The following is a 115,343-nucleotide window of genomic DNA, read 5'->3' on the forward strand; positions in this document are numbered from 1 at the left end:
CGCGCTGCTTGAGGTCGGCGAGGGGGGTCTGCTGCTCGCGGGCGGCCAGGTCGGCCCTGACCCCGTCGAGGATCTCGGCGAGGACGCTCATCGACCCGCGCTCGCGGCTGTCGCGGTCATGCCGCGATGGTAGGCCAGGCCCGGTGGCCCGACCCGAGGCCCCCACAACTTGCTACGACCCACAACGCTACGTAGCCAACGGTCGGGCAACGACGGCCCGCCTGCCGGCCGGTCGGCCGCGGCGGTCCGCGCCACGCCGTGCACGGGGCGCAGTGGCGCCAGTGGCCTTCGATCCCCTATAGTCGAACACGCGTTCGACATCGAGGGAGTTCTCATGGACACTCGCCGCACCTCCTTTCCGCTGCTCCCGGGCATCTCCCTGGTCCCCGGCCAGGCCCTGCCACGCCGGGCGGCCGGCGCCGGGCCGGCGGCGGCCCCCGCCCGGGCCGAGGACCTCGCCCGGGCCGGCGCCGCGGCGCCGGCCTGGGCGGAGCAGCTCGACGCGCTCGCCCGCTGCCTGGCTCGGATGGACGCGCTCATGGCGATGGTCGAGGCCGACCTCGACCGCCACACGCGGGTTCTCGCCGCGCTGGCCGACCCACTTCCGCAGCTCGTGCCCGTGGCCATGCCGCCGGATCTCGACGTCCCCCCGTATCCCGATCTGCCCGGCGGCGCCGCCGGGCGCGGCGAACAGCGATGATCAGGTGGGGTCGTGGCCCCGCTCGATCGCGTCCCAGGCGTCGACCGGCCGGGCCTCGCGGGCCTGGTAGCGGCCGGACATCCCCGGCCAGGATCGGCCTCGCAGGACGGCGAGGGCACCGGCGGCGGTGAGCAGCACGCCGCCGAGCATCGCCAGCCAGGGCGCGGCCGTGCGGTGCACGCCGCTGATCTCCGCCTGCCCGCCCGGGGCGAACTGGCGGACCTGGTCGGTGTCACGCAGGGCGGACAGCGGATCGACGCCGATGGCCCCCGCCACGTAGGCGATGCCGATCCCGGCGGCGACAGCCAGCAGGCCGACCACCGGCCGGCCGATCCGCCGGGTGGCGACGATCGCGACCGCGGCGGCGAGGCCGACGAGGGCCAGCGCCGTCGCCGCCGAGGCGATGTCGCCGCCGGTCCAGTGCACGGCGAGCGGCGCCGCCACGGCGGTGGCGTCCCGCTCGCCACGGGGGGTGCCCACGCGGGCGGAGACCCAGGTCGCCCCGCCGCACACCAGGACCAGACCCGCGCCGAGCAGGCAGCCGAGCACGGCGAGCACCCGTTCCCGGCGTCCCCGGCGGGCCGCCCGCGCCGCGCCGGCATCGTCGGTCGGGGCCGTCGGGGAGTCCGCCGGCAGGCCGGCGCTCATGCCGGCGGCCGCAGCGACTCGGCGACCTCGATCGCGCGCAGGACCGCCGCCGCCTTCGTGCGGCTCTCCAGGTCCTCGGCGTCGGGGTCGGAGTCGGCGACGATCCCGGCGCCGGCCTGGACGTAGGCCACGCCGTCGCGCAGCACGGTGGTGCGGATCGCGATCGCGGTGTCCAGGTCACCACCGAAGTCCAGATAGCCGACCACGCCGCCGTAGAGGCCGCGGCGGGTGGGCTCCAGCTCGTCGATGACCTCCATCGCGCGCACCTTCGGCGCCCCGGAGAGCGTGCCCGCCGGGAAGGTCGCGGTGAGCACGTCGACGGCGCTGCGCTCCGGCGCCACCTCACCGATCACCGTGGAGACGATATGCATGATGTGCGAGAACCGCTCGACCGCGGCGAACTCGACGACGCGCACCGAACCGGGCACGCAGACCCGACCGAGATCATTGCGGACCAGATCGACGAGCATCACGTGCTCCGAGCGCTCCTTCGGATCGGCGAGCAACTGCGCCGCCAGCTCCGCGTCGCGTTCCGGTGTCGCGCCCCGGGGCCGGCTGCCCGCGATGGGATGCAGCAGCGCCCGGCGCCCGGTGACCTTGACGTGCGCCTCCGGCGAGGAACCGACGACATCGTGGTCGCCGAACCGCAGCAGGTACATGTACGGGCTCGGGTTGGTCGTGCGCAGCACCCGGTAGACGTCGAGGGAGTCGGCGGCGGTCGTCCGCTCGAAACGCTGGGAGACCACGATCTGGAAGCACTCGCCGGCGCGGATCTCCTCGATGGCCCGCTCGACCGCGGCCTGGAAGGCACCGGGCGGCGTGGCGGAGACGAAGTCACCGACCCCGCTGGCCGCCCCGCTGGTCGTCGCCACCGTCGGCTCGGTCCACTTCGCCAGGTCGCTGGTCATCGCGTCCAGCCTGGCCACCGCATCGTCGTACAGGGCGTCGAGGTCCGGGCGGGCGGCCTCGGCCGGATCGCCGCCGGGCTCGGTCGACGCCCCCGTGAAGACGTTGGCGACCAGCAGGCACGAGCCGTCGGCGTGGTCGAGGACGGCGAGGTCCGTGGTGAGCAGCATCCGCAGCTCGGGCAGGCCGAGATCGTCGACGGCGTGCGAGGGCAGCCGCTCGATGCGCCGGACGATGTCGTAGCCGAGGTAGCCGACGAGGCCGCCCATCAGCGGTGGGGCGTCCGGATCGTTGGCCGCGCGCAGGGAGCGTTCCACCGCGCGCAGGATGTCCAGCGGGTCGCCCTCGGTGGGCACGCCGGGCGGCGGCGTGCCCACCCAGACCGCCTGGCCGTCGCGTTCGGTCAGCGTCGCCGCGGCCCGCACCCCGACGAACGAGTACCGCGACCACACCCCGCCGTGCTCGGCGGACTCGAGCAGGAAGGTGCCCGGCCCGCCGGCGAGCTTGCGGTAGATCCCGACCGGGGTCTCGCCGTCGGCGAGCAGCCGGCGGGTGACGGCGACGACCGGGCGGCTGCCGGCGGCGGCGTGGAAGGCGGCCCGGTCGGGGCGGATCCGCCCGGTGGTCATCGGGCCGGCCCGGCGTCGGCCGTGACGCCCGGGTCACCCACGCGCGTGGGCAGCGGATCGGCGACGAAGCAGTTCCGGGTGCCGGTGTGGCAGGCGGGACCAATCTGGTCCACCCGGACGAGGACGGCGTCGCCGTCGCAGTCGAGGGCGACCGAACGGACCCACTGCTGGTGGCCGGAGGTGTCGCCCTTGACCCAGTACTCCCCGCGGCTGCGGCTCCAGTACGTGGCCCGCCCGGTGGTCAACGTGCGGTGCAGCGCCTCGTCGTCCATCCACCCGAGCATCAGCACCTCGCCGGTGTCGTGCTGCTGGGCGATGGCCGGGAACAGACCGGCGTCGTTGCGACGCAGGCGGCTGGCGATGGCGGGATCCAGAGCGGATGGACGTACGGTCACGGCTCCATTCTGCTCGTCCGCGGCGGCGGGGCAGGGCGCACGTCGACCGACCCGACCGGCGCCGCCGGGGCCACCGCCCCCGCTTCCGGGCCCGACACCGCCGCCGCCGGACCCACCGCGACCGCCCCAACACCCGCCGCCCAGGACTGGTGCATCCGGCGGTACACCCCGGGCACGGCGACCAACGCGTGGTGATGGCCTCGTTGCACGATGCGCCCGGCGTCCACGACGACGATGTCCTGCGCCGCCTCCGCGGTCGACAGCCGGTGCGCGATCGTCACCGAGGTGCGGTCCCGGGTCAGTTCGACCAGCGCCGCCGACAGGCGCACCTCGGTCTCGGGGTCCACCGCGGAGGTGGCCTCGTCCAGGACCAGCAGGTCCGGATCGGCCAGCCGGGCGCGGGCCAGCGCGACGAGCTGCCGCTCGCCGGCCGACAGTCGCGACCCGCCCTCCCCCACCCGGGTTGCCAGCCCCGCCGGCAGCCCGGCGAGCCAGTCGGCGAGGCCCAGTGCCTCGAAGGCGGCGCGGACGGCCTCGTCGTCGGCCCCGGGGCGGCCGTAGCGGACGTTGTCGGCGATCGTGAGGTCGAACAGGAACCCGTCCTGCGGCACGAGCAGCACCCGGCCGCGCAGCGAGGCGAACCGCACCTCGGGCAGCGGCACGCCGCCGATGCGCACGGTGCCCGTGGTCGGATCCATCAGCCGGGTGAGCAGCTTGGCCATGGTCGTCTTGCCGGACCCGGTCTCGCCGACCACCGCCACCCGGGTGCGCGGGGCGATCTCCAGGTCGACGTCGCGCAGCACCGGCGGCCCGTCGGGATAGGCGAACCCGACCCCGTCGAACCGCACCCCCAGCGGTCCGGCCGGCAGGTCCCGGCCGGCCTGGGCCGTGACCGGGCCGCGTTCTCTGCCGGGAGCCGGTCCGACGCGACTGCGGGGCGCCGGCAGTCGGCCGACGGCCGGGCCGAGGGCGGGGTCGCGGACGTCGGTCGGGATGTCCAGGACGTCGAGCACCCGGCGCAGCCCGGCCAGCGCGTTGGCCGCGTCGTTGAGCACCTCGGTCATGGACTGGATCGGCATGACGAACAGGGTCATCAGGAACAGGAACGCGATCAGCCGCCCGGTGGTGAGGGAGCCGGCGACGCCGAGCGCCACTCCCGCCGTCACGACCGCGGCGGTGGCCAGCGCGGCGACCAGCTCACTGAGCGAGAAGACCCCGGCGACGACCCGCTGCGCCTCGATCTGGGCGGACCGATAGCGGCCGATGGTCCGGTCGATGCGCCGCCCGGTCCGTTCCTGGACGCCGTAGGCCCGCACGACCGGGGCGCCGACCACCGCCTCGGACACGGCGCCCAACAGCTCGCCGACCCGTTCGCGCACGATCGCGTAGCGACCGGCGAGGCGGCGCTGCACCAGCCGGGTCACGACGAACAGGGGGACGAAGAACGCGTAGACGAGGAGGGTCAGCTGCCACGAGTAGACGACCATCAGCACGGTGGCCAGCAGCATCTGGCCGGAGGAGACCAGCAGCATCACGCCGCCGAACTGGAGGAACTGCGACATCTGGTCGACGTCGCTGGTCACCCGGGAGGTCAGCGAGCCGCGGCGTTGGGCGGACTGGCTGAGCATCGACAGGTCGTGGATGTGTCGGAAGGCGTGCACCCGCAGGGTGGCGAGGGTGCCCTCGGACAGGCGGTAGAGCCGCAGGTTCATCCGGTAGGTGGCGACGGTGGTCAGCACGATGACGACCGCGGCCGCGCCGACGGCCACGGCGACCAGGCCGACGTCGGCGCCGTCGTCGGTGAGCCCACGGTCGAGGGTCTGCTGCACGACCACCGGGATGACGACCTTCCCCGTGGTGGCCACCAGGGCAAGCGCGAGCGTGCCGAGCAGGCCCCGGGTCAGGTCGGGGGACAGCGCGCGCAGCCGGCGAAACGTTGCCGCGAGCGTGGGCTGGACCGGCGGGGCCGGAGTCCTCACGGGGCCGCCTCCGGTTCGAGCTCCCGGACGTGCTCGGAGACGGCGGGCTCTGGGAGGGCAGGCTCACGCCCCTGGACGGCGGGCTCGCGGACGGCGGGCTCGGGGAGGGCGCCGGCCGCGCGGGCGGCGGCCTCGTAGGCGGTGAGCAGGGCGGTGTAACGCGGGGAGGAGGCGAGCAGGTCCTCGTGTCGACCGCGTCCGATGACCCGGCCGGCGTCGAGGTGGATCACCTCGTCGGCCAGCGCGATCGTGGAGCGGCGCTGGGCGACGACCACGACGGTCGAGGCGCCGGCACGTGCTCGCAGGTCGGCGAGGATCGCCGCCTCCACCCGGGGATCGACGCTGGCGGTGGCGTCGTCGAGGACGAGCAGCCGCGGGGCGCGGACGAGCGCGCGAGCCAGGCCGATCCGTTGGCGCTGGCCGCCGGACAGGGAGGTCCCGCGCTCGCCGACCATGGTGTCGAGGCCGTCGGGCAGGGCGGCGACGAAGCCGTCGGCCTGCGCGCGGCGCAGCGCCGCCCAGACCTCGTCGTCGGCGGCCTCCATGCCCAGGGTCACGTTGGCCCGCACGGTGTCGTCGAACAGGAACGCCTGCTGGGCGACGACGGCGACGGCTCGGCTCACCTCGCCGGCGGCGAGTTCGCGCAGGTCGACACCGTCGAGCAGCACGGTGCCGGCCTGCGGGTCGACGAGCCGCGCGAGCAGGTTCACCAGGGAGGACTTGCCGGCGCCGGTGCGGCCGGTGATCGCGACGACGCTGCCCGCGGTCACGTCGAAGCTCACCGCGTCCACCACCGGCCGCGGCGGCGGATCGCCGGCGCTCGCGCGCTCCGCCGGCTCGCCGCTCGGGTCTGCGCCGGCGTCGAGAGTAGCACCGGAGGAGGTCGGGTAGCTGTAGGTGACGGCGTCGAGGCGCAGTGACGCGGGGCCAGTCGTGGTCAGCGTGCGCGAGCCGTACTCCTCGTGCCCTTGGGCCCGCAATACCGCCTCGACCCGGTCGTAGCCGACGACCTCCCGCGGCAGGTCCCCGAACACCCAGCCGAACGCCCGCAGCGGGAAGGCGAGCAGGGTGAACAGGTAGGCGACCCGAACGAGCTGGCCGACGTCCATCGCCCCGGCGTCGATGCGGATCGCGCCGACCAGCAGCACCAGCAGGATCCCCAGGTTCGGCAGGGCCTCCATCACGGGGTCGAACAGGCCCCGCAACCGGCCCGCGTGGATCATCGCGTCGCGCAGGTGCTCGGCGCGGACGGCGAAGCGGGCGGTCTCGTCCTCCTCCCGGCCGAGGGTCTTGACGACGAGGGCGCCGTCGAACGACTCGTGCGCCACCGCGCTGACCTCCCCGCGCAACTGCTGGGCCCGGGAGTACAGCGGCCACACCCGCCGCCCGTACCAGACGTTGAGCACGCCGAACGTCGGGAAGATCACGAAACCGATCAGCGCCAGCACCGGGTCGGTGACCACGAGCAGCACCAGCGCCACCACGAGCATGACGAGCGCGCCGAGCGCGAACGGCAGCGGCATCACCGGGGCCCAGGCCGCCTCGACGTCCGAGTTGGCGTTCGACAGCAGCGTGCCGGTGGAGTGCCGCTGATGCCAGGACAGCGGCAACCGCAGGTACTGGCGGGTCACCGCGTGCCGGTGCCGCGCCTGCAGCCGGAACACGACCGTTCCGCCGGCGAGGCGGCGCAGGAACATGCCGAGCGCCCGCGCGAGGCCGACGAGGCTCAGCGCCGCCGCGGCCAGGGCGACTCCCGACCAGTCGGCGTACCCCCGCCGGATCGCCGGGATCACCACCCGGTCCGTGGCCTCGCCGAGCACGAGGGAGCTCGCCACCCCCGTCAGCGTGAACAGGCAGCCACCGACCGTTGCCACGGCGAACAGGCGGGGCTCGTCGCGGATGCCCCGCCCGAGGTTCGCGAAGCCCTGGCCGATGACCCCGGGTTGTCGCCCCGGCTCCGCCACCCGCTCCGACATCGTCACCCTCCGTCAACACGTCACGGCAGCGGCGCCGGCGTGGTGGCGGCGGTCAGCGCACCGGAACGCCCGTGTCCCGCAGCGCCGCCTTCACCTCGCCGATGCGCAGCTGCCCGAAATGGAACACGCTGGCCGCGAGCACCGCGTCCGCGCCCGCGCCGACCGCCGGCGCGAAATGAGCGAGGTCACCGGCCCCGCCGCTGGCGATCACCGGCACGTCGACCTCGGCGCGCACGGCGGAGATCATCTCCAGATCGTAGCCGTCCCGGGTCCCGTCGGCGTCCATCGAATTGAGCAGGATCTCGCCGGCACCGAGCTCGACCACGCGCGAAGTCCAGCCGACCGCGTCGATTCCGGTTCCCCGGCGACCACCGTGCGTAGTCACCTCGAAGCGGGGACCCGCCGGATCCGGGCAGCGCCGGGCGTCCACCGAGATCACGATGCACTGGTTGCCGAACCGGTGCGCGCACTCGCGGACCAGCTCGGGCCGGCCCACCGCGGCCGTGTTGATCCCCACCTTGTCGGCCCCGGCGCGCAGCAGCCGGTTGACGTCGTCAGCGGAACGGACCCCGCCTCCGACGGTGAGCGGGATGAACACCTGCTCGGCGGTGCGCCGGACGATGTCGTACGTGGTCTCCCGGTCGCCACTCGACGCCGTGATGTCGAGGAACGTCAGCTCGTCGGCGCCCTCGGCGTCGTAGAGCCGGGCCATCTCGACCGGGTCCCCGGCGTCGCGCAGGTCGGTGAAGTTCACGCCCTTGACCACCCGCCCGCCGTCGACGTCGAGGCAGGGAATCACCCGAACCGCGACGCTCACCCCGCCACGACCGTAGAGGTGACGGCGAGGGCCTCGGGGAGGGTGAAGGCACCCGCGTAGAGGGCCTTGCCGACGATCGCGCCCTCGACGCCGGGCACCGCGGCGATCGCCACGAGGTCGGCGAGCGCGGACACTCCCCCGCTGGCGACGACCGGCCGGTCGGTCACCGCGGTCACCGAGCGCAGCAGCTCGACGTTCGGGCCGGTCAGCGTGCCGTCGCGGCGCACGTCGGTCACCACGTAGCGGGCGCAGCCGTCGGCGTCGAGGCGGGCGAGCACCTCGAACAGCTCGCCGCCGTCCTGGGTCCAGCCGCGGGCGGCCAGCGTCGTGCCGCGCACGTCGAGCCCGACGGCGATCCGGTCGCCCACCCGGTCGATCGCCCGGCGCACCCAGTCGGGATCCTCCAGGGCGGCCGTGCCGATGTTGACCCGCGCCGCGCCGGTGGCCAGCGCCGCGTCGAGGGAGTCGTCGTCGCGGATGCCGCCGGAGAGCTCCACGGCCACGTCGACCGAGCGGACGACCTCGGCGATCAGCTCGCGGTTCGAGCCGCGGCCGAACGCGGCGTCGAGGTCGACGAGATGGATCCACTCGGCGCCGTCACGCTGCCAGGTCAGCGCCGCCTCGAGCGGATCACCGTACGAGGTCTCGGATCCGGCCTCGCCCTGAACGAGCCGGACGGCCCGCCCGTCGGCCACATCGACGGCGGGAAGCAGAGTAAGCGTCACACCGGCCACCCTACGGCCACGCGCGACGGCCCGAGATCACTGCCGCCGGCACCGCCGGTGACGACCCGTCTCGACGACGTCGCTCCCGACCGGGATGCTCGGCAGTGGCAGATCTTGGACTATGGCTGGGCGACGGCCGGCGTCCTGCGCGTCGCGCCGGCCGGATGTGGCGTCACCCCGGGGCGACGCCGGTCAATCGCACCTGGGGTACGGCCACGGGCCGTTCAGGTAGTCAAACATGGCGTTCCAGCTGTAGTACGAGCTCGCCGTGTCGGATTGGCACGCTATGAAGCTGTACATGAAACCACTCGGGTCACGGTAGTCGGAGCGATTGGTGAAGAGTGTGCTATGGAAGACCAAAAACACCATCTCCACATCGCCACTGACGTCCCAGTACACGGCTTTCGGCCCCTGGCCGTCCATGATGCCGGCATCTGGCAGGTTCGCGAGAGCCGGCCATACGTCAGTCACACCCAAAGGACGGGCCCAAGGCCCCATGGGCAGCATATCTCCGCTGCTTGCATCGAGCAGGACGACCCGGTTTCCCGCGATGAACAGGTAGGAGTCGCCGAAGGCCGTGGCACAGGAGATGCCGTTGGCCCACTGCTCTTTCTCTTCCTCGCCGAACTCTCCGCTGTCGATCCGGCTGAGCCCCCTCCAGATATCCGTCAATTTCGACGGCGACCAGGTGACCGAGGCTCCGTTACCGTCCGTTCGCGCACAGTAGGTGTCGTTGAACAGCCACCACATCCCAGTGCGGGGGACGAAGGTGCATGTATCCAGCCCACTGTCAAACTGCTTGTAGTCCTTGAGGCAGGGCCATCCATAGGTGCCCCTGAAATCCTCCGGGTTAGTGTGCATGGAGTTCCCGTCATACCCCGTGGAGAAGTAGACCGACGACACGGACTCGTCCGGATTCGAATTGGTGGCAGTGAAAGTCCAACGGTTCTTGTAGAGGTTGATGGAGTTCACGGTCCACCACCGCAGGCCGTTCACAGGGTCCGGCGGGTTCCATCCTCCCGGCGGGACGTAGCCCTCGTCCGGCACCGGCATCACAGCAGGATCGGGAATCCACCCCTCCAGTTTGACCCTTCCGTCCGACACCTGGGCCGACACCGCCTTGATCGACTCCACCTCAACATCAATATACGCCTTAACCGCCTCGAAGAGCGGCGCGAGCTCCTCGAGCCCCTCCATGGCCGCTTTCAGGAACTGATCGAAGAGCTTGTCCATGCCGCCGATCCAGACGACCGCCTGCTTGCTCAGGTGAATGGCATAATAGAGGCCACTCACTTCGCAGTAGACGTCTCCGCTGATGTCGGCCTTGCCGATGTCGGTCGCCCCGGTGTGCGAGCGGTGCGTGAGCGTTCCGTCAACCGGTTGATGGGGAAGCAGCAAGGTGACTCCTCCTGTCAGGACCGTCGGCCAAAGGGTAGGAGATCAAGCGGCTCGGCGATGGGCATTCGAGAACTTTTGTCCGTCTAGGTGATGGGATGCTCTGGTCTGGTACAGGATCAGCGCCCGCCATATCCTCGGCGCGCACGAACCGAGCGGCACGTCGCAAGCCCTGCTGGGCACGAGGAGGCAGGTGTCGAGCAGCGGGGAGACACCTTGTTCGGCCATCAGCCTTTTGACGGGCGGCTTCCAGCGCCGCGCCGCCTGGGACTCGTCGGGGCTGACGTCATAGCGGCCGAGACGCTCGGTATCGGCGCTCTTTACCCAGATCGGAGGCCATCCGCTCTGTGCGGCGGACCATGCGTGGGCACAGTCAAGCCGAAGCCTCCGGGCTCCGACCGTCCCGCCGTCGATCCCCTACCGCGCCACCCTCGATCTCAAGACTGTCTCCGAGCTCCTTGGCCACGCCTCCGTCCACTTCACCGGTGACGTCTGCACCTCGGTCTTCGCTGATGCCGATCGGGCCGCCGCGAGGGCCGCGGCCGAGATCATCCCTCGCCGTCGGCCGACAGATGCTGCACCGCAGGCTGGCCCAGCCGACACGACAGTCGCCGCGGAGAGCAGCCGAGGATCGACGAACCAACACCCGACACCCCCCGACCTGAGCTTGACCTTTGAGCCTCCGTCCACACGATCAAACTGCCCGGGATGTCGCCCAGTACCTGGGAGGCGAGTCTGTCGAGGCGCTTCCGATCTCCGTAGTTCCCTTCCACTCAAACAATGGGCGAGTGAGGCGCCCTCACGGGATCTTCGGGTCGACGCACACCCCCCACGCTGCACCCCCGCCCGCGTCAGCAATCACTCTCGGCCATCGTCAAACAAGATCAATAAATGATCATCCACAGTTCGTTCGGCACCACGCGGCACCACCAGGGCCAACTGTTGATCTCTGCAGTGACCGGGGCTCTGTCTGTTTCATGCTCGAACGGGAGAAAGGCACCTGCGCCGAAGCCGCGTTCCTGCGCTCCATCAGCACCGGACAGATCAGCCTGATCCCACTGGCTCGCCAGGACCTCGACCGGATGATCGAACTGGTCGAAAAGTACAGCGACTTCCCGCTCGGCGCCGTCGACGCCTCCGTTCTCGCGATCACCGAACGGCTCGACGCGAAGCTCCCATGACCTTCGGGTTCGGCCCGCTCTGAGCAGCGATCGAGAGTTCCTCTTCGACGTGAGGCGAGCCGCCCTACGGGCATACGTCGGACAGACGTCGGGGTGGGACGATGCGGAACAGCGCATAACCGCTGACAGGGAGTTCGCCGACCTGCCATTTGCCGTGGTCGAGGAGAGCGGGCGAGCCGTCGGCTACGCGTGTGTCATCCACCAGAGTAAGTACGACTTCGTCGAGGAGATCGCGCTGCTCCCCGAGGCGCAAGGTCGTGGCATTGGCACCCATCTGTTACGGGGCATCCACATCGTCGGGATACCAGGCCAGCACCCGACGCCGCACGGTGAGCAGATCAAGCGAGTCGTCCCGGACCACGCCGCCCGTGAGGCTGGCCAGAATCTGGGTCGGGGCCAGTAGCAGTGGTCACTGCCACCTGGTGATGTGGCCGGCAGCCTCTCCAGGGCGACGTCGATCGGCGTGGTGTCGAAGCCCGGCGGGACGAACAGCCGCACCCGGGGGCCGAACCGGACACGACTCCAGAATCTCCCCACGGCGTCCCGTCATGAACCAGACGACGCCATGATCCCACCGCCCCGCCGACGGATCGCGCCCGCGAGATCCCGAAGGCCCGCCCGAGACCACCTGACCACCTTGGGCCAGCTCCACGCCGGCCGCCCGGGGGCTCGGGGGTCGCCCCCGAAAAAATTGCGGCCCGCCGCGAAGCCACCAACGGGTGGCGAGCACGACGGGCCGGCTCGTGGACCTAACGCACCACAATAAGAACCGCCTGATCTTGGTCCAGGGGCCAGAAATCACCATCCGTCCGGTCTCCACGCGGCCGGTGACCAGGGGCGATGCCCGGTGACCACGCCAACCGAGACATCATCTACCGGATCGAACGAGTGTTCCGCATACCTGGCGGTTCCCGCGACGCCGGTCCGCCTGGTCACCGCGATCGCAGGGGTCGTGGTCGGGCTGACGTTCCTGTTCGGCCTCGGCAACGTCGCCGCTCTCGGTATCCACCTCGGTGTCCCCACCTACGTCGCCGTCCTCGTCGCACCCGCGGTCGACCTGTCCGTCGTCGGCCTTCTGGGCACCCGGTATCTGGCCCTGCACCACGGGCCCGCCGATGTGATCCGCTCCGCGCGGCGGCTGCTCATCTTCGCCAGCCTGGTCACCCTGGCGCTGAACATCGCCGAACCCCTCATCACCGGCCACTACGGCAAAGCCGCCTTCGACGCCGTCGGACCCCTCCTCCTGATCGGATGGTCCGAGATCGGCCCGAGGCTCCTGCAGGCCATGCAGACCACCACGGCCAGCGCCCAGCCATCTCCCAGCCCGGTCATGGATGCACCTGACAGAACCACGGCCGCCGTGACGGGCATGCCGCCAACCAGCGCGGCCGAAGGAGCAACCGCGCCAAGCGGGACGGCAACTCAGCACGACGATCCGGGCGCACGGGAGCAGGACCTGCTGCATCGCGCGCGGGCCGAGGACGTGCTGCACTGGCAACAGCACCAACGACCGATCTCTGCGGAGACGCTGCGTAAACGGCTCGCCGTCGGTATGGGGACCGCCCGCGGCTTGGTCACCCAGCTGCGCACTGATACCCACATCGCCCTCGACACTCGGGATGTTCGCGGGAACTGTTCATGAACTTAGGGAGATCGAGAGGATGGCTCCGTCGGGTGAGGCTGCATGTGCCCGAGTTGTCTGCCTTGCCTGAGACCGCCGATGGCGGGCAGAGAGTTCATTCGCGAACTTCGCCTGCGCGCTAAGCACAGCGCCCGGGCCGTCTGTTGACAAAGCCTTGATGATGGGCTTCGCGACGCCATGGAAAACAGTGAGTGCCTGGCGGCCAAAACTGATCCGGGTCCGGCGTCCCACAGCCTCGCCGTATGGGGTTCTGGTTGTCGGCGGACGCTCCAGCCGCGCAGTGTCAACCGACGGCCGACCGGCCAGATCGCCGCGCCAGGCATTCGGAGCCCAGCGGCGGGCAGCATTAGCGTCATCTGCGAGACCGGCGAGCCGCGCCCAGGAGACGCGGAGCGCTGCGGCCACCAGCACTTCAGATGGAAGATCGCTCAACCGTGCATCTAGCGGACTTGCATCCGTCCGTATTCGCGCTGTATTGAAGCCGAGCACAGTCTGGTCAGGTGTCAGAAGATCCATGGGCGCCTCGTGGAGCCTGTCATCCCCCGAGAGTTCCAGCGCCCGGTACTGCACCGTGTCGCCTGCGGCGACGGTACTCACTGCCAGTCCGGACGGCCGTTGGCCATCGACGAGAAGGCTACCCAGTTGGCCTGTGGCCCTCGCGAGTTGCGGCACGGCGATGCTGGGATCGGATGTGCCCTTGCACTCAAGAACGTGCACGCGGAAATGGCGAGGAGACTTCGAGGGGTCGTTCGCGACGAGGAGGTAGTCCGGGTATCGATGTCCAGCACTCACCTCGATCTCCCTGCCTGCGACGCTGAGCGACCCCCAGCGCAGAGCAACGTCGATATCAACCGGGTCGACCAGGTTGAGCGCCCTCGGGCTGGGGGCTGAGGCCTGTAGCCACCGTTCGGCGAGCAGGACACCGAAACCGATGCCGAGATCCTCGGAGACATGGCGGCGCTGGGTCCCCACAATTTGCGCCCCCGTGTTACTGACTCGAAGCAACCCGTCGGAACTATCGCATTCAAAGAACGCGTGGTAGCGGGCCAGCCCCCACAGCCGGTAAAGTTCGGCCGCGTCGTCGTGGGGACGTGGCCGCGTCGCGATAGCGAGCCTGTGAAGCGCCTCGGCGGGCCTCAGGTCGATGTGCTCCTTGATGCAGGCCACGGGCACGACCACATGCCCCTTCGGGAAGTCGCCGTGTCTCGTGACCAAGTTTACAAGATCGGCGTTACTCTGGCCCTTAACCCTTGCCTTGGTCCGGATAGCTTCCACAGCCTCAGCGAGATCCACCTGTCGAGGATCGCAGCCTCCCCGATACGGCCGTCACCGGGATGTTCTGCGCTCCGGCCGACGGGCAGCCCGTGATGTCGCCGACGACGGAAGCACGTTCACGGTGCGCACGGCGAACCTCGATGCCGCTGCCGCTGGCGAGCGGCGATACCTTATACCAGCGAGAGCGAGCGCCTTCCCGCGCGGTCGCAGTATAGGGCCGCCCGACCGCGGCGTCCGGCGCGGCATGGGTGTGGATCGCGGACGACGGTGCGTTGTGGCCGCTGACCCCGTTCGCCTCCGCCCACCCGAGGACAAGGTGAACGTGCTCGCCTGCCTCCTCGGCGCGCACGTCTGTGCTGGACGGTCAGGCCGAGGGCGACTCGCCCGAGTCGATCCGGGTCGACCAGCCTATGGTGCCGCACATCCATGGTCCGGTCGAGGCGGGACCACGCCGAGAGGGATCGGGCGCACGGGAGCAGGACACGCTCCAGCGGGCACGTGCCGAGGACGTCCTGCACTGGCAGCAGCACCAGCGGCCGATCTCTGCCGAAACCCTTCGTAAGCGCCTCCACGTCGGTGCAGGTACCGCCCGCAAGCTCGTCACTCGGCTACGCGGCGACACACATATTACACTGAATAGCCGAGTGCCGTAGATAAGCACCCCGTAGCTCACGCCATCCGATAGTCAAGAAGGGGAGGGCGTAGACCCTGAGATCATCCACTGACTCCTTCCAGTCAAATAAGGCTGCCAGTAAATGCACCCTACCGATTTTCCCAATCTTGCAAGTAGCTCGTAACCGTGGGCGCGTTCTTCGCGAGGGCACTGCGCCAATTCAGAAGTCCGTCGTTTTGCAAACGACCGACGATAATAATTGGGTGTACACCAAGTTTCTTGGCGACCGCCGTTAGCCAGGTCCGACCTACGCGTTCTGGAATGGCGGGGATCGGGCTGGGTAGCACCCATTTCGCGGCGAGCTCATTGGCATCTTTTTCCTGATGCCTGCCGTTGCCGTTTTCCTCGTCTAGGATCACAGTGTCGGTGATGTGGTCAAGTACGACATGCGCCACCTCATGCAAGATGGTGAAGAGCACCTTATCAAGCCGTTGACCGCGACCAGAAATTCCGATTACGGGCGTCCCGCCCATACTGAACGCGGCCCCGTCAATCTTACTGGAAGGGAATGCCTCCACATAGACTAGCCGAACACCAACATCCGCAAATCTCCCTGGCAAGTCGGCGAAAGCTTGTGGATTTTGCAGGTCGCGGCTCAACCGTTCAGCCAACCCTCGCAGTCGGATTGGAGAATAGACTGAAACCGTCTGGCTCTCTGCTTGCCGTCGCACGCAGGCTAGCCACGTTAGCTGGGTAGACGACGCCTGATCGCCAAGATTGCTTCGCCGCGCGGCCATCGGGAGTTTAGGTTGCTCCCCAATGTGGTCTATATTGAGTAGCCGGCATAGTTGGTCCGCCTGCCCACCGAGCGTAGTCGCAGTGACTATCCCACGTTTGCGTAGGACGGCAAGGGGTGCGAGCTCCGTCAGACGGGCCCGTAGCCTCACGTCGTCCAATTTCCTGCGGGCGCCCTCATCCTGTTCTTGTCGCCACAGGTGATATTGGTCTTGGTACCTCAGCCAGTATTCGGGACTTGTGCCGAGCGCCGCCGAGATCTGGGCTGCCGACTCTCGCGTGATCTCCTTCTTACCAGAAATGATCTCCGAGACCACCTGTGCGGGTCGGCCGATGATCTCGGCAAATTCCGCCTGGGACCACCCCCGCGCGTCCAGTTCCTCTAGGAGGTGCTCACCCACCGGGAAGGCTTCCGCAGGTCCGGTATTCATGACGCTGCCTCCCGCATGCTGGACCCGACGATGGCCACCACCGTCACCTGGTCTGTCTTGGAGTCATCGAAGGTCAACAACAACCTCGACCCGTTTACCAACCGAATCGAGCAACGCGTCCCGTCACGACCGTTCTCAGCTCTCAGGTCTAAGGACGCGACCTGCCGCAGATCTTCACGGTCCCTCGCGGCGAACAGCGACTGGAGCTTTTGGCGGTAGGACCTGACGAGGTCCGGCTCCCACTCGATCGGCCGGAACGCAGCATCTACGGCGAGGCGCCGAAGCCCCTCGTTGTCGTAGATCAGCAGCATGCCCGCCTCCACCTATCACCCCGGGGCTGACGACGTCAACACAGATCACAGCGACCATACCGGCCTGCGGCGGCTCCCCGGCTCCGATCGCAGCCAGGATGGTCGTGTACTGTCAATGTCGAGTTCACCCCATGGGTGAAGGACAGAAGACGGCTACCCGACCACCCCACCTGGGGAGTGTGACGGGCGGGCGTCGTGATGGGTGTCGGAGCCGGCGCCCAGAGAGGAGAGGCAGGATGGCCAGCGCAGCGGAGGTGGAGGCGGAGCTCGCCCGTCGTCCCTCGGGTATCCCGGTGACGGTCAACGGCCAGCGGGTCGACCTCCCGGACCGGGAGGTCACCGGACTGGAGATCAAAAAGGCGGCGGTCCAGCAGGGCGTCGCGATCGAGGTCGGCTTCCAGTTGTCGGTCCGGGAGGGCCAGCGCTACCGGGTCATCGGCGATGGCGACCCAATCCGGGTTCACCCGAAGCAGGAGTTCATCGCGGTCGCGCCGGACGACAACTCGTGACCGCGCTCTCCGCGGCCGTCGCGGAGGCCATCGACGCTGTCCGGGAGCAGTTCGCCGACACCGCGGTGGACGTCGTCCCGGACGGCGCCGGCGGCGCCTACATCGTCGTCGAAAGCATCGATGTGGCCCCGCTCTACGACCCGCCGACGACGTGGCTCGGTTTCCACCTCAACGCCACCTACCCCGCGTCCGACGTCTACCCGCACTACACCGGCCTGCTCACCAGGACCGACGGCCAGCCACTCGGCTCTGCGATCCAGAGCGTCACCTGGCGGGATCGGCCGGCGCTTCAGCTCTCCCGCAGTTCCAAACGCTGGAATCCCGCCGTCGACAACGCGGCGCTCAAGGCCCAGAAGGTCCTGACATGGCTGACCTCTCAGTGAACCCGCCGGCCACCGGCTGGAGCCTGACCATCCCGATCAGGCTCTGGACGATGCTGGCCGACCACCTGTTCTCCGACGGCGACGAGCACGGAGCCGTCATCCTCGCCGGCTACACGGACGGCCCCCGCGGCACCCGGCTGTTGGCCCGCGACGTCATACTTGCCGCCGACGGCACCGACTTCGTCGACGGCACGACCGGCTACCGGGCGCTCGACGCGACGTTCGTCCGCGACCAGGCCCTCCGCGCCCGCGACGAGAAGCTCGCCTACCTCGCCGTCCACAACCACTCCGACATCCTCCAGCCCGGAGCTGTCGCGTTCTCGACGATCGACATAGCCAGCCATGAACGCGGATACCCAGCCCTGCGGCAGATCACCGGCCAGATCGTCGGTGGGCTCGTCCTCACCCCCCGAGCCGCCGCCGGCGACCTTTGGCTCCCCGACGGCACCCGCGCTGTCCTCGCCGAGACCGTCGTTCCGGGAAACAACATCATCCGGCTCCGCCCGCGGCCGGCACCCACACCTGGCACCGCCCCACGGTGGGATCGGCAGGCGCTGCTGTTCGGCACGGCAGGGCAGCAGACCTTCGCCAGGATGCGCGTCGCGGTCGTCGGCCTCGGCGGAGCGGGGAGCATCATCACCGAACTCCTCGCCCGCCTCGGCGTCGGTGAACTCGTCCTGATCGACGGCGACCGGGTCGAAGTCACCAACCTGCCGAGGCTTCTCGCCGCCGAACCGGACGACGTCGGCGAACTCAAGGTCGATGTCGCCGCGCGCAACGCGCGCCGAGCCAACTCCGCCATCCAGATCACGGCCATCGCCGAACGTGTCGAGCATCCCGACGCCCGCGACGCGCTGACCACCTGCGACTGGATCTTTCTGGCTGCGGACAGTCACTCCGCCCGGCACTGGGTCAACCTCACCGTCCACCGGTACCTGATCCCCGCCAGCCAGGTAGGCGTCAAGATCCCGGTGGGTCCGGACGGCGAGATCGGTGAGATCCACGCCGCGGCTCGCTTGCTGCTGCCTGCCGAAGGCTGTCTGTGGTGCAACGGGCTGATCGACTCGACCCAGCTCGCGATCGATATGCACTCCGCAGCCGACCGGCGCAACGCGCAGTACGTCCCAGACGTCCCGGCCGCGAGTGTCATCGCGCTGAACGCGCTGCCCACCGCCGAGGCCGTCAACCACTTCATGCTCGCCGCCGTCCGCCTCCACGACGACCCCACCGACAGTGCCTCGGTCCTGCACCACCCGCGAGGGCGCGATCGTGCGCTCCAGGACAGCCGACAAGATCCCGACTGCCCTTGGTGCACCAGGGCCGGCGGCCTCGCACGCGGCGCCGGTGACGTAGCGGAGGGCGCTGCCCGGCTTGTCGGCGTGCCCCGTGTACAAGCCCAAGATGGCTTGTGACGATCTTCTGACCGGATGCGCGACGGCCGACCGATCCGGCAGACCACGTGATGGCATGCGTCCGTTCCGGGGGTTCAGGGCCGTGGGTGGCAGGCTGTCCGACATGTCGGGGCTGCGGCTAGCCTTGCCGGCAGGGGCGACCCGTGCACGGCCGGCCGGCGGTTGGATCTGAGACGAGCAGGGGGACATGTTGGGGCGCAAGCTGACGTTGCCGCAGCTGGAACGGCATCTGTACGCGGCGGCGGACATCCTTCGCGGCAAGATGGATGCCTCGGAGTTCAAGGAATACATCTTCGGGATGCTGTTCCTCAAGCGCGCGTCCGACGAGTTTGAGGTCGCCGAGGAGCGGGTCATCGCCCAGCTCATCGCTGAAGGGCGCAGCCGCGCGGACGCCGAGCAGCGGGCCACCGCCCGAGCACGGTACAGGGACACCCTCTACGTCCCGGAGGAGGCCCGGTGGGCTCGGTTGCGGGACCAGGTACACCACAACGTCGGCGACGAGCTGAACAAGGCGCTTCTTGCGTTGGAGGAGTGCAACAACACGGCGCTCGAAGGTGTCGTCCAACACATAGACTTCACCCGGACGGTCGGCCAGTCACGCATCCCGGACCGCAAGCTACGTGATCTGATCGCGCACTTCAATACGGTCAGGCTGCGGAATGAGGACTTCGAGTTTCCCGATCTTCTGGGTGCCGCGTATGAGTATCTGATCGGGGAGTTCGCTGACTCGGCCGGTAAAAAGGGCGGTGAGTTCTACACTCCGCGGGCGGTCGTGCGGATGATGGTCGCCCTCGTCGACCCGAAGCCGAAAATGGAGATCTACGACCCATGCTCCGGCTCGGCCGGCATGCTGATCCTCGCCCGGGACTGGGTCGCCGAGCACGGCGGTGACCCGCGGGACCTACGGCTGGCCGGCCAGGAGTACAACGGCGGCGTCTGGTCGATCTCGAAGATGAACCTGCTGCTCCACGGCATCCCCGACGCGGACATCAGGAACGGGGACACCCTCGCCGAGCCGATGCACGTCTCCGGCGGAGAGTTGGAGCGGTTCGACCGGGTGCTGTCGAACCCGCCGTTCTCCCTGAATTACAGCCGGGAGGGGATGGAGCGGGAGAACCGGTTCCGGTGGGGCTGGGCTCCCGAGGGTGGCAAGAAGGCTGACCTGATGTTCGTCCAGCACATGGTCGCGGTGCTGCGCGCGAACGGCGTCGCCGCGACAGTCATGCCGCACGGCGTGCTGTTCCGCGGTGGCACCGAGCGCGACATCCGCACCGCCCTCCTCAACGACGACGTCATCGAAGCTGTGATCGGGCTGGCACCGAACCTGTTCTACGGGACGGGCATCCCCGCCTGCGTGCTGGTGCTGCGGGCGCCAGGGGCGAAGCCGGCCGAGCGCGCCGGCAAGGTGCTGTTCATCAACGCGGACGCAGAGTTTCGTGCCGGCCGGGCACAGAACTACCTCATGCCGGAACACGTCGAAAAGATCGTCGCGGCATACCGCGAGTTCACCGACATTCCCGGCTACGCGAAGGTCGTCACCCGGGACGAGCTGCGCGCGGGCGGTGACAACCTAAACATCCGCCGGTATGCCGACAACGCGCCGCCCCCCGAGCCGCAGGACGTCCGCGCCCACCTGCACGGCGGAGTGCCGCGTGCCGAGGTCACGGCGAAGGCCAACTTGTTCGCCGCGCATGGGTTCGACCCCGGCGCGGTGTTCGTCGACCGGGATGCCAACTACCTCAACTTCGCCGACGTGACGAGAGACGACCTTCGGCGGCTCGTCGAGGAGCACCCAGGGGTGCTCACCCGGGAACGCGAGGCAGCGGAAGCGCTCTCCGCCTGGTGGGAGCGCAACCGCGAGGTCTTCGACAGGCTGGCAGCGGCGCGCGGGCTACGCACCACACGAACAGCCCTGCTGGCAAGTTTCTCCGCGGCGCTGACCCCCATAGGCCTGCTCGACCGCTTCCAAGTCGCCGGCGTGTTCGTCCGCTGGTGGGACGCCGTCCAGTTCGACCTGCGCACCCTCGCCGCGAACGGCTACAACGGAGTGCTCGACGGCTGGGTGACCACCATCATCACCGCCGCCGAGGACTCGAAGTCGAAGTCCGACCCATTCGACCACCGGCTGGTCCGGGCGCTCCTCACCGACTTTCTCGGCGAGCTAGCCGAGGTAGAGGCCCAGCGCGCGGAACTCGATGCCAAGATTAAGGCAGGTACGGCCCCGGCGAACGACGGCGAAGAGGAGGATGCCGGCGAGGAGAGCGCCGATATCGAACGACTCTCCCCCGCGGAGCTAGCTTCCTCGAAGCGGGAGCTGACCGCGGTGAAGCGGCGACATCGCGAGCTGACCCGTGAGGTAGTCACTCGGCTGGAGAAGGCCCGCGCCGAGCTGACCACCGCCGAGGTCCAAGACCTAGTGCTCCGTCTCTTCCTTGAGACCCTCGCCGAGCATTTGAACGGACGTGTCGCAATCCATCTCCGCCAGGTGGCCATAGCTGTAGAGAATTGGTGGGATAAGTACGCGGTCTCCCTGCGTGAGCTCGAATATGTCCGCGCCGCTGCAACAGCACAGCTCGCCGACTATCTCAAGGATCTCGAATATGAGTAAGTCGAATTCCACTCAATGGACTACGACTTCACTAGGCTCCATAGTAACATTCTGGCCCGGATACGCTTTTCCGGAGGTCGAGCAGGGTAAAATTTCGGGTGATATTCCCTTTTTTAAGGTTGGAGACATGTCTCGGCCGGGGAATGATGTCGCACTAAACTCGGCCGAACACTACGTGACCTCGCGGACTTGTCGATTTTTTGGATGGAAGCCTTGCCCGGCGGGGGCGGTTGCATTTGCGAAAGTCGGAGCCGCACTACTCAAGAACAGGCGCCGACTGATCACGCAAGACACCCTTCTCGACAATAACATGCTCGCCGTCGCACCGCGTCCCGGCATCAGCTCGCGGTACCTGTACTGGCTGATGCAGACGATTGACTTTTCCAGATTCGTTCAGGATGGAGCGGTCCCGTCTGTTAATCAGAATCAGATTGGTTCCTACAAGGTAGCCATCGCACCCTTGTCAGAGCAACAGAAGATCACCGAGGTCTTAGACACTGTAGATGAGGCAGTTCGGTCGACGGAGCGCCTCATAGCGAAGCTATATATTGAGCGCGCGGGCATCATCCAGGAGCGTCTAGGCGAGTGGGAATCACGCCACGCCGACAACTCCGATGGGAGCTCACGGGACGTTCGCTGGGTACAGCTCGGCGATATAGTACGCGAAACACTTCTAGGCACTCCACTAAGGGGCAGGAAAGACGGCAACATACTACTAGTAAAAATGGGAAATATCTCCGGCGGCATGCTCAACATGGAGCACACCGAACACATCTCCCGGTCGATCGTCGGGTCGTCGATAGGCCACCTCGAACTCCAACACGGAGATCTACTATTCAATACCCGGAACACGCCAGATTTGGTCGGCAAGACGGCCGTATGGCCAAAAAATTTGCCGCCAGCTATTTGTGATAACAATATTCTTAGGATACGCTTCCAACCCGAGGTGCTACCCGAATTCGTCAATGCATATATGAGCTGGGGGCTTGGCAGAAACAGGCTGGCGAGGTTGGCTACAGGAACCACCAGCGTGGCGGCAATTTATTGGCGGGATCTATGCAAATTCCCAATTCCCGTACCCGCTATCAGCGAGCAGCGCCGATTGGTCAGCGGTATCGACTACTCAGGGTCGCGGTTGTCCTGCGAGCAAGTCGAGCTTGAAAAATTTCTTCTGATTAAGCAGGGGTTGATGGATGATCTCCTAGCTAAGCGGGTAGGTGTATGGGATGTGTCGGATGTGGATACGCTGACGGCATGACCGGGGGTGCTGAGTTCGAGCTGGTTGAGCGTCCGTTCGTCGAGCAGCTGTGTGGTCTGGGCTGGGCTCATCTCGCCGGGTCGAAGCACGATCCGATGGCGAGCGGTCGGACGTCGTTCTCCGAGGTACTGGTGGAGGGTCGGCTGCGGGCGGCGCTGCAGCGGATCAATCCGGGACCGGACGGCGGGCCGTGGCTTGACGATGGCCGGCTCGCGCAGGCCGTAGCCGCGCTGACCCGCCCGAAGGCGACCAAGCTGGTCGAGATCAACGAGGAGCTGACGGAGGCACTGCTGCTCGGTGTGCCCGTTGAGGGGATTCCAGAGGTCGACGGTAGCCGGAACCGGCGGGTCCGGTTCATCGACTGGGACACGCCGTCGAACAACGACTTCCTGGTGGTCAACCAGTTTCGGGTGGACATCCCGGGCAGCCAGGGCCGCCGCTACATCGAGCCGGACCTCGTGCTGTTCGTCAACGGCATCCCGCTGGTGGTCGTGGAGGCGAAGAGCCCGACGACGTCGTCTCCGATGGCGAAGGCGATTCGCCAGCTGGCTCGGTACGCCGACCAACGGGGGGCTGTCTCCCGGGAGGGTAACGAGCGGCTGTTCCACACCAACCAGGTCGTTGTCGCCACGAGCTGGGATGTGGCGAAGGTCGGGACGTTCACCTCGGATCCGGATCATTTCGCCGAGTGGAAGACGACCGAACCTGCTCCGGAGGTCGAGGTCGCCAGAGTGCTCGGGGTGAGCGAGCTGACGAGCCAACAGCGGCTCGTCGCAGGCATGCTCGCCCCGGAGCGGCTGTTGGACATCGTCCGGCACTTCACGCTGTTCATGCCGGCGCAGGCCGGCCGGAGAGTGAAGATCGTCGCTCGCTACCAGCAGTACCGGGCTGTCCAGCGCACAATCCACCGTCTGATCACCGGCAAGACCCGGGTGGTGGACGCCGAGTTCGACCGGCGTGGCGGGATCATCTGGCACACGCAAGGCTCGGGTAAGTCGCTGACCATGGTGTTCCTGATCCGGGCCATGCGGACGCATCCCGATCTCGTCAGTTTCAAGGTCGTGGTGGTCACCGACCGGAAGGATCTCCAGGCGCAGCTTGCGAAGACCGCCGAGCTAACCGGGGAGACACCCCGGACGGCGAGGAAGGTCGAGCAGGTTCGCTCGTTGCTGTCTGTTCCGGGCAAGGCGCTGCTCTTCGCGATGATCCAGAAGTATCGGAACCCGGACGCGGCGAAGGACGCCCCGCTGGAGGTGAAGTCACTCGGGGTGCTGGACCCGTCCGAGGGCGTGGTCGTGCTCGTGGACGAGGCGCACCGCTCGCACAGCAGCACGCTGCACGCCGTGCTGTTGGACGCGTTGCCGAATGCGGCAAGGATCGGGTTCACCGGGACGCCGATTATCATGGGGAGACGGAAACGTACCCATGCGATCTTCGGCCCGTATCTAGACCGGTACACCATCGGCGAGTCCGAGGCTGACGGTGCGACCGTACCGATCCGCTACGAGGGCCGTACGACGAAAAGCGACGTTCAGGACGCGGCGGATCTCGACGAGCTGTTCGAGGACATGTTTCCCGACCTCACCGACACGCAGCTGGCGAAGATCCGACGCCGATGGGGAGCGACCGGCAACGTTCTCGAAGCGGAGAAGATGATCGCGGCGAAGGCCCGCGACATGCTCCGCCACTACGTCGACACCGCGCTGCCCGGCGGATTCAAAGCGCAGGTCGTCGCGACCAGTCGGCTCGCCGCGGTGCGCTACCGCGAAGCGCTGTTGGCCGCCCGCGATGAGATGGTTGCCCGACTCGATGCGCTGCCCGCCGAGTTGCGCACGGCCGAGGCCGCGGACCGGGCCGCCTCCGCCGAGGGCATCCCCGGCCTCGGGCGCGCCCGGCTGCGCGACGTGCGGGCCTGGCCGTACCGCGACCTGATCGCCCGGCTCGACTTCGTCCCGGTCATCTCCGGCGAGCAGAACGAGAAGGACTGGCGCGACTGGACCGACGAGGCCCGGCAGAAGATCGTGATCGAGGAGTTCAAGAAGCCGCTGCCCGCGCCCGACGATCCGACCCCGGACCCGGCCACGACCAGCACGGTCGCCTTCCTGCTGGTCAAGTCGATGCTGCTGACCGGCTTCGACGCGGCCGTGGACCAGGTTATCTACCTCGACCGGCGGATCAAGGAAGCCGAGTTGCTCCAGGCCATCGCTCGGGTGAACCGCACCGCGCGGGGCAAGGCCAACGGCTACGTCGTCGACTACTTCGGCGTTGCCAAGCATCTGCACGCCGCGCTGGAGGCGTATGCGGCTGAGGACGTCGACGGGGCGCTGGCAAGCATCACCGACGAGCTCCCGCTGCTGGCCGACCGGCACGCCCGGGTCCGCGCGCTGTTCACCGACCGCGGCCAGGAGCGCTTCCACACCCCGGCTGATCAGGAAGGCTGCGTCCAACTGCTGGCCGACGACGCGCTGCGGGCCGCGTTCCAGGTCGCCTACCGGGCACTGACCCGCAGTCTGGAGACGGTCCTGCCACGGCAGGAGGCACTGCCCTATGTCGCCGACACGAAGGCGTTCGGGGTGATCGGCCTGCTCGCGCGGCGACGCTACGACCGCGACGACGCCGACTTCGACGTCTCCGTCTACGGCGAGAAGGTACGCCGCCTGATCGACAACCACATCGTCGCGCTCGGCATCAGCCAGAAGATCCCACCGGTGTCGCTCACCGACGCCCAGTTCGACGAGAAGGTCGGCGGACTGACGTCGAAGCGGGCGAAAGCGTCGGAGATGGAGCACGCCCTACGCCACCACATCAGCGGCATGCTCGACGCCGACCCGGTTCGCGCGCGCACTCTGTCCCAGCAGCTGTCCGAGATCCTCGACCGGCTCCGTGACCAGTGGGACCAGCTCGCCCTCGAACTCGGCGACCTGATCGACAAAGCACGTGCCGGGCGGACCGCTGCCGAGAATCCCGACGACGCGCCTGACGGTGTCCAGCTGACTCCGATCGAACGTCTCTTCTTCGACGTTCTACGCGCGGAACGGGTCGCCGAGGGCAAGGAGATGACACCGGTCGCCGTCGAGGCCGTCGCCGAGCTGGTCACCTTCATTGTCGATCATCTGCGTAGGGAGATCGGAAGGGTGCACTTCTGGGGGAACGCTCACGCCCAGCAACGCTTGCACAGCTGGATCACCGTCGCGGTCAGCGACGTGTCGATCGACGGAGACGACCTGTTCGACCAGGACCGGGCGGAGGCCATCGCCGACCAGATCGTCGAGTTGGCACGGCACAACCACGCTGCGGTTATCACGACAGTCCCGCCCACGGTCGGCTAAATGCGCCACCGAACTGACAGCAGCAGGAGGGGCGAGCGTAGACCACACCGTCTCACCGGCCCAGTCGACGCAGTCCGACGGGCCGACCCCCTACGCTTGCTCTATGACAAGCGGCGAGAGCGTGCGGATGACGATCGGAGGCTTGGACTTCGTCGTCCGCGCCTCCGAGCTCCGTCGCACCGTCGGGATCACCGTCGACCGGGACGGAACCCTGCTGCTGCACACCCCAACTGACGCCGACCCGGACCGGCTGGCACGGTGGGTACGCGGCCATCGCTCGTGGATTCACCAACGCCTTGCGGAGAAGGACGTCCTGCTCTCCCCTCGGCCGGTGAAGCAGTTCGTCAACGGAGAGGGCTTCGACTACCTCGGCCGGCACTACCGCCTGCTCCTCACTGACGATCCGACGGTGGACGACGGCGGTGTCCTCCCCCGGGCTGGCCGCCCAGCCGCTGGACGCCACCGAACCCCGGCGTCCCCGGTGCGCCTCATCCGGGGCCGAATACACCTGCCCCGCAGCCTGGCCGCGACAGACATCGACGGCGCCGCAGCACTGATCGGCTGGTACAGGCACCGAGGGGCAACCTGGCTACCACCCCGCATCCGTCCCTGGGCCAGCCGCATGGGCGTCGACATCACCGGCCTCGACATCCGCGACCTCGGCCACCGATGGGGCTCGCTCAGCACCACCGGCCGAATCAACATCCATTGGGCGACCATGCAGCTCCCGGTCAGTCTCGTCGACTACGTCCTCGTCCACGAACTCGCCCACGCCCACGAACGAAACCACACACCGACCTTCTGGCGACTGGTCGAACGCGCCATACCTGACTACGAGACCCGCAAGAACAGGCTCGCCGCCCTCGGTGCCACCCTCTGGCTCGGATAACAGCGGCTGACCACCTGCGTCAAGGAACGGCGGCGGCACTGGCAGGGAAGGGACTCTCCCTCGAGAGGTGTTTTCGGCCCGCGAAACTTTGGCGAGGGCGTGCGACTCAGCAAACCTCGCCGCGCCGTTCGTAGGAAACGATGATCAATTTGACGTTGACGGTAAGGGTGTCATCAGGACCTAGGACGCGTTCGCAGTCAGCATAAAGGCTCTTGTACCGCACAATCGCGTCATCGGCATGTTCGGCGTCCGCGTACGCCGTGGCATGCATGTGGCGGACGAGTAGCGTCACCAGGTGATCGGGTCCGAACCGTCGCGTGCTGTCTACTGCCAGTTGTTCGAACCGATCGACCGCGTCTATTACGCCGAGTAGCTCGGTGTAGACCAGTAGCAGGTTGTTTCGCGCTACCAGCGCGTCAGGGTGAACAGTCCCCTGTAGGCGTATACGGTCAGCCAGTAATTGCTCGGCGATGGGACGAGCTTCGGCGGTCCTTCCTGCTTCCTGATAAGCGCACACGAGGTTGTGTCGTGCGACTAGTGTCCTCGGATGATCGGGTCCGAACAGCTCCTGGAATTCGTCGACGGTCCGCTCGTGGGGCTGCACCTGGTCTGGGTTGTCGACTACCAGCGAGTCGGCGAGGCTGCCACGTATGAGCACGCTCAGCGAATCGTTGGGGCCCAGGTGCCGCTCGGCGTCTGCGAGGGTCCACCCGAGCAGGCCGGTCGCTTCAGCCAGCCGTCCCGCGGCCCGGTAGGTGCATGCCAGGTTGTGGCGGGCGGTCAACCCTGCTCGGTCTCCGACGCCGAATGCCGCTTCGAAACGGGGCACAATGCGCTCGTAGAGCGCGATCGCCTCGTCGGTCCTCCCGTCCGCGCGTAAGGCCTCAGCGAGGTTGTTGTACGCGAGCCACGTGTCTGGGTGATCGACACCCGGAAGGCGTTCAAGGCCGGCGACAACCCGCTCGTACAGATCGATCGCCTCCGTTGTCCGCTTAGCAGAAATGTAGGCCGCGCCAAGATTGTTGCAGGCGGCCGCTGTATCCCTGTGGTCAGGACCGAGACGCGATTCGTCGAGCGCCAGGGCTCGTTCTAGGTAAAGAACCGCGGCCTCGGACTGTCCCTGCTGGTTGAGGTACCTACCGGTGACGTCACAGATCCTTGATACCAGCCCAGCTGTCACAACGTCACACTGGTCATCAATGCCGTCGAGCGCTGCCCGCACGTGAGGTATCAGCTGCCGCCACCGCGGCCAGCTCGTTGGATCTTCAGAGGCGTTGGGTAGCCCGGCGGCGAGAAGTCGGATGATTCCAACCGTGGCCGCAGCCTGATCGGCTGGCGTCATGTCCTCCCGGACTGCTGCGGCGGTCAGCCGGTGAACGGTCAGCGTTGATCCGGCACGACGCGCCAGACTGAAACTAACCAGCACCCCGACGGTCTCCGCCCAGTCGAGCTGATCCTTGGCTGCCCGCCGCAGCGGCCCGTCCGCCAGTGCCGCTGCGGCACCATCGGTGAACAGGTCGAGGGGAATCGGATCAGCGGCGCAGAAAGCGCACAGCGAGAGCAGCTCCACCGCTGCCAGCCGCTCCGCCTGAATCCGTGCCACCGAAAGCCTCCACAGATTTGCCACCGTCACGCCGGGTCGATCCGCCACGCGCCCGCGGTCGAGCAAGCTTCCGAGCCGCTCGATCAACAAGCGGACGTACTCGGCCGGGGGCAGCCCGGTCTGCACGAGGAAGCTGGCCGCCTGCTCGACTGCCAGCGGCAGGTAGCCAAGCAGATCCGCGATCCACCCGGCTTCCGTCTCCTTGATTCCTTCGACCCGAGGGACGAGTACCCTGACCGCCTCGTCCTTGCTGAATGCGCCGACCTCAACCGCCGCACCGACGCTGTCGAGCCCTACCAGACGGGAAGTCACCAGCAGTCGCCCGTGCGGACCCGACGGCCGGAACGGATCGACGACATCCAGCTCGTTGACGTCGTCGAGTACCAGCAGCCAGCGCCGCCGCTCTCGATTCAGCGACGCGGCGACCTCAGACCAGCCGGCGTCGTCGGAGAGGCCGAGCTTGACTCCCAGCGCCGCGACCTGCCCAGCGACCACCGCCGCGTCACCCGCGTTGATCCACCACACGACATCGAAATCGTCGGCGAAGCGGTGGGCGTACTCGACCGCGAGCGCCGTCTTACCAGTCCCGGCCATCCCGTAAAGCGCGCAGACAGCGGCGGTACCGGCGCCCGAGAGGCCATCGCGCACCGCGTCGAGGAACTCCTCACGATGAATGGTCCGTGCCAGCCGCGGGGGGACGTTCCACACCTGGGGCAACTCGAAGGGCAACAGCGTCCCGATGCTCGCGTCAGGTAGTTGGAAGCCTCCGGGGAAGCCCGGCTCCGTAGCCGGCTTGCGCCGTCCACCTACGACGGCTTCGAGGAGCCGCTCCCGCGCCGTCTCCCTGTCGATCCCGAACAGGTCCACCGCTTGGATCTGGCCCAGCAACGCCGGGGGCAAGCAGTCTTCCACCCGGACAACCAGCACGCGCCTGTTCAGCCCGGCGGGGTCCGTCGCCCAGCCAACTTCCCATTCCGCGCCTCGAGTCGCCGACGCCAGATAAGCCTCCGAAAGCACCACCACGGAGCGTGCACCACTCGCCAGCGTCCGCTGCAGGTCAGCGACAGGATGCGACCCAGGCACGGCATCCCAGGCGCGGATCAATGCCCTATGGCCTGCGGACTCCAAGGTCCAAGCGACCCACTCCGCCCACTCGGCGTCGTCGACGACGTACGAGACGAGGAACTGCTGCCCTGTCTCAGGTCCACCGCTGTCCGACACAAGGCTATGATCTCACCCTCCGCCGTCCACCGGTTGGAGCCTTCGCCCGCGGCAGGGTCTGTCCCGTGAACAACGTTTCCGGCGGTTCGATCAGTTGGTCGCGGTACACCCCAGACGCCGACCTCCACGCCGCCTTCCATCCACCTGCACCTCCATCGGCGAGCCCCATGTCGATAGCTCATCAATGCCTGACTGGCCCGTCCTGCTGCGTGCTGCACCACGGGCAGATCACGGTCGGCGCGGACGCGGGAACCTCGAATCGCGCGCCGCACCGCCTCCGGGACCTACCCGAACGCCAGCGGCGCCGTCGGCGGCCGACACACACCATGGCCGTGTCGCAGGGTGATTCGTCGCCGAGCGTGCGCGGATGCGCATCGCGGCACACCGCGCAGACCGGCTCCGGGGGCGCGGCAACGAGCGTCGGATTCACCTCGGTCGCTGAGATGATCCGCCGATAGCTGGAGTGCGGGGTCGGACCGCCGCAGACATCACAGTGCAAGTAGAGATCTGGCCGGGGCGTAGGGCTCCACGCGTCCCGCGCGATGAAGGCAAGCGCCGCGAAGAACTCGCGTACCGTCATCTCGCGATCTTCTGGCTCACGACCGCGTGAGTTCCGGCTCCTCCACACGACCCATCATGATCTCACCCGATCAACCAGCCTGTCGGGCGATCGGCCTCATACGCCAACAGCCAGTGGGGGCAGCTGGTGGGTCTCGACAACCGCGGCCTCCAACCGGCCGAACAGGAAACGCGCTTACCCGGCCGGGAACAGGCAAACGTGGACGAACCGCGCGAGCGCTGGGACAACCCGACACCAGAACAAGCCATCGGAGGCGGCGAAGGGCGACGCCGTGGTCGCCCAGGAACCGCTCCCAGCAGCAATAGAGTGCCCCGCAGCCGATACAGGCCAGAGAGCCTGAAGGGGGCACGCTACTGATGGCCGGTCCCGACCACGCCCAGGACGATTCCCGCACGGAGAGCACGGAAGCCGGCAACCAAGCTGGCGCGGGACCGTCCCGGAAAGCACGACGACAACCCGTCGCCCGCCACATGGTCATCGAGCGGGTCGAGACCATACCCATGACGGCCGAGGAACGGCGAAGAGCAGTCGAGGCGCTCGCCGAGCTGATCCTGCACTGGGAGCACACCACCGCAGCCGCCACCAACTCGGAGGAACACCGGTAGGGCCGGAGGCCCGGCCGCCTGCCGCGGCTGACGTTCCGCATCGCTCTCAGCGACATCGCGCCCTTGGTGTCCGCCCGCTGGCGCGCCTCGGCCGGGCCGGTCACGCCGACATGGTCAGAGCGTCTCGCGCCGAGGGTACCGGGGATGGGTCTCCCGCATCCACGCACGGAACCGCCGGAGCCGCTCCTGGTGATTCACCTTCCGGGACTTCGCAGCGTCCGTGCACGGGCGTGATTCGGGGGCACCGCACTTCGGGCACGTGACGAGCCTGGCCCGCCCGACGGTCACCGGATCGGAAACCGTGCCACCGGCACGCCGGTGCCATTCGTCGACCTGGCGGTCGTAGTCGGCCAGCGCCTGCTGGTACCGGCCTTCGTGGACGAGGGAGACGCGGGGCGCGGGTGGTGTGTCCGGCTCCGGCGGTCTCCAGTCCGGATCAAAGGCCGCGAACGACCCGCATGCTGACCCAGTCCCAGCAGCGGTGACTACCGACAGGAGTCGACTGCTACAGAGCCAAAGGAGGCTCGAACCACCTGCCCGGCCCGCCGACCTGCAGTTTCGGCGGGCACGAGCACGTCCACAACGTGCGAACCAGCCTGTTTCTGCAGGTCAGGCGGTTCGTCACGCTGCGGGGTGGACCGGGCGGGGCCCGAACCCTACCGGTGACCGATGCCCCGGTTTCGACCGGAGCAGCGGCGGGAATCCCGCCGGTTCGCGCGGCGTGCCATGCACGCCACGCCGGACGAGGCGGGAGGCTGTCGCATGACCAGTACCGATCACGAACTCGCCGATGCCGTCAGCACCGTGCGCTACGAGGTACGTCGGCTGTCCGTCGCGACGGACCTGAGCTACGACGAGACGGTCCGCCGCTATGAGCAGGCGGTTCCCGCCCTCGACGAGGCACGCTTCGCTGCTCTCGCCGCGGGCGAGCCGACCTGGGACGACGTCCGGGTCGCGACCGCGCCGAACGCGCCGCACGACTTCCTCCGCTACTGGCGCGGCGAGTTCACCTGGATGTTTCGGGCGGCCGGCGACGAGGGGCGGTGCGTCGAATATCTGATGGGCAACCATGTGATCGCCGAGCGGATGTTCCGCCATGACCCGGGGGTGCTGCTGCACGCCCCGCTGCGGACCACGATCCACACCGACCGGGCGGGCACGACCTGGTTCAGCGTCGACCAGCCGAGCACGCACTTCCGCAGCTACGGCAGCCGGGCGATCACGATCGTGGGCATCGAGCTGGACCTGAAGCTGGCCGCCCTGCTGGAGCACCTGGGCCTGCCCGTGCCCGCGGCGCTCACCGCCGGCCGGGTCCCCGCCCACGCCGGCTGACTCACCCCGCCGCCGACCCGGCACCAGCGGCGGCGATGGCGGCGGCGATCGCGATGGTGCCGCCGTCAGGACAGGGTGGCGAGCCAGTTGGTCAGCAGGTGCGCGCCGGCGTCGCCGGACTTCTCGGGGTGGAACTGGGTGGCGGCCAGGGCGCCGCGCTCGACGGCCGCGGCGAACGGCTCGCCGTGCTCGCCGATCGTGTCGCCGGCGTCGGGATCGGCCTTCGCCGCGTAGGAGTGGACGAAGTAGAAGCGGGTGTCCGCGGGCAGCCCGGCGAACAGCGTGGACGCCGCGGGCGGGCGCACCGTGTTCCAGCCCATGTGCGGCAGGATCGGCGCGGCGAGGCGGCGCACCTCGCCGGCCAGCACGCCGAGCCCGGCCGTGCGCACGCCGTGCTCGTCGCCGAGCTCGTAGAGCACCTGCATGCCCACGCAGATGCCGAGGACCGGCCGGCCTGCCGCCACCCGTTCCCGCACGACCGGCCCGGCGCCCACCCGGTCGAGACCGGCCATGCAGGCCGCGTAGGCGCCGACGCCGGGCACGACCAGCCCGTCGGCGTCCAGAGCGGCATCAAGATCATCGCCGACCGTCACGTCGGCGCCGACCCGGGCGAGCGCCCGCTGCGCCGAGCGCAGGTTACCCGAGCCGTAGTCGAGGACCACGACCCGCGGGCGCCGGCCCGTCGGCCCGGTCACAGCACACCCTTGGTGGACGGGACGCCGGCCACCCGGGCGTCGAGCGCCACCGCGTCGCGCATGGCCCGGGCGACCGCCTTGAACTGGGCCTCGACGACGTGGTGGGCGTTGCGGCCGGACAGTACCCGCACGTGCAGCGCGATCCGGGCCGACGCGGTGATCGACTCGAAGATGTGCCGGGTCAGCGTGGTGTCGTACGTCCCGATCAGGCCGACGAGGTCCGGCTCGACGTGGACGCAGTACGGCCGGCCGGACAGGTCGACCGCGGCCTGGGCGAGGGCCTCGTCGAGGGGGACCAGCGCGTCCCCGAAGCGGCGGATGCCGGCCTTGTCGCCCAGGGCCTCGCGCAGCGCCGAGCCGAACGCGATCGAGGTGTCCTCGACCGTGTGGTGGGAGTCGATGTGCAGGTCACCGCGGGTGCGCACGGTCAGGTCGAACCCGCCGTGCTTGCCGAGCTGGGACATCATGTGGTCGAAGAACGGCACGCCGGTGTCGGAGCTCGCCACGCCCGTCCCGTCGAGGTCGAGCTCGACCAGCACGTCGGACTCCAGCGTCTTGCGTTCGATCCGCGCGGTGCGGGCCATCGGGGCTTCCTCGGTCTTTCTCGGTCACGGGTGGGACCGGCGGAGCGGGGCGGCTGAGGGGGCGGCAGGGCGAAAGCGGCGGGACGAAAGCGGCGGGACGAAAGCCGCGCGGCGAGGTGGAAGCGGCAGAAGCGGCGGAAGCGGCAGGGCGGAAGCGGCAGGGCGGCAGCAGGAGCGGCGGGGTCAGCCCCCGGCCAGGGTGACGATGCCGTCCGCGGCGACGTCGCTGCCGGCGAGGACGCGGCCGAGCGCGGCGAGGAACGCGTCGACCTCGGCGGGCAGGCCGGCGGTGACCCGCAGCCAGCCGGGCAGGCCGACGTCGCGGACGAGCACCCCCGCGTCGAGCAGGCCGCGCCACACCGCACGCTGGTCGGCGAACAGGCCGAAGAACACGAAGTTCGCGTCGCTGGGCGCGAGCCGCAGGCCGAGGGCCCCCAGCTCCACCACGATACGGTCCCGCTGCGCCTTGACCGCCTCCACCGTGGCGAGCAGCTCGTCGGCGTGCGCGAGCGCGGTACGGGCGACGGCCTGGGTGAAGCTGGACAGGTGGTAGGGCAGCCGGACGAGCTGCAGCGCGTCGACGACGGCGGGGTGCGCGGCGAGGTAGCCGACCCGGGCGCCGGCGAGGGCGAACGCCTTGCTCATCGTGCGGGTGACGATGAGGCGCGGGTGGCGGGGCAGCAGCGTCAGGGCGCTGGGCACCCCGGCCCGGCGGAACTCGGCGTACGCCTCGTCGACGACGACCATGCCGCTGCCGACGCGCGCCATCGCCTCGCAGGCGGCGACGACGACGTCCAGGGGCAGGGCCGTGCCGGTCGGGTTGTTCGGCGAGCATAGAAACAGCAGCGCCGGGCGGTGGCGCTCGACAGCCGCGGTCACGGTCTCTGCGGAGAGGGTGAAGTCCGCCGCGCGCTCCTCGCGGACCCACTCGGTCGCCGTGGCCAGGGCGATGAGCCGGTGCATCGAGTAGGACGGCTCGAAACCGACCGCGACCCGCCCGGGGCCGCCGAACGCCTGGCAGAGCTGCTGGAGGATCTCGTTGGAGCCGTTGGCGGCCCAGACCTGGGCGGTGTGCACGCCGAACCCGGCGTCGGGCGTGAGGTAGTAGGCGAGGTCGGCGCGCAGGGCCTCGGCGTCGCGGTCGGGGTAGCGGTTGGCCTCGGTGGCGACGAGGGTCGCGGCCTTGCCGAGCGCGTCGACCAGGCCGATCGACGGCGGGTGCGGGTTCTCGTTGGTGTTGAGCAGCACCGGCACGTCAAGCTGCGGCGCCCCGTAGGGGGACAGCCCACGCAGGCTGTCGCGCAGCGGCAGCCCGTCGATGTCGAGCGGGCGCCAGGGCCGGTCGTCCCCGGCGGGGCCGGCCTCGGCGGGGTGGGACGCCTGGATCGTCATCGGAATCGAGCCTCCACGGCGTCGGCGTGTGCGGTGAGATCCTCGGCCCCGGCGAGCGCGGCGAGGCGCGGGGCGACGGCGTGCAGCGCGTCGCGGGTGGACTCGACGACGTGGACCTGGCGCTGGAAGGCGGCCACGGCCAGGCCGCCGGAGTGCCGCGCCGTCCCGCCGGTGGGCAGGACGTGGTTGGAACCGGCGAGGTAGTCGCCCAGCGGGACGGGGGCGTGGGGGCCGACGAACACCGCCCCGGCGTGGCGCACCCGGGCGGCGACCGCGGCCGCGTCGGCGGTCTGGACCTCCAGGTGCTCGGCCGCCCAGGCGTCGGCGACCGCGAGGCCGGCGTCGACGTCGGCGACGAGCGCCACGGCGCCCTGGCCGGCGAGGGCCTCCTCGACCCGCTCGCGGTGGCGCGTGGCGGGCACCTGCTTGCCGAGCTCGATGTCGACGGCGTCGGCGAGCTCCACCGACGAGGTGACGAGCAGGCAGGCCGCCATCGGGTCGTGCTCGGCCTGGGCGATGAGATCGGCGGCGACGAACGCCGGGTCCGCGGTGGCGTCGGCGAGGATCGCGACCTCGGTGGGGCCGGCCTCCGCGTCCACCCCCACGACGCCGCGCACGAGCCGCTTGGCGGCCGTCACGTAGACGTTGCCCGGGCCGGTGACGACGTCGACGGGCGGGCAGCTCGCGGTGCCGTAGGCGGCCATCGCGACGGCCTGGGCGCCGCCGGCGGCGTAGACCTCGTCGATCCCGAGCAGGGCGCAGGCGCCGAGCACGACCGGGTGCGGCAGGCCGTCGTTGTCCCGCTGCGGCGGGGAGAACACGGCCAGCGAGCCGACCCCGGCCTCCTGGGCGGGCACCACGTTCATCACGACGCTGCTCGGGTAGGCGACCCGCCCGCCGGGCACGTACAGCCCGACCCGCTCGACCGGCACCCACCGTTCGGTGACCGTCAGGCCCGGCCCGACCTCGATCGTGACCGCCTCGCGCAGCTGCGCGCGGTGCACCACCCGGCTGCGGCGGATCGCCTCGACGAGCGCGTCGCGCACGGCCGGATCGAGGGCGTCGGCGGCGGCGTCGAGCGCCGCCTGCGGCACCCGCAGGCTGGCCGGACGCACGCCGTCGAACCGGGCGGCGGCGTCCAGAACGGCCGCGTCGCCGCGGGTCCGCACGTCCTCGCAGACGGGACGGACGGCGTCGACGGCGGCGTCCACGTCGATCGCGGCCCGGGGCAGCAGACGCCGGACATCGGCCGCGGAGGGCACCGCACCCCGCAGATCAAGCCTTCTGAGCACGATACGAGACTAGCCGCCGAGCCGGGGGGCGGTGAAATCACAGCTCGCGGCGGGGTGTCACGCTCATCTGCGTGACCGACACCCGTACCCCGCCGCCCCCGGCCGGTCCGCCGCCCACCCCCGATGCGCCGGCGGGGTCCGTGACCGTGCCCGGGGAGTCGTTGGCGACGCTGCTGCACGGCTACCGGGTGCACGCACGGGCGCCCCGCGGCGTGGTGGCGGCGCTGACCGAGCGGCCGCGGACCCTGCGCGCCCTGATCCAGGACTCGGGGCTGCCGCGCCGCTCGGTCGAGGAGATCCTCGGCTGCCTCGGCGACGATCTGCGGACCGGGGCCGGTGGAACGTTCGTGCTGCGGCCCGCCGCCGTCGACCGCTACCGCGCCCTGATCGACTACGACGAGCTGCGCGCGGGCACCCCGCTCGACTCCCTCGCCGCGGCGATCGGCCGCAACGATGCGCTGGTCACGACCATGCACGAGCTCATCGCCTCGGCCCCGCGCCCCCGAGCCGAGCTGGACCACGTGCCGGCCACGGCGGCGACGGTGGTCCGCCGGGCCGTCTGGCTGGCGACCCACTTCGACCTGCGCGACGCCCATCTGCTGTGCGTGGGCGACCACGACCTGACGTCGCTGGCCGTCGTCCTGCTGGCCGCTGCCGCGGCCTCGGCCCCGGGCTCGGCGCGGCGCGGGCCCGCGGTCACGGTGGTGGACATCGACGAGGACCTGCTGGAGTTCCTCGACCGGTCGGCCCGGTCGCGGGGCGTGCGGCTGCGATGCCTGTACGCGGACCTGCGCTTCGGGCTGCCGCCGTCGGTGGCGGGCAGCGCCGATCTCGCCTTCACCGACCCGCCCTACACCCCGCAGGGCGTGTCGTTGTTCGCCGCCCGCGGCGCCCAGGGCCTCGCCGACCGGGAGCGCGGCCGGGTCCTCGTCGCCTACGGGTTCAGCGACCGGGTGCCCACCCTCGGCTGGAAGGTGCAGCGGGCCCTGCTCGACCAGGGGCTCGTCTTCGAGGCGATCTGGCCGGCCTTCCACACCTACGAGGGCGCGGAGGCGGTCGGCGCCCGCGCCGACATGTACGTCTGCCAGCCGACCCCGGCCACCTGGAAGCACCTCGACCGCCCGGCGCCGGCGCGCGGGCCGGTGCCGACGGCGATCTACACCCGCGGCCGGCAGTCCACCGAGAGCCGGCCGGTACCGCCGGCGCAGCCCGTCCTCGCCGCGGCCACCGCATTCCTCGCGGCGGCGCCGGGCCGGTCGGTCTTCGTCGGCGAGCGCCCGGAGCTGGCCGCGGCGGCCCACGCACACCTTGCGACGGTCCTCGAACGCGGGTTGCCGACGGCCGCCGCCGGAGCGGGCGGGCCGCTGTCCGCCGTCGCCGACCTGTCCGACGATCCGGGCCCGTGGCTGACGCGGCTGCTGCTGGCCGTCAACGCCGACCGGCTCGCCGTGATCGTGACCGCCGATCATTCCGTCCTGGGCGCCGGGGGCAGCCGGTCGGATGCCCTCGACCCGCTGCGGGCGAAGTGGGTTCCCACGCCCGAGCACGACGCCACCGCCGATCACCACGCCGCCACCGATCACCAAGGCGGCGGCGATCACCACGGCGACGGCGGGGACGGGGCCTGGGGTGGTGCCCGCCTGGTGACGTTCGCCGCGGTCGACCCCGCCGACCTGGATCCCGGCATGCGCCTCGCCCGCTGGCTGCTGGACCGGCCGCACGGCAAGATCGGCAACGTCTGGCGCGACGGCCTGATCCGCGTCGTCCGGACGGCCGAGGGCCGGGCGCCGTCCCAGCGGGAGGCCCTGGCGGCCGCGCGCCGGGCCGTCGCCGATCCCGATCTGCTCGCCGCCCGGCTGATCGACCTGCCGCGGCACGCACTTGCCTCGACGCTCGCCGCCGCGGTGACCAGCGTCGAGCCGCCCCGCGAGGGCGAGGCCGCCGCGGGTGGGTGAGGGGTCGGCGACGCGGCGCTCACACCCGCGGGGACGCCGCACTTCGCCCCACTGGACGTCCTACGCTGGGAAGATGGCGACGCCCGCAGGCCACCACCGCACGGGACGGATGCCGGACCCGCCACGCCAGCCCGATCCCGGCGGCGCCCGGGTCCTGGTGGTCGAGGACGACGACGGGCTCGGGACGCAGCTCGTCCGCGGGCTGGACCGGGCCGGCTACACGGCGAGCCGGGTGCGCACCGGCGGCGCCGCCCTCACCCAGATCGCCGGTCCCACCCCGCCCGACCTGGTGCTGCTCGACCTGGGCCTGCCGGACATGGACGGCGCGCAGGTGTGCGGACGCATCCGCGAGCGCACCGACATCCCGGTGATCGTCGTGACGGCCCGGGGGGACGAGGCCGACCGGGTCGAGGCGCTCGACCTGGGCTCGGACGACTACCTGGTCAAGCCGTTCGGATTTGCCGAGCTGCTGGCCCGGATGCGGGCCGTGCGCCGGCGCACCGCCGGGCGGACCGGCGGTGGGGACGCCGACCTGCTCCGGCACGGCCCGCTCACGCTCGACCGGCGCAGCCGCCGGATCACCGTCGACGGCCGCCCCGTCGCCGTCACCGCCCGCGAGTACGACCTGCTGGCCTTCCTCGCCGCCGACCCGGGCCGGGTACGGACCCGGCAGGAGATCTTCACCGGGGTCTGGGGAGACTGGTTCGGCTCGCCGAAGGTCCTCGACGTGCACATCGGCGCTATCCGCCGCAAACTGGGCAAACCGGAACTGATCGAGACGGTGTACGGGGTCGGCTTCCGGCTGGCCGGCGCCCAGGCCGCCAGGTCCCACGCCACCGCGACGCAGGCCACCGGAACGCAGGCCACCGGAACGCAGAGCACCGGAACGCAGAGCACCGGCACGCGGGGCACCGGCACGCGGGGCGTGGTCGGGCCGGCCGATCCGGCCCGCCTGCCGGTGCAGGGTGGTTGGCGGCAGGAGCTGCCGGGCTGATGAGCCGGCGGATCCTCGCCGCCCAGCTCCTGCTGACCGCGGCGCTGCTCGTCGGGCTGTGCGTCCCGATGGGTCTGGACGCCACCCGGCACGACCGGGCCCTGTTCGGGCTGCGGTTGTCCGCGTCGACCGACGCCTACGTCGCCGAGGTGAAGTGGCGGCGGCTGTCACCGGACGCCGCGCCGCTGCCGGTGCCCCGCCGCGACAGCGCGGACGTGCCCCCCGACGAACTGCGCCTCTACCGGCCCGACGACACCCCCGTGGCCGACACCGGCGAGGACATCCCGGTCACGCCGCAGGACCTCGACCGTGCGCACCACCACAGCATCACGCTCGAACCGAGCGACGCCAACGGGCACCGCATGATCCTCGTGGCACCGGTGTCCAACGCGAACGGTCTGGTCGGGGTCCTCGCGGTCGCGCGCAGCGACTACGGCCTGCGGGCCTCGATCAATCAACGGTGGACGAAGATCGCCGTCGGTGGCCTGCTGGTCGCGCTGGCGGCCCTGGCGATCTCCATCCTGCTGGCCCGCTGGGTGGGCCGCCCGCTGCGCCGGCTCGGACACGCCGCCGGCGAGCTCGGCGCGGGCGACCTGACGATCCGGGCCCGGGCCGTCGGCGGCCCGCCCGAGGTCCGGGAGGTCGCGGCGACCTTCGACGCGATGGCCGACCGGATCCAGTCCCTCGTCGACAGCCAGCGGCACTTCCTCGCCGACGTGTCCCACCAGATCCGCACCCCGCTGACCGCGATGCGGCTGCGCCTGGAGCTGCTCGAACAGGACGTCGACGCCACCGTGGCCGCCGAGGTGGCCGGCACCCTGGTCGAGGTCCACCGGCTGTCCCGCATGGTCGACGGGCTGCTTGCCGTCTCCCGGGCCGAACACGCCCCGACCGCCGCCCGGCGGGTTCCCCTCGCGCCGGTGACCGCGCAGCGCTGCCTGATCTGGCGACCGGTGGCCGCCGCCGCGGACATTGCGCTGACCTGGGACGTCGACGACACGCACATCGTGACCAGCGGCCCCGGCCATCTCGAGCAGATCCTCGACAACCTGCTCAGCAACGCGCTCGAGGCCACCCCGCCCGGCGGCCGGATCCGGATCGAGTCGCAGCCGGCCCCGCCGACCCTGACCGGACCGGCGATCCGCCTCACCGTCACCGACAACGGCGGCGGCATGAGCGCCGAGCAGCGCAGGGCGGCCTTCCGCCGCTTCGGCGGCGCGGCCGGCGGGCGCGAGCTGGGACAGGCGCAACAAGCCGAAAGCGAACGGGATCCCGACAGCGAGCGGGATCCCGACAGCGAGCGGGACTCAGCCGGCGAGCGGGACCCCGACACCGAGCAGGGGTCCTGGGCCGATCGGGGATCCGGCGGCGGGCGAGGTGGCCCGGACGGGCGGGTCGCCGACCCGGACCGGACGCCGCGGCGCGCCGATCGGCGGGGCCACGGGCTCGGACTCGCGATCGTGCACGCCCTGGTGACCGCCGACGGTGGGACGATCACGCTGGCCCCCGCCGCGACCGGTGGCCTGTGCGTCGTGCTCGACCTGCCGTCGGCGAGCCCGCAGCCCGGCGAGAGCGCCGCGGCGGTTCCGCCGCAGCGGGCCGGAGCCGGCCACCTCCGGCATCCCTCGGAGCTCGGGCTCCCGGAACCGGAGTTCGGGCTCCTCGACATCGTCGACGATGCCTACCGGGACCGCGAGGCCGGGCGAGAAGCCTGACGGGCCCGCGCTGGGCCCGCCGCCGCCCGGGGTCCCATCTGTGATCTTTACCGTTTCTTTCCCGGCCGAATCGCGGTAACGCACCGGCAATCCGATGCCGGACGGTTATTTTCGCACCGAGCGACCAGGGAGGGAGTACCCACAGATCATGCCAAGAAGCCCGGCGCAACGCATTCGGGAAGTCACGGCGCTCGGTGCCGAGACGGTTCGCCGCCAGGTCGTCGGGGGTGGCGGCCGAGGTTCCAAATCCACCTTTCTCAGCGGCAGAATCGCGGCATATCTGACCGAGCACAGCTCACCGCCCGACGAGGTCCTCGACGACCTGTCGGCGGTCACCGCCGCACTGCCCGAGGCGGAGATGCAGGTGCCCGCCGAACAGGGCACGCTGCTGACCATCCTGACCGCCGCGATCGCCCCGCGGCGGGCCGTCGAGGTCGGCACCTTCACCGGCTACTCGGCCCTGTGCATCGCCCGCGGCCTGCCGACCGACGGCCGCCTGCTCTGCCTCGACGTCAGCGAGGAATGGACCACGATCGCTCGCAAGCACTGGGCGCGGGCCGGCGTCACCGACCGGATAGACCTCGTCCTCGGGCCGGCCGCCGACAGCCTCGCGGACCTCGCCGAGGAACCCACCTTCGACCTGGCCTTCATCGACGCGGACAAGGTTTCCTACCAGCGCTACTACGACCTGCTTGTTCCCCGCATGAACCCCGACGGGGTCATTATCGTGGATAATGTTCTCCAATACGGTGAAGTCGTGCGCCCGCGCTCGGAGAATCCGGCGGTGGTCGCCGTCCGGGAGTTCAACCGGCTGCTCGCCGCCGATTCCCGGGTACAGGTCGTGATGCTGCCGATCGCCGACGGGCTGACCATCGCCCGCAAGCTGCCCTCCCCTCGCGGCGGCGACTGACGCGGGCGCGGCGGGCGGGCGGGCGGGCGGCATGTCACACCGCGGCCGGCGGCCCCGTCCCTCCCCACAGGGGTCGCCGTTCGGGTGGCCCCGCCCCGGGGCGGCACGGCCCCGGCCAGTCGGGAAGGGGATCAGGAGATGACCCAGCGGGTGAACGTGGCGGAGGTCGCGCCGGAGGGGTATCGGGCGATGCTCGGCCTGGAGCGCTACGTCCGGCAGAACGTCGACGGCACGGTCCTCGAGCTGGTCAAGCTAAGGGCTTCGATCATCAACGGCTGCTCGTTCTGCGTGGACATGCACAGCCGGGACGCCCTCGCGGCCGGAGAGTCCTCGCGCCGGCTGTTCGCAGTCGGGGCCTGGCGGGAGGCGCCGTTCTTCGACGAGCGCGAACGCGCGGCGCTCGCGCTCACCGACGAGGCCACCCGGCTCGGCCCGGACGGCGTGACCGACGAGACCTGGGCACTGGTCACGAAGAGCTGGTCGGAGAAGGAGGCCGCGGACCTGATCCTCGCCATCGTGACGATCAACGCGTGGAACCGGATCGCGATCCCGAGCCGTCTGAGCCCACCCATCGACGCCTGAGCCGAACTCTCCCGAGGGAGCGGTATCACAGGGTGACGGAGGTGTCTCCGGGGTAGAGGGTCCAGCCGTCGCCCGCGCGACCCCAGCCGCTGGACGCCCAGGCGCCGCCGTCGATGTTGAGGGTGACGCCCGTGATGTACTTCGCCCGGTCGGAGCTGAGGAACACCGCCGCGTCGCCGACCTCGTCGGCGTGGCCCTCGCGGCCGAGCGGGACGTAGCGCTCCACCTCGGTCCGGCGCTCCGGCGACAGCGGCGGCAGGTTGTCGGGGTCGACCGGGCCGGCGAAGATGCCGCGCATGCCGGCGGTGGCGGTGTGGTCGGGCGCCAGCGCGTTGACCCGGATCTGGTCCTCGCCGAGTTCGAGGGCCATCGTCCGGGTGAAGGAGATCATGCCGGCCTTGCAGGCGGCGTAGACGGCGTAGAGCGGCGCCGCGCGCTGCCCCTCGATGCTGGTGATGTTGAGGATCGATCCGCCGGCACCGCCCGCGGCGATCAGCGGCGCGGCGGTCGACGTCGCCGCGATCATGCTGACCAGATTGATGTCGATGTGCCGGCGCCAGCTGCGCTCGCTCTGCTTCAGGAAGCGGTTCGCCTTCACCCCGCCGGCGTTGTTGACGAGGATGTCGAGCCGACCGAACTCCCCGTGTGCGGCGGTGATCGAGCCGGCCAGTGCCTCGGTGTCCATCACGTCGGTGGGCAGCGTCAGCGCCGTGCCGCCCGCCTTCTCGATGATCTCGAGCGTGCTCGCGGCACGCTCCGGATCGATTTCGACCAGCCCCACCGACACCCCGACGCGGGCCAGCGCCACCGCGATGGCCTGCCCGATGCCGGCCCCGGCGCCGGTGACCACCGCGGCCTTCCCGGCCAGGCCCAGCTCGAACGACTGCTCCGGGATCGCCTGCGTCATCGTCGCTGCTCCTCTGGCACGGCTGGACGGAATCCGGCACCGCTGGACGGAATCCGGCACCGCTGGACGGAATCCGGTGCTGCCGGCCAGCAGCACCTGGTGAGACACCAAATCATCACGCACCGACCGGCGGCAACCGGACGCCTGCGCCTGCGCCGGCGCCGGCGCCTTCTGACAGCGACGGCTACCGTGTGCACGTGTCCCATGTCGCGCAGGAACCAGCGGACGAGGCGGTCGCAGTGCCGGGCGGGTCGCTGTGGACCCTGTCGCGGGGGTCGGGGCCGCCGATGGTTCTCGCGCATGGCGGGCCAGGGCTGTCCAACAACCTCGAACCCGTCGCGGGGATGGTCGACGATGTCGCGCGCGTACACCTCTACGACCAGCGAGGCTGTGGACGCTCTCGGGCGAGCGGGCCGTTTGACATCGCCACCCTCGTGGCCGATCTGGAGGCTCTGCGCACGCACTGGCGGCATGAGCGTTGGGTGGTCGGCGGCCATTCCTGGGGTGCGGCGCTCGCGCTGTTCTACGCTCTCGCGCACCCTGACCGCACGCTCGGCGTCATCTACCTGGCGGGGACGGCCATCCGCTGGGGATGGAAGGACGGCGTGCAACGCGAGCGGCTGAGTCGCCTCACCGCGGCTGAACGCCAGGAGTTGACGGCGCTCGGCGCACGCCTGGAAAGCAACGGGGACGAACGCGACCGGGCACGGTTCCTGCGTCTGATGTGGTCCACGGACTTCGCCAGCCGTGCGGCGGCGACCGTCCTGGACAGCGAGCCGCTGTACGGCTATCCGCGTGCCGAGGCGGTGGCGCGCGCGGTGCAGAGCGACTGGAAGGCTCGACTCGATGCTGGCATCGACGACGACCTGCGGCGACTCACGGTGCCGGTGCTCGTCGTTCACGGCAGGCGCGACCCCGATCCCACGGGGGCGCGCGAGGTTGCGGACCTGGCGCCGCGTGGCCGGTGGGTGCCGCTGGACAACGCCGGGCACTCTCCGTGGCTCGAGCGGCCGGCGGAGATGCGTCAGGTGCTACGCGCCTTTCTGGGCTCGCTGAGCTGAGGAATTCCCGGCCCGGTCGATGTGGGGCTGGGCGAGCATCCGGTCGAGCAGGCGGGCGAGGAAGACGGTGTGCCGGTGCAGCAACGCCGGGTCGAGCTTGTCGAGCTGGTCGCCCGGGCCGACCTGGAGCAGGTACGCCGGCCCGCTGATGAACGCCGCCGTCGGCAGGCCGAGCCGGTAGGGGAACGTGCCCTCGCCGTAGAGCCCGTCGGCAGCCGGTGGGAGCACGGCGGCCCGGGTGAGCCCGCCGGCCCGCACCTCGTCGAGCGCGAGCCGGCGCAGCCGTTCGCTGTGTCCGACGGCGACGACGACGGGTTCGCTGCGGCCGGTCGGCCCGTAGGGCACGGTGCCGCCGCCTTCGTCCCAGCCCGTCGCGCCGAGATGTTCGGCGACGAGCGCCATCGCGAGGCGGTCCCGCAGCCGCGGGTGGCGGCGCAGCCAGGCGTCGGGCTTCACCGTCGCCGCGTCGGCGGTCATGTGCGCCGGGGAGAACAGGAACACCGCGTCGCGCCTGCGCCGCGCGGCCGGGCCCCGGCGGGCGAGCCGCTCGGCGAGCGCGAGCAGGGCCGGCCCGCCGTTCTCCTCGATCGCGTTCTGCCCGTCGGTGTGCGTGGCGACAAGCACGTCGCCGCCCGCCCGCGCCGAGCCGCGGGGGTCGGGGTCGCGGTTTCGGTCGGCGCCGCACTCGGGGTCGGGGTCGGGGCTGCAGTCGGGGTCGGGGCTGCAGTCGCGGTCGCGGTCGGAGTCGGGCAGCCGGGCCAACAGGTAGTCGACGGAGCTGTCGTCGTGGCGGGCGGTCAGGACGACGGTGGCCCGCAGCGGGCCGGCCGCGAGCAGGGCTCGCAGTCGGGCGCCCTGCTCGCGGTCGACGTGCAGGGTCGGCAGGCCGGCGTACGGCTGCTGGTGCGGGGTGTACTGGCCGGCGGCCAGCGCCGGTGGCAGATCGAGGATCTCGATCATCGCGAGGGCACCGTGCCGGCGGGCGAGGGCGAGATCGGGTGGTGCCGGGACGCCGAGCCACACCCGCGAGTAGTCCTCGGCGGCGAGCAGCGCCCGCGCGTCGGGCGGCTCGACGGCGTCGGCGAGGTCGGTGAGCACCGCCGCGGGCAGCCGGGCGACCGGCGCGTCGGCGAGCACGATCGCACCCGCCACCGACCGGCCCCGGTAGTCCGCCGCGCCGCCCGCGCCGACGTCCACCACCGTCGCCGTCACCCCGCGGGTCGACGTCTCCCCGGAGTACGGACGGTAGGAGGCGACGGGCACCGTGACGCTCACCCCTCGTGCGTCGACGACGCGTAGCGCCCAGTCGTCGGCGAGCCAGCGGGCCAGGGGGACGGGATGGCGGGTCACCGCCAGGCCCAGCCTCCGCAACTGCGCGTCAAGGTCGTCGATGTGGCGGTGGTGCGCCGGTGAGCCGGGCAGCCGCGGGCCGAACGAGACCATCCGCTCGACTGCTTCCCAGAGGGCGCCCTGGCTGTTTAGGCCCCCGCTCCTACTCGGTCCCGTCATCACCGCGGAACCTACCCGCCGCGGCCGTCCCCGCCGTTCGCCGCGACGAACGACCGCCGACGAACTGTCGCCTCGAAACCCGCATGCCGCTTCGCCGACCGCGACACCTCGGCGGCGACAACGACGGATCGTGCCCGCGCCGGCCCGCTACGGCGTCTCCCGCGTCGCGGCCTGTATCCGCTGGGCCGCCCTCTCCTGGGCGACCAGCAGGCGGAGTGTCTCGATGTCGGCGACGTCCTTCTGCCGCCATGGCCGGCCATGACGCAGGTGCGGGAACTGCTCCTTCATCGCGAGCATGCCATCGGCACTCATGACCAACATCGCCGTGCCGTCGAGCATCGCCCGCTCTTCGGCGAAGGACCCCGGCGGGAACAGCCAGTCAGACCATCGGCCCAGGGGCTGGCTGCATGACCCGTCTGGCCACCTGTCGAAGTACGCGGTGCTGAACGGAACATCGCCCCAGGTGAACTCGCAGGATTCCGCCGGCGGCCGGGTCGCCAGCGCCACGGCCCCGGCCTTCGTGAGCGCCACCTTCGATCGCTCGGCGTGGCGGCGCTCCACCCAGAACTCGACGTCACCGTGCTCGCGAGTGATCCGCCCGATCCTCGCGTCCAGTCCCCAGCCTCCGAACAGCCAGGCCGGGATGCCGACTTCCTGGAGCAGCGACAGGATCCTGCGAATGACGCGCAGTTGCCCTTCGGCCTGCTGATCCACGGCCTGATCCTTCCAGGGCTCGTCGAGGAGAAGGTCGGCCAGCGTCCGCTGGCGGTAACCAGACGAACCACCCCACGCGTGACACATCGTGCCACCTGGAAACGCGCCGCCACCAGGGGCTGGGCAGCGGAGCCGCTGTTCTTGCAGAGCCCGATAATGCAGTGGCCTGCCCGGAGGCGGATCGATAGCCTCCGGCGAGTGATGTACGAGGACCCGCGTGCGTACCTGCTTGGGCTTGAGGGCATTGCGTTGTTGCGCGCGTTCACCGGCGAGTCTGACCGTGACTTCGTAGCGGCCCGGATCGCGGAGATACGCAGAGTGCTCGCCGACGAGGCGTTGGCACACGCGGCGGTGGAAGTCGACCGGGTGGACACGGTTACGGGCTATCGGCTGTGGTCAGCGACGTATGACGGGCCCAACGGGGCGTTCGACGTCGACGAACCCGTGGTCAGGGAGATCGTGGACCCGCTGCCCGTCGGTGTTGCTCTGGACGCCGCGTGCGGGACCGGTCGCTACGCCGAGTTTCTCGCCGGGCGTGGCCATCGGGTCATCGGCGTGGACCGCTCGCCCGACATGCTCGCCCGCGCACGTACTCGGGTGCCGCAGGGCCAGTTCCTGCTCGGTGATCTGCACCGGCTCCCCGTGGCCGACGCCGAGTTCGACCTGGTCGTGTGCGCCCTGGCGCTGACCCACATCGGCACGCTCGGGCCGGTCCTGGCGGAGTTCGCCCGGGTCCTGCGTCCAGGCGGTCACCTGGTGATCTCCGACATGCACCCCGAGACGGTGGCGCTGGGCTCGATTCCCTCCGTCCGCGGTGCGGATGGCCGACCTGGACATCTGAGTGCCCACCGCCACCTGATCGGGGACTATCTGCGAGCCGCGCTGGCGGTGGGACTGCGCGTGCGTCGCTGCGAGGAGCCTTCCGCGCCGGCCGACGAACCGTCGGGGCCGGCCGACCAACAGGGCACGTTCGCGGAGGTGGGACCGTGGGAGCGGTGGCCGTGGTGCCTGGACGACATGGTGCCCGAAGCAGCGCGAGCCGCCAGGGCCGGTGTGCCGGCGCTGGTCATCTGGCATTTCCAGTCGGCTGAATCGTGACACCACCGTCTGTCCTGACACGGAGCGACGCCGGGCGCGCACCGTCGTGTGAAGGACGCCATGGCGCCATCCGGGGACGTGGGCGCCCCCGTTACCTATGCTGAGGCCGTCCTGCTACTACAACACGTAGAAGCGGAGCTGGTCCCGGATGAGCACCGTCCCGGCCTGGGCGTCACCATGCGCCTGACCCGCACCACCCGTCCCCACCAGGCGAGGCGTCCGACCTGCACCGATGGCGCGTCGGGCACGCCCACGGCGGCTGGCGCGCGCGAGGAACGGCCGGGGGCTCCGCCGGACGGCTGACGACGCCACGCACACACCACACCGCCTGGCCGACGGCCCGTGCGGGCCACCCGCATCAGGCCACATCGCCCGCCACCGCCGGCCCGCCGCACCAGCCGCACCGCCGCACCAGCCCCACCCCCGGGCCAGCCGCACCGCCAGGCCAGTCCCACCGCCGGGCCAGCCGCGCCCGGTCTCCCGGCCGGCAACACCCCGGCCCGGACGCGCAGGCGCGCAGGTGCCGTGCCGGCGTGTTCCGGGGCGGGCCGGGCCGCGCCGCGGGCCCCTGCCCGGCGCCGCGCGCCGGCATCCAAGTCCGGAGGTCATCCCATGCTGTCCGAACGTTCCGCCGCCGTCGTCGGAGCGACCGCGGGCGTGGTCGCCGAACATGCCGTCGAGATCACCGCCGCGTTCTACCCGCGCGTGTTCGACGCCCATCCCGAGCTGCTGAACCTGTTCAACCAGGGCAACCAGGCCACCGGTGAGCAGCGGCAGGCGCTGGCCGCGGCCATCGTCGCCTACGCCGGCCATCTTCTCGCCGGCCCGGGCTCGTCGTCGTTCGCCCCGGTGCTGCGCCGCATCGCGCACAAGCACGTGTCACTGGGGGTTCGGCCCGAGCAGTACACGATCGTCGGACAGCATCTGCTCGCCGCGGTCGGCGAGGTGCTCGGCGACGCGGTGACCCGCGAGGTGCACGACGCGTGGGACGAGGTCTACTGGCTGTTCGCCACCGCACTCATCGCCGAGGAGGGTCGGATCTCCCAGCGCGTCGGCGCGGACCCGGATCGCGTCTGGCGGCCCTGGCGGGTGACCGCGCGCACGGTGGCGACGGCCGAGGTGATCTCCTTCGACCTCGTGCCGGCCGGCCCCGAACCACTGCCGACGTTCCTCGCCGGACAGTACGTCTCCGTCGCGGTGGACCTGCCCGGCGGCGGCCGGCAGGCCCGGCAGTACAGCCTGTCCCGGGCGCCCGGTGCCGGCAGCCTGCGGATCACCGTGCGCCGGGTGCCGGGCCCCGCCGGCGCGCCCGCGGGCGCCGTCTCCTCCCACCTGCATGACCAGGTCAAGGTCGGCGACATCCTGGACGTGAGCCCGCCGACCGGCGACGTCACGCTCGCCACCGGCGCCGACCCGCTCGTGCTGATCAGCGCGGGCATCGGCGTCACCCCGATGATCGCGATGCTCGGCCACACGGCCCGCCTGCAGCCGGAACGCCCGGTCGTGGCCGTGCATGCCGACCGCTCCCCCGACCACCACGCGCTGCGCTCCGAGATGCTCGAGATGGGTGCCCTGCTGCGGGACTTCCGGCTGCACACCTGGTACGAGTCCGGTGTCGGCAGGCCGGCGGGCATCGGCACCGCGACGGGCACGGGCGCGACGGCGGGCGCCGGCGGGTCACGGGGCGAGTCCCGCCACAGCGGCACGGTCGACCTCGACGCGGTCCCCCTGCCCGACGGTGCCCGCGCCTACCTGTGTGGACCGCTGCCGTTCCTGCGCGACGCCCGCGCCGGCCTGCTCCGCCGCGGCGTACCGGCGCAGCGGATCCGCTACGAGGTCTTCGGCCCCGACCTGTGGGCCGGCTCCCCGACCTGACGGGACGTCCCGGGTCCACGGACCGCCCGCGGGTGGGCGCGCGGGACGCCGGCCGGGCGGGCCCGTCGGCCGGCCGTCGACGGACGGGCCGCCGTCAGCGGGCTGGCCGCCGTCAGCGGTCGAAGGTCGCCCGGGCGGGTACCGCGAAGCCCAGCTCGGCCAGCCGGTCGACGATGCGCCGCGGCGTCCAGCGGTAGCGCCACGACGCGACGAGGACCTCGGCGCGGGAGAACGCCCGGTCGACATGCCGGCCCTGGTGATCGCGCAGCAGGTCGACGAGCGCGCCGTCGACACCGTCGATGAACGCCTCCCGGGCCGCGTCGAACAGCCGCGGGACGTCGCAGCCGAGCGCGGCCAGTCGGTCGGCGACCCGGCCCGGCGTCCACCGCAGGTAGCCGGCTGCGCCGATGACGTGGGCGAGTGGCACCGGCCCGCGCCCGAGCCACGGCCCTCGACCGTCCAGCCGGGCGCTGAGCAGCAGTACATCCCGTGTGGTCAGCCCCGCCGCCGACGCCGTCCCATCCAGCTCAGGGAGGCGTACGGCCAGGCCGAGGCGGCGCACAGCAGGGTCGAGGCGGCCGTGGTCGACGTGCAGATCGAGGTCGGTGAAGGTCCGCGCGACCTCGCCGGGCGCCCGGCCGGTGAACTCGGCGACCCCGAGCGTCGCGGCGGCCGACACCGGTGTCAGCTGCGGGTCGGCGGTGTCGGCGCGGTAGAACGCGACGGTCACCGCGGTCCGCTCGACGCGGTCCATCTCCCGCATCCCGTCCGGCACACCGAACCCGAGCCGGGCGTAGCGCTCCCGCACCTCCGCGACGTCACAGCCGAGCACGCAGGCCGCGTGCAACAGATGCGCCCGCGGCAGGCGCCCGCCGGCCAGCCACGGCGACTCTCCGTTCAGATCACGGCTGAGCAGCACGAGATCCACCGCGTCGACGGCGGCCGGTGCGGCGTACCCGGTGACGGCCTCGCCGCCGAGATCCGCCGTCGCGAAACCCAGCCGGTACAGCGCGTCGACGAGGTCCGCCGGGCGCCGCCCGGTCAGCCCGGCGACGGCAAGCACATGTCCCGGCGGGACGGCTCCGTCGGCGAGCCACGGCGCCTGCCCGTCGACGTCCCGACTCAACAGGTCGAGATCGTCGTCGGTCACCTCCACGTCGAGGTTGCGGTCCCAGGGCGCGACGCCGTCCGGCCCGGCGGTCATGGCCTCCGGCCGCAGCCCAAGGCCGCGCAGCCAGCGCGCGAGGTCCCACGGCGAGCGGCCCGACAGCCGCGCGGCGGCAAGGAGCCCGGCTCGGGTGGGCTCCGCCCAGATCCGCTGGGCCCCCCGGGGGTTCGCCGGGCTCAGCAACGCGGTGAGAATCCGGTCCTCCGCTGTGGTGAGGGCGATCTCGGGCACCGCGCCGGTGCGAAACCCGAGGTCGCCGAGGCGGCGCGCAATCTCACTCGGCGACCGGCCGGTCGCCGCCGCGACATGCAGCACCTGAGCGGCTGACATCGTCTTCGCCGGCAGCCACGGGCCATCGAGACCGGCGTCGCGCGACAGCAGACGAACGTCCTCGGTGGCCAGCGGCGACGCATCCCAGCCGTCCGGATCGGGAACCGCCACGCCCAGGTAGCGGACCCGCTCCGCAAGCTCGGCGGGACTGCGGCCGAGCCGCGTGGCGGCGGCCAGCAGGTGGGCGACCGGGAAGGCGGTGCCGCGGTCCCGCGCCACCGACAGCACCGCGCCATCGAGACGGGTGCTGAACAGGACGGCGTCCTCGGGCTTCGGCTCGAAACCGGTGAGGTCGGGCGCGGCGATACCGATGCGGTCGAACAGCCCCGCCAACGACTCCGCCGGCAGGCCCAGCGTCCCGGCGAGCCCGAGTACGTCGATCAGACCGACCCGGTCGCCATGGGCGAGGCGCCGCAGCCCGGAACCATCACCACCAGTCAACGTCCGCGTGTCCGCCGGGTCGGCATCGGCGAAGTCCGCGACCGTGAAGCCAAGGCCGCGCAGCTGCGTGATCACTTGGTCCGGGGGCGCGGCCGTCTGCTGCGCGGTGCGCAGCACCGAGATCCGGGTGACCGGCGCCCCCGCCTGGCGGAAGTCCCAGGAGTAGTCGGCGTGGACCAATTCGGGCTCGAAGCTGTCCACGGCCGCCGGCAGCTGGCTGGACCGCGCCGCCGAAAGACCCAGTGCGGCGAGCCGGCGCGCGACTTCACGGGGAGAGCGCGCGGTCCGCACGGCCGCCAGCAGAACGAAGCCGACGGGCACCGGCCACCGGGCGAGTGCGTTGCGCTCGTCCGCGTTGAACAGCAGAACGTCGTCCTGCTCGAACGGGGTGGCCGGCACGCCGGACGGCACGTGGGCGCGGTGCCCGAGAGTCCGCAGGCGGGCGGACAGCGCGTCGATCGTCAGGCCGGTGTGCAGCGCGGCGCGCAGCACGTGGGCCAGCGGGACCCGATCCCGCGACAGCCAGGGGGCCCGACCGGTGAGATCAGCGCTGAGCAGGACGAGGTCGAGAGGACGCACCTCCAGTTCGCCAGTTCCGGCGGGGAAGATCTCCAGTCCCAGCTCCCGCAACCGACCGACGACCTCGGCGAGCCCGAGACCGAGGCTCTGCGCGGCGAGTACGGCATGGCCCAGGGGCATCTCCGACACCAGCAACGGCGCGCGGCCGTCCAGATCGGCGCTGAGCAGCAGCAGGTCGTCCCGGGTGACGGCGGCGACGGTCGTGGCCTTGCCGCTCCACGTGCCGAGGCCGAGCGCGTCGATCCGCCGATGGATCTCGCCGGGAGGGCGGCGCAGCTGGCCAGCCAGGAACAGCACGATGCCCAGTTCACGCAGCGGCTTCGTGAGGATGAACGTGGGCCGGCCGATACCCGCAAGCACCAGGTCGCTCGGCACGGATCGGGACTCGGCCGGTGGCCCGGGCCTGGTGGCGGTCGCCCACACCTCGAGCCGACGAAAGACGAGGGCATCGGGGAGGAACGAGTAGCCGGCGTTGCTGTCCAAATGCTGGCGCGGCGCCGCCGGCAGGAGCTCGCCATCGAGCGGGAAACAACCGACCCGCTCCATCGGCACCGCCGCGCCCTCGGCAGACGGCCAGGTCCGGGCGCCGCTGGCCAGCAGCGCGGCAAGGATCGCATCCGCGACCAGGGGAAAATAGCGAGCGAGGGACGACAGCCACTCGTACGTCAGCTCGAAGGCGCCGGCGGCGAGCAGCCGGGGTATCGCGGCCGAGAGCCGCCCGTCCACCGCCGGCTCGTCGACCAGCTCGCGGATCTCGTTGCGGTCGACCGACAGCTCGGGTGCGAGCGGGCCGGTGAGGTTGACAACGACGCCGAACACGGTGTGGCCCACCCAGAGGCCGTCGGACAGCAGCGCACCAAGACCATTCGCCCACCAGACGCCGTCGCCCGCGGGCACGATCGGCGACGTCCAACGGCGAGCAGACCCCTGGAGCGGGCTACCGTCGCCGACGGGAGCGGAGTCGGCCAGCTCGCCGGGGGCCCAGTGAGCGCGGGAGACGCCTTCGGTGGCCTGCGTCTCGAACTCGGCGACCCAGAGAATGCGACGCAGCAGGTCGACGCAGGACACCGTGGCCTGGCCCGCCCCGCGGCTCAGGTGCAGCCGCACGCTGGTCCCCGCGGCCGCGCCCGGCCCGAGGTTCTGGACCCGGAAGAGGTTGCCCGGGCCGGCGATGGTGACCCGGAACCGGTCGCCGGGCCGGCCGTCCAGGCCGAGCCGACACGTGTCGATCGTGATCTCGTCGGCGATCATGAAGTAGGACAGCACGCCGACGCCGAAGCGGCTGTTCGGATGGAACTCGATCGGCGGATTGCAGGACTTCCAGGCGACCATCTCCTCGATGACCTCGGGCAGGTCCACCGACCGGGTGCCGGCCTCGGCGAAGACGTCGGTGAGCTCGCGCAGGCCCATCCCGATGCCGTTGTCGTGGCATTCGAGGTAGGCACCGCCGTCCGGCTCGAAACCCTGGGTGAAGCTGATCCGCCCGGTCCACGCGCTCAGCCGCCCGGTGGTGCGGGCCAGGTACTCCTCGCGGGCCCGGCGGTAGCGGCAGGCGTCGAGGGCGTTCTGGTAGAGCTCGCGGATCGCCAGCCCCCGGTTGGTGTAGAGCTGCTCGCCCATGAGCAGCTCCTGCACCTTGTCCTCGGCCAGCCGGAACTGGGCACCGGCCGAGCTGTAGGCGGGCTGCCCGTCGATCTCGACGGCGCGCACGGCGTCGGCGGTGGCATGGGTGGGCAGGTGGGCCAGTGCCGGTATCTCGCCGGTGACCCGGTGAGCCTCGGCGAGCAGGCTGTCGAGCTCGGTGGTGTGCCGCTCCAGAGCGACCTGGACGGCCTGGTGCTGGCAGCGGGCGGCCAGCGCCCGGCCGGACCGACCCCGATGCTGCCACTGGGCCTGGCGGATGGTCTCGCCCAGCACGCCGAGGTCGACCGGGTCGCCCACGCCGAGGTGCTCGACGATGACGTCCGGCAGGGCCGCGGGTTCGAGGGCCATCCGCTGGCCGATGGTCAGCAGGTAGCCGACGAACCGTTCCCGCAGGGTCATCTCGTCCCCGGTCGCGGGTGCCACCGTGACCAGGTCGAGCAGCGCCGCGGCCTGGCCGGGCCGGTTCAGGTACGCCGGGTCGGCGCGCACCGCGGTGAGCAGGGCACTCGCCCGCGCGGCGGTGAACACATCCCCGGCCGGCGTCTCGGGATCGACCCCGGCGAGCAGGCCGGCGAGCACCGGGCCGGTGTAGGACTCCGGGCGCCGGGCCACCCAGCGGTGTGCGAGCCACCAGCCGATGGCCTCGGCCGCGTCCGTGTCTGCGGCCCGCCGGGCCCGGTCGATGCGGCGCAGCAGCCGAGGGTGCAGCCGGGTGAAGGTCTCGAACTCCGTCCGCTCGGCGTCCCGTCCGGCCGTCCAGCCGTCCCGGTCGGATCCGGCCGGGTGAGCGACGGACGCGCGTGCCACCAGGGTCGTCCAGAGGGCTTCGTGCAGGAACGGCACCGCGACCAGCAGGCCGGCCTCGGCGGGCGAGAGCGGTGGGGGATCGGCCGGCAGCCGCCTGACCAGGAACTCCAGCCGTTTCATCAGGCGCAGCGCGAGCGTCTGGTCCAGCCAGGGATCGGCGCGCAGACCGGCCGCGGCGTGGTCGCGCCCGACACCCAGGCGGGCGACGAGGTCGAGGGTCTGCGCGCGCAGCTCCTCGGCGGCCGGGCCGTCCCCCATGAGGGTCCAGGCGGCGTGCCGATCGGCGGCGCGCCGCCAGGGATGCTCCGGGGATGCCGGCGAGTCGGCGGACGGGGCGGCCGGGAACGGTCGGAACTCGTGCGGGTCGCAGTGCAGGACCAGCCGCAGCGCGCAGGGAGCCGATCCGCCGCCGCCACCGTCCGGACTCGCCGAGCCGGCGACGCAGTCGGCGACGGTCGCCGGGTCGATCGTTCCCTGCGCACCGACCGAACCAGCCGCACCGACCGAGCCGGCCGCACTGACCGAGCCGTCGGTTGCCGCGTCGGTCGACCCGGGGAGGGCCAGGCGACGGCGCAGCGCCTCCTGGAGAATCCGCAGATCACCGGGGACGACGGGGCTTGCCAGGACGTCCACCAGGGCCCGAAGCAGCGGCGATCGCACGCTCGGCGACGGCGTCTGCCGGATCAGGTACGCGACCTCGGTGCCCTCGGCCACGGGCAGGCGCCCCTGCGCCCAGCCGTCCTCGGTCATGGCGGCGCGCGCCTCGTCGTCGGCGAGGTCGGCCGCGGCGTCGACGATCACCAGCACGCGGCCGGCGGCGCTGTGGGAGATCGTGCGTGCCCAGTCCAGGGGCACGCACAGGTCCCAGAACGGCTGGTAGCCGAGGTCGGCGTCGGCGGGGACGAGGAAGTCGCGACCGTCATGGTGGACCCCGTGACCGGCCAGGACCAGCAGCAGCGTGTCCTCGGCCGCCGCGTCGCGCAGGAACGCGTGGATCGCCGACTTGATCGCGCTGTATCCGAGCCGCGACCGGTCGTGGACGTCGGCTCGGTAGCCGACCCGTTCCAGGGACTCGGCCGTGGCGTCCATGAGCGGCGCGAGCCACGGCAGCGAGGGCAGCCCCTCGTCGTCGTAACCGGGCACGCCGATGAGCAGTGCCCGGCATTCCCCTGGCGTCTCGGGCTCCGCGCGCATCGGCGGCACCGTCTGGGGGCCGCCGGACGCCTCGGCCCGCGCGCCGGCCGGCGGCCAGGTCGCATCGCTGCGCGGGCGCGCCGCTGTGGCAGGGGGCGGCGCGGGAGACGACGGCACGATCGACGGGCCGGTCACAGCGGTGGACGGGCCGTCCGGGAAACCGGGGAAGAACGGCGCGCGTCGAGCGGTCGGGGCTTTCGGTGGGATGGGTCCGCCGCCGGGGAAATGCGGCTCGGCGGGGGGCTTCGCCCGGCCGGAGATGGCAGCCTGGACGGCGTTCAGGAGGACGTCGCGGGCGCCGTGCGCGGCCAGGCCGAACAGGTCGACGGAGACCCTCGAGCCGAGCACCCCGGGACGCGCGCAGTTCTCGATCCGCACCGGGAGCAGCCGGCGGGCCGCGCCGTCCGGGTCGGCGACGAACGCGGCCTGCCACTCCTGCTCGCCGTACACCGAATCCAGATAGGCACCGGAGAGGACCGCCAGGGTGCGGGTGCTGTACCGGATGCCGTCCTGCATGGCGGCGGACCAGTTGGAACCCGCCACCATGTCCCAGGCCTGCACGAGCACCCGGAAGCCCGCGGCCTCGAGCTGCCAGGCGATCCACTCTGCCCAGGCCCGGTCCCGCGCCGTGTAGGAAATGAAGAAGTCCCACCGGCCGTCGGTGTACGGCCGGTCCAGTCCCCCGGTAACCATTCCCCAAAGTGTGACAGGTGGCATCAGACCGGTCGCCCCGCGCACACCGCGCCTCAGCCGCCGGGCGGCCGGCCGTCGGCTGCCCCGCCCGGGCCGGCCTCGAGGGCGGCCGGGAGGCGCAGATGCGGCGGGACGTCGACCCGGATCGTCTCGCCGTAGGCCAGGAACCGCATCAGGACGAAGAACCAGTGCGGTGGCCACACCTCCAGGCGGACCGGGGGCTGGCCGGCCACCATGACGATCAGGCCGGTCCCGTCCACCGAGGAGGCGCGCAGGTACGGGTAGGCGATGTCGATCCAGCCGGAGGACAGGCCCAGCGCGATCCGGTGGTTGGTCAGGAAGAGCTGCCCGGTGGCGGTGGGACGCCACTGGACCGCCGCGGCCGCCTCGGCTCGGCGGCGCTGGCTGCCGTTGTAGAGGGCGCTGCCGAGCAGCGACGCCCCCAGCAGCAGCGGGCTGCCGAACGCGACGAAGAAGCCCTGGTTGTACGTGACGTCCTGGCCGGTGTACTGCCAGAGACGGACGGCTCCCTGCGCCAGCACGACCTCGCCGGGTGCCAGCGCGATGGGCGCGGGTTGCGGCCGGGGCCGCCACCCGGCGGCGAGCGCGTTGCCCAGGTCGGCACCGGCCACCCAGCTCTGCTCGTACGGGTTGCTGGGGCCGGCCGGGACCGGCGCCGCGCCCGACCGATACGGGTCGGACCCCTTCGGATCGTGAAGAGACACGGCGATGTCACCCCGGCATCCTCAGTGCGAAACGGTGGCGAATCTATTGTTCACCCTGGGGGACCCGCGATGGCGGCATCGGTGCGGATCGGTGCGGATCTGTTCGAATCTGTGCGGACCACGCTGATTCCGGCCGGGGTTCCAACGCGCCGAGTCCGGTGGCGGCGCGGCGGATTCGAGCGGTGGCTTCGAGCGGTGGCTTCGATCGGCGGATTCGATCGGCGACTTCGAGCACGGCCCGGTCGGACCGGAATCGGTCCGGCGGTGGCCGCGGATGATGTCGGTGGAGGGCCGTCCACGCGGCTGGGTGACCGGAAACAGCCGAGCGTGCAGTCGATTCCGCCACCCGAGCGCCGACCCGCCGCGGCGGCCACGCGGGCCGCACCCGGATCGTCCCGGCCGGGACGATCAACGCCCCCGGGTTTTCCCCCTTGGGACGGCCGACCGATGTTTGCCATGCTCGATGGACGCTGTGGGAAAGGTGACGGATGGGACGGCTGCCGGTCGGCAGAATGCTGGAGGTGACCCGCCGACACGACCGCCACCCCGGTCGCGGCCGGCCGGCATGACCATCGGCACGGAATGGGAGATTGACGGCGCCGACCTGCCCGCCCTGGTACTGCCGGACACCGACGGCCTGGTCCTCGCCGGTCCGCCCGCCGCCCCGACCGGCGAGGCGTGCGTCGAGGTCGACTTTCTGCCGGTGGCACCGGACGTGCTGCTGCGGGCCGCGGTGGACGCCGCCTCCTGGCCGCACGTCGGATCCGTGACCGTGCACCCGCGGCGGCATCCGCCGGCACTGACCCGGCTGGCATTCCTCCTCGGACGCCAACTGCGGATCGAGCGGTCCGCAGCCGGCTGGAACTCGCCGGTGGTGACCCTCGGCGCCACCCTGCGACCCGAGTCGGCCGGTGGGCAGGGCCTGCGCCTGGTCGCCCACCACGCCCGGTTGCATGACGGCGGCGGCTGGAGCAGGCACACCCTGTGGGAGGTCATGGGGTTGCGGCAGTACGTGACCTGGCTCGACCGTCGGCCGGCGAGCAGATCGGTGGTCCGACCCGACCACACCTGATCGCACCTGATCGCCGATGCGGGCAGGGACCGGAGGGGCCGTCACAGTGGGGGCGATTGTCACAGTGAGGAAGGGCATTCGCGGGCGTCCGGTCCGGATTGCCCGTGCTGAAATGCTCGGCATGGCGGCAGCGAACACGATGGTTCGACACCGGGAGCGTCACGGCGCGCAGCGGGCCGGCTGGCTGCGGGCGGCCGTCCTCGGCGCGAACGACGGGCTGGTGTCCACCTCCAGCCTCGTCGTCGGCGTGGCCGCGAGCGGCGCGTCGAGCGGTGCGATTCTCACCGCGGGCCTCGCCGGGCTGACGGCGGGGGCGCTGTCCATGGCGGCCGGCGAGTTCGTGTCGGTCAGCGCCCAGGCCGACGTCGAACGCGCCGACCTCGCCACGGAGCGGGCGGAGCTCGCGGCGAGCCCGGTCGCGGAGTTCGCGGAGCTGGTCGGCATCTACGAGCATCGCGGCCTGCCGCGTGAGCTGGCCGAGAAGGTCGCCGCCGCGCTGACCGAGCGCGACGCCCTCGGCGCCCACATGCGCGACGAGCTCGGCCACAACGAGACCAACCAGGCCCGGCCCCTGCAGGCGGCATCGGCCTCGGCGGCCAGCTTCACCCTCGGCGCGCTGGTGCCGTTCGTCGGGATGGCGGCGCCCGCGGGCACCGCCCGCCTCCTGCTGATCGTCGCGGTGACCGTACTGGGCCTGGCGGTCGCGGGGGCGCTGGCGGCGCGGGCCGCGGGCACCGCGCTGCTGCGCCCCACGCTGCGCGTCCTGCTGGGCGGCTGCGCGGCGATGGCGGTCACCGCGCTGGTCGGCGTCCTCGCCAATGCCGCCGGCGCCTGACGCGCGGGCCGGAGTCACCGGCCGGCCGGCGTCATCCGCTTTCGGGCGGTCCCGGAACACGGTAGGTGAAGATGCTGTCGTCGAAGGTGTTGTACGCGGCGTAGTCGAGCAGTTCGTAGAGCCGGGATCGATGTTGCATCCGGTCGAGGAGCTCGGTCTGGGTGCCGTCGGCGGCGAGACGACGCAGGCCGTCCTCGGTGGCGCGCATGGCGAGGCGTAGCAGGGTGACCGGGTAGATGACGACGTTGACCCCGACCGATGCCAACGTGGCGGCGGTGAGCAGCTCGCTCTTGCCGAACTCGGTCATGTTCGCGAGGATCGGCACGTCCACGGCCGCGCGGACGGCGGCGAACTCGGCGGCGTCCGCCAACCCCTCGGGGAAGATCATGTCGGCGCCGGCGTCGCGGTAGGCGCGGGCCCGCTCGATCGCGGCGTCGAGGCCCTCGACGCCGCGGGCGTCGGTGCGGGCGCACAGGACGAAGTTCGGGTCGCGGCGGGCGGCGACGGCGGCGTGGATGCGGCGGACCATCTCCTCGACCGGCACGACCGTCTTGCCGTCGAGGTGGCCGCAGCGTTTCGGGTTGACCTGGTCCTCGAGGTGGCAGCCCGCGAGCCCGGCGTCCTCGAGGATCTGGACGCTGCGGGCGACGTTCATCGGCTCGCCGAAGCCGGTGTCGGCGTCGACGAGCGTCGGCAGGTCGGTGACCCGGGCGATCTGCCCGGCCCGGTCGGCGACCTCGGTGAGCGTGGTCAGGCCGATGTCGGGCAGGGCCAGGTCCGCGGCCAGCACCGCGCCCGAGACGTAGACCCCGTCGAAACCCAGCTCGGTGATGAGGACGGCGGTCAGCGGGTTGAACGCCCCGGGGAAACGCAGCAGCCGGCCCGACGCCAGCGCGGCGCGCAGCGCGGCCCGGCGGGCGTGGGGTGGGGTGCGGGCGTGCAGCATCAGAAGATCCCCGCCGTCTCGCCGACCGCCGCCGCCCGCTCGGGCACCAGGGTGAGCCCGCCGAGCTCGGCCGGGGCGAGATCGGGGAGGCGGACGGCGACGTCGAGGAAGCGGTCCTGCTCCTCGGTGGACACCACGCCCTCGGTCAGCCGGCGGAACTTCGCGAGGTACTCCGCCCGCCCGAACGGCCGCGCGCCGAGCGGGTGGGCGTCGGCGACGGCGATCTCGTCGGTCACGGTGACGCCGTCGTCCCGCTCGACCACGACCCGACCGCCGAACGCCCGCTCCGCCGGATCGGCCGCATGATAGCGGCGTGTCCACTCCTCGTCCTCGACGGTGACGATCTTCTGCCACAGCGCGACGGTGTCGGGCCGCGCCGCCCGCTCGGGGGTGTAGGACCGCTCGTGGTGCCAGTCGCCGTCCTGCAACGCCACCGCGACGATGTACGGAATCGAGTGGTCGAGCGTCTCCCGGCTGGCCGACGGCGAGTACTTCTCCGGGTCACCCGCGCCCGAGCCGATCACCTGGTGGGTGTGGTGACTGGTGTGAATCGTGATCTTCCTGATCCGGGACAGGTCACCGAGGCGGGGGCCGAGCCGGCGGGCCAGGTCGATGAGCGCCTGGCTCTGGTATTCGGCGGAGTGCTCCTTGGTGTAGGTGTCGAGGATGGCCCGCCTGGCCTCGCCCGGCCCGGGCAGCGACACGACGTAGCGGGCGGCCGGTCCGTCGAGCAGCCAGGCCACGAACCCGTCCGCGCCCTCGTACGCCGGTGACGGCGCGCCCTGCCCGCGCATCGCCCGGTCGACCGCCTCGACGGCGAGCTTGCCGGCGAAGGCCGGCGCGTACGCCTTCCAGCTCGAGATCTGCCCCTTGCGGGACTGTCGGGTCGTCGTCGTCGTGTGCAGCGCCTGCTGCACGCTCTGGTAGACGACCTCGGTGGACAGGCCGAGCAGCGACCCGAGACCGGCCGCGGCCGACGGGCCGAGGTGCGCGATATGGTCGATCCGGTGCCGGTGCAGGCAGATCCCACGGACCAGGGCGACCTGGATCTCGTAGCCGGTGACGATCCCCCGGACGAGGTCCCGGCCGCCGAGACCGAGGTGCTGCGCGACGGCGAGGATCGGCGGGATGTTGTCACCGGGATGGGAGTAGTCGGCGGCGAGGAACGTGTCGTGGAAGTCCAGCTCCCGCACCGCGACGCCGTTCGCCCACGCCGCCCACTCCGGCGACACCCGCACCCGCGGCGGCAGGCCGAACACCGTCGAGCCGGTCCGTCCCGGCGCGGGCGGATGGCGCATCGCCTGATCGCGGGCGGCGGCCACCGGCGGACGGCGCAGCGACGCCGCCGCGACCCCGGCATTGTCGATCACCCGGTTGACGACCATCGCCGCGACCTCGGGCACCACCTCCACCGGGTCGGCCGCCACCGCGGCGATCTTCCAGGCAAGCTGGTCCGGCGGCGCCAACCGCTGCGTGCTGCGGTGGACCCGCACCTCGTGGTCGATCATCCGCGCCCCCGTCCTCCCCGTCGTGTTCCCCGCTCCCGGCCGCCGGGGAAACAGCCGGCGTCCGGGAACGGGCCAGGGCTCAGCCGGCGGTGGTCGGTGCGGCGGCGGTGCTCGGTGCGGCCGCCGGTCGGTCGACCACGGACGCGGCGGTCCGCGGCTGGCGGCGGGCCGGCGCGACGGCGAGGCGTTCGGCGAGCTGACCGAACGCGAGTGCGATCGTCGCCCAGAGCACGAGCTGGCTGACCACCGAGTAGAACCGGAACCGGAACAGCACATCGGCCGGGAAGCCCGGGTAGACGATCGTGCCGTTCGGGGCCGTGAGTGGCTGCGGGGTCTCGGTGGCGAAATCACCGAACTCCGCCCGGTTGGCACCGAGATGGCCGTAGGCGGGCAGCAGGGCCATCGCGACGCCGACGAGCACCAGGAACACGACCCCCGCGAGCAGGCTCGCGTTCCAGGTGCCGACCCGACCCGCCAGCCACCGGCCGACCACGACCGCGAGCCCCAGCGCGACCACCGAGACCGCGACCATCGTCACGTACAGGGCGCTGCGGGCACCGATCGTCTCCTCGTGCCCGATCGCCGGCGGATTCGCCGGGTACTTCGCGAACGGGATGAGGTAGAGACCGACGAAGCCGGCGCCGGCGAGCAGCGCGGCCAGCACCCTCGGCCGGATGTTCGGGTAGCGGCGCGAGACGACCAGGTAGACGACGACGAACAGGCCGCCCACCGCCAGCCCGAACAGCGCCATCCCGACGCCGATGCCCAGGTTGCGCTGCACCGAGCGGCTGAAGACCTCGTGGTCGTGGGCGCCGGCGGCGAGGCCGGCCGCGGCGTCCAGCGCCTCCTGGGCCTCGTGCCGCCCGTCCTCGTAGTCGATCGCGTCCTGGATGAGGGGCTCGGCGAAGATGCGGGCGAAGACGAACGCCAGCAGCCCGCCGAGCAGGCCGACCCCCAGACCGCGGTAGATGTAGCGGAACTCCATCTCCCCGCCCCCGCTCAGTGGCAGGGGAACCCGAGGAAGTGGCGCGCGTCGTGGACGAACTCGTGAATGTGGGTATCCGAGCCGAACAACGACGTGGCGCCCTGGTCGACACCGATGAAGTACAGCAGCAGCAGCGACAGCAGCGCGGTGAGCCCGAGCGCCGCCCGGCGCGCGGACAACGGCAGGGAGATGGATCGCTGTCGTGGCTGGGCGACGGGTGTGGGTTGGGCAACGGGTGTGGTCATGGAAGCCCCCTCAGGGATCGTGCGTCCCGGTTGTTCGGACAACCTGTGCTCGGGTCTGACTCCCGGTACCGCCGCCCACACGGACAGGCAGACCGGTCACAGTGGCGCGACCGCGCCGGATTCCCACCGGCTTCCTCACACAAGCGATCGGAGTATGCGGTTCGCGCCCGGCCTCTGTCAACGCCGACGAATCACCCGAAGGACGCAACTACCCAGGTAACGGACCGATCGGGGCGCGCCACACCGCCGGCGCCGTCGGAACCGGCGACCTCTCGGAGGCCGGCGGCCGCGCCCAGCGGTGGTGGCCGGCCGGACCCGGCGGATCGATCACGTGCCGGTTCCGGCCGGCCACTCGTCGAGGCGCCCGGTGACGCCGCTACCGGTCGACCTCGATGCTCCGTTCGGCGCCGGCCTCAACGCGCAGCGGCCCGCGACCGAGCAGTCCTTCGAGCTCCCGGATTCGCCGCTGAAGCCGCTCGACCTGCTGCTTCCCAATTTCCTGACCGTTTTCCCAGCCGCGGCGATGACCGTCGCCCATCCCCCGCTGGTACGCCTCGGCGACGTCGCGCTCGTGCTCGGTGAGGTGCGTACGACAGGCGATCTCGGGCCCATAGAGACGCATCCGGCACGGTTTTCCGGACCGGGTCGGCCGCCCGCACAACCGGATCTCGACCAACTGATCGCCAGCACGCTCGCCCATGTCGCCACCGCTCTCATCGTTGTCAGGGATGACCGCGGAAAATTATAAACCACGCAAAGAGTCAGACAAGATGTTCTCAACTATTCCGATAGCCAAAGAACGACGATCTTCGGTGGCGCGCGGGAGCCGCGCCGAATAGTCGTTCGAACGACGCCCGCATCCGTCCTGTTCGGACGACCCTCCTTCACCGACGCCGGTTTCACCCGCCACTTCCCAGGGCGCACCACACCGCGGAGCCCGCCTCTGCCCGGAGCCCGCCGCACAGCAGACCCGCCACACGGCAGACCCGCCACACCGCGGCAGAGCCCATCACGCAGCGGCAGGGCCGGTGCGCGGGCGGAATGCCGCGGACGGGCGCCGTCGGTCCGAGTCACCCGGCCTTCGGTGCCCGATCCCCGACGGCCGTGGGCGCGCCGGATGTGCCCGCGTCGGCGGGTGTGCCGCGGCGGCGGTCCGTCTCACGAGAGCGCGCGGGACGGCGCGCCACACGTCGACGGCTTCACGGATCGTCTGGTCAGGGCTTTGGGGCAGCGGAAGGCCGGCCCCGAGACGGTGCAGGACGCCCGCCGGCCGCCGATCGGTGAAACGAGGCGCTCCGGCGCGCCGGAAAGGCGGACGGCCGGAGTCCGTTTGATGGCACTCCCCACGGCCGGCGGTGTCGGGTATCCGTCACCGCCACCGTCCCCGCCCCGGCCGCCACCCGGATACGCCCGATGCCACGGGAAAAGGGGCCGGAATTTCCCGGATTAGACCGGACATGCGCCACCCGACAACCCGCGGCTGCGGCTCGACACGCGTACGGCGGCATCCTGGACACCGTCGACCCGGCGCCATACTTTCAATCCGCACCCAGAATTGTTCCTAACCAGGCGGTCGCTTTCTCACCGAAAACAGGTCCAGCGATGCGGCCTCATTGTTGAGGCAACTTTCATCCGGTCTCGACCAGACCCGACGGGACACCAGGAGACCACGATGAACGTGCCGCGCGGGCGATTCGGCTGGCGTGCCCGGAAGGACGGTCGGGGCAAACCGTGACGTCGTTGCGGGAGCGACGCCCAAGCATTTTCTCATCAACGCAAGGAGCATGGACATGAACAGGACCTCCCTTCGCCGGAGCCTCGCCGTCGCCGTTGGCGGAGTGGCCGTCGCCGGCATCGTCTCCGTCGGACAGCCCGCCCTCGCCGCCGCCGGCGGCGGTGGATCGGCCACCACGTCGGGGACCAGCGCCCCGGCGCCCACGAGCAGCTCGGGTTTCGCCGCCGCCGCCGCGACGACCAAGGCCGGCCGCAACAGCCACGGCATCAGCGCGCAGCACCTCGACGGCGCCTGCAACCTGTACAGCAACGGCGACGGCGATCTGTGCCTGTGGTACCTCCAGAGCTACGGGGGCAGCCACGCGGACTTCTTCTACTCGGACAACGACCTCAACAACAACACCTTCAGCTCGCCCGGTGCCGGACAGGGTGCCCGGGTCGGAAACAACTCGGAATCCGCCTGGAACTACGACCAGCACCTCACCGCCCGCGTCTACACCGGTGTGAACAGCACGGGCACCGCGGGCACCATCGCCCCCAGCAGCGGCGGCAACTTCACCCCCACGTTCATCAACAACGTCGAGTCCTTCATCTGGGTCTGATCCCGCTCGAAAACCGATCCAACCGCTGACCGCTTAACCGCTCCCACCGACGACGCGCCGTTTTCAGGGCCGGTCCCGTCCCCACCCGGACGATCAGGATCGGCCCTGATCGGCCGTGATCGGCCGTGTCGGTCGTTGCGGCCGCGGTGACCGACAGGAGACCGATGCCCCACCAGGCGGGCCGTTTCGGCCGGCTCCACGCCCCCCGCCGGCGGTCCGCCCCCGGACGGGGCGATCCTGCCTCCCGGCGCGCGTCGGCGACGACCCCGGCCCTCGCCGCGCCTCTCGCCCCGGCCCTCGCCGCGGCCCTCCTCGCGGCCCTCGTCGCCGGCTGCGGGAGCACCGCCTCCACCGCCCCGGCCGCCGTCGCGGCGGCCCGGCCGCCGTCGCTTCTCGACGGCGCATCGCTGCGCCTTCCCCTCGACCCCTACCTGCTCAGCCCGCGCGAGTCGGTGTCGGTCGCCCAGGCGTACCGGGTGCTGCTCGCCCAGTGCACCCGCCGCTTCGGGGTGCCCGATCCGCGACCGCGGGCCGCCACTGCGGACGTGCCGGCCACCCTGAACGAACGGCGCTACGGCATCACCGACGCCGCACTGGCCGCGACGGCCGGATATCGCGTGTCGAAGCCTCGACCGGGCGACGCAACCCCGGCGTCCGCGGGAGCGGCGACGGCACCGGATCCCAGGACGCTCGACATCCTCACCGGCCGGCATCCAGGCGCCGTCGACGGGCGACCCGTCCCGGCCGGCGGCTGTGTCGGTGAGGCGAAGCGCCGGTTGCACGCCACCGCACCCGCCGGGACGGACCCGGACCTGGCGCAGCGGCTCTCCCAGAGCAGCTATTTCGCCTCCGGCCGCGACGAGCGCGTGCGGGCGGTCCTGCGCGCCTGGTCCGCCTGCATGCGGACGCACGCCCTGTACTACTCGTCGCCCCTGGACGCCGCCGCCGATCCACGGTTCCGCACGGGCCCGGTGTCGGCGACGGAAACCGCCGTGGCGGCGACCGACATCGCCTGCAAGAAACAGACCAATCTGGTCGGCGTCTGGTTCAGCGTCGAGTCGGAGCTTCAACGCCCCGATCTCGCCACCCATCGCAGGGCGCTGGAGCGGATCCGGCAGACCAACCAGATCCAGTTGACGGTCGCGCGCGGCCTCGGGCTCGGCTGACCCGCCTCCCGACACGCCCGCCCCGCGACCGGCGCGCCGATCCGGCGCGGCCCGGAGGAGTGAAAGCAATGAGAAACAGCCTTTTTCGATTCGCGGCGATCGGCGGGCTCATCACCGCTGTCGTCGGAGCGCAGACGGCCGCGATGAACGCCGCCTTCGCGGCCCCACCCGACCCCGCCGGCCAGTACATCGTCGTACTGAAACCCACCGCGCAGCCCAACGCCCCGGCGCCCGCCGTGGGCCGAGCCCGGGGTATCGGCGTGCGGGTCGACCGGGAATTCCGGCAGAGTGTGAACGGCTACGTCGCACGCCTCAACACTCAGCAGCTCAACACCGTGCGCGCCGACCCCGACGTCGACTACGTCGAGGCCGACAAGGTGGTCCATGCCGACATCACGCAGCGGCGGCCCGACTGGGGGCTGGACCGGGTCGACCAGCGTGAACGCCCGCTGGATCACAAGTACGTCTACGACTCGACCGGCGCCCGCGTCACCGCGTACATCGTCGACACCGGCATCCGGACCAGCCACAAGGACTTCGGCGGCCGCGCCTCAAGCGGCTTCTCGTCCATCGACGACGGACACGGCACCGACGACTGCAACGGCCACGGCACCCACGTCGCCGGGACCGTCGGCGGATCGACCTACGGCATCGCCAAGTCGGTCCGCCTGGTCGCGGTCCGGGTGCTGGACTGCGACGGCTTCGGCACGGTGAGCGGCGTCATCGCCGGCATCGACTGGATCACCGCGCACCACGCCAGCCCCGCCGTGGTGAACGTGAGCCTGGAGGGCGACGCGTCCCGGGCGCTGGACTCGGCGGTCCGCCAGTCCATCAACGCGGGCCTGACCTACTCCGTCTCGGCCGGCAACGGCGGCAGCGACGCCTGCGACTTCTCCCCCGCCCGGCTCCCCCGCGCCATCACCGTCGGCGCGACGACCACCGAGGACAGCCGCGACACCTCGTACTCCAACTTCGGCACGTGCGTGGACCTGTTCGCCCCCGGCACCGACGTCACGTCCGACTGGAGCGCCTCCGACACCGCCACCAACACCATCAGTGGCACGTCCATGGCGGCCCCGCACGTCACCGGAGCCGCCGCCCTGTACCTGGAGACGCACCCCGACGCCGGCCCCGACCGGGTCCGCACCGCCCTCGTGACCGCCGCCGTCCCCGGCGTCCTGACCAACGTCGGCAACGGTTCTCCGAACGCCCTGCTCTACTCCCGGGGAACGGCCCGCTGACCAGCCGGCGCACTCATCGCCCGCCCGAGGTCAGCCCGTCGTGATCGACGGGTCGAAGGCAGCGGCCGCGCCGGTGACGCCGTTGACCCAGCCGCCGGGCTGGTTGACCACCTTGCCGCCCTGGTAGCGCACGAACACCACGTACGGGTTGCCCACGGCCGGTGCGCCCTTCGGCGCGGCCGCTCGGTTGTACTGGTACGACATGAACACCGGGACGGTCTCGGTGTTCAGCGCCTTGATGAGCGACGCGCCGGAGAAGGTGGCGAATCCCTGCTTCTTCCCGATGGCGTAGTTCGTCATGATCGTGGAGAACGACCACTGGCCGAGCACGGTGCGACCATCGTCCTTTTCGTACGTCTTCATCGCCGTGCGGTAGGTGGCGACGTCCGGCTGCGCGGTGTCGTCGAAGCTGACGAAGATGTCGCCGTACAGCGAGCCCTCGACCGCGGTCTTCGGCGAGACCTTGGCGAAGAAGTTGGGAACGTCCACGGCCGAGGCCTGGGCGATGATGTTACGCGGACTGAACCCCTGCTTCTCGAGCTGTTCGTAGAGCGTCGCGTCCTGCACCCCGCTGAGCGCGGTGAAGATGGCGTCGGGCTTGGCCTTGATCGCCTCGGCCACCTGCGGCGAGAGGTCGGCGGTGGTGGCGGGGACGGTGATCGCGGTCACGCTGCCCCCGGCCCGGCGGAAGAACACGTTCATCGAGTTCACCACCGCGCTGCTGTCGCCGAGGTCCGACACGACGAGCACGCCCTTCTTCGCGCCCAGCTTCGCGGTCGCGTACGCCGCGTTGGCCGGGTACTCGGAGAACGAGCCGCCGCCGTAGGGGAAACTGTCCGGGCTGGAGTACTCCTGCGGGGAGATCGGCACGCTGTGCACGGGGATACCCGCCTTCGCGAAGATCGGCAGCGCGTTCGCGCCGATCCCGAGGGCGAAGCCGGAGACGAAGTCGACCTTGTCCGCGGCCAGCTTGTTCGCGCAGGTCAGGGCACCGGCCGAGGTCGACTTCGAGTCACATAAATCGATCTTCAACGGCCGTCCACCAAAACCGCCGAGCTTATTGTTGATATAGGCCGCGGCCGCTCTGGTACCCACCACCCACTGGTTCTCCTGCGCGGACGCCGCCACGCCCGACTGCATGACGATCAGACCGACGGTAACCGGTTTGCCCTTCAGGGTGTCCGCGTGGTCGGCGGCAGTCGAACCGGTACCGCCGCCCCCGCTGGATCCACAGCTGGTCATCGCCGCGGCCACGCACACGGCGGAGAATCCCGCCGCGATCGCTCGTCTGATGGGAGTCCGGATCGGCTGCACGAGGTTTCCCTTCGCCGGAGGAGCGCATGGTGATGAAGGAACGCATGGTGGTGAAAGAACGCGTGAGGATCAAAGAACGCGTGAGGATGAACGATCGCGTGGTGAGGAGCTAGAGCGGTGTGGAACTGGGCGCCGTCGTCTCCTCGGGCCGGCGGACGGGCTGCGTTTCGGCCGGCCGGTGGGCGGGGGTGGGGACGGAGGCGGGGACGGCGTGCGGCCGGGAACCGCGGGCACTCCACCACGCCCACTGCCGGCGCGCCGCGATCACGGCGCCGTCCGGATTGGCCACGATGGTCAGCAGCAGAAGCAGGCCGGAGGCCAGGCCGTAGTAGCGGGCGACCGAGCCGATCGCGTCCTGCACGAGCAGGTAGAACACTCCGCCCTCGGCGGCGAGGCCCGCGAAGATGGCACCGCTGACGACCGACACGCCGCCGATGTAGACGAGCACGATCAGCCCGATCGACCCGAAGACGTCGAAGCGGTCGAAGGAGACGGCGCCGATCTGGTAGGACAGCAGCGAACCCGACACGCCGGCCACTGCGGCCGACACCGCGAAGGCCTGGAGTTTCGCGCTCGACACGCTGATACCCGACGCGGTGGCCGCTCGCTCATTGCTGCGCACGGCCAGCATCCGCAGCCCGGACGGGCCGCGCCGAAGGTTCCCCGTACCCCAGACGAGCAGGGCGGTGAGCAGGACGCAGAACAGGCCGAACCGAAAGCGGTGCAGGGAGGGATCGAGCGAGAATCCGAAGATCGACGGGGAGGGTGCGAGGCTGCCGGTCTGCCCGCCGGTCCAGCTCCGGTTGAGGAAGAGCACCGCGTTCACCGCGACTGCGGCACCGATGGTGACGACCGCCAGGTTGAGTCCCCGCACGCGCAGCGCCGGCAGCCCGAGAACCATCCCGATCGGCACCATGCAGACGGCCGCGAGGACCAGCGGAAAGGGGAACGGCACGTTCAGGTCCTCGGCGAACTTCGACGTCAGCAGGCCGCCGATGCCGGCGAACGTCATGGGCATCAGCGAGGTCTGACCGACGAATCCCGTGACGATCACGACGGACAGCGCGACACTGATCGTGACGAGGGAGGTGGTGAGCCCCGACTGGTAGGTGCCGTTCAGCAGGGCCAGGCCCGCGACCGCTACGACGACGAGGGCCACCGCGGAGCGTGGGCGGATTCCGTCCCGGGGCGCGAGCGGCAGCCGGACCGTGGAAATCGTGCCGCGCTCGGGGATCAGCCGTCCGGTCAGCACGACCGCGGCGATGACGACCGCGAACGGCAGCGCGTCGGTGACCCCGGTCTGCTTCCAGTAGCGGCCGATCTCGGACTGCGCGGACCCGATCAGAATCCCGGCGAGCGCGGTGAGCCCGAAGGAGCGGAATCCACCCAGAAGAGCCGCGGCCAGAGCCGGAAGAATGAGCAGGGTGAGGCCGCCGATGCTCAGGCCGACGATGGGCGCGATGAGTATTCCGGCCAGGCCGGCCAGGGCACATCCGATGGCCCAGTTCGTGGCGGCGATGAGATCGGGCGAGAAGCCCAGCAGGGCGGCGCCGCGCGGATTCTCGGCGGCGGCCCGGGTCGAGACACCGATCAGGGTGGCGCTGTACCAGGCGGCGAGGGCGATCGCGATCACGATGGTGATCCCGAGCAGCCATAATCGGTCCTGGCCGAACTGGATGCCGAAGACCCCCACGTCCCCGGTGGGCAGGACCTTCGGGGCGTTGCGGATCTGGTCACCGAACCAGAGGCTGGCCGCTCCCTCCAGCGCGGTGAGCAGGCCCAGCGTGACGATCACCTTGGCCAGGATCGGGGCGGAGCGAAGGGGCCGCATAACCGCCGCGTGCCAGACCGCGCCGAAGGCTCCCGCGGCGAGGAGGGTCACGACGAGCGCCACCGGCTTGGGCACTCCCTGCTCGACGAGGCGGGCGAAGAAGAAGGCGGCGAACATGCAGACGGCGCCCTGGGCGAAGCTCAGGGTCCCCGAGCCGCGGTGCACCAGGACGACGCCGCAGGCGAGGATCGCATACGCCGCGCCGGAGCCCAGCCCGAGAATGGCGAAGAGAACGACGGTGCTCACCGGACCGCCCCGCCCTGGTCGGCCTGGTCGGCCTGGTCGGTCTGGGCATCAGGGGCATCCTGGGCGCCGAGGTAGCTCGCCTCGATGAGGTCGCGCTGCCCTCTCAGCTCCACGGCGGGCCCCTCCTGGACCATGGCCCCGTGGTTGAACACGTAGGCCCGGTCGACCACCTGGAGCGCGAGGTCGACGTGCTGTTCGACGATGAGGATGGCGCAGCCGAGGTCGTCGGCGATCCGCCGCATGACCGGCAGCAGCTTCTTCACGATGACGGGAGCGAGGCCCAGGCTCATCTCGTCGACCATGAGCGCCCTGGGACGCATCGTGATGGCCCGGCCGATCGCCAGCATCTGCTGCTCACCGCCGGACAGCAGGCCGGCGCGCATCCGCAGCCGGCTCTCCAGGGCGGGAAAGTAGTCGAGGACCACCCTGACGGGATCGCCGTGGCGCCGGCCCCGGCCCATCCGGATGTTCTCGCGCACGGTGAGGTCGAAGAACACCGAACGGTCGTCGGGGACGAGGCACAGGCCGCGGCGCGCCACCCGGTCCGGCCGGCCGCCGTCGACGGGGGCGCCGAGGAAGCGAACCGCCCCGCCGATCGGCCTGAGCACGCCGGCGATGGTCAGCAGGGTGGTGGTCTTGCCGGCGCCGTTGGGACCGAGGACGGCGACCAGTTCGCCCTCGCCGACGGTGAGGTCCAGGTCGCGGATGACCGGGACGCCGGCGTAGCCCGAGGTCAGGCCCGCGCAGTCGATGATCGCCGCCGTCATCGCACCGGCCCGTTCTCGGGACCGACGGCCGCCTCGGCCGCCTCGGCCGCCTCGGCCGCCGCCGGATCGTCGTCGACGCCGAGATACGCCTGGATCACCCGTGGGTCCTGCCGAATCGCCTCCGGGTCGCCGCTGGCGATGAGCCGGCCGAAGTCCAGGACATGGATCTCGTCGCAGACCTTGAGGACCATCCCCATGTCATGGTCGATCATGATGATGGTCAGGCCCTCCTCGACGAGTTCCCGCAGCCGTGCGGCGAAGGCCAGCGCCTCGCTCGTCCCGAGTCCCGCGGCCGGCTCGTCCAGCAGCAGCAGTCGGGGGCGCAGCGCCAGCGCTCGGGCGACGGTGACGAACTTGCGCTGCCCGAGGGACAGGTCGGGCGGCAGCACGTCGGCCAGGTCCTCGATCCGCAGCCGCGACAGCGCGTCCTCGACCGCCTCGGCGGCCGCCCTCGACGGGCGGGGCCGGACGAGATCCACCAACGGCGACCACCAGGTGGATTTCTCCGCCGCCGCGGTCAGGTTCTCGCGGACGGTGAGGTCCTCGAACAGTTCAAGCGTCTGGAACGTGCGTCCGATGCCGGTCCGGATCCGCCGGTGGGCGGGCACCCTGCTGAGGTCGTGGCCCTCGAACGTCACGGTTCCGGTGGCGGGGGTGAAGCCGGTGACGGCATCCATGAAGGTCGTCTTGCCCGCACCGTTGGGGCCGATGAGGCCGACGAACGTGGCCGGTTCGACCGCGAAGGAGACCTGGTCGAGCGCCCGCAGTCCGCCGAACTGGACGGTGAGGTCGTGGACACCGAAACGGGTCATCACGCACCGGCCGCGGGTAACGGGGACTCGACGACGGGCAGCAGGAGATGGGACGGTCGACCGCTGTCGTGGAAGACCTCCGTGTTCGACGGGTGTTGGTTGACCTCGAAGAACGGGAAATCGGAGGTCGAGACGTCGACGCGGATCCGATGGCCGGCCCGGAACACGTTCGCGGTGGGCCAGATCTCGATGTCGAACTCGTAGACCTGGCCGGCCACCAGGGCGGTCGGATGCTCGTCACCGTCGACGTGCGATCCCTTCAGGGCGCCGGTGTTGAGCAGCCGCGACCGGCCGTCGGGAAACACGTCGCAGAGCCGGACGCAGAAGTCGACGTCGGGCGCGTCCGTCGTGGCGTGCAGGACGAGGCGCGGGGTGCCGACGACCGTCAGGTCGGCCTCGAGGACCGCCGAGGAAAACGTCAGGCAGCCTTCCTCGAAGGACCTCTGGTCGGCGGGGTCCGGTGGCGTTCGGTTCGGATTGGCCGGGTCGTGCTTCAGGAGACTGGAGGTGTCGCTCGCCCGTGGGACGGCCAGCAGCACGCCGTCGATCCCCGACCCGACCGGGCCGTCGGCCGAGGAGGCGAGGTGGAACCTGGTTGCAACGGCCGGCACCGGCCAGCTCGGCACGTCGACGTAGCGCTCGTCGCCCAGCAGGTACAGCCGGGCCTGGGGGCCGGCCAGGACGTCGTTCTTCGCGCCGCGCAGAAAGTGGTCGAACCACGCGATCTGCAGTGCGGTCAGGCCGCCGTCGCCGAGCTCGGGCCGGATCGCCAGGCTTCCGGGGCCGACGAACAGCCGCTTCGGGCCCTCCGATGCCTCATGGCTCGACAGGGTGCCGCGGACGAAATGGTCGTACCACACGCCGCTGTGCAGCGTGGGAAGTGCCGTCTCCTGCGCCCGGCGCAGGAAACTACGGGACCGCCAGAAGTCGTCATAGGCGTCGTGCTGGTACATCTCCGTCAGCCAGTCGAGGTTGGCGGGATTCTGGCCGGCCGCGATGCGCTGGTACCACTGGTCGAAGCGTGCTTCGTACACGGCCCGCCTGCGTTCGTAGCCCGGACTCTCCGGGTCCCCCGGGTCGATCGGGGAGATGTTCCCGTACTGGCTCGTCGCCCAGCCGATGCGGTTCTCGTAGCGGAAGACGCCGCCGATCCGCCACTGGTCGGTGTAGAAGTCGGCCGGGTGCATGTTCGGGGCCATGGCGCGCAGGTGCGGGGGGTGGGTCAGCGCCGTGGTGTAACAGGAGATGGCGGCGGCCGATCCCCCGGTGATGCCGACGTTTCCGTCGCACCAGGGCTGCTCGGCGAGCCACTCGACGAGGTCATATCCGTCGAACGGCCCTTCCACCAGATTGTAGTAGTCGTAGTTGCCTTCCGAGAAACCAGTTCCACGGGCGTCGGCCACCGCCACCACGAACCCCGCGTCGACCATTGGTCTGACGCTCAGGAGCATCGGGTTGACCCCTGGCGGAATCACGATGGGCAGTGCCGTCATTCGGCGTCCGTCGGAGCCGATCGGCATGTCGAACTGGGCATCCTTCTTGTACGGCGTGATGATCAGTACGGCCGCGTGCCGGGAAAGCTGGTCGGGCCGGTAGATGTCGACGGCCAGGTGAACGCCGTCTCGCATCGGGACGAACTGATCCTTGTCGACTTCCATGGCGACCCCATATGTCGTGGTCCACGGACCGGCGGACTCGGCCGGGCGGCTGGACTACGAGTTCCGGGTCGACGGCGTGCGGCACCGGAGATCCTCTCGCTGATGAGCCGTCGCCCGGGTCTCATTGCGGTCGGGTCATCGTCGATTACCGCACGGTTTCATGTCCACCGCGACCTGGCGGCAAATCGGGGCGTTTTTCCCGCCAGGTGGCGTCCGCCGTCCCGCCGCAGGTCAGCCGCGGCTCAGGACGCGGCCCCGGCCGAGCGTCAGAGAGCGCCATCGACAGGACTGGGCAGAAAGCCCGGACTTACGGATGTCCGCAGCCCGAAAAAGGAGACTGACGCCGAATTCTTGCGGCGACGACCGCAGATCCCCTCGTGCCCGGGAGCCGGTTGCGGTGCGGTGTGAACGGTCCGCGGGATGGGACCGTACAAGACGCACCGCCCCACAACCGGCCCGCCCTGGTGTGGTGGGGTGGGCGGACCAGCGGTGCCGCCCACCCCGGGCGGGACGTCAGAGCATGCAGGTCAGGGGGTGCAGTTCAGGGTGCCGGTGCGCAGGGCGTGGCTGGAGTCGTTGTCGTCGTCGGACCAGACGACCGGCTTGTGCCCGGACGAGCAGCTGTCCTGCGGGGCGAGGGCGAATCCCTCGTTGTTGTAGTTGGACATCCCGGAGGGGCGGGCGTACACGGCGGTACCGGTGAGCCGGCCCTGGGCGTTGATGTCGAGCGTCGCGGTGCGGCCCTGGCAGGTGTCGTCGCACTCGGCCCACAGGTGGCCGGTCGCGGGCTCGTACTCGAGGTCCATGACTGCGGGGAAACCGCTCGCGACGGTGGCGATCCGGGTGTAGGCACCGCCGCCCTGGTTGAGCGCGTAGGCGTAGACGGAGCCGTTGGCCTCAAGACCGACGAAGTACAGGCCGCTGCCGTGGCCGGGATAGGCGCCCGGGTCGTAGGCGGTGTTGGTGTGCTCGTCGTGGAACCCGTGCGCGGTGAGGTACGTGTCGGGAATCCACGAGATGGCCTCGAGCCCGCTGTTGGCCGCCACGGCAGGCAGGTCGGCGGTGAGGTTCCATTCCGCTGTCGCGTTCAGCGAGGGGGCCGTGGAGGAACCGTCGTACCGCAGGACCTTCAGCAGGCTGGTGCCGCTGTTGCTGTTGTCCCGTTCGGTGGAGACGACCACGCCGTCGGGAGTGGTGACCACGCCTTCCGCGTCGGGATCGCCGGTCCCGCCGGCGTAGTGCAGCGCCTTGCCCGAGGCCCAGCCGCCGGTCGTGTCGGGCTGCCACTTCGCGCCGTTCGGCACGAGCCGGTAGAGCGTGCCGGGACCGTTCTTCACCGCCCACAGAACGCTGGAGCTCTGGAACGACAGCCCGCTGAGGTTCGTGCCGAACACGTTCGCGTCGTCGGCGGTGGCGACGGCCGAGCCGCCGGGCCACACGGTGGCGGGGCAGGCGTTTGCCGCGCCGCGCGTCGACGAGGTGGTCGTCGTGAACGCACCGGTGCCGTCGGGGCAGCGTCCGTAGGTCGTCGACGCGTGCGAGGTCCAGGTGTAGGAATCGACCAGCGTCGTGCCACCCGGCTGGTACAGCCGCACCGAATCGGCGCTACCGAGGCCGAACACCGGATCGACGTCGAGAACCAGATGCCCGCCGGGCGCCAGCGACGTTCCCGACGCCACGGTGAACACGTGCGAGTCGTCGTTGTCCTTGACGACCCAGCCGGAGACGTCCACCGCCGCCGAACCGATGTTCGTCAGCTCCACCCAGTCACCGGGCGACCCACCGCTCGACTCGACCTCGTTGATCCGCACGTCCGCCGGCCCCGCTGCCATTGCCGGCATGCCGAACAGGCCGACTGTGGCGACGGCGACGACGGCCAGAGCTGTGGCGACGGCGAGTCGCACCTTCCCACGCGAATGTCTACGCAATGCAGTTGCTCCTCGGGCGGGTCACGGGCAGGCGGAGACGATCTCACGCTCCTCGCGGAGCCTCCTGCACACCGACGACCAGAGGTTGAACACGCAACCAACAGCGCGGGCAGCACGGATGACCACATAGCGCAGACACGTACACACGGACAGCTCGGCCGAGTTCCCGCTCGCCGGGATCCCCTTCACCGAGATCCCTTCACCGAGATCCCGCGGTGGACGGCCTCCAGTCGGGACGGCTGATCGCGTAGATGTGCCGCGGCTGGCCGTTGCGCTCGGTGGCTTCCGCGAACGTCATGCCGAGCTTGACCGCGACCCGGATGGACGCCGCATTCTCCGGGTGAATGATCGAGATGACCCGGTCGGCGCGGAGACCGGTGAAGGCGTACTCGACCGCCGCGGCACCGCCCTCGGTCGCGAATCCCTCCCCCCACCGCTGCGGGCGGATGGTCCAGGCGGCTTCCAGGCCGGGCCAGCCGTACTCCCGGTAGAGGCCGGCGCGCCCGATGAACTCTCCGGTGGCCCGCTCGTGCGCGAGCCACATGCCGAAGCCGTTGAGGGCCCAGTGCCCGATCTGTAACGCGAACATGTTCCAGACCGCGCCTTCGCTCGACGGCGATCCGGTGTAGCGGCTCATCCGCGGGTCCAACGCCATCCGGGTGTAGGCGGGGATGTCGCCGGCGGTCCACCCGCGCAGGATGAGCCGCTCGGTACGCACGGTCGGCACCATGACCGCAGGGAGCGACTCGGCTATGTCAAGGGTCATTCCTCCATCAAAGCCGGCCGGGTAACGGCGATGAGCCGTTCACGGAAGTCCACGACCTCCGGGAGGGGAGCATGCCCGGCGAGATCGGCAGCGAGCCGTCCCGCGCGGCTGATGAGCGTCTGGGTCGGGCTCGCGGCCAGGATCGCCAGGGCCCGCAACCCGAGCCGGGCCGCCTCGGCGGCATCGGGACGCGGGCGGCGCACGAGGGCGGTCGCGAGGACCATGACGGCGTGGCCGTGGTCCTCGAAGCCGACGGCCCGGCCGCGTTCGAAGGCGTCGACGGCGGCGCGGGCGATCGGCTCCGCCTCGTCGCCCGCGCCGAGCCGGGCGAGGACGCCGGCGGTGAACGACTCGGCCGTCGCCGGCCCGAACGGCGAGCTTCCGGGCCGGGCCGGGACGTCGATCACGGCTCGGCGCATCCGGGCCAGCGCCTCCCGGGTGCCCCCCGGATCCCCGAGGGCGGCCAGCGCCCGCGCCTCGTAGGCGGCGAGCCTGGCCCGGGTGTAGGGATGGTCCGGCGCCCGGCGCGCGAACTCGACGGCCTCGGTGTACTGGTGGCCGTAGAACGCCAGGGTGGAGGACATCGCCGCCATGGCGGCGGCCAGCACCGGGTCGTCGATCTGGTCGGCATGATCGCCGGCCTGGGTGACGAAGCGCCGTGAGGCCGCCTGATCGCCGAGGTTGAACGCCAGCCGCGACAGCATGTACGCCGAGTAGCCGGCGATCTGGGTGAGCCTCGCCTGCGCCCTGGTCTTGGCGCCCGCGTCGAGGAGCCGCTCGGCGGACTGCCAGGTGCGATACACCCGCGGCGCGAGAATCGCGTGAGGCGTGGTGGTGAACACCGCCGCATGACCGTCGACCTCGTCGGCGAGTTCACTCAGGGTGAGCGCGTCCGGGTTGCGGCGCGCTCGCCGCCGATAGGTGTCCGCGGCGATCAGTCCGGCCGCCGAGAACTCGAAGACCTGCCTGCGGTCGGTCCCGGCCGCGCCGTCGCCGTCGCCGTCGCGGGCCGCCTCGAGTCGGGCCTGCCAGGCGGCGATCTCCCCCCCGGTCCGCCAGTAGTCGTCGAGCGCGGCGCACAGATCGGCGGAGGGCAGCTCCCCGTTCTCGGCCTTGGAGATCCGGGTCCGGTGGAACCCGATCCGCCGGCTCAACGTGTCCTGACTCATGCGGCCGCGCAGGATCCGAATCCGCCGCCCCAGCGCCACCGCGCCGGTCCTGTCCTCGTTCACCCGTTGCTGTTCCTCCCCGTTCGCCTGCCCCCGGGTCCACCTCCGCCCGCTGCCACAGCCGCAGTCGGCTGCCACTGCCACAGCACAGCCACAGCCACAGCCACAGCCGCGACGGCGCACAGCACGGCACGGCACGGCACGCGTCGTGCGCACATCTGGCGGTCACCCGGTCACGTGCACAGACTGCCTATGTCGGCGAGAAACCTGGAACCTCCCGCGCCGACGGGTCACCGAAGACCACTACGCAGGAGCGACCATGGTCAGCCCCCCGGACCAGCTCGCCTGGCGCCGGCCCGCGGTCAGTCCCGACGTCGCGTTCGCCCGCGACGGCGAGACCGTCGCCATCAGCTACACCACCGGCACCGAGCCGGATCTTCGGATGCCCAGGGCGATCTGGTTCGCCCTGCGGGCGGAGATCCGCGCCGGCGACCGGGGGGCGTTCCATCGGCTGAACGCCGCCTGGACTCCCTGGACGGCCGCCAGCGGCGGCCTCGCCGCCGAGCGGGACGGGCACGTCCACCTCCGCTACGGCTATCTCGGCAGCCATCGCCTCGAGATCCCCGCCGCCGTGTGGCGCCAGATCTGCACCGCCGTCCACAGCGGTGCGATCAACCACCTCACCGACTGAAGCGGTCCGACCCGGCCCGGGGCCTGGCCCGCCCAGCGCCGTCGGAGCCTGGACGCCGTATTCGTGCGAAGCGGGATCGCCCACGGCATCCTGCGCCAGGTGCCAGGACGGAAAAGGTGTCGACGGGGCCGATTTCTGTCCGTTAGCCTGCGACGCCGTGACGAGCAGCGCGGTGTGGGACGACGAGACGGCGGAGCGCTACGACAGCATCTCCGCCGAGAAGTTCGCGCCGAAGGTGCTCGGTCCGACCGTCGATCTGCTGGCCCGTCTGGCCGGTGCGGGTGCGGCGTTGGAGTTCGCGATCGGCACCGGTCGCGTCGGCCTCCCGCTCGTCGCCCGGGGCGTTCCCGTGACCGGCATCGAACTGTCGGCGTCGATGGTCGCCCGACTGCGCCGCAAGGCCGATGAGGCGACCCTGCCCGTGGTCGTCGGCGACATGGCCACCGCCACTGTGCCCGGCGAGTTCTCCCTCGTCTTCCTGGTGTGGAACAGCATCTCCAACCTGCGCACCCAGGCGGAGCAGGTCGCATGTTTCCGTAACGCCGCCCGGCATCTCGGTCCGGGTGGGCGCTTTGTCCTTGAGCTGTGGGTGCCGCCGATACGGCGCCTGCCTCCCGGCCAGTGCGCGGTCCCGATCAGCACCGGTGACCGACACCTCGTCTTCGACACCTACGACCCCGCCACGCAGCAGTGCACCTCCCATCACTACTGGCACGAGGCCGACGGGACGGTGCGCCACGGCTCCGGCGAGTTCCGGTACATCTGGCCGGCCGAATGCGACCTCATGGCGCAACTCGCCGGTCTGGACCTGGAGAACCGGTTCGCCGACTGGGACGGCAGCCCTTTCACGGCGGACAGCGAGAGTCACGTCTCCGTCTGGCGTAAGCCACCGGCCGGGCCCGGGCCGGCCTGACCGCCCCCAGGCCCGGCCGGCTCGGGCGACCGAGGGCGGCCGGCTAGGCGACCGCATGGGTGAGGGTCGCGCTGTAGGTTCCCGCGACGATCCCGCCGGCGGGGATGGTGACCGTGATCCTGGGGTTCCAGGCTGCGGAGTTGAGCCCGGTTCCGCCGGTCGCGCGCACGATCTCGCCAGGGGCGACCGACAGTGCCGGGTCGTTGGTCACCGTCGGGGCCACGTCGTCACCCGTTAACGTCACCTCGCCGGGGCTGTAGGAGGCGTTCGAGGGGCTGATGCTGCTCGGGCCGGACACGAAGGCGGTACTGCTGACGGTGGTGATCCACCCGGCGGGGTCGATGTCCCGGGTGTCGGTGACCGTGACGGTCCCGAGCAGACCCGAGACCTGGGCGCTGGTCAGGGGCACGGTACCCAGGCTGACCGCTCCGGGCGGGGCGGAGATCCCCAGCGTGCCCGGGGGGCCGCAGTCGGCCCTGGTGATCGCGTTGTCGTCGAGGGTCACCGCGGCGCCGCGGGCCAGCGCCCGGCCGTTGATGCTGGTGCCCGCCGCCACGGTGATCGACTGGTCGGCCGCGACATCGCCCGCGATCACCGAGTTGGCCGCCAGCGTGGCGGAGCTACCGACCTGCCAGAAGACGTTGCACGCCTGGGCTCCGCCGACGAGCTCCACGCGGGCGTCCGCGCTGGTGATGAGCGTGCTACCCATCTGGAAGATGAAGACCGCGTGGGGATGGCCCTGGCCGTCGAGGGTGAGCGTGCCGGCGATGCCGAGCGAAGAGGCCGAGCGGTAGACGCCCGGGGCGAGGGTCAGGCCACCGAGGTCGCCGGAGACGACGGCGGTAGGGGTGCGCGCCGCGGCGTCGTTGTACGCGGTGTTCAGATCGGCCTGCGCCTGGGTGGCGACCGGATCGCCGCCGTGCATCATCCCGTCCAGGGTGCCCGGGGGGAACCCGGTCACCGCGGTGCCTGGACTCACGCCCAGGTCGCCGATGATGTGGCTGGCACCGGAGTTGGTGACCGTTGCCGCGGCGAGCACCGCGAAGTTCTCGACCGAGCCGATGTCGACCGGTGCTGGCCGTTCGATACGCGCGGCCTGCACCCGGGGCTGGCCGCCGACGACCAGCGCGCCGGCGGCGGCCATGAGCGCGATGCTGACGACCGTCCGGGTCAGTCTGCGGCGACCGGAGATCGCCTCGCTCACCGGCGAGCATTCCGGCTCCGACCTCGCCGACCAGCCAGCCTGGTCACCGTGCGGCGGTGATCGCGAGTCCCACTGTCCGCCGCACCGTGCACGCAGGTCTTCACAGCCCGGCAATGTAGTCCGCGCGGCCCCCGTGCCGACGGATACGGGCACCCCTGAGTGAGCCGCCGCGCCTCGAATCGCCATGGATGCGACGAACCCCGCGCCGCATGCCGACGCGCGACACCCCGCCCGAGCACCCCGGCTGCCGCCGTGGGGGGTTTGGGGGGCTCGGCCCCCCAGCAGACATCGCGGCCCCCGGCGAGCCTGATCAAGGATCAGCGAGCATGCGGAGCCGACGCGTGGGCGCGGCAGGGATCGAACCTGCGACCACTCGCTTGTAAGGCGAGCGCTCTCCCGCTGAGCTACGCGCCCGGGAGACCTGAAGGACGAAGCTGACTAAGACTACGCATGCGGCGACGCCCCGTGGAACGATCGGGCGCCAGTTCGGCGGAGGGTGACCGGCCGGTCGAGCGCCGACGCGCCCGGGGGACCGTCGGCAACGGGAGCCGGCCCCACGACCACCCAGGTACGCGGGCCGGCTCCCGTAGGGAGATCCTAGAGGGCGGCGAGGGCCTTGAGGTACTCGGCCTGATCGCGGGCGTCGGGGATGTTGTTGACAACCTTCCAGCGCACGACGCCCTCCTTGTCGATCACGAAGGTGCCACGCACGGAGATGCCGCGCTCCTCGTTGAAGATGCCGTACGCCTTCGCGACCTCGCCGTGCGGCCAGAAGTCGGCGAGCAGCGGGAACTCGTAGCCCTGCTGCTCGGCCCAGACCTTGTGGGCGAACGGCGAGTCGACGGAGACCGCGAGCACCTGCACGTTGTCGTTCTGGAACGAGCCGAGGTCGTCGCGGACCGAGCACAGCTCGCCCTGGCAGACGCCGGTGAAGGTCAGCGGGTAGAACAGCAGGACGACGTTCCGCTTGCCGCGGAACTCCGACAGGGTGATGACCTCGTTGTTCTGGTCCTTCAGCGAGAAGTCCGGGGCGACGGAGCCAACCTCGACGGTCACGGGCGCTTCCTCTCCACGACGATGGGGCTGCACGAATGACGCTGATCGCAGACGACACGATCACGATGACCGAGCATCGAGGACGATGCGCGGGCCGATCCGGAGGATCACCACAGATCGAATGATCGCAACGGCGGGTGGGAACCGAAGCGGACCGGCGAGGGCTCCCACCGGTTCAGGCGCCCCCGCGGATCGGTCCGCCGTCCCAGAAGCCAGCATGCCAGTTCCGACCGCGAGGAAACCGGCCGGCCAGCCGCGGATGGCCCACACCGAGGCCCGCCGAGCCGCCCCGCTCGCCGCACCGGCCGCCCGGGCGTCGACCGCGACCTGCGAGGACACGGTCGACGGCCGGCCCACGCCGAGGAGGAAGGTCCCCCCGGCCGACCGACGTCGATCCATCTGCTTCGGGCCGCCGCTCGGCCACCGCCTAGACGAAGGTTCACCCGCATTCGATCCCGGCGGAAGGTATCTTTCGCGCTCCCGGGGCACTGATGCGGCGAGTGTTCGCGTTTCCTACGTCAGACTGGCCTAGTCTGGCCGATCGACACGGGAGCCATCGGCCGGACATGCGCGTAACACGGTGCGTGCTCCGCGTGCGCCACAGGTATGGACACCGATGAGGGCAGGACCACCTTGACCAATCAGAGTGCGACCCCGCACGGTTACCCCGAACCGCACGGCTACCCCGCGCAGGAACCCCACCCGATCGACGGTCCGGGCACCTCGACCGGCGGCTTCCCGATCTACGCCTTCCGCGAGTCGCTGCCCGGCCCCGAGCCCGAGCAAGGCTACCCCGCGACCCCCGACTACGGCCTGCCCGGCCCGGACGGGCGGCCCGGCCTCCCGGACTCCTTCGGCGGGGCGGGGGTGCTCGGCAAACACCGCAACCCCTTCGCCGTCTGGCTGGGTCTGCCCCTGATCACCCTTGGGGTCTACTACTTCGTGTGGGTTTACAGGACGAACCGGGAGCTGGGTGAGTACGACCGGCGTATCCAGGTCAACCCGGCCCTGTCCCTGCTGGCGTTCCTCGTCGGATGGCTGGTCCTGGTGCCGCCGTTCGTCGCCGCCTGGCGGCTGGGCACCCGCACGCGCACGGCCCAGCATGCCGCCGGGGTGCCGGAGACGAACCCGGTGCTCGCGTTCGTGCTGTTCCTGATCGGCTTCGGGCCGCTGTTCCTCCAGCTCGAACTCAATCGGCTCTGGGACCGCTACCCGGGGGCCGTCGAGGGCCAGCAGGTGCCGCTGTACCGGTGAGCCCGCGAGGGGGAGAGGGGCGGGGCCCGGCTGGCCCGGTTCGGTTCCCTCAGGTTCAGGTTCCCCTGGGGCCGCGCGCGGGCGGCGCAGGTCCCGACCCGGCCCGGACGCGGGCATGACTCGACGGCGCCCGGCCCCACGGGCCGCCGGACGCCCTCGCGCCGGCCTCAGCGGTGCCGCACGCGCTGCGACTTCGGCGCCGCCAGCCGCTGGCCCGACCACTCCTGCGCGACGCTCAGCGTGCTGGTCTGCACCAGACCCGCGGTGGGCACCGCGTCCAGCACGTCGCTCGGCGCGACGTGGCCGTCCCGTCCGGCCTTGGGGGTGAGCAACCAGATCACCCCCTCGTCGGACAGCTGGCGGCGCGCGTCGATCAGCGCGTTGGCCAGATCCCCGTCGTCCTCCCGCCACCACAGCAGGACGATGTCGACGACGTCGTCAGAGTCCTCGGGGACCAGCTCCGTCCCGCTGGCGCTGGTCACCGCGTCCAGCAGGTCCTGGGCGATGTCATCGTCCTCGTTGAGCGACTGCACCTGGGTCCCGGCGGAGACTCCCAGTCGCTCCGCCCGGCGCTGACCCTCGGCGTTCGCCGCGGTCGGACTCACCCTGCGCTACCTCCCGTTCGTGTGTGACGCTCCGCGAGAGCCGCGGAGACGCCCCGTGCGTGAGCGCACCGGTGCGATGGGGTCCATCACCCGGTGCGTCTCGACCTAGTCCACCGGACCGCCCGGTGACTGCGCAAGTGCCACGCCGTCGGTTGTGGACCGATGACGGCGTGGTCGACGTGCGGCGACTCCCCGCCGGTACCCGCAACGGGCCTCGATCATTCCCTCGCCGGACGCTCGATCATCCCGTCAGCAGGGACAGCCGGACCGTTCGGTCGGGGTTGTCCACGTTGAGATCGACCAGCGCGATCGACTGCCAGGTGCCGAGCGCGAGCCGACCATCGAGCACCGGGACCGTCAGCGTCGGCGGGATGAACGCCGGCATGACGTGGGATCGGCCGTGGCCGGGCGAGCCGTGCGCGTGGCGCCACCGGCCGTCGGCGGGCAGCAGCTCGGCGAGCGCCGCGAGCAGGTCGGGGTCGCTGCCGGAGCCCAGCTCGAGGATGGCCAGCCCGGCGGTGGCATGCGGCACGAACACCGACAGCAGGCCATCACCGGAATCAGTGACGAACTCCACTGCGTCGGGGGTGAGGTCGACCACACGCTCCTGGCGGCCGGTGTGCACGGACAGCGTCGTGGTCTTCATCCGGGTGTCCATCAGGGTGATTGTCTACCAGGCGGGGGCCGTTCACCGGCTGCGGCGCGGACGACATGTCGACAACGCCACGCGTATCGCCCGATTCTCTACTCGAAAGTAACCAAGGCGTGCGTGACGAGGTCGCGCGAACGGAGCACGATGGGACCAAGGCGTGTTCGCCCGCCGGGTCCCGCCTCGGCCGATGGGAGTCGGTCGATCACCCGCAGCGGCACGCCGGAGGAGAAGGTGACGAGCGGCCAGGACGCGGCGATGCATCGATCATGCGGGTTCCCGCATCCCCGTGCACGTGAAGTGACACATGGGCCGGCGGACGCACGAGGAGGATCTTCTCGAGCGGCACCGGCGGCCCCGGAAGCTTGAGGAGCAGGAGAAGGCGTGGCGCAGGACACAACCCGGAAGTTCTCGGTCATCACCGACGGGCTGCCGAGTCAGCTGCCGGACATCGACCCCTCGGAGACCAACGAGTGGCTGGAGTCACTCGACGCGGTCATCGAGGAGTCCGGCCGCGGCCGGGCCCGCTTCCTCATGCTGAAGCTCCTCGAACGAGCCCGTGAGAAGGCGGTCGGCGTTCCCGGCCTGACCAGCACGGACTACATCAACACGATCCCGCCGGAGCGCGAGCCCTGGTTCCCCGGCGACGAACATGTCGAGCGCCGCATCCGGGCGTATATCCGGTGGAACGCGGCCATCATGGTCAGCCGCGCGAACCGGCCCGAGTTCAACGTCGGCGGCCACATCGCCACCTACGCGTCGAGCGCGAGCCTGTACGAGGTCGGATTCAACCATTTCTTCCGCGGCAAGGACCACCTGAGCTCCTCCCCGGGAAGCGACTCGGGTGACCAGATCTTCATCCAGGGGCACGCCTCGCCGGGCATCTACGCCCGCGCGTTCCTGGAAGGCCGGTTGACGGAGTCCCAGCTCGACGCCTTCCGTCGGGAAAGCGAGTCGGGCGGGCTGTCGTCCTACCCGCACCCGCGGCTCATGCCCGACTTCTGGGAGTTCCCCACCGTGTCGATGGGCCTCGGCCCGATCGACGCCATCTATCAGGCACGCTTCAACCGTTACCTGCTCAACCGCCAGATCAAGGACACCTCGAACAGCAGGGTGTGGGCGTTCCTCGGCGACGGCGAGATGGACGAGCCGGAGTCGATCGGGGCGCTCGGCGTCGCCGCCCGCGAGGAGCTCGACAATCTGATCTTCGTGGTGAACTGCAACCTGCAGCGCCTCGACGGCCCGGTCCGCGGCAACGGCAAGATCATGCAGGAGCTGGAGTCGCTGTTCCGCGGCGCCGGCTGGAATGTGATCAAGGTTGTCTGGGGTCGCGACTGGGACCCGCTGCTGGCCAAGGACACCGACGGCACCCTCGTCCACCGGATGAACACCACCCCGGACGGGCAGTTCCAGACCTACACGACGTCCTCGGGCGAGTACATCCGCGAGCACTTCTTCGGCGCGGACGCCCGGCTGCGCCGCATGGTCGCCGACCTCGCCGACGACGACCTGCGCAAGCTCTCCCGTGGCGGCCACGACTACCGCAAGCTCTACGCGGCCTACAAGGCGGCCACCGAGCACACCGGTCAGCCCACGGTCATCCTCGCCCACACCATCAAGGGCTGGACGCTGGGCAAGGACTTCGAGGCCCGCAACGCCACCCACCAGATGAAGAAGCTGACCAAGGCGGAGCTCAAGGAGTTCCGCGACCGGCTCTACCTGGAGATCCCGGACTCGGCGCTGGCCGGGGACCTGCCCCCCTACTACCACCCGGGGCCGGACTCCGAGGAGATCCAGTACATGCGGGAGCGCCGGGCCTCGCTCGGCGGGTCGATGCCGCGGCGCGTCGTGCGGGCCAAGCCGCTCCCCCAGCCGCCCGCGAAGATCTTCGACGAGCTGCGCAAGGGCTCGGGCAAGCAGCCCGTCGCCACGACCATGGCGTTCGTCCGGCTGCTCAAGGACCTCATGAAGACCAAGGAGATGGGCGCACGGTTCGTGCCGGTCATCCCCGACGAGGCCCGCACCTTCGGCATGGACGCCATGTTCCCGACGGCGAAGATCTACTCGCCGCACGGGCAGCGTTACGAGGCCGTCGACCGCGAGCTGCTGCTGTCCTACCAGGAGTCCGAGTCCGGCCAGATGCTGCACGAGGGCATCAGCGAGGCCGGCTCGATGGGCTCGGTGATCGCCGCCGCGACCTCGTACTCCACCCACGCGCAGTACATGATCCCGGTCTACGTCTTCTACTCGATGTTCGGGTTCCAGCGCACCGGTGACCAGATGTGGGCGCTCGGCGACCAGCTCGGCCGCGGCTTCCTGCTCGGCGCCACCGCCGGGCGGACCACGCTCAACGGCGAGGGCCTGCAGCACCAGGACGGCCACTCGCTGCTGCTCGCCTCGACCAACCCGGCCTGCGTCGCCTACGACCCGGCCTTCGCGTTCGAGGTCTCGCACATCGTCCGCGACGCCCTGGACCGGATGTACGGCGAGCGTGACGAGAACGTCTTCTACTACCTCACCGTCTACAACGAGCCCGTTCCGCAGCCGGCCGAGCCGGCCGGCCTCGACCCGGCGCAGATCATCGCGGGCATGTACCGGTTCCGGCCGGCCGAGGAGCTCGTCGGCGGCCTGCCCAGCGGCGGCGCCGAGGGTGGCTCGGGGCCGCGGGCGCAGTTGCTGGCCAGCGGCACGTCCATCCACTGGGCGCTCACCGCGCAGGAGATCCTCGCCGCCGACTTCGGCGTCGCCGCCGACGTGTGGTCGGTGACCTCGTGGAACGAGCTGCGCCGGGAGGCCCTCGACTGCGAGCGGGCCAACCTGCTCAACCCCGAGGCCGACGACGCCGTGCCGTACGTGACCCGCATCCTCGACGGCGCCCCCGGCCCCGTCGTGGCGGTCTCCGACTGGATGCGCGCGGTGCCCGACCAGATCTCCCGCTGGGTGCCGCAGGCGTTCACCTCGCTCGGCACCGACGGCTACGGGCGCTCCGACACCCGGCTGGCGCTGCGCCGGCACTTCAAGGTCGACGCCGAGTCGGTCGTCGTCGCCGCCCTGGAGTCCCTGGTCCGGGCCGGCGAGGTCAAGGCCAGCCTGGTCGAGGACGCGATCCGCCGCTTCGGCCTGCGCGACGACGACGACGCCGTCGGCGGCACCGACGCCGGCTGAGCCACCCGCCCGGCCGGGCCAGCACGCCGAGCCGGGCCAGCACGCCGGGCCGGGCCAGCACGCCGGGCTGAGTGACCACGCCCGGCTGGGCCACCACGCCGGCCGGCCTGCGGGCCGACCGACCCATGGCGGGCCCGGGGTGGACGACCTGACCAGGCCGTCCACCCCGGGCCCGCCGGTCTTTCCGCGGCCGGGGCGACGCCCGGTCCCACCCCTCGGGGGGAGGCGACGGCGGCGGCGCCGGCCGGCCCGGCACCCCCGGTCCACCCCGGCAGGGGTGCCACCATCGGAGGGTCGCGACGCGGCGCGCCACCCCCGGTCCCACCCCCGCGCGGAGGCACCCCCTGCCGGCGCCGGCCATCATCACCCGCCGGTGCCGGCACTCCCGGGGAAAACGCCGCCCAAGCGGGCCCCGGCCCAGCCGGAGGCCGCCGGCCGGGCCGATACCGGCCCGGCCGTGGTGTCACGAGCCTCACCCCGGCCGGGCGCGGCGGCGGCGCGCCGGTGCGCACCGGCGTCGGTGTCGCCCTGCGTGACCAGGGTGGCCGACACCGACGTGCCAGACCGCCTCCGGCAGCCATGCCGATCCGTCCTGGGCCCGCACTGGCACGGCCGTGCCACCACCGTCATGCCCCGCCTAAAGGCACAACGAGTTCCACATCGGGGCCGCAAACACTAGTCTCACGGAGGTGACATCGGGAGATCGGCGACGCGGCGTACCACGCCGCGGACCCCACGCAGGCGGCACTCCCCGCGTACGCCGCCCCGCGCAGCTACGGTGTCGGAGAGCGACGAGATGTGGCCTGCCTGGTACGCGAGACCATGAAGTGATCAGGTACGGTCGCCGCATCCGCCGCGCCGCCCATGATCCGGCCGGTGACGGGACGTCCGGCCGGTTCACCCGCACGGATTCGGACGACGGCTGCCCGGCGCAGGCCGCGACGGTCGAGGAGGACGAGGTGAACGGTGTCACGACGACCCCCACACTCGCGGTGGCACCATCCGCGCCGTGGCCGGGCAGGCTCGCGGTGACCCCGCGGCGATCCGTGTGCGCCGGGGCCCCCACCAGCGGCGGGCGGGCGGCATGATCCTGCGAGCCCGCCGCATCGAACGGCTGGAGGAGCATCCCAACCTGCGAGGGATCCTCGGGATCCTCGCCCAGCTCGTGCACACCACCGACGCCGAGCTCGGCTCGCTCGCCGCGGCCTGGCGCAACTCCGGCTACCTGGCCGCCGCCCGGGACAAGGCGCTGGCGCCCGACTCGCCGCTGATCGTCGAGGTGCTGGCCGCGTTCGACGCTCTGAGCGCCATCTACGCCGACGACCTCGCCGGCGCCGACTACGTCACCGTCGAGCCGTCGGTCGCGGCCACCGCGCTGCGCGCGATGCGCGACGCCGTCGCCGCCTCCTACGCGCGGCCCATCCTCGGCCGCGCCGAGTACGCCGCGCTCATGCGGCCCTGGCGCGCGGTGTACCCGCGGGCGCGCTCGCACGAGCCCGACCTCGGCCCGGCCGCCGCGGACGTCAAGCGGGTCCTCGCCGCGCTGCCGGTCCTCGCCGGCCGCTGCCACGACCCGGACAGCCTGGAGGTCTTCGACGGGCTGCTGGTCAGCGCCCTGACCCGGGACGACTCCGCCCACCAGCAGGCCATGGACGCCGCGTTCGCGAGCGCCGTGGTGACCGGTCGCCGACGGGTGTGGACGCTGGTGCGCCGCAGTGCCGCCGAGGGGTTCTGGCGGCTGTGCCCGGACTGCCGCGGCAAGCGCGCCGCCACCGACTCCAGCGAGGACCACCGGGTCATGGAGCTGTGCGCCGACCTGGCCTGCGCGCTGCTCGTCGAGGACCTCCTCGACTCCTCCCAGTTCACGCAGCTCACCCGCCCGCTGCACACGCTCATCCCGCTCCAGCACCGCGGCGGCTGAACGCCCGCGCCCGCGGCGGCCAGCGCCGGGCCTGCGGACGCCCGGGGCGCCGGCCGCCGGGCGTCGCGGCTCAGCTGTCGCCGGGGCGGCGCGGGCGGTAGACGATCAGCCGGGCACCGCTCGGAGTGATCACGATCCGCTCGACCCCCTCGGTGACCTCGCCGTCACAGGCGAAGGGCAGCGGCCCGGGCTGGCGGGAGGAGATCAGCACCCGCTCCACCGTGCGCTGCTCGTACACCCGGCTGCGGCCGAGCCGGCCGGTGAGGACCGCCCCCACCAGCCGCAGCCGGGCCAGCGGCGCCGACGCGTCGACGATCCGCAGGTCAAGCAGGCTCTCGTCGAGCCGGTTGCGGTAGGTCGGGGCGAAGCCGTCGGGGCGGTACACCCCGTTGCCGACGAAGATCAGCCAGACCCGACGGGGCTCGGAGTCGATCTCCACCTCGAACGGCGGCTCGTGGCGCAGGATCCAGCAGAGCGCAATGATCATCGCGGGCCACTTGCCGATGCGCCGCTCGAACTTCTCCCGCACGGCCACCATGTCGGGATAGCCGCCGAGGCTGGCGGTGTTCACGAAGATCCGGGAGAACCGGTCGAACACCGCGGAGATGCCGTCGGCCCGACCGAGGTCGACGGCGACCGCCGCCCCCTCACGGATCGCCTGCACCGAGTCCCCGGCGCCGACCAGGCCCAGGTCGGCGGCGAAGTGGTTGAGCGTGCCCGCCGGGAAGACCGCCAGCGGCATGCCGCGGGCCAGCGCCACCTGCGCGGCCGCGTTGATGCTTCCGTCGCCGCCGGCGATGCCCAGCACCCTCGACGACGACGCGGCGCCGGCCAGCGCGGCGGCCATGTCGTCGGCCGGTCCGACCTCGACGACCTCCGCCCGGGGCAGGTCGGCGCGCAGCACGGCGAGCAGATCGGCGTGGTTGCCCTGGCCGGAACGCGCGTTGACGACGACGGTGAGGCCGTCACCCTCGGGCAGCGCCGGCGCCCAGGCCGACGCCGGGCTCGCCCGCGCCGGCACCCAGGGCCGCCGCGGCATCACCTTCGTGGTCAGCAGGCCCGCGCCGACGCCCAGCAGGATCCCCGCGGCCACGTCCCCGGGGTAGTGCACCCCGACGTAGACGCGGGAGAACGCCACGGTGGCGGCGAGGGCGGCCACCGGCACCGCCACCCCGGGGGCGTCGAGGGCGACCCCGGTCGCGAAGGCGGCGGCGGAGGCCGCGTGCCCGGACGGGAACGAAAAGGTCGTCAGGTCGCGGGAGAGCCGGCGTAGCGGCGGGATGCCGTGCGTCGGCGGGCGGTCGCGGCGGAACACCAGCTTGGCCGGCCCGTTGGCCAGGACGCTGGCGACGCCGAGCCCGATCAGGCCCCGGGCCGCAGCCGGGCGGCGGCGCCCCTTGCTGGCCCCCAGCGCCCCCGCCACACCCCACCACAGCAGACCGTGGTCGGCGGCATGCGACAGCCGCGGCAGGACCGGGTCGAGCAGCGGGCGCCCGCCGGCGAGCGCGGTGAACAGGGAGCGGTCCGCCCGGGTGAACGCCTGCACGAAGCTGCGGCCGAGGGCGATGTCGCGGCGCATGAGCAGGCGCGCCCGGCGCCCGACCGGACTCGCGGCCGACGGCAGGCCGCCGCCCGACCCGCGGGACACCTCCGCCCGCCACCGGTCGGCCAGGCCGGTCCCCCGCGCCACTCCGACAATCCCCCGCACAGACCCGCCCGCCGATCTCGCCGTCACGCCGGCACCGTACCCGCCCAGGGGGTCGCCGGATCAATCTGGACGAAACCTCACAGCCGCGGGCCACGACGCCCCGCCGGCGGCCGGCCGGTCAGACCCGGCGGGACGTGCCGCTCAGCCGCTCAGGCCGGCCGGTCAGACCCGGACGGTCAGACCCGGACGGGAGCCTGGCTCGCCCGCCGGGGCGCCGGGGGCCGCGGGGCGCAGGCCGCCCGCGGCAGGGCACGCCGCGGTTCGACCGTGCGACCGGTCGGCAGGATCTCCCCGGTGTCGTCGAACAGGATCACCCCGTTGCACAACAGGCTCCAGCCCTGGTCCCAGTGCTGGCTGGTCACCCGCGCGGCGTCCCGGTCGGCACCGTCCGCCGCGGGGCAGGGCGGGGAGTGCGGACAGCCGCGCCGCGGTGGAGGAAATGCGCGGGGGGCCGCGGAGGCGGCGGGATCGGTCGGGTCGTCGGTCGGCGCGTTGGGCGTCGGCACCTCGTCTGAAACGCGAACAGCTTGCACGGGCACCAGACGTTACGCCTCCCCGTAAGAAGCGTCACACCGAGGCGCGTGCGGAGGGCCCGGCGTGTCTGCCGCGCCACAGCGCGGGCCGGTCACAGACCGCGCACCGATCGGTCCTGACCAGGGCAGCAGGCGCAGGGTGCTCCATGCAACCCGTTCGGACAGACCGTGATGTGTCCGCAGAGGGACACCGGTAATCCGACCATCCGAGCAGATCGGTAGGTTACGGGGCTGCGGGCGAGCGATCCGCGGCACCGGCCGCCAGAATGACTCGCGTCGGTCTGCTGATGCGTCCACCTGCACGATTGGCCGCCGGCACACCGGCGACCGGTCAGGGGAATCCCGTCACGGACGGCCACCGGTGGACGGTCGCGGGCACGCCCGGCCATGGAGGGGGTACGGACGATGGAGGGTGCCACGGGCACCGGCGCCGACACCGTCGGGGAGACTCCCGCCACCGGCGGGGCAACCCGTTCGCGCGGGCAGGCGTTCGAGGTCTCGGTCGTCATGCCGTGCCTCAACGAGGAGGACTCCGTCGGCGTGTGCGTGCGCAAGGCCCTCGCCGGGCTGGCCGCCGCGGGCGCCGTCGGCGAGGTCGTCGTTGTCGACAACGGCTCGACGGACAGGTCGGCCGAGCTCGCCGAGGAGGCGGGCGCCCGGGTCGTGCACGAGACGCGGCGCGGCTACGGCAACGCCTACCTGGCCGGCTTCGCCGCCGCCAGGGGGCGGCTGATCGTGATGGGCGACGCGGACGACTCCTACGACTTCTCCGACCTCACCGCTCTGCTCGCCCCGCTGCGCGCCGGTCGGGCGGACTACGTGCTCGGTTCCCGCTTCGCCGGGAAGATCCTGCCCGGCGCCATGCCCTGGCTGCACCGCTACGTCGGCAACCCGGTGCTCACCGGCATCCTCAACCGCCTGTTCGACGTGCGCTCCTCCGACGCCCACTCGGGGATGCGCGCGTTCAGCCGCGAGGCGTACCTGCGGATGCGGCTGCGCTGCGAGGGGATGGAGCTGGCCAGCGAGCTGGTCATCGCCGCCGGGCGGGCCGGGCTGCGCATCGAGGAGGTGCCGATCACCTACCACCCGCGGGTGGGTGACTCCAAGCTGCACTCCCTGCGCGACGGCTGGCGCCACCTGCGGTTCATGCTGCTGCTCGCGCCGCGGTACCTGTTCGTCCTGCCGGGTCTGGTGCTGCTGGCGCTCGGGCTCGTCGGCCAGGCGGTCCTGCTCCCCGGCTCCCTGGACGTCGGCTTCCACCGCCTGGACCTGCACTTCTCGATCCTGTTCGCGCTGCTGGCGCTGCTCGGCTGGCAGCTGGTGCTGCTCGGCGTCTGCGCGGACGTCCACAACCACGCGGTCGGCTGGCAGGAGCGCCGCCGCTGGCCGCTGCCGCTGGTCCACCGGGTGTTCACCCTCGAACGCGGCCTGGCGGTCGGGGCCGGACTGTTCACGGTCGGGTTCGTCGTCGACGTCGTGGTGCTCGTGCGCTGGCTCGCGAACGACCTCGGTCCCCTGAACGAGATGCGCCCGGCCCTGCTCGCGATGACCCTGATGGTGCTCGGCGCCCAGACCGCGTTCGGCTCGTTCTTCCTGCGCCTGCTGACCGCGGGGCCCAGCGGCGGCCACCAGCGCGCCGCCGCCCGCCCGGCGATGCGGGCACCCGGTGATCCGCCCGGCGGAGCGCCGCTGGTCGGCATGCACTACGAGACGCAGGAACACCCGGCCGAGGCCGTCGGGTTCTGAGAACGGCGGACATCGACGATGGTCGTCCTGGGCAGGCACCAGTTCCCGCCGCCTCTTCCAGCGCATCCTGATCGGGACGGTGGCTCCCCGCCCCGGCCCCCGGTCAGCATGGCGGCGACGGCGGCTGCCGCCGACCCCGAAGGCCCTCCCTACCCCGCCTACCCCGACGAGCCGGACCCTCTCGGCGAACCGGGCCGGTGGGACGAACCCGAGCGTCGAGACGGCGACGGGAACGGCGATGACGGCGGCAGCGGCGACGACGGCAGCGACGACGGCGACGGCAGCGACGGCGACGGCGACGGCAGCGACGGCGACGGCGGCGGCAGCGATGACGCCGGTGGCGCTCCGCACGATGCCGGCAACGCGCAGCGCGCCGCGCGGGTCCCGGTGTCGCCCGACGCCCCGGTCCTGCTGGGCGCCGACGCGGGCGGTGCGGACCGGCCACCGCCGCACCGCGACCGCCGGCCGCTGCGCCATCTGCCGTTCGCGATCCTGCTCGCCGCGGGCGTGGCGCTGCGGGCCGTCACCGCCTACGCCTACCGGCCGGCGTTCGAGTTCTACGGCGACTCCTACGCCTATCTGCGCCTGTCGACGTTGAAGGCCCCCGACCCGATGCGGCCGGCGGGCTACCCGGCGTTCCTGCGGCTGCTGTCGTTCACCGACAGCCTCTGGTGGGTCACCGTCGTCCAGCACGCGGCGGGGCTGGCGCTGGGCGTGGCCCTCTACGTCCTGCTGGTGCACCGCCGGGTCGCGGCGCCGATCGCGGCGCTCGCCGCGGCGCCGGTCCTGCTCGACGCCTACGAGCTGGTCATCGAGCACTACGTGATGGCCGAGACGCTGTTCGCGGTGCTGCTGGTCGCCGCGATCGTCGCCCTGACCTGGTCGCCCCGCCCGTCGGTGTGGGCGTGCGGGCTGGCCGGGCTGCTGCTCGCCGGCGCGGGCCTGGTCCGCACGATCGGCGTGGCCCTCGCCGTGTTGGTCGTCGGCTACCTGGTACTGCGCCGGGTCGGCTGGCTTCGCTTCGCGACCTTCGTCGTCGCCCTGGCCGTGCCGCTCGCCGGCTACGCCACCTGGTTCCACTCCAGCCATGGGAAGTACGCACTCACCGGCGGCGACGCGGTGTGGATGTACGGCCGGGTGGCACCGATCGCCGACTGCGACCGGCTGCACCTGAGCCGCCCCCAGCTCGTGCTGTGCTCCCCCCATCCCGTCGCCCAGCGGCCGGACCCCAGCTACTACGTGTGGAGCGTCAACAGCCCGTCCCGGCGGCTGCACGTGCCCGCCGACGAGCGCGACGCGCTGCTGCGCGACTTCACCCACCAGGTCATCCGCTACCAGCCCGGCGACTACGCCCGGATGGTCGGCGGGGAACTCGTCCACTACTTCCGCCCCGGCCGGCCGATCGGGCACCGCGACTGGCCCGACGCGACCTGGCGCTTCCCCACCGGGAACGAGCCCCGCTTCCTGCACAACGGCGAGCCGCTGCTGGGCCTGCACGGCGACACCCCGAAACGCGAGGTCCACGCGTCGACGGCCGGCTTCCTGCGCGGATACCAGCGGTACGGCTTCACGCCCGGGCCGGTGCTGGCCGGGATGCTGCTGCTCGCCGTCGTCGCGATCGCGGTGCCGGCCCGGCGCCGCGCCCCGCGCCTGGGCGTGCGCGGCGCCCGGGCCCGCCGACGCTGGCTCGACCAGACGGTCGAGCACCGGCGGCTGCGCGCCGACACGGCCCTGCTGGCGGCCGCCGGCGTCATGATCCTCCTGGTGCCGGCGGCCACGGTCTGCTTCGACTACCGCTATCTGCTGCCCGTGCTCGTCCTGATCCCGCCCGCCGCGGCGCTGGCGACCCGCCGGCTCACCCTGGTCCGCCGTTCCCGCCGGGCACCGGACGAGATCACCCGCACCTCCCTGTGGGCCCCCGCGGTGCCCGAACCCGGCCCCGGCGGCACTGGGCCGGTCGAGGCCCTGGGCGAGGGCTCCGTCGAGAGCCTGGGCGAGGGCTCCGTCGAGAGCCTGGGCGAGGGCCCGGTCGAGAGCCTGGGCGAGGGCCCCGTCGAGAGCCTGGGTGAGGGCCCGGTCGAGAGGCTGGGTGACGGCCCGGTCGGCGCGACGGCCGGCGGCCCGGCCCGGCCCGGCGCGGATCCGGGCGTCCCCGGCGGCTCCCCCTCGACCCGCGCACCGGTCCACCGCCACCGCCGACGCTGAACCCGGGTGAGGCCGGCTGTGGTGCGTTCAGCACGGTTGCGAGCCGCAGACCGTGCAGAACGCACCGCAGGAACACCGGGCACCGCAGGAACACCGGGCACCCCAAGCCGGACGGTCCGGGCGGCTGGGCCGGTCAGCGGGGCCGGTCAGCGGGTCCAGCCGAGGCCGAGGCGGGGGGCCTCCATCGCCGGGCAGGTGTCCATCACGACGTCCAGGCCGGCCTCGGCGGCGCGGACCGCGGCCGCGTCGTCGCGGACGCCGAGCTGCAGCCAGACGCCCCCCGCGCCGATCTTCACCGCCTCGTCGACCACCGGCCCGGCAAGCTCCGAGCGGACGAACAGGTCGACGACGTCGACGGCGAACGGGATCTCGCTCAGCGTCGCGTATCCCCGCTCCCCCGCGACCGTCGGCGCCGACGGATGGACCGGCACCACCCGCTTGCCGTTGCGACGCAGATAGTCCGCGATGCCGTAGGCGGTGCGGCGGGTGTCGTTGGACAGCCCGACGACCGCCCATACCTCGGTGTCGGCGAGCAGATGACGGATCGTGTCGTCGTCTCCGTAGCGCATGCTCGGTGTCAACAGCGGCGACGGTCCGTGTCATCCGGTCGGGTAAGGACGAGCGGGCGGGTGGGATCGGGGATGGCCCCCGGGTATCGTCGGCCTCCGGCACCGTCGACCAGACCGGGGGATGTCAAGGTGGCTGCGATGGCTCCGACGGACTGCGATGGGTGAGGTCGCGGCGGTCGTGTTCGACCTCGACGGCGTCCTGATCGATTCCGAGCAGGTGTGGGACGACGTCCGGCGCGTCTACGTGGCCGAGCGGGGCGGGCGCTGGGCGGCGGACAGCACCAGCCGGATGATGGGGATGAGCACGACCGAATGGTCGGGTTACCTGGCCGAGCTCGGGGTGCCCGGCTCGCCGGCGGACATCGCCGCGGAGGTCCTGCGGCGCGTCGCCGACCGCTACGGCTCGGCTCCGCCGCTGCTGCCCGGCGCGGTGGACGCCGTGCGCGCCCTCGCGGCGCTGCACCCGCTGGGCCTGGCCAGCTCCTCCGCCCGGATGCTCATCGACCTGGTCCTCGCGCACACGGGCCTGGCCGGCCATTTCGCCGCCGTCGTGTCGTCCGAGGAGGTCGCCCGCGGCAAGCCCGCGCCGGACGTGTACCTCGAGGCCGCCCGCCGCCTCGGCGTGCCCGCGGCCGACTGCGTCGCGGTGGAGGACTCCACGAACGGGCTGCGTGCCGCCGCGGCCGCCGGGATGGCGGTGGTCGCCGTGCCGAACCCGCACTTCCCACCCGACGGCGACGCCCTGCGCCTGGCCTCGGCCCGGGTGGCCACCACCGCGGAGCTGACCCCCACCGTCGTGCAGGCCGCCGCCGACACGAAGCGGGGGCCGCGGGACGGGCGGCCGCATAGGATCACCGTGTGAACAACGCGGAAGTCGTCCCCTCCCGCCCGGGCCGGCTCCGGCCACGCTCGGGCGGCGGGATGGGTGGCCGGCGGTGAGCGACAAGCACGAGGTCACCCTCTCCGCCTCGGCCGAGCGGGACCTGGCCAAGCTCGCCGAGCTCACCCGCGGCGAGGTCCGCCGGTTCCTCGACGGGAAGCTGCGCGACGACCCGCGCAAGGCCGGCACCCCGATCCCGGGCGAGCAGGTCGGCATGCACGAGGCCAGTGGCCGGACCTGGCGGATCCTCTACCGGATCGACGCGAACACCCAGACGGTGCGGGTCATGGTCGTCGCGCCGCGCGGCTCGCGTACCCGCATCGTGCCCACGATCGGCACCTCGAGCCCCGCCACCGGCTGGCGCCGCATCTGATCTGCGTCACTCCCGCCAGCCGCCGCCGGCACGGGGACAAGGCCGGCGGATCGGGGGGTCGGGGGAAGCGAGATCGTTTGATGTGGTGGTGTGAGCGATCGAGCTGCTCGGCTCAGCGCTCCGCAAGGCCCGTCGCGTCTCGTACCACGCCGGCGTAACGACTGGTCATCATGTCCTGCGCTCGTCGGCCCGCAGGTCCGGCCAACAGCGGCAGGAGTCCGTTGGGGCGGCTGAAGGCTGTGATGCCCAGCCAGACGGCGTTGCCGGCGTCGCGCTCGACGACGAAGGCCTCCTCGCCGACCTCCGGATGGTCAGGCAGGGTCCCGTAGGCGAAACCGCGGCGGTCGTCCTCGTCGAGCACCCACACCACCGGCAGGCAGCCAGCACGCCGACCCGTCCCCAGCCCGCGCACATCACCACGGTCGCGCCGACGTCCGCCCCGGAAGCAGTCGCCACCAGCCTGAGGCCGGCGTGCCGATGCATCCGCCAGCTCATGATCACCGCGGCGGCGGCGTCGAGCACGGGCCGTCCGTGGCCCAGCAACAGGCGACGCCGCAGATGCCGAAGCCGGCCGGCAGGCTTCCTGCCGTCGCCCCACGCTCAGGGTAGGTCAGCTCCGCCTCCCCGCAGCGGGCCAACTCGCGCTCCAACCGTCCCGCGACGATCAGGCGCGTCCTCACAGGATCGCCGACCGGCAACGGATCCGGGAAGGAGGAGGTCGCTCAGCAGAGCGAGGACACAATGGGAGGTCAGGAGACGTTGACGCCGAAGTCCAGGGCGATTCCGCGCAGCCCGGAGGCGTAGCCCTGGCCGACGGCGCGGAACTTCCACTCGCCGCCGTAGCGGTACAGCTCACCGAAGATCATCGCGGTCTCGGTGGAGGCGTCCTCGGTGAGGTCGTAGCGGGCGACCTCGGCACCGGTCGTGGCGTCGGTGACCCGGATGAAGGCGTCACGGATCTGGCCGAAGGTCTGCCGGCGGGCATCCGCATCGTAGATCGACACCGCGAACACGACCTTCGCCGCCTGTGGGGTCAACGTCCGCAGGTCGACGTTGATCTGTTCGTCGTCACCGCCACCGCCGCCGACCAGGTTGTCGCCGAGGTGGGTGACCCCGCCGTCGGGGCTGACGAGGTTGTTGAAGAAGACGAAGTAGCTGTCGGAGAGCACCCGGCCGGCCTCGTTGACGACGATCGCGCTCGCGTCGAGGTCATAGTCGGCGCCGCTGGTCTGCCGCACCTTCCAGCCCAGCCCGATGGTCACGGCCGTGAGGTTGGGAGCGACCTTGCTCAGCGAGACATTTCCGCCCTTGGACAGCGACACGGACGTCATGACCCACACCTTATTACCACCGAGGAGCGGCCCAGGCAGGTGCGGCCCGAAATCCCCGCCTCCGCCGGAGTCGAGGGGCGACAGCCACCTCCGCCGACGTCCGCTGACCTCCGGCGACGTCCGCAGACGTCCGCAGACGTCCGCAGACGTCCGCAGACGTCCGCGGTCGGGTGCCGTCGGCCGCGGCGGTGCCTACGCGTCGGCGAGCCGCCAGCGAGCGGGTTCGCCGTCGTCGACGCGGGCGGCGCCGGTCGCCACCAGGGCGGCGAGGCAGCCGAAGGTGTCGGTGACGGCGTTCTGGAGCGCCACGCCGCGCAGGTTGCGAAACGGGCGATGCCAGGTCACGTGGTCGGCGATCTCCCAGACGGTGCTCGCACCGGCCCGCAGGCCCGCGAGTACCTCGGCGAGCCGGCCCTGGTGCACCGCGTCGATCTCGGCGAGGCGGTGTTCCAGGCCGGTGAACCGGTGCTCGTGCGCCGGCAGTACCTCCGCGGCGTCCAGCCCGCGCAGCCGGGCGAGCGCGCGCAGGTGGTCACCGAGCGGGTCGGGATGGGACTCGTCGGGCTCGGGGGTACCGACCACGGTCGACGGCAGCACGTGGTCGCCGGAGAGCAGCAGCCGGTTGGCCGGCTCCCAGAAGCACAGGTGTCCCGGCGAATGGCCGGGGGTCCACAGCGCGCGCAACTCCCACCCGGGGATGTCCGGTCGTCCACCGTCCTCGATCAGGACGTCCGGGCGCGGAATCCGGCGCACTGCCGCCTGGGTGCCCTTGACCAGGTGCTCGGTCATCTCGGCCGGGGCGCCGGCGCGGGCCATCAGCCCCGGGATCCGCGTGGCGAAGCCGTTCTCGAACTGGCTCAGGATCGCGTTGTCCAGCGGGTGCAGCGACACCCAGGCACCGGACGCTTCCCGGATCCGCCCCGCCATCCCGAAGTGATCGAGATGGGCGTGGGTGACGACGACGCCCTGGACCTCGGCGACCGAGGTCCCGACCGTGTCCAGTCCGGCCGCCAGGGCCGCGAAGGCGTCGTCGGAGTCCCAGCCGGCGTCGATCAGGTAGGGGCCGTCTGCGGTCTCGAACACGTAGACGGTCACATGGGCCGGCTTCGCCCAGGGCAGCGGGAGCGGGATGCTCCACAGCCCCGGCCGGACCTGTTCCACCGGCGGCAGCGGGCGGCGCCAGCGCACGGGCCGGGTGCCGGCGTCGCGCTGAACGGGTGCCGAGGGACGCCGTCCGACGTCGGGCGTGGTCACGCGGCCGGCATGGTCGTGCGTCGGCCTGTGGTCATGCGTCGGCCTGTGGTCATGGTCGTCGTTCCTCCGCAGGGTCAGGTGGTCGACGGCGAGGTCGGGGGGACGGCGAGTGCCGGGACCGCGGCGGGCACACCGGGGGTGTCCGGCGTACCGGGGGTGTCGCGGGCCGGGCCGCCGAACGCGCCGAACAGTCGGGCGGCCTGGTCCGGACGGGGCACGACGAAGACGCCGACGCCCTCGACCAGGGGCCGGTCGGGCTCGGACTCCAGCGCGATCGTGCCGGCCGCGGTGATCTTCCGGTCGGCGACCTCGACGACCCGGCCGACGACGAGCAGCGGCGCCAGCAGCGGGATCGGCCCGCGGTAGCGGGTGGACAGGGAGACGGTCAGGCCGGACCGGCCACTCGCGCTGACGACGTCGCCCAGGACCTGGTCGAGCAGCAGGGCGCTCACCCCGCCGTGCACGTAGCCGCGCGGCCCCTGATAGGGCAGGCCGAGGGTGGCACGGCCGGTGAGGACGCCGTCCACCAGCGTGGTCTCGAGCCAGGGCGCGATCGGGTTGGCCCGCCCGATGACCGGGTTGTACAGCCACAGCTTCGCGGCCGGGTCGTCCAGTGGCGCGGGGTCACCGACGTCGCGCTGGTCGGCGGTCAGCGCGGGCAGACACTCGGTGATGCGGGCGGCGACGTCGAGCAGGGTCGCGGTCGACGCCAGCGTGCGCACGGAGGCGTCGGTCAACGCGCGCAGGGCCGCGCCCAGCTGAGCGGCCGCGTCCCGCTGGGCCGCCAGGCCGTCCGCGGGCGGGGGCGTCGACGGCGCCGACTCCTCCCGGGCCGGCCGCGCCTGCGCGGCGGCGGCCTGGCGCGGCAACCCCAGCTCCTCCAGAGCAGCGTCCACGGCGTCGTCCACCCGTTTCCTCGGCGCCTGACGGCGCGTCTCGTCGGTCACCCCACGCCCGGGACGGCCGTACGCCGCCACCGCCAAGGCCGCGCCCACCCCACCCGCCGCGCCGCGGTTGGGGAGAAGGGAGAACGGGCACCGCCCGGCGCCCGGCCGGCCTGCGCCACCCCTCGTCGGATGTACGCGCACCCCCGGTCGATTCCGCCCGCGCCGAACCTTCATCGTGGTGACACCTCGGCCACGCGGTGGAACCGAGTTGAGAATACCCCACCGGCCTGTTGACGGTCGCTCGACAGCACGCCCGGCTCACGTGGGGTGCGCCGCTCCCGCCCGCGTCCACAGGCTCCCGACCGCCCCCGCCCGGGCACCGAGAACCCAGGAAAGGCCTGCACTACCGGCACGTTGCTCCCACATGACACCGGCCGGCCGAGCCCACGTCCCGACCGGGGTGCGCTTCGTGAGCGAGATCACCCTGGATCTTCCGTGCCCGGCCGATCGTGCGCCCCCGACGTCACACCGGTCAACAGAGTGCACTGAAATGACGCCGCGCCGGAATCCCGCCGACGGTTGGCCACCTCGGCCTGCCACCCCGTTCCCCGTCGTGCCACCACCCGGGGGCCGCGGCCGGGCGGTGGGCTGCCCGATCCCCGCCACCCACTATCGTCGGAGCGATGATCCAGCCCGCGTCGACAACCGGTCCGGACCGGCTGCCCACCGCTGTCGGGCTCGTCGGCGACGTCGGGATGATCCGCCGGCTCAAGGCGCTGGCGCTGACCCAGCCGCTGCACGACCTCGACGTGCGCAAGGCGCACCTGGACGGCGCCGACTTCTCCGTCTACGCGATGGCGGAGCTCGGCCTGCACGCGATCGACCAGGTCACCGTGGCGATGGACTTCGACCGCGGCGCGGACCACGACCAGGTGCGCCGCCGCCTGGTCCCGCTCGCCGCCGCCCAGGCGCCCGGCCGCCCGGCCGCCGAGCACGACCGGGTGGCGTCCTGGGTGCTGCACAACCTCATCAACGTCGGCAACGTCAACCGGGGCTTCGAGGCGGGTTACGGCACCCTGCACGCCGACGGGCGCTACGAACGGCGCCGCTTCGACTTCAAGCTGCTCGTCGAGTTCGCCGATCCGCACGGGGAGATCTACCTGCGGGCCACCGACGAGGCGGTGACCGTCCTGGTCGGTGCGTTGGACACCGACATCACCTCGGCGCAGGTCGCCGCCGAGGTCGCCCTCGACACGCTCATCCGCCGCGGCCGGCTCGCCGACGCCCGCAGCGCGGCGGAGGCGGCCCGCTACCGCACCGTGCAGTACGCCGAGCAGCTCCGCCGCCACCTCGACGCGACGCGGCGCAACGTCCTGGCCGTCGACTGGCTGCACGCGATGCCGGCCCTCGTCGACGAGGCCCTGCAGCACGTCGAGCAGCGCTACCGGTACGAGAACGCCATCCTCACCCACATCCGCCGCTACCGCGACTCCGCCGACGACGCCGACCACAAACGCCAGGCCGCCGACCTGGTCGCCATCGTCGGGGACTGCATCCGTCGGCACACCCAGCTGCAGGCCCGACTGCTGGAGGCGGGTGCGGTGTTCCGCGCCGAGCAGGACCGCCAGCAGTTCACCGTCACCCCGGCGCGCGGTGGCGTCGACCTGCACGCGCAGCTGCTGGTCCCGACGCTGGCGCTGGCCGCCGGGGACGCACAGCGCCCGGCGGCGGCGTTCTTCCCCGGCGCGGTCGGCGTGCGCACGCCCCGGGCCCCCCGGGTCCTCGATCTGGTCGATCTGCTGCTGCGGCCGCCGGTGGAACGCGACACGCTCGGCGCGGAGGTGGTCGAGGCCGAGCTGGTGCCGCTGGCGGAGCCGGCGCGGTTCGACGACGAGACCTGGGCCCGCGCGCTCGGGCTGCTCGAACTCGACCCGGCGGCGCCGCGCCGGCTGTCCGCGCTGCTCGCCGACGCCCGCCGTGGGGGCGACCGGGAGGTCGCCGACCTCGTCGCGCTGCTGGCCCTGCATGCGGTCGGCCCCCGCGTCGACGCGTCCCGGCAGGCGGGCGAGACCACCCTCACGGTCGCCGTCGACGACGGCACGCCGCTGCACGATCCGGACTACGGCGGGGCCGACCTGCTCGTCGGTCGGGCCCGGATCGTCGCGGCGCCCAGTGCGGCGGAATCGTCGGACCCGGCTGGTATCACTGCAGTCCTGACGGATCTGCAGGATGCGGGCGGCGCGGCCGCGCCGGCGGGAAGGAGGTCGCGATGAGTCGGGAACCCGACCCGGGTGACGTCGACCTCAGCGACGTCGACCTCAGCGACATCGACCTGGGCGACATCGACCTGGGCGACGGCGGCGACGGCGACCTCGGCGACGGCGACGGCGACGGCGACGCGAACGACAGGGGTCCGGTCGACGGCGCGCGGGAGGCCGGGCGGCAGCGCGCGGACGCCCGCGACGCCTCTCGGCTGGTGTCGTTCGGCCTGCGGCCCCGGCTGGTGCCGGCTCGCGACCCCGACTACCGCGACCTGGTCCGGCGGTACCTGCGGGAGGCGGAGTTCGCCGCGCTGACCCAGGCGATCGCCGCCGGCCTCGGGCTGGTCGTGCTCGACGTCTCCGAACGGGCGGGTCTGGTCCCGGCCGGCGCCGAGGACTCGGCCTTCGCCGTCCGGATCGGTGACTACGCGCGCCGCGCCGGCGGCGAGCACCGCGCGGCCGACCGGCTGCTGCACGCCCTCGCGCAGCTCGCCGTGGCCGCGCTGGCCTATCCGCGGCCGGCCGATCTCGCCGACGCCTCCTACGTCGGGCGGGTCAGCGTGCACGGCGTCGACGCGTTCGTCCGCGAAACCTGCCGGTTGCTGGGCGAACGCACCGCCGACGACGACCCGAGCGTCGATCCGCCGGTCGACGCGCCGCGGCTGGAGGCCGCCTGGCGCCTGTACGCCCGGCGCACCTCGACCGGCACCACCCGCGACGCGCGTCGCCTCGCCGGGTCGACGACGGGCATCATCGCCCGCGCGATGAACTTCCTCGCCGAATCGGGCTGTCTGGTTCCGGTCGGCGACGAGGCCGGCGGCACGTACCGGACCACGCCCCGGTACCAGGTCCAGGTCCGCGAGCTGGCCGCGGACGCGGCCTTCGAGGAGCTGCTTGCCCTCGGCGTGGTCACGGTCACCGACGGGGCCGGCAGCGTGCGGGTCCTCGTCGACGAGCCGGCCCTGCTCGAGACGACGCCGGCCGGAGAGGCCGCGGATGTATGAGTTGTCGCGGGTGCGGCTGCACTCGATCGGGCCGCCGGGCGCCCGTTTCGGCGACGTGCTGCTCGACTTCTCGGGCGTGGGCGCGCCGGTCGCCGGCCCGCGTCAGGACGGGCTGTTTCCCACCACGCCGCGTCAGCGCCGCGACGCGGCCGTCCCCGCGGGTCCCGCACTGTCCAGCGTGCCGTCCCCGGCGGCCCCGGTCGGCCCGGGCAGGACCATCGGCCCGGGCACGGCAACCGGGCTGGGCACGGCGACGGCGGGGACGGCAGCCGCGCCCAGCGCGCCGAGCCGGCCGCTGCGCCCCTCCCCCGCCTCGGTGCTGTTCCTGGAGAACGGCGGCGGCAAGAGCGTCCTGATCAAGCTGATCTTCTCGGTGGTGCTGCCGGGCCGGCGCCACGTCGTCGGTACCTCCAACGGGCGGGTGCTGGACAACTTCGTCCTGCCCGGCGACTGCGGTCACGTCACCTGCGAGTGGCAGCATGCGGTGACCGGGCAGCGGGTGGTGACCGGCAAGGTGAGCGAGTGGCGCGGCCGCGGCGCAGCCGACGCCGCTCGGCTCACCGAGGCCTGGTACTCCTTCCGCCCGGGCGGCGGCCTGGAGATCACCTCCCTGCCGTTGACCGCCGAGGGCCGCCAGCTCACCCTCGCCGGGTTGCGGGGCCGGCTCCACGACGCCCACCAGGCCGACCCGGCGCTCGACCTGACCTGGGAGACCCACCAGGGCGCCTGGCGGGAGCACCTGGACGCCGTCGGCCTCGATCCCGAGCTGTTCCGTTACCAGCGGGCGATGAACGCCGGCGAGGGCGAGGCGGCCGAGGCGTTCTCGTTCGGCTCCGACGAGCAGTTCGTCGACTTTCTGCTGCGCGCCGTCACCCCGCCCGAGGACCCCGCGGGCATCGCCGACGTCGTCGACGGCTACGCGACCAAGCTCGCCGAACGGGCCGCGCTCGGCGCCGAGCGCGACTTCGTCGCGGGCGCGCTGACGCGGCTCACCCCGCTGGCCGACGCGGTCGAACGGCGTGCCGGCGCCGGTGCGGCCTACGCGGCCGCCCGGGCCCGGATCGCGGACCTGCACGACGGCGTGCGGGCCAGGGTGCGCCGCGACGCCGCCGCCCTGGCCGGGCTCGCCGCCCAGGTACAGGCCGCCCGAGACGCGGAACGCGACGCCGACGAGGCTCGGTCGCGCCGGCAGGGCGCCGTCCTCGCGCTGCGCCGGCGGATCGCCGAGCTGCGTCTCGCCGAGGCCGAGCGGGAGCGGGACCGCCTCGTCGCCGGCGCCCGAGACGCGGCCGCCGAGATCGACGCCTGGCGGGCGACCGAGGACGTGTTGCGGCTCGCGGCGGCGTCGGCCGAGGCGGAACGGCTGACCCGCCTCGTCGCCGACGCGGAGGACGTCGCCGCGCCCGCGCTGGCCGACCGCGACGGCGCCGCGCGGGCGCTGCTGGGCGGTCTGAACCGGCTGGCCGAGGCCTCCAGCGACGCGGCCCTGCGCGCCGAGGCCGAGGCCGGCGAGCACGACCGACGCGCCGGCGCGGCCGAGCGCGCGGACCGCCGTGCCAGCGACGAGGCCGCGCAGGCGCGCGCTCGAGAGCAGGCCCTGCACCAGCGGCGGGCGGCGGCTCTCGACGCGCTGGCCGCCGCCGCCCGGGCCGGGCTGATCGCCCCCGGCGGCACCGATCTCGCCCGCCAGGCGCAACGGGCCGCCGCCGAGGCCCAGCAGGCCGCGGCCGCCGTGCGCGACGCGCTCAGCCACGCCACCGACGCCCAGGACCGCGGCCCGGCGCAGGCGACCACCCGCGCCGCCCAGCACCGCGCCGTCGCGGCCGGCGCGGCGCTGGATCGGCTCGCCGGCCGGCTCGACGAGGCCCGCGCCGGTGCGGCGGCGCTGCTCGCCGGCGGCCGGCTCGCGGAGCTGCTCGGGGACGCGGGCCCGTCCGGAGGTCCGAACGAGGCCGCGGGCGAGGACGACACCCCGAGCGAGGGCGCGCATCGGGTGCTCGACGCGGTCGCCGAGGCCGCCGGGGAGCGGCTGGCGGAGGCGATCGGCGCGGCGGAGGCGCGCCGGCTCGATCTGTCGGTGGCCGCCGACGCCGACCGGCGCCTGCTCGGCGCGCTGGGCGAGGGCGGCCTGCGCCCACCCCGCGAGGAGGTCGCCGCGGCGGTCGACGTCCTGCAGGCCGCCGGGATCGCCGCGGTCGCCGGCTGGTCCCATCTCGCGCACGCGGTCCCGGCCGCGCGGCGCGAACAGGTCCTGCGGGCGCGGCCCCACCTCGCCGACGGAGTGATCATCACAGCGCGGGTGGGTCACGCGCGGATCCGCGAGGTGCTCGACGCCGCCGCTCTGCTCCCCGACAGCGTGGTCGCCGTCGGCGGGGTCGACGACCTGCTCGACGACGCCGACCCGGTCATCGACGGCGAACGGATCACGATGGTCCGGCCGAACCCGGCGCTCTACGACACCGCGGCCGCCGCCGCCGAGCGGGAGGCCATCCGGGCGCGCCAGGACGAGCGCGTCACCCTCGCCGCGGCGCTGTCCGACCGGATCGCGGTGGACCGTGACCTCGCCGCGGCCCTCACCGGCTGGCGGCGCAGTCACCCCGCCGGACACCTCGACCGGCTCGAGGCGCAGCTCACAGCCGCCCGGGACACGCTGGCGGCCGCCGAGTCGGAGCTCGCCGCCGCCGGCCGGGAGGCGGCCGCGGCCGAGCAGGCGGCGCGGCGGGCACTCGCCGACGTCGAACCGCTGCGGGTGGCCGCCGCCGAGGCTGCCGCCCGGGCGACTGCGCTGGATCAGCTCGCCCGGTCCGTCGGCGACCCGGCCGCGACCGAGCGGGAGATCGAGCAGGTCGCCGGGGTCGCCGAGGACCGGCTGGCCGAGGCCCGGGCAGCCCGGGAGCATGCGGCGTCGCAGCGGCGGGCGGCCGCCGAGGCCGTCCGCCGCGCGGACGAGGCGCGCCGCAACGCCGCCGCCGCCCGCGCGGAGAGCGTCAGCGTCGTCGGTGCGGGCGATGCCGCGGTGACGGTGCGGGAAGGCGACGGGCCGGAACCGCCCGTGGCGGTGCTGCGCGCGGCCTACGAGGCCGCAAGCCGCACCTACGCCCAGGTGGAGGTCGGTGCGGACCTGCGCGGCGAGGTCGATCGGGCCCGCCGGGAGGAGGCCGCCGCCCGCGCGGCGGTCGAGGCCTTCGAACCGGCCGTGCGCGCGCGGGCCCGCGCGCTGCTCGCGGGCGTCAGCGGCGGGGACAGCGCGACGCGGGCCGCCGGTGAGGCGCGGGCACGCCGGGCGGCCGCGGTGGTCGGGGCCGAGCTCGACGACGCCCGTGAGCAGCTCGGTGCCCTGCGCGAGGAGCTGCGCACCGCCACGGCGGAGGTACAGCGGCGCGGGGTGGCGCCGCTCGCCGGGGAACAGGTCCCGACCGATCTCGGTCACGCCGGGGAGCTGCTGCGCGCCGCGGCCGCGGCGGTCGAGCACGCCGAGGACGGCCACGCCCGGGCCCGCGCCGTCCGCGACGACCTCGTCGAGCGCTCGGCTCGGCACACCGACGAACTGGACGCCTTCACCGCCATCGCCGAAAGTCTCGCGGACCTGCCCGCGGCGACCTCGCCCCCCGTGGGCCCCGCGAGCGCCGACACAGGCGGCACAGGCGGCACAGCCAGAACGGGCGGCGCCGGTGGGAGCGGGCGGGGTGCGTCCGCGCTCGCCGGGCCCGCGAGGGATGATCCCTCGCCGGTCGACGAGGGCGCGGTGGCCGTCCCGTTCGCGGGTGACGCGCGCCAGGCTCGGGAGAACTCCCACCGGCTGCGCCTCGCCTGGCGGGAGGCCGCCGCCGCCTACGGCCAGGCCGCCGGTGCCGTGCGGACGGCGGCCGAGGCCGTCACCGCCTGGGCGGCGCAGGACCGGTTCGACGCCGTCCGCACCCCCGCCCGCCGGCAGATGCTGCGGGCAGGTCGCGAGGCCGTGGCCGACGGGGCGGCGGCCTGGGCGCAGGCCCTCGCGCCGCGGCTGCGCAGCCTCGACGACGACCTCGCGCACATCGGCCGCAACCGCGAGGCGATCGTCGCCCGCCTGGAGGGCATGGTCCGCGCGGCGCTCGGCACGTTGCGCGCCGCCGGCCGCCTGTCGCGCCTCCCCGACCGGCTCGGTGACTGGTCGGGTCAGGACTTCCTGCGCATCACGTTCGCCGAACCGGATGACCGGGCGTTGACGGAGGCCCTCGGCCGGGTCGTCGACGAGACGGCGGCCGCCGCCGTGGCCGCCCGACCCCGACCGGGCGCGGCCACCCGCGTCGGCGCCGACCCCGGCGGCGCACGCGGCGCCCGCGCCGCGGCCGCGGTGCGTCACGACGGGATGGGGTTGCTGCTGCGCGGGGTGCGGGCCGCGATCCCCCGCGGTGTGCGGGTCGAGATCCTCAAACCGGACGCGGTCCTGCGCACCGAACGGGTGCGGGTCAGCGAGCTGGGTGACGTCTTCTCCGGTGGTCAGCAGCTCACCGCCGCCATCATCCTGTACTGCACGATGGCGGCGCTGCGGGCCAACGACCGCGGCCAGCTCCGGGCGCCGCATGCCGGCGTGCTGTTCCTCGACAACCCCATCGGCCGGGCGAGCGCCGGCTACCTGCTCGACCTCCAGCTCGCCGTCGCCGACCGGCTGGGCGTCCAGCTCATCTACACGACGGGACTGTTCGACACCGCGGCCCTCGCGGCCTTCCCGCTGATCGTCCGGCTGCGCAACGACGCGGACCTGCGGGCCGGCCGCAAGTACCTGCGGGTGGAGGAGCGGCTGCAGCCCGGGCTGACGCCGGCCGGCCCGGTGTCCGCCCAGGCGGACGGCACGGGCGTCATCACCGCGACCCGGTTGTACGCGCGCCCGCCGACACCCACGCCCACGGACGACGAGCCCGGCGCCCCGCCCACGGGTCCCCCCGCCGGCGACGGGCACTGAACTGCCAAGATCGGCCGCTGACGTGACACTCCCCAAACGGTGGGCATCAACCCGCGGGACCAGACGAGAGCGAGGCTGTACTCGGACTGATCGGCCCGACTCGGGCGCAATCGGCAGTAGCCGATGATCAATATCGGCCTGACCTGGCTTTACTCGCCTGCGTCAGCGAGAGGCCAGCGTGGGACACCGGTCAGGGTCTTGGCGAGCCGGGGCGTTCCTGGGATGATGGATTCGCCGCCCGGCACCCCCCGAGCCGGGCGGCACCATGCTGTCGGGCCCGTCGCTGCTTTCAGGCCCCGTCGCTGCGCGCGCCGGCTCAGGATGGGCACGGCAGCACGACGAGCGATCCCGGTGACTGCGAGCGCCGGCCTTCCAGGTCCGTGACGGTGGCCGTGTAGCTGATAGTGCCGGGATCCGGCGCGGATGCGAGCCTGCCGGTCCACGTCGAGCGGTCTCCCGTGGCCGTGCCGAGGCTCAGCGACTCGGTTGTCGTCCGCCCGCCGGGCAGGACCGCGGCCAGCTCCACGGCGAAGATCCCGGTCTCGTCGACCGCCGTCACCGTCACCGTCGACGTGGCAGCCGTCGACTGCGCCACGCCCGTCGCCGGCGGGCAGCCCGTCCGCACGACGCGATCCGGCGCGGCCGTCACCGAGAGGATGCGCGGCGGTCCGTCGACGCTGGCCGTGATGCGCACGTCGGCGCCGCCCACGCCGTTGCGGGCGCTGACCGGCACGGTGACGTCGATCGGCCCCGGCGGGGCCACCGACCGGTCGAGCGTGATCACGAGGGGGACGTCCGACCCCGGGTTGACGCGGGGGCGGTCCGGCACGACGGCGAGCCAGGAGGGGCTCGCCCCGACCGCGACGTCGACCGGAGCCGTGCCCTCGCCGCGCAGGTCGAGGCGCCAGACCGAGTCGACCGGGCCGAGATCGACCGTCGTCGCGCTCAGGGCGAGGACCGAGCCGGTCGGTCGCGGTGCCACCGGGACGACCGCGGTGGCGCTGCGCCCGGCGGCGCGCGAACGGGACGCGGTGGGCGCGCCGGACGGCGAGACCACCGCCGGAGCCGGTGCTGTCGCCGTCGCGGCGGTGATGGGAGTCGTGGGGGTCGACGGCGCGGTCGGGCTAGGCCGATGCGACGCCGTGGGCGCGGTCAGCACGTCCGAGGGCTGCTGCACGCTCGGCGCGGACGGGGCGGTCGGGACCCCCGACCGGTTGAGGGGCCCGGCGGCGCGGCCATCCCCGGCCAATCGACCACGGATCAGCACCAGACTCACAACCGCGAGCGCCAAGGCGGCCACCACGGCGATGATGCGTCCCCACCGGATGGGCAGAATCCTGCCCGGTTTACCCCAGGGAGACCGGTGCCGCCCCGCCGAACCCGGGCCCCCCGCAACGTCATGCGTCATCACGGTCGAGGTTAGGCCGATGGATGACCTCCATGGGGCCAATTCGCTCGTTTCCGTCACGGAGTGCGGAGAGATTTCATTCAGTTTCACAAATGTAACGCAACGTGGCTAATTGTGCCGATCGGCGGGCATCACACCGGAGACGGGGGCGGGGGCGGGGCGCCGGCGGGACGACCGGCCCAGGCGACGCCCCCACCAGACCCACCAGCTGAGCGTGTGGGTGACGAGTGCGAAGCCGAACAGCAGGTCCTCGACCGGGGCGTAGGCGATCCGCAGCCCCGCGATCGCGCCCGGATCGTAGACGACGATGCCGAACCCGGTCAGGATCCCGTTGGCAAGCAGCTGGAAGACGACGATGATCCCATACGAGACCCAGAAGATCCGCCGGGTCAGCAGCCGGGTGCGCAGGAGCCACCGGTCCTCGGCGACCGCCGCGGCGACACCGAGCAGCGCCAGCACCGTGTAACTCATCCGCCCGGGCCCTCCACGCTCCCAGGGACGCCCGCCGCGTCCTCGCCCGGCTCGTCACCAGCCGGTTCGTCGCCGGCCGGCTCGTCACCGGCCGGCCAGCCGCGCACCGAGCGGACGGCCTCCAGCGTCAGCACCGCGCAGACGGGAACCACGAGAAAGAACAGCAGCTCGTCCAGCGGCAGGTGGCCGGGGAGCCGCACGCCGGTGACGCTGCGCGGATCAAAGGTCCAGTGACCGGCGGCGATGGCATACACGTCCCAGGCGGCGAAGATCGCGACGACGGGCAGCAGTGTCAGCAACAGGCGACGCGGGCGGGCGTAGACCCTGGTGCCCAGGAACAGTTCGAGCGGCGCCGTGCCCAGCAGGCAACCGGCCAGGACCGCGAGGTAGCTCAGGTGCCGCACGAGCTGCCGCTCAGGCGCTGCGCAGCCGCCGGGCGAGCGCGGCGGCGCCGGCGGCGGGGTCCTCGGCGGCGGTCAGCGCCCGCACCACCACCACCCGCCGGGCCCCCGTGGCGAGGATGTCGTCGAGGGTGTCCGGACCGACCCCGCCGGTGACGAACCAGGGCTTCGCGCCCGGTTCGAACGGCGGGGCGTGGCGGGCGGCGAGCCGGGGCAGCCCCAGCCCGACCGGCGGACGTCCCTGCTTGGTCGGCGTCGCGTGCACCGGGCCGACGCACACGTAGTCGACGTCCGGGTCGGCCAGGGCCGCGAGGAACTGCTCGGGACTGTGCGTCGACTGGCCGATCAGGACATCCGGGCCGACCAGCCGGCGGGCGAAGGCGGGCGGCACGTCGTCCTGGCCGACGTGCAGGATGTCGACGCCGGTGAACGCGGCGAGGTCGGCGCGGTCGTTGGCGCTGACGAGGGTGTCCCCGCCGGCGCCCGCGGCCTGGATCTCGCGCAGGCCACGCACCTCGTCGGCCCACTCGAGGTTCTTCTCGCGAAGCTGCACCAGATCGACGCCGCCCCGACCGGCGGGGCCGATCACGGCGTCGAGGAACGGGCCGAACTCGGCCCGCCGCGGCGTGCAGAGATACAGCCGGGCGTCGGCGAGCCGCCGCAGCCGGTCCACCCGCACCGACCCGTCCGCAGCCGACCCGTCCGCAGCCGATCCGTCCTTCGTTGTGGTCAACTCATCCTCCGGCGACGGCACGCACGATCTCCAGGGTGTCACCATCCGCGAGCCGGATGCCGGTCAACTCCGACGGGATGAGCGCCACCCCGTTGCGTTCGACGACCACCGAACCGGGCCGCAGGCCGAGCTCGGCGAGCAGGTCGGGCAGCGGCTGGCCGGCCATGACCACGCGGACGGCGCCGTTGACGACAACCTGTGCCCGGGCAGGCCCCGTCGGCGGGGTGGGCGCCGGCGCCGAGGCGGGTGGCGGGCGATCGACCATGACCTGACCCTACGGGAGCCGGCAGCCCACGACAGCCTGGAACGGGGCCCCGCGGCCCCCGGTCAGAAGGCGAGGGCCTGGGCTCGCCGCTTGACCTCCTTGCCACGGTTCTCGACGAGCGCCTGCATCGGGGTGCCGGGCAGGCTCGGGTCCTCCCGAAAAAGCCAGTCGAGGGCCTCGTCGTCGGTGAACCCCGCGTCGGCAAGGAGTGTGAGCAGGCCGGGCAGGCCCTTGACCACCACTCCGTCGCTGATGAACTCGGCCGGTACCCGAAGGACACCGCCCTCCCGCCGGGCCAGCATCGTTCGGTCGCGCACCATCTGCCGGACTCGAGTCACGGGAACCTGCAGCTGCGTCGCGGCGTCAGGCAGGGTCAGCCAATCCATGGTCAACAGTAAACACCTAAGTCCGCAACGACGTCGTGGGGTGCTGGCGGGGTCCGCACCACCCCTGACCTCGCCTGTCCCGGCGCGGCTCAGGGCCGGCGCACGAGCCCGACGGCCATGGTCACAGCGGCACGACCTGCGCGCCGCCCGCGGCCACCGACCGCGCCGCCGCCTCGAGTACCGCCACCACCTGGCGGGCCGCCTCGACGCCGTAGCCCACGAGGGGCCAGCCGGAAACCAGGCTGTCGGCGAGGTCGCGGTAGAACGCTCCCGTGCCGTCCCGTCCCGGCCCGGACGTCGGCAGCGGGTAGCGGGTGCGGACGCCGTCGTGGGTGGCCAGCAGCAACGAGGCCGGCCCGGAAGCATCGCCCGCCGGGGCGGCCCGGCGCCCGGCGTGCCGGCCGGTGACCGCGGGCCCGTCGTCGAGCGGCTCGAGGTTCGCGGCGGCGAGGGCGTCGTCCAGGATCAGCGTGCCCTCGCTGCCGAGCACCTCGAGGCTCGGGCGGGCCGCCACCGCCAGGTCGGAGACGGTGACCTGCGCCTGCGCGCCGTTGGCGAAGCGCAGCAGCAGCCGGCTGTGGTCGGCGTTGCTGACGTGGTACCAGACCCGCTTGAGCTCCGAGGCGATGACCCACTCGACCGGCTCGTCGACGAGCGCCAGCACCTGCTCGACGCCGGCAGCGCCGCGGTCGTAGAGCTGGCCGCCGCTGATCCGCTCGTCGTCGCGCCAGGTCCCGACGGGGCGGCGCAGCCCGCCGCGGTGGACGTCCAGCCGCAGCGGCTCGCCGATCGCGCCGCGACCGACGGCCGCGTGCAGCGCGCGATAGCCGGCGTCGGCGCGCCCCTCCGGGTAGACGGCGAGCAGCAGGGACCGCTCGGCCGCGAGCTCGGCGAGCTGGTCGGCGTCGGGCGTCGCCAGGCACAGCGGCGCCTGCACGACCACGTGCTTGCCGGCCTCCAGCGCCCGCCCGGCCCATTCCAGGTGGGTGTGCGTCGGGGTGGCGACGACGACCACACCGAGCTCGGGATCGTTCACCAGGTCGTCGGGGTCCTCGACCCGGCGGGGCAGGCGGCCCGCGGCGTGGGCGGGAGCGCGACCCGGGCCGCCGTCGCACAGGGCGGTCAGCTCCAGCCCCTCGGTCGCGTCGAGGCCCGCCTGGTGGGCCGTGGTGGTGTCGGGGGTGCCGAGCAGGCCGACGCCGACCGGCGGCCCGTCGTGCACGCCGAGGCAGTGCCGCAGCCACCTCCCGACGAGCCGGTGGTAGGCCGCGTCGCCGAGCACGCCCGCACCCGTGCCCAGGGTGAACATGCCGAGCCCGGTCGCCGGCCGCCAGGTGCAGACGGGGTGATCGCCCATCTCGTGGCGGATCAGCAGGAGCCGCTCGACATCGTCGGCGACCTTCTCCGGGATGACCCAGCTCTCCCGGGGCCGGAAGTCACCCGAACGGGCCATGATTGCGCCACCCTGCGGCCCAGCCTGCAACCGCAGCTCGTAGGGGGGCGTCGCCCGGCCCGGAATGAGCCCGGACGCCTCCACCAGCGGGCTGTCGGCGGGCAGGGCGCGCACGGTCGGGCCGGCGAGCAGCACCGGGACGGACTGCCGGGCGCGGTCGAGCAGCTCCTGCTCGACGTGGTCGAGGGGACGATCGATGAGGACGAGAAGCGCGTCCGCCGACCGCGCCGAGGTCGGGCCGAGACCCGCTGCGCGCAGATGGTCGCCGAGCGCGTTCACCCCGGGCAGGTTCGACACCAGGTGAATGCGAGGCACGCCCGGCACTCTAGTGGTCTTACCAACGCGAGCGGTCATTCGGGTCGAGAAGGACGGAGCAGACCCTCCATACATTACGAACAGTGCTCAGCATCTACCCTCAAACCACGCAAAGGGGAATTGCGTCGGCACCGTCCGCAGGCAGAACAGCGCGTTAGCGCCGGCATCAGCGCGGGTCGACGAGAGGCGGGTCGACGAGGGGGAAGGCGTCCTTCCACACCGGCTCGTAGCCGGCCGCGACGAGCATCGCGGCGACCGCGGCCGGCGGGCGCTCATCCGAGATCGAGAACTGCTCCTGGGCGGTGCCCGGCGAGCCGTAGCCGCCGGGTTCGGTGGAGGAACCCGCGCTCATCGTCGTCACGGCGATGCGGACCAGACCGTCGCGCATCGCCGCCGGCTCCCGGGTGGACAGCGTCAGCGCGAGGTCGGGCTCGAACAGCCGCAGGGCGGCGTACGCCTGCACGAACTCGGCGTCGGAAACGACGACGACCGGTGGAAACTCGCTGGCACTGGGCTTGATCCGCGGCAGCGCGACCGACACCTCGGTCCGCCAGTACCGCCGCGACAGGAACGAGGCATGGGCGGCCAGGGCGAGCACGTCGGCCCGCCAGTCCGGGGCGAGGCCGAGCAGCGCGCCGATGCCGAGCCGGCGCGCCCCGGCGCTCGCGGCCCGCTCGAACGACGACAGCCGGCGGTCGTAGTCCCGCTTCCAGCCCGCGACGTGCACCTCGGCGTACCGGGCCCGGTCGTAGGTCTCCTGGTAGTGGACGACGCCCTCCAGGCCGGCCCGCACCAGCCGAGCGTAGGTGTCGTCCGACCAGGTCTGCGTCTCGATCGACAGCGACGGGAACGCCGGCCGCAGCCGCTCGACCACCGCGACGAGGTAGTCGGCGGACACCTCGACGCGATGTTCCCCGGCGACCA

Annotated in this window: 90 protein-coding genes, 1 tRNA gene and 4 pseudogenes (2 of these 95 only partly in view); 39 read left to right on the forward strand and 56 right to left on the reverse strand. The window is 72.0% G+C overall.

Annotated features, from left to right (window positions below; all coding sequences use genetic code 11):
- A protein-coding gene (trpC, locus tag FRAAL_RS21685) for an indole-3-glycerol phosphate synthase TrpC (protein ID WP_011606083.1) crosses the window boundary here: on the reverse strand, positions 1–91 show its beginning. 713 nt of this gene lie to the left of the window's left edge; the window shows 91 of its 804 coding nt (coding positions 1–91); its start codon is at positions 89–91; the stop codon falls past the left edge of the window.
- A gap of 243 nt (positions 92–334) precedes the next feature.
- Between trpC and FRAAL_RS21690 the strand changes: the two genes are divergently transcribed.
- Complete coding sequence (locus FRAAL_RS21690; RefSeq protein WP_041939601.1) at positions 335–700, forward strand: hypothetical protein; 366 nt, start codon at positions 335–337, stop codon at positions 698–700.
- On the opposite strand, the gene FRAAL_RS21695 is transcribed toward FRAAL_RS21690, so the two are convergent.
- From FRAAL_RS21695 to FRAAL_RS21730, 8 genes are all read right to left on the reverse strand, one after another.
- Complete coding sequence (locus FRAAL_RS21695) at positions 701–1,348, reverse strand: Trp biosynthesis-associated membrane protein (RefSeq protein ID WP_011606085.1); 648 nt, start codon at positions 1,346–1,348, stop codon at positions 701–703. It lies immediately after the preceding gene.
- Complete coding sequence (locus FRAAL_RS21700; RefSeq protein ID WP_011606086.1) at positions 1,345–2,883, reverse strand: anthranilate synthase component I; 1,539 nt, start codon at positions 2,881–2,883, stop codon at positions 1,345–1,347. The genes FRAAL_RS21695 and FRAAL_RS21700 overlap by 4 nt, the downstream gene beginning before the upstream one ends.
- Complete coding sequence (gene hisI, locus FRAAL_RS21705; protein WP_011606087.1) at positions 2,880–3,278, reverse strand: phosphoribosyl-AMP cyclohydrolase; 399 nt, start codon at positions 3,276–3,278, stop codon at positions 2,880–2,882. The genes FRAAL_RS21700 and hisI overlap by 4 nt, the downstream gene beginning before the upstream one ends.
- Positions 3,275–5,257, reverse strand: a complete 1,983-nt coding sequence (locus tag FRAAL_RS21710; protein ID WP_011606088.1) for an ABC transporter ATP-binding protein — start codon at positions 5,255–5,257, stop codon at positions 3,275–3,277. Before FRAAL_RS21710 ends, hisI begins: the two co-directional genes overlap by 4 nt.
- Positions 5,254–7,233 carry an ABC transporter ATP-binding protein gene (locus FRAAL_RS21715; protein ID WP_041940856.1) on the reverse strand — a complete coding sequence of 660 codons (1,980 nt, stop codon included), beginning with the start codon at positions 7,231–7,233 and terminating at the stop codon, positions 5,254–5,256. The genes FRAAL_RS21710 and FRAAL_RS21715 overlap by 4 nt, the downstream gene beginning before the upstream one ends.
- A 52-nt stretch (positions 7,234–7,285) precedes the next feature.
- Entirely contained in the window at positions 7,286–8,050 is a 765-nt protein-coding gene (gene hisF / locus FRAAL_RS21720) for an imidazole glycerol phosphate synthase subunit HisF (RefSeq protein ID WP_011606090.1), read from the reverse strand.
- Positions 8,047–8,775 carry a bifunctional 1-(5-phosphoribosyl)-5-((5-phosphoribosylamino)methylideneamino)imidazole-4-carboxamide isomerase/phosphoribosylanthranilate isomerase PriA gene (gene priA / locus FRAAL_RS21725; protein WP_041940857.1) on the reverse strand — a complete coding sequence of 243 codons (729 nt, stop codon included), beginning with the start codon at positions 8,773–8,775 and terminating at the stop codon, positions 8,047–8,049. The genes hisF and priA overlap by 4 nt, the downstream gene beginning before the upstream one ends.
- Positions 8,776–8,967: 192 nt before the next feature.
- On the reverse strand, positions 8,968–10,173 hold the full coding sequence (locus tag FRAAL_RS21730; RefSeq protein ID WP_011606092.1) for a hypothetical protein: 1,206 nt from the start codon (positions 10,171–10,173) through the stop codon (positions 8,968–8,970).
- Positions 10,174–11,147: 974 nt separating this feature from the next.
- Between FRAAL_RS21730 and FRAAL_RS21735 the strand changes: the two genes are divergently transcribed.
- Together FRAAL_RS21735 and FRAAL_RS36430 are read left to right on the forward strand one after the other, a co-directional pair.
- Positions 11,148–11,351, forward strand: a complete 204-nt coding sequence (locus tag FRAAL_RS21735) for a hypothetical protein (protein ID WP_011606093.1) — start codon at positions 11,148–11,150, stop codon at positions 11,349–11,351.
- Between the two features lie 49 nt (positions 11,352–11,400).
- Positions 11,401–11,625, forward strand: a pseudogene (locus FRAAL_RS36430) (GNAT family N-acetyltransferase); the annotation flags it as partial.
- A gap of 3 nt (positions 11,626–11,628) precedes the next feature.
- Here the strand turns inward: FRAAL_RS36430 and FRAAL_RS36435 are convergent.
- Positions 11,629–11,712, reverse strand: coding sequence for a hypothetical protein (locus tag FRAAL_RS36435; protein WP_505474309.1), 84 nt, complete (start codon positions 11,710–11,712; stop codon positions 11,629–11,631).
- A gap of 486 nt (positions 11,713–12,198) precedes the next feature.
- Here FRAAL_RS36435 and FRAAL_RS21745 point away from each other — a divergent pair, with 486 nt between their 5' ends.
- Entirely contained in the window at positions 12,199–12,993 is a 795-nt protein-coding gene (locus FRAAL_RS21745; RefSeq protein WP_011606095.1) for a hypothetical protein, read from the forward strand.
- Here FRAAL_RS21745 and FRAAL_RS33225 read toward each other — a convergent pair.
- Positions 12,988–14,286 (reverse strand): hypothetical protein, encoded by a 1,299-nt coding sequence (locus tag FRAAL_RS33225; protein WP_011606096.1) that lies wholly within the window; start codon positions 14,284–14,286, stop codon positions 12,988–12,990. The two genes, FRAAL_RS21745 and FRAAL_RS33225, sit on opposite strands and share 6 nt — an antisense overlap.
- A gap of 443 nt (positions 14,287–14,729) precedes the next feature.
- On the opposite strand from FRAAL_RS33225, the pseudogene FRAAL_RS35180 reads away from it, so the two are divergent.
- Positions 14,730–14,921 (forward strand): annotated as a pseudogene (locus FRAAL_RS35180) (hypothetical protein); the annotation flags it as partial.
- A 109-nt stretch (positions 14,922–15,030) separates the two neighbouring features.
- Here FRAAL_RS35180 and FRAAL_RS35185 read toward each other — a convergent pair.
- From FRAAL_RS35185 to FRAAL_RS21750, 3 genes and pseudogenes are all read right to left on the reverse strand, one after another.
- Positions 15,031–15,540, reverse strand: a complete 510-nt coding sequence (locus FRAAL_RS35185; protein WP_231861188.1) for an ImmA/IrrE family metallo-endopeptidase — start codon at positions 15,538–15,540, stop codon at positions 15,031–15,033.
- Between the two features lie 330 nt (positions 15,541–15,870).
- Positions 15,871–16,107: pseudogene (locus FRAAL_RS36190) on the reverse strand (HigA family addiction module antitoxin); the annotation flags it as partial.
- Positions 16,104–16,418 carry a hypothetical protein gene (locus FRAAL_RS21750; RefSeq protein ID WP_157892175.1) on the reverse strand — a complete coding sequence of 105 codons (315 nt, stop codon included), beginning with the start codon at positions 16,416–16,418 and terminating at the stop codon, positions 16,104–16,106. The pseudogene FRAAL_RS36190 and the gene FRAAL_RS21750, both read right to left, overlap by 4 nt.
- A 236-nt stretch (positions 16,419–16,654) precedes the next feature.
- On the opposite strand from FRAAL_RS21750, the gene FRAAL_RS21755 reads away from it, so the two are divergent.
- From FRAAL_RS21755 to FRAAL_RS21780, 7 genes are all read left to right on the forward strand, one after another.
- On the forward strand, positions 16,655–16,927 hold the full coding sequence (locus FRAAL_RS21755; protein ID WP_041939602.1) for a multiubiquitin domain-containing protein: 273 nt from the start codon (positions 16,655–16,657) through the stop codon (positions 16,925–16,927).
- A complete protein-coding gene (locus FRAAL_RS21760) occupies positions 16,924–17,310 on the forward strand; it encodes a hypothetical protein (protein WP_011606103.1) in 387 nt (128 codons plus the stop codon). Before FRAAL_RS21755 ends, FRAAL_RS21760 begins: the two co-directional genes overlap by 4 nt.
- A complete protein-coding gene (locus FRAAL_RS21765; RefSeq protein ID WP_041939603.1) occupies positions 17,292–18,722 on the forward strand; it encodes a ThiF family adenylyltransferase in 1,431 nt (476 codons plus the stop codon). Before FRAAL_RS21760 ends, FRAAL_RS21765 begins: the two co-directional genes overlap by 19 nt.
- Positions 18,723–18,909: 187 nt before the next feature.
- A complete protein-coding gene (locus tag FRAAL_RS21770; RefSeq protein ID WP_011606105.1) occupies positions 18,910–21,330 on the forward strand; it encodes a type I restriction-modification system subunit M in 2,421 nt (806 codons plus the stop codon).
- Complete coding sequence (locus FRAAL_RS31990; RefSeq protein WP_157892176.1) at positions 21,323–22,588, forward strand: restriction endonuclease subunit S; 1,266 nt, start codon at positions 21,323–21,325, stop codon at positions 22,586–22,588. Before FRAAL_RS21770 ends, FRAAL_RS31990 begins: the two co-directional genes overlap by 8 nt.
- Complete coding sequence (locus tag FRAAL_RS21775; RefSeq protein WP_041939604.1) at positions 22,585–25,917, forward strand: type I restriction endonuclease subunit R; 3,333 nt, start codon at positions 22,585–22,587, stop codon at positions 25,915–25,917. Before FRAAL_RS31990 ends, FRAAL_RS21775 begins: the two co-directional genes overlap by 4 nt.
- A gap of 103 nt (positions 25,918–26,020) precedes the next feature.
- The gene (locus tag FRAAL_RS21780) at positions 26,021–26,806 is read left to right on the forward strand and encodes a M48 family metallopeptidase (RefSeq protein WP_041939605.1); all 786 of its coding nucleotides are present in this window, start codon (positions 26,021–26,023) and stop codon (positions 26,804–26,806) included.
- A 106-nt stretch (positions 26,807–26,912) separates the two neighbouring features.
- On the opposite strand, the gene fxsT is transcribed toward FRAAL_RS21780, so the two are convergent.
- Entirely contained in the window at positions 26,913–29,630 is a 2,718-nt protein-coding gene (gene fxsT / locus FRAAL_RS30635; RefSeq protein WP_011606109.1) for an FxSxx-COOH system tetratricopeptide repeat protein, read from the reverse strand.
- A gap of 1,947 nt (positions 29,631–31,577) precedes the next feature.
- Here fxsT and FRAAL_RS21795 point away from each other — a divergent pair.
- Positions 31,578–32,147 carry a DUF302 domain-containing protein gene (locus FRAAL_RS21795; RefSeq protein ID WP_011606112.1) on the forward strand — a complete coding sequence of 190 codons (570 nt, stop codon included), beginning with the start codon at positions 31,578–31,580 and terminating at the stop codon, positions 32,145–32,147.
- A gap of 65 nt (positions 32,148–32,212) precedes the next feature.
- Here the strand turns inward: FRAAL_RS21795 and hisH are convergent, their stop codons facing one another.
- From hisH to hisD, 4 genes are all read right to left on the reverse strand, one after another.
- Positions 32,213–32,842, reverse strand: coding sequence for an imidazole glycerol phosphate synthase subunit HisH (gene hisH / locus FRAAL_RS21800; protein ID WP_011606113.1), 630 nt, complete (start codon positions 32,840–32,842; stop codon positions 32,213–32,215).
- Positions 32,839–33,426, reverse strand: a complete 588-nt coding sequence (gene hisB / locus FRAAL_RS21805; protein ID WP_011606114.1) for an imidazoleglycerol-phosphate dehydratase HisB — start codon at positions 33,424–33,426, stop codon at positions 32,839–32,841. The genes hisH and hisB overlap by 4 nt, the downstream gene beginning before the upstream one ends.
- A 183-nt stretch (positions 33,427–33,609) precedes the next feature.
- Positions 33,610–34,818, reverse strand: coding sequence for a histidinol-phosphate transaminase (locus tag FRAAL_RS21810; RefSeq protein ID WP_011606115.1), 1,209 nt, complete (start codon positions 34,816–34,818; stop codon positions 33,610–33,612).
- The gene (hisD, locus tag FRAAL_RS21815) at positions 34,815–36,110 is read right to left on the reverse strand and encodes a histidinol dehydrogenase (RefSeq protein ID WP_011606116.1); all 1,296 of its coding nucleotides are present in this window, start codon (positions 36,108–36,110) and stop codon (positions 34,815–34,817) included. The genes FRAAL_RS21810 and hisD overlap by 4 nt, the downstream gene beginning before the upstream one ends.
- A 71-nt stretch (positions 36,111–36,181) precedes the next feature.
- On the opposite strand from hisD, the gene FRAAL_RS21820 reads away from it, so the two are divergent.
- The 5 genes from FRAAL_RS21820 (at position 36,182) to FRAAL_RS21840 (ending at position 42,266) form a co-directional block, all read left to right on the forward strand.
- A complete protein-coding gene (locus FRAAL_RS21820) occupies positions 36,182–38,065 on the forward strand; it encodes a bis-aminopropyl spermidine synthase family protein (protein ID WP_011606117.1) in 1,884 nt (627 codons plus the stop codon).
- A gap of 73 nt (positions 38,066–38,138) precedes the next feature.
- Complete coding sequence (locus tag FRAAL_RS21825) at positions 38,139–39,059, forward strand: response regulator transcription factor (protein WP_083866879.1); 921 nt, start codon at positions 38,139–38,141, stop codon at positions 39,057–39,059.
- Complete coding sequence (locus FRAAL_RS21830) at positions 39,059–40,774, forward strand: sensor histidine kinase (RefSeq protein WP_011606119.1); 1,716 nt, start codon at positions 39,059–39,061, stop codon at positions 40,772–40,774. Before FRAAL_RS21825 ends, FRAAL_RS21830 begins: the two co-directional genes overlap by 1 nt.
- 148 nt (positions 40,775–40,922) lie before the next feature.
- Positions 40,923–41,684 carry an O-methyltransferase gene (locus tag FRAAL_RS21835; protein WP_083866880.1) on the forward strand — a complete coding sequence of 254 codons (762 nt, stop codon included), beginning with the start codon at positions 40,923–40,925 and terminating at the stop codon, positions 41,682–41,684.
- A 138-nt stretch (positions 41,685–41,822) separates the two neighbouring features.
- A complete protein-coding gene (locus FRAAL_RS21840) occupies positions 41,823–42,266 on the forward strand; it encodes a carboxymuconolactone decarboxylase family protein (RefSeq protein WP_041939607.1) in 444 nt (147 codons plus the stop codon).
- 25 nt (positions 42,267–42,291) lie between these two features.
- Here FRAAL_RS21840 and FRAAL_RS21845 read toward each other — a convergent pair whose 3' ends face one another.
- A complete protein-coding gene (locus tag FRAAL_RS21845; protein WP_011606122.1) occupies positions 42,292–43,173 on the reverse strand; it encodes an SDR family NAD(P)-dependent oxidoreductase in 882 nt (293 codons plus the stop codon).
- 197 nt (positions 43,174–43,370) lie between these two features.
- Here FRAAL_RS21845 and FRAAL_RS21850 point away from each other — a divergent pair, with 197 nt between their 5' ends.
- Positions 43,371–44,234, forward strand: coding sequence for an alpha/beta fold hydrolase (locus FRAAL_RS21850; protein ID WP_162137484.1), 864 nt, complete (start codon positions 43,371–43,373; stop codon positions 44,232–44,234).
- Here FRAAL_RS21850 and FRAAL_RS21855 read toward each other — a convergent pair.
- Both FRAAL_RS21855 and FRAAL_RS21860 read right to left on the reverse strand, forming a co-directional pair.
- Entirely contained in the window at positions 44,205–45,677 is a 1,473-nt protein-coding gene (locus tag FRAAL_RS21855) for a hypothetical protein (protein ID WP_231861189.1), read from the reverse strand. The genes FRAAL_RS21850 and FRAAL_RS21855 overlap by 30 nt on opposite strands.
- A 213-nt stretch (positions 45,678–45,890) precedes the next feature.
- Positions 45,891–46,457: a nucleotidyltransferase domain-containing protein gene (locus FRAAL_RS21860; protein ID WP_011606125.1), complete on the reverse strand. Its 567-nt coding sequence runs from the start codon at positions 46,455–46,457 to the stop codon at positions 45,891–45,893.
- Positions 46,458–46,658: 201 nt separating this feature from the next.
- Here FRAAL_RS21860 and FRAAL_RS21865 point away from each other — a divergent pair, with 201 nt between their 5' ends.
- Both FRAAL_RS21865 and FRAAL_RS21870 read left to right on the forward strand, forming a co-directional pair.
- Positions 46,659–47,555, forward strand: coding sequence for a class I SAM-dependent methyltransferase (locus tag FRAAL_RS21865; RefSeq protein WP_197537220.1), 897 nt, complete (start codon positions 46,659–46,661; stop codon positions 47,553–47,555).
- A gap of 612 nt (positions 47,556–48,167) precedes the next feature.
- Positions 48,168–49,430 carry a globin domain-containing protein gene (locus tag FRAAL_RS21870; protein WP_041939612.1) on the forward strand — a complete coding sequence of 421 codons (1,263 nt, stop codon included), beginning with the start codon at positions 48,168–48,170 and terminating at the stop codon, positions 49,428–49,430.
- A 112-nt stretch (positions 49,431–49,542) separates the two neighbouring features.
- Here the strand turns inward: FRAAL_RS21870 and FRAAL_RS21875 are convergent, their stop codons facing one another.
- On the reverse strand, positions 49,543–56,286 hold the full coding sequence (locus FRAAL_RS21875) for a wHTH domain-containing protein (protein ID WP_157892178.1): 6,744 nt from the start codon (positions 56,284–56,286) through the stop codon (positions 49,543–49,545).
- A gap of 53 nt (positions 56,287–56,339) precedes the next feature.
- Entirely contained in the window at positions 56,340–57,011 is a 672-nt protein-coding gene (locus FRAAL_RS21880) for a hypothetical protein (RefSeq protein ID WP_011606130.1), read from the reverse strand.
- A 565-nt stretch (positions 57,012–57,576) separates the two neighbouring features.
- Here FRAAL_RS21880 and FRAAL_RS21885 point away from each other — a divergent pair.
- Together FRAAL_RS21885 and FRAAL_RS21890 are read left to right on the forward strand one after the other, a co-directional pair.
- On the forward strand, positions 57,577–58,083 hold the full coding sequence (locus FRAAL_RS21885) for a hypothetical protein (RefSeq protein ID WP_011606131.1): 507 nt from the start codon (positions 57,577–57,579) through the stop codon (positions 58,081–58,083).
- A 121-nt stretch (positions 58,084–58,204) separates the two neighbouring features.
- The gene (locus tag FRAAL_RS21890) at positions 58,205–58,918 is read left to right on the forward strand and encodes a VIT1/CCC1 transporter family protein (RefSeq protein WP_041940863.1); all 714 of its coding nucleotides are present in this window, start codon (positions 58,205–58,207) and stop codon (positions 58,916–58,918) included.
- Positions 58,919–58,949: 31 nt separating this feature from the next.
- Here FRAAL_RS21890 and prpB read toward each other — a convergent pair whose 3' ends face one another.
- The 4 genes from prpB to FRAAL_RS21910 form a co-directional block, all read right to left on the reverse strand.
- Positions 58,950–59,864, reverse strand: coding sequence for a methylisocitrate lyase (prpB, locus tag FRAAL_RS21895; RefSeq protein WP_011606133.1), 915 nt, complete (start codon positions 59,862–59,864; stop codon positions 58,950–58,952).
- Positions 59,864–61,372, reverse strand: coding sequence for an MmgE/PrpD family protein (locus FRAAL_RS21900; RefSeq protein ID WP_041939613.1), 1,509 nt, complete (start codon positions 61,370–61,372; stop codon positions 59,864–59,866). The genes prpB and FRAAL_RS21900 overlap by 1 nt, the downstream gene beginning before the upstream one ends.
- A gap of 79 nt (positions 61,373–61,451) precedes the next feature.
- Entirely contained in the window at positions 61,452–62,357 is a 906-nt protein-coding gene (locus FRAAL_RS21905) for a CbtA family protein (protein WP_011606135.1), read from the reverse strand.
- Positions 62,358–62,371: 14 nt separating this feature from the next.
- Positions 62,372–62,602 (reverse strand): CbtB domain-containing protein, encoded by a 231-nt coding sequence (locus tag FRAAL_RS21910; protein ID WP_041939614.1) that lies wholly within the window; start codon positions 62,600–62,602, stop codon positions 62,372–62,374.
- Between the two features lie 367 nt (positions 62,603–62,969).
- On the opposite strand from FRAAL_RS21910, the gene FRAAL_RS21915 reads away from it, so the two are divergent.
- The 4 genes from FRAAL_RS21915 to FRAAL_RS21930 all read left to right on the forward strand — a co-directional run bounded on the left by FRAAL_RS21915 (position 62,970) and on the right by FRAAL_RS21930 (position 67,345).
- Positions 62,970–63,350 (forward strand): hypothetical protein, encoded by a 381-nt coding sequence (locus FRAAL_RS21915; protein WP_011606138.1) that lies wholly within the window; start codon positions 62,970–62,972, stop codon positions 63,348–63,350.
- Positions 63,351–64,392: 1,042 nt separating this feature from the next.
- Positions 64,393–64,938, forward strand: a complete 546-nt coding sequence (locus FRAAL_RS21920; RefSeq protein ID WP_041939616.1) for a peptidase inhibitor family I36 protein — start codon at positions 64,393–64,395, stop codon at positions 64,936–64,938.
- A gap of 164 nt (positions 64,939–65,102) precedes the next feature.
- Entirely contained in the window at positions 65,103–66,104 is a 1,002-nt protein-coding gene (locus FRAAL_RS21925) for a hypothetical protein (RefSeq protein WP_050997430.1), read from the forward strand.
- Between the two features lie 68 nt (positions 66,105–66,172).
- Positions 66,173–67,345: a S8 family peptidase gene (locus FRAAL_RS21930; protein ID WP_041939617.1), complete on the forward strand. Its 1,173-nt coding sequence runs from the start codon at positions 66,173–66,175 to the stop codon at positions 67,343–67,345.
- Between the two features lie 30 nt (positions 67,346–67,375).
- Here the strand turns inward: FRAAL_RS21930 and FRAAL_RS21935 are convergent, their stop codons facing one another.
- The 8 genes from FRAAL_RS21935 to FRAAL_RS21970 all read right to left on the reverse strand — a co-directional run bounded on the left by FRAAL_RS21935 (position 67,376) and on the right by FRAAL_RS21970 (position 77,899).
- Positions 67,376–68,587 carry an ABC transporter substrate-binding protein gene (locus FRAAL_RS21935; protein WP_257720631.1) on the reverse strand — a complete coding sequence of 404 codons (1,212 nt, stop codon included), beginning with the start codon at positions 68,585–68,587 and terminating at the stop codon, positions 67,376–67,378.
- A gap of 181 nt (positions 68,588–68,768) precedes the next feature.
- A complete protein-coding gene (locus FRAAL_RS21940) occupies positions 68,769–70,736 on the reverse strand; it encodes an ABC transporter permease (protein WP_011606146.1) in 1,968 nt (655 codons plus the stop codon).
- Entirely contained in the window at positions 70,733–71,503 is a 771-nt protein-coding gene (locus FRAAL_RS21945; protein WP_011606147.1) for an ABC transporter ATP-binding protein, read from the reverse strand. Before FRAAL_RS21945 ends, FRAAL_RS21940 begins: the two co-directional genes overlap by 4 nt.
- Positions 71,500–72,315, reverse strand: a complete 816-nt coding sequence (locus FRAAL_RS21950; RefSeq protein WP_041939619.1) for an ABC transporter ATP-binding protein — start codon at positions 72,313–72,315, stop codon at positions 71,500–71,502. Before FRAAL_RS21950 ends, FRAAL_RS21945 begins: the two co-directional genes overlap by 4 nt.
- On the reverse strand, positions 72,315–73,973 hold the full coding sequence (locus FRAAL_RS21955) for a CocE/NonD family hydrolase (RefSeq protein ID WP_011606149.1): 1,659 nt from the start codon (positions 73,971–73,973) through the stop codon (positions 72,315–72,317). The genes FRAAL_RS21950 and FRAAL_RS21955 overlap by 1 nt, the downstream gene beginning before the upstream one ends.
- 527 nt (positions 73,974–74,500) lie before the next feature.
- Complete coding sequence (locus FRAAL_RS21960; protein ID WP_011606150.1) at positions 74,501–75,901, reverse strand: lamin tail domain-containing protein; 1,401 nt, start codon at positions 75,899–75,901, stop codon at positions 74,501–74,503.
- 199 nt (positions 75,902–76,100) lie between these two features.
- Positions 76,101–76,667, reverse strand: a complete 567-nt coding sequence (locus FRAAL_RS21965) for a GNAT family N-acetyltransferase (protein WP_011606151.1) — start codon at positions 76,665–76,667, stop codon at positions 76,101–76,103.
- Positions 76,664–77,899 (reverse strand): helix-turn-helix domain-containing protein, encoded by a 1,236-nt coding sequence (locus tag FRAAL_RS21970; RefSeq protein WP_041939620.1) that lies wholly within the window; start codon positions 77,897–77,899, stop codon positions 76,664–76,666. The genes FRAAL_RS21965 and FRAAL_RS21970 overlap by 4 nt, the downstream gene beginning before the upstream one ends.
- Before the next feature lie 256 nt (positions 77,900–78,155).
- Here FRAAL_RS21970 and FRAAL_RS21975 point away from each other — a divergent pair, with 256 nt between their 5' ends.
- Complete coding sequence (locus FRAAL_RS21975) at positions 78,156–78,527, forward strand: hypothetical protein (protein ID WP_011606153.1); 372 nt, start codon at positions 78,156–78,158, stop codon at positions 78,525–78,527.
- A 157-nt stretch (positions 78,528–78,684) separates the two neighbouring features.
- Positions 78,685–79,440 carry a class I SAM-dependent DNA methyltransferase gene (locus FRAAL_RS21980; RefSeq protein WP_041939621.1) on the forward strand — a complete coding sequence of 252 codons (756 nt, stop codon included), beginning with the start codon at positions 78,685–78,687 and terminating at the stop codon, positions 79,438–79,440.
- 43 nt (positions 79,441–79,483) lie between these two features.
- On the opposite strand, the gene FRAAL_RS21985 is transcribed toward FRAAL_RS21980, so the two are convergent.
- From FRAAL_RS21985 to FRAAL_RS21995, 3 genes are all read right to left on the reverse strand, one after another.
- On the reverse strand, positions 79,484–80,644 hold the full coding sequence (locus FRAAL_RS21985; RefSeq protein ID WP_011606155.1) for an ice-binding family protein: 1,161 nt from the start codon (positions 80,642–80,644) through the stop codon (positions 79,484–79,486).
- A gap of 342 nt (positions 80,645–80,986) precedes the next feature.
- Positions 80,987–81,058: transfer RNA gene (locus tag FRAAL_RS21990), tRNA-Val, on the reverse strand.
- 183 nt (positions 81,059–81,241) lie between these two features.
- Positions 81,242–81,700: a peroxiredoxin gene (locus tag FRAAL_RS21995; RefSeq protein WP_011606156.1), complete on the reverse strand. Its 459-nt coding sequence runs from the start codon at positions 81,698–81,700 to the stop codon at positions 81,242–81,244.
- A gap of 633 nt (positions 81,701–82,333) precedes the next feature.
- On the opposite strand from FRAAL_RS21995, the gene FRAAL_RS22005 reads away from it, so the two are divergent.
- On the forward strand, positions 82,334–82,954 hold the full coding sequence (locus tag FRAAL_RS22005; RefSeq protein WP_231861190.1) for a DUF4234 domain-containing protein: 621 nt from the start codon (positions 82,334–82,336) through the stop codon (positions 82,952–82,954).
- Between the two features lie 167 nt (positions 82,955–83,121).
- Here the strand turns inward: FRAAL_RS22005 and FRAAL_RS22010 are convergent, their stop codons facing one another.
- Entirely contained in the window at positions 83,122–83,559 is a 438-nt protein-coding gene (locus FRAAL_RS22010; RefSeq protein ID WP_009742958.1) for a DUF3052 domain-containing protein, read from the reverse strand.
- A 241-nt stretch (positions 83,560–83,800) separates the two neighbouring features.
- Positions 83,801–84,205, reverse strand: a complete 405-nt coding sequence (locus FRAAL_RS22015; protein WP_041939623.1) for a secondary thiamine-phosphate synthase enzyme YjbQ — start codon at positions 84,203–84,205, stop codon at positions 83,801–83,803.
- A 387-nt stretch (positions 84,206–84,592) separates the two neighbouring features.
- Here FRAAL_RS22015 and aceE point away from each other — a divergent pair, with 387 nt between their 5' ends.
- Positions 84,593–87,373 carry a pyruvate dehydrogenase (acetyl-transferring), homodimeric type gene (aceE, locus tag FRAAL_RS22020; protein ID WP_011606161.1) on the forward strand — a complete coding sequence of 927 codons (2,781 nt, stop codon included), beginning with the start codon at positions 84,593–84,595 and terminating at the stop codon, positions 87,371–87,373.
- Positions 87,374–88,457: 1,084 nt separating this feature from the next.
- Positions 88,458–89,294, forward strand: a complete 837-nt coding sequence (locus tag FRAAL_RS22035) for a hypothetical protein (protein WP_011606163.1) — start codon at positions 88,458–88,460, stop codon at positions 89,292–89,294.
- 70 nt (positions 89,295–89,364) lie between these two features.
- Here FRAAL_RS22035 and FRAAL_RS22040 read toward each other — a convergent pair whose 3' ends face one another.
- Complete coding sequence (locus FRAAL_RS22040) at positions 89,365–91,029, reverse strand: bifunctional phosphatase PAP2/diacylglycerol kinase family protein (protein WP_505474299.1); 1,665 nt, start codon at positions 91,027–91,029, stop codon at positions 89,365–89,367.
- Between the two features lie 149 nt (positions 91,030–91,178).
- Positions 91,179–91,541, reverse strand: coding sequence for a DUF5999 family protein (locus FRAAL_RS35620; protein ID WP_041939625.1), 363 nt, complete (start codon positions 91,539–91,541; stop codon positions 91,179–91,181).
- A 399-nt stretch (positions 91,542–91,940) separates the two neighbouring features.
- Between FRAAL_RS35620 and FRAAL_RS22050 the strand changes: the two genes are divergently transcribed.
- Together FRAAL_RS22050 and FRAAL_RS22055 are read left to right on the forward strand one after the other, a co-directional pair.
- Positions 91,941–93,281 (forward strand): glycosyltransferase family 2 protein, encoded by a 1,341-nt coding sequence (locus FRAAL_RS22050; RefSeq protein ID WP_041940868.1) that lies wholly within the window; start codon positions 91,941–91,943, stop codon positions 93,279–93,281.
- Positions 93,282–93,389: 108 nt separating this feature from the next.
- Complete coding sequence (locus tag FRAAL_RS22055; RefSeq protein WP_308204178.1) at positions 93,390–95,486, forward strand: hypothetical protein; 2,097 nt, start codon at positions 93,390–93,392, stop codon at positions 95,484–95,486.
- 146 nt (positions 95,487–95,632) lie between these two features.
- On the opposite strand, the gene FRAAL_RS22060 is transcribed toward FRAAL_RS22055, so the two are convergent.
- On the reverse strand, positions 95,633–96,067 hold the full coding sequence (locus FRAAL_RS22060; RefSeq protein ID WP_011606168.1) for a CoA-binding protein: 435 nt from the start codon (positions 96,065–96,067) through the stop codon (positions 95,633–95,635).
- 145 nt (positions 96,068–96,212) lie between these two features.
- Here FRAAL_RS22060 and FRAAL_RS22065 point away from each other — a divergent pair, with 145 nt between their 5' ends.
- Both FRAAL_RS22065 and FRAAL_RS22070 read left to right on the forward strand, forming a co-directional pair.
- A complete protein-coding gene (locus FRAAL_RS22065; RefSeq protein WP_050997215.1) occupies positions 96,213–96,917 on the forward strand; it encodes an HAD family hydrolase in 705 nt (234 codons plus the stop codon).
- A 73-nt stretch (positions 96,918–96,990) separates the two neighbouring features.
- The gene (locus tag FRAAL_RS22070; RefSeq protein ID WP_011606170.1) at positions 96,991–97,308 is read left to right on the forward strand and encodes a type II toxin-antitoxin system RelE family toxin; all 318 of its coding nucleotides are present in this window, start codon (positions 96,991–96,993) and stop codon (positions 97,306–97,308) included.
- A 112-nt stretch (positions 97,309–97,420) separates the two neighbouring features.
- Here the strand turns inward: FRAAL_RS22070 and FRAAL_RS35195 are convergent.
- From FRAAL_RS35195 to FRAAL_RS22090, 4 genes and pseudogenes are all read right to left on the reverse strand, one after another.
- Positions 97,421–97,830 (reverse strand): annotated as a pseudogene (locus tag FRAAL_RS35195) (DUF1990 domain-containing protein).
- A gap of 227 nt (positions 97,831–98,057) precedes the next feature.
- Complete coding sequence (locus tag FRAAL_RS22080; RefSeq protein ID WP_041939627.1) at positions 98,058–98,639, reverse strand: TerD family protein; 582 nt, start codon at positions 98,637–98,639, stop codon at positions 98,058–98,060.
- Between the two features lie 192 nt (positions 98,640–98,831).
- On the reverse strand, positions 98,832–99,893 hold the full coding sequence (locus tag FRAAL_RS22085; protein WP_085949685.1) for an MBL fold metallo-hydrolase: 1,062 nt from the start codon (positions 99,891–99,893) through the stop codon (positions 98,832–98,834).
- Between the two features lie 74 nt (positions 99,894–99,967).
- Positions 99,968–100,801 carry a PaaI family thioesterase gene (locus FRAAL_RS22090; protein WP_231861194.1) on the reverse strand — a complete coding sequence of 278 codons (834 nt, stop codon included), beginning with the start codon at positions 100,799–100,801 and terminating at the stop codon, positions 99,968–99,970.
- Between the two features lie 662 nt (positions 100,802–101,463).
- Between FRAAL_RS22090 and FRAAL_RS22095 the strand changes: the two genes are divergently transcribed.
- Genes FRAAL_RS22095 through FRAAL_RS35205 form a run of 3 tightly spaced genes read left to right on the forward strand, consistent with a single transcriptional unit; the run spans position 101,464 to position 108,987 of the window.
- A complete protein-coding gene (locus tag FRAAL_RS22095) occupies positions 101,464–103,053 on the forward strand; it encodes an amino acid adenylation domain-containing protein (protein ID WP_011606177.1) in 1,590 nt (529 codons plus the stop codon).
- Positions 103,050–104,045 carry a hypothetical protein gene (locus tag FRAAL_RS22100; protein ID WP_011606178.1) on the forward strand — a complete coding sequence of 332 codons (996 nt, stop codon included), beginning with the start codon at positions 103,050–103,052 and terminating at the stop codon, positions 104,043–104,045. The genes FRAAL_RS22095 and FRAAL_RS22100 overlap by 4 nt, the downstream gene beginning before the upstream one ends.
- On the forward strand, positions 104,038–108,987 hold the full coding sequence (locus tag FRAAL_RS35205) for a hypothetical protein (RefSeq protein ID WP_011606179.1): 4,950 nt from the start codon (positions 104,038–104,040) through the stop codon (positions 108,985–108,987). The genes FRAAL_RS22100 and FRAAL_RS35205 overlap by 8 nt, the downstream gene beginning before the upstream one ends.
- Positions 108,988–109,303: 316 nt before the next feature.
- Here FRAAL_RS35205 and FRAAL_RS22110 read toward each other — a convergent pair whose 3' ends face one another.
- From FRAAL_RS22110 to thiH, 8 genes are all read right to left on the reverse strand, one after another.
- Positions 109,304–110,287 carry a hypothetical protein gene (locus FRAAL_RS22110; protein WP_231861196.1) on the reverse strand — a complete coding sequence of 328 codons (984 nt, stop codon included), beginning with the start codon at positions 110,285–110,287 and terminating at the stop codon, positions 109,304–109,306.
- 216 nt (positions 110,288–110,503) lie between these two features.
- Entirely contained in the window at positions 110,504–110,866 is a 363-nt protein-coding gene (locus FRAAL_RS22115; RefSeq protein WP_011606182.1) for a lycopene cyclase domain-containing protein, read from the reverse strand.
- The gene (locus FRAAL_RS22120) at positions 110,863–111,270 is read right to left on the reverse strand and encodes a lycopene cyclase domain-containing protein (RefSeq protein ID WP_011606183.1); all 408 of its coding nucleotides are present in this window, start codon (positions 111,268–111,270) and stop codon (positions 110,863–110,865) included. The genes FRAAL_RS22115 and FRAAL_RS22120 overlap by 4 nt, the downstream gene beginning before the upstream one ends.
- A gap of 10 nt (positions 111,271–111,280) precedes the next feature.
- Positions 111,281–112,000, reverse strand: a complete 720-nt coding sequence (locus FRAAL_RS22125) for a thiamine phosphate synthase (protein ID WP_231861197.1) — start codon at positions 111,998–112,000, stop codon at positions 111,281–111,283.
- Between the two features lies 1 nt (position 112,001).
- Complete coding sequence (gene thiS / locus FRAAL_RS22130; protein WP_041939629.1) at positions 112,002–112,265, reverse strand: sulfur carrier protein ThiS; 264 nt, start codon at positions 112,263–112,265, stop codon at positions 112,002–112,004.
- A 62-nt stretch (positions 112,266–112,327) separates the two neighbouring features.
- Positions 112,328–112,651 (reverse strand): Rv2175c family DNA-binding protein, encoded by a 324-nt coding sequence (locus FRAAL_RS22135; protein ID WP_041939630.1) that lies wholly within the window; start codon positions 112,649–112,651, stop codon positions 112,328–112,330.
- A gap of 121 nt (positions 112,652–112,772) precedes the next feature.
- A complete protein-coding gene (locus FRAAL_RS22140) occupies positions 112,773–114,458 on the reverse strand; it encodes a Gfo/Idh/MocA family protein (RefSeq protein WP_157892180.1) in 1,686 nt (561 codons plus the stop codon).
- Positions 114,459–114,585: 127 nt separating this feature from the next.
- Positions 114,586–115,343, reverse strand: the 3' portion of a protein-coding gene (thiH, locus tag FRAAL_RS22145) for a 2-iminoacetate synthase ThiH (RefSeq protein ID WP_011606188.1). Its footprint extends 439 nt past the window's final position; the window shows 758 of its 1,197 coding nt (coding positions 440–1,197); the start codon falls outside the window, past its right edge; the stop codon is at positions 114,586–114,588.

It is taken from the genome of Frankia alni ACN14a (assembly GCF_000058485.1).
Classification (GTDB): domain Bacteria; phylum Actinomycetota; class Actinomycetes; order Frankiales; family Frankiaceae; genus Frankia; species Frankia alni.

What these genes read in the sequence shown, in the direction of transcription:
- FRAAL_RS21690 (WP_041939601.1), top strand. Translation starts at nt 335, where the DNA reads ATGGACACTCGCCGCACCTCCTTTCCGCTGCTCCCGGGCATCTCCCTG.
- FRAAL_RS21695 (WP_011606085.1), bottom strand. Translation starts at nt 1,348, where the DNA reads ATGAGCGCCGGCCTGCCGGCGGACTCCCCGACGGCCCCGACCGACGAT.
- FRAAL_RS21700 (WP_011606086.1), bottom strand. Translation starts at nt 2,883, where the DNA reads ATGACCACCGGGCGGATCCGCCCCGACCGGGCCGCCTTCCACGCCGCC.
- FRAAL_RS21715 (WP_041940856.1), bottom strand. Translation starts at nt 7,233, where the DNA reads ATGTCGGAGCGGGTGGCGGAGCCGGGGCGACAACCCGGGGTCATCGGC.
- FRAAL_RS21735 (WP_011606093.1), top strand. Translation starts at nt 11,148, where the DNA reads ATGCTCGAACGGGAGAAAGGCACCTGCGCCGAAGCCGCGTTCCTGCGC.
- FRAAL_RS21750 (WP_157892175.1), bottom strand. Translation starts at nt 16,418, where the DNA reads ATGCTGCTGATCTACGACAACGAGGGGCTTCGGCGCCTCGCCGTAGAT.
- FRAAL_RS21755 (WP_041939602.1), top strand. Translation starts at nt 16,655, where the DNA reads ATGGCCAGCGCAGCGGAGGTGGAGGCGGAGCTCGCCCGTCGTCCCTCG.
- FRAAL_RS21765 (WP_041939603.1), top strand. Translation starts at nt 17,292, where the DNA reads ATGGCTGACCTCTCAGTGAACCCGCCGGCCACCGGCTGGAGCCTGACC.
- FRAAL_RS21770 (WP_011606105.1), top strand. Translation starts at nt 18,910, where the DNA reads ATGTTGGGGCGCAAGCTGACGTTGCCGCAGCTGGAACGGCATCTGTAC.
- FRAAL_RS31990 (WP_157892176.1), top strand. Translation starts at nt 21,323, where the DNA reads ATGAGTAAGTCGAATTCCACTCAATGGACTACGACTTCACTAGGCTCC.
- FRAAL_RS21775 (WP_041939604.1), top strand. Translation starts at nt 22,585, where the DNA reads ATGACCGGGGGTGCTGAGTTCGAGCTGGTTGAGCGTCCGTTCGTCGAG.
- FRAAL_RS21780 (WP_041939605.1), top strand. Translation starts at nt 26,021, where the DNA reads ATGACAAGCGGCGAGAGCGTGCGGATGACGATCGGAGGCTTGGACTTC.
- FRAAL_RS21795 (WP_011606112.1), top strand. Translation starts at nt 31,578, where the DNA reads ATGACCAGTACCGATCACGAACTCGCCGATGCCGTCAGCACCGTGCGC.
- hisB (WP_011606114.1), bottom strand. Translation starts at nt 33,426, where the DNA reads ATGGCCCGCACCGCGCGGATCGAACGCAAGACGCTGGAGTCCGACGTG.
- FRAAL_RS21810 (WP_011606115.1), bottom strand. Translation starts at nt 34,818, where the DNA reads ATGACGATCCAGGCGTCCCACCCCGCCGAGGCCGGCCCCGCCGGGGAC.
- FRAAL_RS21825 (WP_083866879.1), top strand. Translation starts at nt 38,139, where the DNA reads ATGGCGACGCCCGCAGGCCACCACCGCACGGGACGGATGCCGGACCCG.
- FRAAL_RS21830 (WP_011606119.1), top strand. Translation starts at nt 39,059, where the DNA reads ATGAGCCGGCGGATCCTCGCCGCCCAGCTCCTGCTGACCGCGGCGCTG.
- FRAAL_RS21835 (WP_083866880.1), top strand. Translation starts at nt 40,923, where the DNA reads ATGCCAAGAAGCCCGGCGCAACGCATTCGGGAAGTCACGGCGCTCGGT.
- FRAAL_RS21840 (WP_041939607.1), top strand. Translation starts at nt 41,823, where the DNA reads ATGACCCAGCGGGTGAACGTGGCGGAGGTCGCGCCGGAGGGGTATCGG.
- FRAAL_RS21845 (WP_011606122.1), bottom strand. Translation starts at nt 43,173, where the DNA reads ATGACGCAGGCGATCCCGGAGCAGTCGTTCGAGCTGGGCCTGGCCGGG.
- FRAAL_RS21855 (WP_231861189.1), bottom strand. Translation starts at nt 45,677, where the DNA reads ATGGTCTCGTTCGGCCCGCGGCTGCCCGGCTCACCGGCGCACCACCGC.
- FRAAL_RS21865 (WP_197537220.1), top strand. Translation starts at nt 46,659, where the DNA reads ATGTACGAGGACCCGCGTGCGTACCTGCTTGGGCTTGAGGGCATTGCG.
- FRAAL_RS21870 (WP_041939612.1), top strand. Translation starts at nt 48,168, where the DNA reads ATGCTGTCCGAACGTTCCGCCGCCGTCGTCGGAGCGACCGCGGGCGTG.
- FRAAL_RS21875 (WP_157892178.1), bottom strand. Translation starts at nt 56,286, where the DNA reads ATGGTTACCGGGGGACTGGACCGGCCGTACACCGACGGCCGGTGGGAC.
- FRAAL_RS21885 (WP_011606131.1), top strand. Translation starts at nt 57,577, where the DNA reads ATGACCATCGGCACGGAATGGGAGATTGACGGCGCCGACCTGCCCGCC.
- FRAAL_RS21890 (WP_041940863.1), top strand. Translation starts at nt 58,205, where the DNA reads ATGGCGGCAGCGAACACGATGGTTCGACACCGGGAGCGTCACGGCGCG.
- prpB (WP_011606133.1), bottom strand. Translation starts at nt 59,864, where the DNA reads ATGCTGCACGCCCGCACCCCACCCCACGCCCGCCGGGCCGCGCTGCGC.
- FRAAL_RS21900 (WP_041939613.1), bottom strand. Translation starts at nt 61,372, where the DNA reads ATGATCGACCACGAGGTGCGGGTCCACCGCAGCACGCAGCGGTTGGCG.
- FRAAL_RS21905 (WP_011606135.1), bottom strand. Translation starts at nt 62,357, where the DNA reads ATGGAGTTCCGCTACATCTACCGCGGTCTGGGGGTCGGCCTGCTCGGC.
- FRAAL_RS21910 (WP_041939614.1), bottom strand. Translation starts at nt 62,602, where the DNA reads ATGACCACACCCGTTGCCCAACCCACACCCGTCGCCCAGCCACGACAG.
- FRAAL_RS21920 (WP_041939616.1), top strand. Translation starts at nt 64,393, where the DNA reads ATGAACAGGACCTCCCTTCGCCGGAGCCTCGCCGTCGCCGTTGGCGGA.
- FRAAL_RS21925 (WP_050997430.1), top strand. Translation starts at nt 65,103, where the DNA reads ATGCCCCACCAGGCGGGCCGTTTCGGCCGGCTCCACGCCCCCCGCCGG.
- FRAAL_RS21930 (WP_041939617.1), top strand. Translation starts at nt 66,173, where the DNA reads ATGAGAAACAGCCTTTTTCGATTCGCGGCGATCGGCGGGCTCATCACC.
- FRAAL_RS21935 (WP_257720631.1), bottom strand. Translation starts at nt 68,587, where the DNA reads ATGACCAGCTGTGGATCCAGCGGGGGCGGCGGTACCGGTTCGACTGCC.
- FRAAL_RS21945 (WP_011606147.1), bottom strand. Translation starts at nt 71,503, where the DNA reads ATGACGGCGGCGATCATCGACTGCGCGGGCCTGACCTCGGGCTACGCC.
- FRAAL_RS21950 (WP_041939619.1), bottom strand. Translation starts at nt 72,315, where the DNA reads ATGACCCGTTTCGGTGTCCACGACCTCACCGTCCAGTTCGGCGGACTG.
- FRAAL_RS21955 (WP_011606149.1), bottom strand. Translation starts at nt 73,973, where the DNA reads ATGGAAGTCGACAAGGATCAGTTCGTCCCGATGCGAGACGGCGTTCAC.
- FRAAL_RS21965 (WP_011606151.1), bottom strand. Translation starts at nt 76,667, where the DNA reads ATGACCCTTGACATAGCCGAGTCGCTCCCTGCGGTCATGGTGCCGACC.
- FRAAL_RS21975 (WP_011606153.1), top strand. Translation starts at nt 78,156, where the DNA reads ATGGTCAGCCCCCCGGACCAGCTCGCCTGGCGCCGGCCCGCGGTCAGT.
- FRAAL_RS22015 (WP_041939623.1), bottom strand. Translation starts at nt 84,205, where the DNA reads ATGAAGACCACGACGCTGTCCGTGCACACCGGCCGCCAGGAGCGTGTG.
- FRAAL_RS22035 (WP_011606163.1), top strand. Translation starts at nt 88,458, where the DNA reads ATGATCCTGCGAGCCCGCCGCATCGAACGGCTGGAGGAGCATCCCAAC.
- FRAAL_RS22050 (WP_041940868.1), top strand. Translation starts at nt 91,941, where the DNA reads ATGGAGGGTGCCACGGGCACCGGCGCCGACACCGTCGGGGAGACTCCC.
- FRAAL_RS22055 (WP_308204178.1), top strand. Translation starts at nt 93,390, where the DNA reads ATGGCGGCGACGGCGGCTGCCGCCGACCCCGAAGGCCCTCCCTACCCC.
- FRAAL_RS22065 (WP_050997215.1), top strand. Translation starts at nt 96,213, where the DNA reads ATGGGTGAGGTCGCGGCGGTCGTGTTCGACCTCGACGGCGTCCTGATC.
- FRAAL_RS22080 (WP_041939627.1), bottom strand. Translation starts at nt 98,639, where the DNA reads ATGACGTCCGTGTCGCTGTCCAAGGGCGGAAATGTCTCGCTGAGCAAG.
- FRAAL_RS22095 (WP_011606177.1), top strand. Translation starts at nt 101,464, where the DNA reads ATGATCCAGCCCGCGTCGACAACCGGTCCGGACCGGCTGCCCACCGCT.
- FRAAL_RS22100 (WP_011606178.1), top strand. Translation starts at nt 103,050, where the DNA reads ATGAGTCGGGAACCCGACCCGGGTGACGTCGACCTCAGCGACGTCGAC.
- FRAAL_RS35205 (WP_011606179.1), top strand. Translation starts at nt 104,038, where the DNA reads ATGTATGAGTTGTCGCGGGTGCGGCTGCACTCGATCGGGCCGCCGGGC.
- FRAAL_RS22115 (WP_011606182.1), bottom strand. Translation starts at nt 110,866, where the DNA reads ATGAGTTACACGGTGCTGGCGCTGCTCGGTGTCGCCGCGGCGGTCGCC.
- thiS (WP_041939629.1), bottom strand. Translation starts at nt 112,265, where the DNA reads ATGGTCGATCGCCCGCCACCCGCCTCGGCGCCGGCGCCCACCCCGCCG.
- FRAAL_RS22135 (WP_041939630.1), bottom strand. Translation starts at nt 112,651, where the DNA reads ATGGATTGGCTGACCCTGCCTGACGCCGCGACGCAGCTGCAGGTTCCC.
- FRAAL_RS22140 (WP_157892180.1), bottom strand. Translation starts at nt 114,458, where the DNA reads ATGACCGCTCGCGTTGGTAAGACCACTAGAGTGCCGGGCGTGCCTCGC.